Source organism: Pseudomonas sessilinigenes, from assembly GCF_003850565.1.
Taxonomy (GTDB): domain Bacteria; phylum Pseudomonadota; class Gammaproteobacteria; order Pseudomonadales; family Pseudomonadaceae; genus Aquipseudomonas; species Aquipseudomonas sessilinigenes.
In genome coordinates this window covers 2,209,870-2,325,212 of sequence record NZ_CP027706.1, presented here as the reverse complement: position 1 = coordinate 2,325,212, position 115,343 = coordinate 2,209,870, and the positions used below count along the sequence as shown (strand labels likewise).

The following is a 115,343-nucleotide window of genomic DNA, read 5'->3' as shown; positions in this document are numbered from 1 at the left end:
CCCAGCAGCGGACGCCGGGGGCCTTGGAGCTTTCAGGTCGAGGGACGGCAGGGGGACATGCGCACCTCAGGCAGCCTGACCTGCCTGGAGGATTTGCTGGCCACGGTGATCGCGGTGAAGAACGGCGGCGAGTTGATGGAGGTCCTGGCGCGGAGCGGGTAAAGCCGAGCCGCAGGCTCGAGCCATAGAAGCATGGCCACCTGCGGCTTGAGCCCTTATCGCGTGCGCCTCAACCTTCGAGCACCAGCATGAACTGGCTGAAGCGATCGATGCCGTCCTTGGACAGCTCCAAGCCCTTCTCGCCCATCCGCGACATCCACTTGCCGTTGTCGCCACGCAGGGATATCTGGCCGCTGGCCGTATCGATGGCGTAGGCGAACTGGCAATACGGGTCGATGCTGTCCTTGGACAGCTCCAGGCCCGTGGCCCCCATGCGCGACATGAACTTGCCGTTATCGCCCTGCAGGGCGAGCTTCTTGTCGGTGCCGATCTGCACCAGCACCACCTTGAACTTGCAGTACTGATCGATGGAACCCTTGGACAACTCCAGGCCGGTCGCGCCCATGCGCGACATGTAGTTGCCCGAGTCGCCACGCAGCGAGATGACACTACCGTTTTCGATGACACGTTGTGGAATGACGATCATGGTTGGCACTCCTTGCTGATTGGGTATGTCCTGCTTGCAGGCAGCGCCTGCCACTACCGGACGCTGGCCTCTGGTACAGGTGCAACGACCGGCAAGACGCGCCGCAAGCGAAGTCTAGTCGAGCCCCTCGGCAAGCCTCGGGACTCCTGGCAGGAACAGGACCAGCGGTTGGGTGCCCCGGCGCCAGGCGGCGCCGGCGGTCTTCACTCTGGCGAGCGGTGGGTGTACTGCGCGAAGTTCTCGGCGTAGTCCGTCAAGTGCTCGTCGAGCATGTGGCGGAACTGATCGACGAAGTAGTCCAGCGTCTGCTGCTTGGAAGCGGCCATTTCCTCGGCGTCACGGCAGCCGGTGGCGCGGATGAATGCGCAGAAACGGGCATTGGCGTACATCAGCGAGGCGCTGACCTTGCCACGGCCGCAGGTGGCGACCTGGGAATTGGCCAGGTCGATGATGGCGTCGGCGCGATCGTAGAATTCGTGATCCGGTTCGTTGGCCACAGGTGAGTCCTTTTGCTGGGTATGAAAACGAGGCGCCGGAGTATAAGAGCTTTGCCCGGCAAAACCGACGGTTTTCAGCGCCGCGCCAATCTCCCCCGCCCCTACGCTCCGGGCAAGGCCCGCAGATGCCCGGCCAACAAGGCTTCGCTCTTGCCCAGGGACAAAATCACGCTGTCATCGGCCAGCCGCTGGACCTGCTCCAGGTGCGACTCGCCCCGCTGCCGATCACCGTCGAGGAATGCCGCCAGGGCCTGGCCCCGCGGCCGTAACCAGGGCGAATACCACTCGACCTCGGCGGTCAGCGGAGCCCCTTGCAGCAGGCTCGCATCACGTTGCTGGCAGGCACGGCAGAAGGCCAGTTCCGTGCGCAACAGATCGACCATCACTTGCAGGCCAGGCAGTTCCCCTGCCCGGCCCTCCAGCAGCCGCTCCAGTTCAGGTTCCATCGCCTGCGCCGCCGCCCAGTCGCCCTGCTCTTGCCGGGCAGCCAGCCGATAGCTGAAGGCGACCAGGGGCTGGGGCATGGCCGCCTGGTCCAGGTGTTCGAGGTCCGCTTGCGGCAACTGCCCACTGGTGGCTCCGGCCACGCTCAGGGCCAGCAATCGGGCGTAGGCCAGTTCCGCTAGCTGGTCGTCACGATGAGTGAACCAGCGCCACAGCAGCAGGCCGTCGCTGGGCATGGTCCCCAGGGTCGGAATGAGATTGGCCACTCCCAACGCCAGGTTGATCGCGGCAAACCCCAGGAGCACCGCGCCGGACAACCCAGGCCAGGCGAGTCCGAGGCCCAGGGCGGCCAGGCCCGCCAGCAGGTTCAGCAATGGACCGCAGAACGCCACCGCCAGCCATTGCCCGCGCAGCGAGCGTTGCAGGTTGCTTGCCGCCATCACATAACCGCCCAGGCACTTGCGCAGGCGAAGCCGCCAGCCACGCCGCCGCGCCTGGAGTTCGAGGACGGTGAGCCGCATCGACAGCACCGGCATGCCCCACCAGCGGGCCGCCAGGTAGTGCCCGGCCTCATGCACGAAGATGCCCAGGATCCCCAGCGCCAAGGCCAGGCACAGCCCCAGCAATGGCCGGCCGCTGCTGGTGCCGATGACGAAGGTGGCACTGAACCAACCACTGATCACCACGGCGCCTTGCACCATCAGCAGCAGTCGGTTCAGGGCCTTGGGCCAGTGCTTGCCATCCATTGCGTAACGTCCTCGAAGTGAACCTTGGGGAATCCGGGCGCGCAGACTGCCAGCTTTGCCCCCGACACCTCAAGCCGGCTCTCAGCGGGATTCGGGCCAGTGCCGGGCCAGCACCGGGGCCACTCGGGGCTCGTGCTCGATGCGCTCGAGCAACGCCACGAAGTCCGGCTGGCTGTGGCGCAGCGCGTCCCTGGCGCCGCCCCAGCGCGACACCACCGCCGCCTGGATATCCAGGGCCCCGGGTGCGGCGCCACCCAGGAAAGGCCGTGGGACGAACTGGCGGGCGAACAGCTCCCAGGCGTGGTGCAGGCGCTGCCCGGTCGCCTCGCGCACCCGCGCCTCCAACGCCGGATCGGCATCGCTCACCCAACGCCCCGGGTAGTCGAGAATGCCGATCGCCGAATAGCAGTTGGCGGCGATGTACACCAAGCCACGAATGACCTGGGCCCGCGCCGAGGCCTGGGTCGGCAGCAACCCGGAATCGGCGAACTGCAACCCGAGGTGGATCAGGATCGCCGCGCTTTCCGTGAGGATGCTGCCGTCGGGCAGTTGCAAGGTGGGAATCTGCACCAACGGATTGAGCCGCTCCAGGGCATCCCGCCCCGGGCTGGCTTGCCAGGGCGCGGCCTCGATGCAGCGGTACGGCGCCTGGCAATACTCCAGGGCAATCTCCACCATGGCCGAACCCGTGCCCTGGCTTCCATACAAGTGATACATCTTCGCGACCTCCAGGTTGACCGGGGCACTCTACGCCTATCGGTCCTGGGAACGACACTCCACGTGCAGCACCTGCTCGCCCAGGGAGCGCGTCTGGAAGCGCACCGGCAGGAAGGCTTCGATCACCTGGATGTTGCTCGCCAGATGATTGGTCAGGCGCGGCGTGGTGAAGCTGCCACCACCGGCCAGGGCCATGGGCAGCAACAACTGGTCGGCCAGGCATTCGGCCACCACCGCGCCGGAGGCCAGCCATTCCCGGGCCTGGTCGATGGCAGCATCGGCGACGCTTTCGGCCCGCAGGCCGTTCTGGGCGAAACCGCAGAACAGCTCGGTCAGGTGCTCGTAGGCAAACTCCAGCAACAGCACATTGCCCGGGCCGTATTGCTCATCCAACTGCACGTCTTGCAGCTCCTCCCGGGACAGCCCCAGGCGATTGCCCACCCGCCGCAGCTCACGCTCGGCCACATGTTCCGGCAAGCCGGCGCTCAGGGCCCAGGCCCTACGCCCGAGCAAGGCGCCACGCTCTTGCAGATGCACAGGCTGCAGGGGCGAAGGCCGGACCAACAGTTCCAGCTCGCCACCGCCAGCCGGTACGAAACCATGGCGCAGCAACTGCAACTCGACCTGCGCGCCCATGCGTCGCAGCTGCGGCAGCCAGGATTGCTGGAGGAAGTCCGCCGGTGGTGCCAGGGGATTATGGGTGCCGCCGGTAACCGTCACCCGGCTGGGTTCCGGGGCCTGGAGCAAGGCCGGCAGCAAGGTCTGCAACACCAGGGTGCAGCTGCCGGCGGTGCCGATGGCGAAGCGGTAGTCACCGCCACGGATCGGCCCCGGTTCGAAGTCCAGCACCTGGGAGCCCAGCTCGGCCCCCCGGACCCTGGCCCCACACACCTGGGCAGCGGCCTGGACCGCCGTCAGGTGCTGGCGCATCAGGCCCGAACGGCTGCGCCGGGCGCGTATATTGCTGATCCGCAGGGCCTTGCCGGTGAGCATCGACAGGCTCAGGGCACTGCGCAGTACCTGGCCGCCGCCAATGGCGCCGTCCAGCTCGATCACATCCTGTTTCATCATGTTCCTTAAGCGTAGTGCCGGACGGTGTCTCTCAAGTAGGCGTCCAGCAGGGCATTGTCTTCATGGGTGCGCGCAAGCTTCGGCACCGGGCGCTCCAACTCGGCGGCGATGAAGTCGTGCAACGCCGGGCGCCGTGGACCGTAGGCGGACTCATCGGCACGACGCTTCAAGTCCAGCAGCTCATCCACCTCGTCCAGCAAGCGCCGATCATCGACGGTCTCCAGCAGCTCGGCGAAGGTCATGGGCGGTCGGCCCCGGCCCTGGTCGATCCAGCGCACCGCCAGCAACGGTCGCAGCACATAGAAGTATTTCTTGAACCGCACGCTGTCGCCCTGGAGGTAACCGCGAAAGTTCTTCCGGGCCATCGACAGGTAGTGGTTACGTGCCGCCGGCGGGCTGTAGAAGGCCTCGGCCAACTCGCGCAAACGCGCGGTCGCAGCCACCTCGCGGCGATACACCAGGGGCGAGTCGAGCCATTCGAGCAAGGTCGGGTTGGACTTGCGCAGCAACCCCAGGGTCTTGCGCAGCTCCCAGCCGCTGACATCCAGCTCATCGTCCAGCGGGCGCTCGATCACGTCCCGCGCGGCGTCCACCTGGATGAACCACTCGGGTTTCTCCACGTAGATGAAACGCACGTCGTAGTCGCTGTCGGTGGAGGAGAAGCCCCAGGCCCGGCTACCGGACTCGCAGGCATACAGCACCTGCACATTGCGCTCGCGCTCGATCCGCGCCAGCTCCTCCAGGACCCGTTCGCGCATGGCGTCGTCCAGGGGGTGAAGTTCCTTGTCTATTTGCATGTCCTGCTTCCTGTTCAATCGGTGGCACTGGCCATCAGTACCCCCAAGGTCCGGCGCTCGGGGTTCCAGATGCTCAGGCACCAGACGCCCCACCACTCCAGGCCCTCATCGAAATAATCGCTCCAGGCCTCGGTCGCCGCAGTACCCTCGACCTCCCACTCCAACTGCAAGTCGCTCACCCAGTCGATCACCACCGGCTGCGCCTCGGGCTCAAGCCCCAGCAACGCCAGCCAGCGCTGGAAGATCGCCTCCGGCGGCTCGCCGCCCTCGGGGAAATGCGTTCGGTAAGGCGGGTCGATAAAGGCCTGGTACAAGGCCTGCGGACCTGGTAGCACACTGGCTGTACCCAGGCGCTGGATCTCTTGCGCATCCAGCTCCCGAGCCACGGCCCGCTGCACTTCCCAGCGCATCGGCGGCGCCTCGCCGAGATCGGCATAGCGCGGATGCTCCTGGATCAGCCGGCGCCGCGCCTCGCGGTGCTGCTCTTCTATCTGCAGGTACAAGGCGTCAAGGGCCTGGCGATGCAGATCAAGATCGATGCTGGCCTGCGGCGCGACGTCCAGCACCGCGAAATCGAACACGCAGTCCGCCTCCTTCAATTGCCGGCGCAGGGCCTGGATCGACTCGTTGTCCTGCAGGTTCAGCAGTGCTGGCAGCATGTTTGCTCTCCTTGGTTCATGGCAGCCACTTGAGTGAGCCCGCCGGCAATTCTCCGGCCTTTTCCATCATGCGTACCCGCTGGGTCAGCGCTTCGCGCAGCGGCTTGGGGGTCACTGGATCGAACAGTGCATAACGCCCACTGCACCAACCGGCCAATTGCGCCTGCCAGTAGCTCGCCTGTTGTGGAGCCTGGTCCAGGCACCAAAGCAGGTACTCCAGCTGCCGCCAGCCCGGTTTGAGACTCAGCAGCATCCGCTGGCGCCATGCAGGCAGCGCTGGCCAGTGAACATCCAGGTACTGCTCCAGAGCTTCGTCGAATACCGCCCAGGGTTGTTCGCGCAGCAGGCTGACCGCCATCTCGAAGACCTTGTCCGAGACATCGCCCAGGGCCTTGAGCTGCCAGGCCATGCCGCGCTCGCCCAGGCTATGCAGGGCCAGCAGGCGAGTGTTCAAGGCCGGCGAGTCCAGGGCCAGTTGCACCATGGCATCGGCCCGGGGCTCTTGCAGTTCCCTGGCCAGGCCCAGCAGGCCTTGCCACTGCGACCGGTTTGCCGGCGCCGGTTGCAGCACCCGGGCCAGCAGCACTTCCCGTGGCTCCAGGCCATAGCGTGGCGCCGCCCAATGCCCCAGGCCACGCAGGGCTGCCGAGGGGTCGAGCAAGGCCTGGCGCAATTGCTCGCGCGGGTCGTCCAACAGCGGCAGCAACAAGCGCAGGGCCTTGACCCGCACGCTAGCGCCCGAGGTCCGCATGACCTGCTCCAGCAACGGCCGGGCCTGCTCTTTAGCCAGTTCGGCGCAGGCGTCCACCGCCATCTGCCGCACGCTGACCTCGCCATGGCCCAGGGCCTGGGCCAGCAGGGCCGGGCGATTCGCGCCACTGTCCAGCAACAGCTCGAAGACGAACCGTGCGGCCCGGCCCCGGCACGCGGCAAAGGCCTGCTCGACCTTGCCTCGTACTTGCGGCAACTGCAGCACCGCTCGTGCCCGTTCCAGGGTCGCCCCGTGGCTGACCCGCTGCTTGGCGGTCAAGGCCAGCAGCGGACCCAAGACCTGCAACCACAAGGCGCCATGTTCAGGTACCAGGTACAGCTCCACGGCCGTAGCCGCCTCCTGGCGAACCTGGGGCACCCAATCGTTGAGGCGCTCCAGCAGCACCACCAGGGCGGCGGCCGACGGCTGGCGGGCCAGGCGTCGTACTGCCGACTGGCGGACGAAGCCATTGCCAAAACCGCTCAGGACCAGCCAGGCATCGTGTTCGTCCCGGGTTTGCCAGACTTCGCGCATCCGGCCAATTTCGTAGTCGCTCAGCTGGTAGTGCCAATCGGGCGGGCACTCCAGCATATCCATGACATCCATCGCTCTACCCCTTAACGCATACCACCTGACGCAAGGTATGCAGTACTTCCACCAGTTCGCTCTGGGCGTCCATCACTTGGTCGATGTCCTTGTAGGCCATCGGAATCTCGTCGATCACGTTCTCATCCTTACGGCACTCCACATGGGCGGTGGCGCGGATCTGGTCGGCCAGGGTGAAGGTGTTCTTGGCCTTGGTCCGGCTCATGGTTCGACCGGCACCGTGGCTGCAGGAGCAGAACGCCTCCTCGTTACCCAACCCGCGGACGATGAAGCTCTTGGCTCCCATCGACCCGGGGATGATCCCCAACTCGCCCTTCTTCGCCGACACCGCACCCTTGCGGGTCACCAGCACCTCTTCACCGAAGTGGCGCTCCTTCTGTACGTAGTTGTGGTGGCAGTTCACCGCCTCCAGCGCGACTTCGAAGGGCTTGCTGATCACCTTGCGGGTGGCCTGGATCACCAGTTGCATCATCAACTCGCGGTTCTGCCGGGCGAAATCCTGGGCCCAGGCCACGGCCTCGACGTAATCATCGAAGTGCTGGCTACCTTCCTCGAAGTAGGCCAGGTCGCGGTCCGGCAGGTTGGCGATGTGCTGGCGCATATCCGCCTGGGCCAGGTTGATGAACAGGTTGCCGATGGCATTACCTACGCCGCGCGAACCGCTATGGAGCATGAACCAGACGCGGTTGGCCTCGTCCAGGCACACCTCGATGAAGTGGTTCCCGCCTCCCAGGGTTCCCAGGTGCTGGCGGTTGTTGCTGTTGGCCAGCGCCGGGTACTTATCGGTGATCGCCTTGAACCGTGGATGCAGGGCCGCCCAGGCCTGGTCGGCCTGTTGCGGGATCTCACCCCAGGCCCCCTTGTCTCGTCCGCTACGTGGCGAGGTACGACCGTGGGGCACCGCCTGCTCGATGGCGCTACGCAACCCGGCCAGGTTATCCGGCAGGTCGGAGGCGGTCAGCGAGGTCCGGGCGGCGATCATCCCGCAGCCGATATCCACCCCGACCGCCGCCGGAATGATCGCGCCCACGGTGGGGATCACGCTACCGATGGTCGATCCCTTACCCAGGTGGACGTCGGGCATCACGGCCAGGTGCTTGAAGATGAAGGGCATCTTGGCGGTGTTCATCAGCTGCTGGCGGGCTTCGTTTTCCACGGGCACGCCCTGGGTCCACATCTTGATTGGCTTACCGTTGGCGACTTCCAGCAATTGGTAGGTCTTGCGTTCCATATCTTTTTACTCTTTCTTCCTGGGGCCCGAATCCGGGCCTTGTTGTATCGGCAGCGCAAGAGCGGATTGCAGTCTTGCGCCCATGATCGATCGGGTGGCCGGTCATCCGGCAGGTCTTGGCGACAAAAAAAGGTGAAACATGCAGCCTGCTCTACCCCTGAGCTACCACCTTGCGGTGGGCGGGAATCGAACCCGCGACCAGGCTGTCCTGTAGTTCCACCGGCATTCGCCGGGTCAATCGGTGCAGGCCGGGCCTGCGGGCAGCGACAAGGGAACGGGCACATTTGCTCTACCCACTGAGCTACAGCCTTGCGGCTGGCGGGACTCGAACCCGCGACACCATGTAGTACCCGTGGCATTCGCTGCCATCCCGCCAAGGCGGGGAAAACCTGCGACGACAAGGAATCGATGAAACGATGCACTCGCGTTCTGCTGGTTGAACCACGGCGCCCTTTTCGAGCACCGGCGGGACTCGCACCCGCATCTCGAGCCTTGGATGTAGTTCCATCGGCATTCGTCGCAAAAAACCGCAAAACAGGTGGCGCGACAACAGTAGTGGCTGATAGCCGGATTCGAACCGGCAAGACCAGGATGTACAGCCACCGGCATTCGCGCCGTCACCGGCCCTGACAAAATCTGCTGAGACGTCTTTGGATGTAGTCACAGCGGCATTCAGGGCCAATGATCAAGAAACTTCAGTGTGCGCCGGCTGCCCGGCGCATGCTCTAACTCAATAACCTGGCGCTCAGGGCGCCAGGGCCTCGATGGCTTTCACCCAGTGCTGGCCACCGTAGTTGCCGGCGATGAACTGCTCGATCACGTCGAACACCGTATCGCTGAAGCCACCGACGTTGAGGATGTCCTCACGGTCCGGGGCCTGGGTGGTGGCCCCGGGTTGCATATCGATGCACACCAGCCGGGCGTTGGGGTTGATCGCCTTGATCCGCTCCCACTGGCGCATGGTTTCAGTGGCCCCATGGCGCCGGGCGTCGATCCACGACTCGTTGTCCGAGACCAGGATCAGCGTGTCCAGCTTGAACCGCGCATTGGCCAGCTGCGCCAAGGGGGCCGAGCAGTTGGTCCCGCCGCCACCGATGGCCGCCAGCTTCTGGGCATTGGTCATCACGCTGTCCCGGGGGTTGAGGCGGATATCCACCACTTCCCGTTCGAACGGCATGACCCGTGCCGTCGGCCGCTTGCGCAGGACCGCCGCCGCCACCAGTGCCGCCACATCGATGCAGCGCACCGCCGTGGTGGCGCCCTGGCGATAACCCGTGACCGGACTGTGCATCGACCCCGAGACGTCCGGGCATACCACGACCGAACCGCTGAGCGCCGGCACATTGGCCAGGGACAGCTCCAGGGCATCCTGCAGCGCCTCGCGCACCCGCTGCGGCACCTCCTCTCCCGCCATGCGGTAGGCCGCCAGCAGCTGGTACGGGTAGACCCGGGCCTTGGCCACCTCTGCGGCATCCGCCAGGCGCGCCGCCACATACTCCGTGCAACCGCGCACCTGGAACGCACCGTGGCGAGCCAGGGTGTTGAGGTTCATGCGCAGCCCCTGCCAGCCCATGTTGCGAGCCTGGGCGGCCCATTGCTCAGCGCTCAGGCTCTCGTTGCCCAGCAACTGGAACGGTACATCCGGCACCTGGGTGCTGGCCCCGCTGCGAAACGCCAGCAGCTCACGGGTCAGCCCGGGCAGCGCCTGGACATCCACCGGCTTGCCGATCAGCCAGGCGAAGAAGGCTTCACGCCAGGCCTCGCGGGGCTTGGGGTGGACCATCTTGACCACATCCGCCAGCGACGGCTGGTTGCCGATCGATGCCTGCAGCAGCTGGCGCTCGCTGGCGTTGTTCAGCCAGTCCTGCACCAAGCGCTTGGGTTGCGAGCCCAGGGACTTGCGGCCGGTCACGCCGCTACGCAGGATCTGCACGTAGTTGCGTAGCATCTTGCCGTTGTCCACCACCTGGGCGAACAGCTCGGGCACCTGGACCGAACGTTGCGCGGTCAGCGCCGCCAGCAGCAGCGCCGGCATGTCCTTCATATGGCCTTGCTGGCGAGCGTAGCGAGCGGCCTGGGCCACGAAGCGGCTGTCGACTTCACTCACCAGTTGCAACACGGCTTCCAGCTGATCCTCGGGTGAGGTGTAGAAGGTCGAGTTCAGGCAACCGGTGACTGCCAGCTGGGCCAGGCGATGCTTGGCGTTGTAGGCGTAGGCCGGGGCCCGGGAGGCATTGCGGGTGTCGCTCGCCGGGGCTTTTGCCTGTTGGGTGTTGAACAGCTGCTGGTTGGCCATCTTGGCGTCTCGCTGGTTGTCTTGTTCGTTGCCAGAGATATTGCAGCCGCCGTGCCAGCTTTGAATTTTTTATCGAATTTATTTTTAACTTATTGATTTTAAACGTATTTATTTTTCATCTTTATTTCTTCAGTGATTTTTCGCGACAAACGTTGCTCTGATTTTATATCTTTATCTATCGCAGTTTATCCAAGGATATAAACATGTCGGACAAGTCCACGGTCGCCATCGGTTTCGTCGGAGCCACCCTCGATCGTGTCGGCAAGGGCGCCAACCGTTGGAGCCACTGGCGCCCGAGCGTGGGCTTGTGCCAGCAGCAGGATGTGCTGATCCACCGCCTGGAACTGATCCATGGCGTCGACGCCCGGGACATCAGCCTCGCCGGGCGCATTGCCGACGACATCCGCCAGGTCTCCCCCGAGACCGAGGTGCGCTTGCACCCCATGGAGCTGAAGAACCCCTGGGACTTCGAGGAGGTGTATGGCGCCCTGCACGACTTCACCAGCGCCTACGCGTTCGACACCGAGCGCGAGGACTACCTGGTGCACATCACCACCGGGACCCACGTGGCGCAGATTTGCTGGTTCCTGTTGACCGAGGCCCGCTTCCTGCCGGCGCGACTGATCCAGACCTCCCCAGCCCGGCGCCGCGATCCGGACGAGCACGCTACCGGCACCCATGCACTGATCGACCTCGACCTGTCGCGCTATGACCGCATCGCCTCGCGCTTCGCCCACAAGCGCCTGGAGGGCCTGGCCTTTCTCAAGTCGGGGATCGCCACCCGTAACCTGGCCTTCAACCGCTCCATCGAACAGATCGAGCGAGTGGCGGTACGCTCCAAGGCGCCGATGCTGCTGATTGGCCCCACCGGGGCGGGCAAGTCGTTCCTGGCCCGGCGCATCTATGAACTCAAGCGTGGCCGGCACCAGGTCCTGGGGCGCTTTGTCGAGGTCAACTGCGCCACCCTGCGCGGCGACGGCGCCATGTCGGCACTGTTCGGCCATACCAAGGGCGCCTTCACCGGCGCCCAGAATGCCCGCGACGGCCTGCTGCGAGCGGCCCACGGCGGCATGTTGTTCCTCGACGAGATCGGCGAACTGGGCCTGGACGAACAGGCGATGCTGCTCAAGGCCATCGAGGAAAAACGCTTCTTCCCCATGGGTTCGGACCAGGAGGTGGAGAGCGACTTCCTGATCATCGCCGGTACCCACCGGGACTTGCGCGGCCGGGTGGCCCAGGGCCTGTTCCGCGAAGACCTGTACGCCCGGATCAACCTCTGGACCTTCAACCTGCCGGGGCTGGCGGGGCGCCGCGAAGACATCGAGCCCAACATCGATTTCGAGCTGGAACGCCATGCCCGGGAGCAAGGCCAACTGGTGCGCTTCAACCTTGAGGCCCGGCGGCGCTACCTGGCCTTCGCCAGCTCCAGCGAAGCGGCCTGGCTGGGCAACTTCCGCGAGCTGTCGGCGTCCATCACCCGCATGGCCACCCTGGCCGACAGCGGCCGGATCGACGAGGCCCTGGCTCTGGAAGAGATCCAGCGCCTGCGCCATGCCTGGGGCCTGGAACAGAGCGAGGACGAGCTACAGCCGCTGTTGGGCACAGACATGGAACTGGACCTGTTCGACCGCCTGCAACTCAAGGCGGTGATCGCCGAATGCCGGCGCGCCGACAGCCTGTCGGATGCCGGGCGGCGCCTGTTCGGGGTCTCGCGCCTGGGCAAGGCCAATCCCAACGACGCCGATCGGTTGCGCAAATACCTGGCGCGCTTCGGCCTGGACTGGAAACAGATCACCAGCTGAGCATCGCGTAGCTGCTCATGAATGCCCGCTGAAGGCCCTGGGGGGCTCGCGGGCTCGGCAGCGGCTACAAAGAGGATACGCCAGACACCAAAGGTGCCCGCTTCGTGTAGCTGCTGCCGCAGGCTGCGCACGGGCGCGCAGTGGCCGCGATGCGTCAGATCAGGCCAGCGTCGGCGACGGCTGCGGCACGGCGAACACGCCGCTGGCTCGGGCCACTTCGCGCTCGCCAACGCTCAGCACCACGGTGGCGAAGGCGATCTGCCGCCCGCGCCGGGAATGCTCCAGGCGCACCTCCAGCCAATCCCCCACCTGCACCGCGCCCAGGTAATCGAGGTTCATGCTGGCCGTGATCAGTGGCAATGGCGGCTCGCTGGAGAACGCCATGGCATACCCCATGCCGACGTCCGCCAGGGTGGCGATGATGCCGCCGTGCACGATGCCGCGACCGTTGGCGTGGCGGGCATCGGCACGCAGGCCGACACGCAGCCCACTGCCATTGCCACAGCCGTAGACCGGACCGATCAGCTCCAGCAACGGACTGCTGCGAGGCAAGGGACTGAAACCCTGGGGAACATCCGCTTCACTCATGACAAGCTCCTTGAGCACCAGCGCAGCACCATCGCTGCGTACTGCCACAGATGTAGCGCCAATCCGCGGTGCGGCCTATCAGTATCAATCCGGGAAATTGCCGCAAATAAGTCACAACGCCATCGTGGCCGCCCCAGGAAGGACGGTAAGATGCGCGCCTGCGTTCCCAACGCAGTTTCAAGTACCCAAGGAGCTCCCATGCAACATCAGGACGACCACCCTAACCGCCCTCGCCGCCTGGCCTTTGCCCTGCTGGGCGCGCTGGCACTCAGCGCCTGCTCTCCCAGCGACCAGGGCAGAAACGCCGTGGCCCTTGGCGGCGCCCAGGGCCAGGCCGGCGCCCAGTTGGCCTACGAACATGAGCTGACCCTGTCGTTGCCCTCGGAGCAGATCGGCCCGCGCCTGGCACAAACCCGTGAAGCCTGCGAACAGGCGAAGTTCGGTGCGTGCAATATCCTGCGCCTGGAACAAGGCAAGTACCGCGCCCAAGTGGTACTGCGGGTAGTACCGAGCGGCGTCGAGCCCATGGTCCAGCAGGCCGCCGAAGGCGCCGAGCTGGGCGAGCGCATCACCAGCGCCGAAGACCTGGCCGACGCCGTGGCCGACGTGCAGCGCCAGCAACAACGGCTCAAGGCCCAGCAACAGCGACTGGACGAACTGGCCGCGCGCAAGGACATCAGCGTCGGCGACCTGATCGCCCTGAGCAAGGAGCAAGCCGGCATCGAGAATGACCTGCAAGCCCTGGCCCAGACCGCCGCCGGCCAGCAACGGCGGTTGGACACCAACCGCCTGACCCTGAACTTCCAGCCCAGCGACAGCGGCCAGCGCAGCTCCAACCTCAAGCGCGCCTTCAGCAACCTGCTGGACAACCTGGCCGACGGTACCGCCGAGGCCCTGGAGAAAGGCAGCTACGTGCTGCCCTTCGTGATCCTCGCCTTCCCCCTGGTGCTGCTGTGGGTCTGGCTGTGGCGCAAGTTCGTCCGTCGCCGCCAGTAACCTCGCCTAGGCCTGGGCCTGGAGCGCCAGTTGCAAGCGCTCCAGGCCGATGCCGAACCCGGCACCCTGGCGATAGGCCCCCGCCCCCACCACTTGCTGCTGCGCCCCGAGGCGCCGGCAACGCACCTCGAAACCCTCGCCATCCAGGTAATAGGTCAGGCCACGCTTGACCCCCAGGTTGAGCTCATAGTCCAGCGCCAAGGCATCCAGGAAGCCGGTGCACAACTGCTGCGCCTGCACCAGTGCCTGGCGTGGATCGGGCCCGAGGATCTCCAAACCCAGCTGGGTGAATTCACGGTAGCGCCCGGCCTGGGGCTTCTCGTAGCGATAGCAGCGGGCAACGTAGAAGAACATTGCCTGGGTCCGTCCCGCCAGCAGCTGGCCAGCGGTTTCCTGGAACAGCGCGGTGGCTTCCGGAATCAGGCAGCAAGGGCGACCGGCCTTGTCGGCGAAGGCCCACATCTGGCCGATGACTTCACTGCCACCGGCTTTTTCAATAAAGGTGTCCTGGCCCCACAAGGCCGGGACTATGACTTCTTCAGCACCCGCTTCGATGAAGCCAGCTCCGGAACCGGCCCTCCAGGATGCGCAGGTTGGCGGCTTGTTCACCGGTGATCATTCGCGTGCCACGGAGCATAGTCATAGGTCGTTCCTCTGGTTTTTTACAGACAATAAAAAAGGCGCCTTGCAGGGCGCCTTGGTGGTGAGTCGAGGGTCAGTGGCGAGGGATGCGCATCACTGACGGCTCGATGCGCATACGCGACCACGGCCCCTGGAATGAGGTCGATGGTGATGGGTGCGATTGCCGAGCCGGAAAAAATTCATGGCGCATCCTGGCATACCGTAAAAGCAACTGACAAGCGCCTCGTTGTTCGTGCCAGCAGCCCCACACTCAAGGCCGACCGCCCACCAACGCGTCGACTCCGGTCAACTGGCCAGACAACGTCCAAAGGCGTTCGGCCTGCCCGGGGTCGATGGCATATGAGCGGACACCGACAAAGGACGGCGGCTCGCGCTCATCCAGCGAGGCGATGTCGCAGTCCTCGCAATACAACCCGCCCATACCCTCCAGCTGCGGCGAAGTGGCCGCCCAGACCTGGGTCGCAGCGCCTTGCTGCGGCGTCTTGAACGAGGGATCGGCCGGCTGGCCCGAAGCGTCGAGCCAACCAGCCGCGATCATCTCGCCCTGCACCAGATGGCGTTGCAGCGGGGTGAAGATCTTTCCGGGATGAACGGCAAAGGCCCGGACGCCGGCATGCCGCCCCAACCGATCCAGGTGCACGGCGAACAACGCGTTGGCGGTCTTCGACTGCCCATAGGCGGCCCATTTGTCATAACCCCGAGTGAATTGCACATCGTCCCAGCGCATGGCCGATTGCTGGTGTCCTGCCGACGACAGCACCACGACCCTGGCGCCACCTTCGAGTGCTGGCCAAAGCTCATTGACCAGGACGTAGTGCCCCAGGTGATTGGTCGCCAATTGCCTTTCCCAGCCCGGGCCCACGCGTCCCTCGGGGCAAGCCATGACGCCTGCGTTGGCAATCAGGATGTCGAGATGCCGGCCACTGCCCAGCACGCGCTGCGCGAGGTCCTTCACCGAAAGGAGATCGGACAAGTCCAACTGCTGGACCTCAACACCAGCAATGCCATAGGTGCTTGCCTGGGCGGTCGCGACATCGCGTGCCGTCACGATCACCTGGGCGCCGGCCTGGGCCAGGGCCCGCGTGGCTTCCAGGCCAAGCCCTGAATGGCCGCCGGTGACCAGGGCCAGGGTGCCGGAAAGATCTCGCCCTGCCAGCACTTCTGCCGCCGTACTGGCTGCACCAAAACCGGAATGGATCGGGATTTGCCTGCTCGTCATGAACGCTCCGTGAAACAGGATGGGAAGTCGCGGGAAGATCCCCGCGCCTGGCATTTTCCCGGCTGGACTTGCAGCCGGGAATGCAACAAAGTCCGGTTTTCTATCGCGAGCGTCCGAATGTCCATGGACCCGTTATCCGAAGTTCTGGCCCTGCTCAATACGCGCAGCTCGGTGTTCGCCGGCTTGAAGGCGGGCGGCGACTGGGCCATCGACTTCCCTGCGCCCGACGGCATCAAGTTCAACGCGCTCATCGAAGGCTCCTGCTGGTTGACCGTGGAAGGCGCCGGGGCACCCGTACGCCTGGTGGCCGGGGACTGCTTCCTGCTGTCGCGCAAACGGGCCTTTTCGCTCTGTAGCGATCCAGAACTACCAGCCATCCGGGCGGACGAGGTCTATCGCCACGCCAGCAATGGCGTCGCCCATTGCGGTAGCGCCGATGAGCTGTTCCTGATCGGTGGCCGCTTCGCCTTCGGCGAGGAGGCCAACCTGCTGTTCGCCGGGTTGCCTGCGCTGGCGGTCATCGGCAATGGCTCGGAGCCGGCGTCGGTACTGAACTGGGCCTTGCAACACATGGCCCACGAACTGGCCGGGTCTTCCCCAGGCCATTCGATCGTGGTCCAGCACCTGGGGCACATCATGCTGGTGCAGGTGCTGCGCATGTACCTGGCCCAGGCAACCGACGCACCACCAAGCTGGTTGCTGGCGATCTGTGATCCACGCATCGGGGCGGTCATCGAGGCCATCCATGCCGACCCGGCCCGGGCCTGGACCGTCGAGGACCTGGCCCGGATCGCCAGGGTCTCGCGCTCGACCCTGGCCCTGCATTTCAAGCAAAAGGCCGGGATAGCCCCACTGGAGTACCTGTTGCGCTGGCGCATGCAACTGGCCACGCAATCCTTGAAAAGCGGGCGGGCGAGCATTTCCTCGATCGCCCAGAAGCTGGGCTACGACTCCGACAGCGCCTTCAGCCACGCCTTCAAGCGGATCATGCACTGCTCGCCTCGCCAGTACCGCGAGCGACAGGCACACGCCATTTAGTGACGCGCCATGCAGCGCTGATAGCGCTCTTCCACCCGCTTGGCGAACCAGGCGGTGGTCAGCTGGCGCGTGATCTTCGGGCTCTTGAGCTCGATGCCCGGGAGTATCTGCCGCGGTACACCCTTGCCCTTGGCCTGGTCGGCCAGGGCGAATACCTTGCGGTACAACGCGGTCTGCTCGAATTGCGCGCTGTCGCCCTGCTCCAGCTGGTCGCGAATCACCGGGTTGCGCAGCCCCAACTGCTTGCCCAGGGTGCGTACTGCCAGCTCGGTGCTGCCGGGCAGGATCGAGTCGTAGCGGATCAGGTCGCCATCGAGCGCCAGGCGAATCCCGGTGAGCTGGCTGACCGCAGCCTGGAACGCGGCATTGCGGCTGGCGTACCAGCCAGCGTTGAAGTCGGCGAAGCGATACAGCGGCTGCGGGTAGCTCACCGGATAACCCAGCAGGTGGGCGATGCCGAAGTACAGGCCTCCGCGACGGCTGAAGACCTCGTGGCGGATCGAATCTCGTGGTGAATAGGGATACCCCTGGGCGTGCTTCTCGGCAAAGGCGATGCTGACCTGCATCGGCCCGCCGGTATGCACCGGGTTGAAACCACCGAACAGGGTCTGGCCCATGGGCACCTGGCCGATGAAGTCATCGAAGATCGCGCTCAGTTCCTTTTCGGTACGGGCCTTGGCCAGGCGCTGGCTGTAGGACTGGCCGTCGCTGGAACGTACCTGCAATGCAGCACTGACCAGCAGCCCCGGAACATGTGCCTTGGCCGCACGGCGATCGACCTCATCCCGGGCAATGCGCCCCAGGCCCGGCACCGCTGGATCGACCTGGAAACCGGACTCCTGCTCGGCCACCGCCAGCACTGCGCACAAGTTGCCGGGGCTGGGGTCCAGCCCTTGGGCATTGAAGGCCACCTGGATGTCCCGGGCCCAGCCCTGGCGGTCGCTCACCTGGGCGGGCAACAGTCGCAGGATACGTGCCTGGACCTGTTCGGCAGGTATCTCGGGCGAGCGGGAACCGGGCTGGCTGGCACAACCGGCCAACAACAGCAGGCCAAGGAAACTGCCGACAAGGCGATGTGAAATCATGGTTCTCCAAGGGAAGTCGGGACCCGGTCCCTGCAAGTAAAGCAACGAACGCGAGCTTCGACCGAAGACCTGCAGCGCCGTTCCCCTGCCCCGCTCGATAGATGCCAGCGTGATCGGCTTCATGTAGCCGCTGCCGCAGGCTGCGCAATAGCGCAGCGGCCGCCTATGCCCGGCCATTCCTGCGCTGCCGAGCCTGTGGGTCTTGGCGCAGCCCTGCAGGCTCGGCAGCGGCTACAGATCCGTTCAAATCGCCGGCAACAAGAACAGGGCCGACTAGAATCCATCTACTGCACACCCCCCGCCTGGGTGTATGTTCGACGACTCCCCCGCCTTGCCATGGAGTACTGCCCGGATGTTGAACCTGGATTTCTTGATCACCAGCCTGATCGTCGTGCTGATCCCCGGCAGCGGCGTCATCCTGACCATTTCCACGGCCCTGGTAGCCGGCAAGCGCGCCAGCCTGTTCACCGCCATCGGCTGCACCGCCGGGATCGTCCCGCACCTGCTGGCCTCGATCCTCGGCCTGTCGGCGATCCTGCACACCAGCGCCCTGGCGTTCCAGGGCCTGAAGTTCGCCGGGGTCGCCTACCTGCTGTACCTGGCCTACGCCACCTGGCGCGATCGCTCGGCCTTCGCCGTCGACAGCCACGCGGTCAGCCAGGGCGCCGGCGCGCTGATGCTCAAGGCCTGCCTGCTGAACATCCTCAACCCCAAGCTGACGATCTTCTTCCTCGCCTTCCTGCCGCAGTTCATCAGCCACGACGGCAGCGATCCGGTCCCGCAGATGCTGCTCCTGAGCGGAGTGTTCATGGCCATGACCTTCTTCGTGTTCGTGCTCTACGGCCTGCTGGCCAACCTGTTCCGCACCGCGGTGATCGAGTCGCCCAAGGTCCAGGACTGGCTGCGCCGCAGCTTCGCCGCCAGCTTTGCCGGGCTGGGCCTGAACCTGGCGTTCGCCCAGCGCTGAGCCAGCGGCAGTACCGCCGGATCCATGACATTGATTCCTTGCCCAGGACAAAGACATGAACTGCAGCGACGTACTGATCATCGGCGCCGGCCCCACCGGCCTCGTCCTGGCGCTCTGGCTGCGCCAGCAAGGGGTCAAGGTGCGGATCATCGACAAGACCTCCGGCCCGGGCACCACGTCCCGGGCCCTGGCGGTGCAGGCCCGGACCCTTGAGCTGTATCGCCAGCTGGGCCTGACCCAGGCCATTGTCGAGCGGGGTTGCCACGTGCCGGCGGTGAACCTGTGGGTCAAGGGCGAACGGGTCGCACAACTGCCGTTCGAGGCCATCGGTGGCGACCTGACGCCCTACCCCTTCCTGCAGATCTTTCCCCAGGACGAACACGAACAACTGCTGGTCGAGCGCCTGGCCCAGATGGGCGTCAGTGTCGAGCGTGAGACCGAGCTGCTGGCCTTCACCGATCACGGTCACCTGATCAATGCCCGCTTGCGCGGTCCCGATGGTCGGGAAGAGCACTGCCAGGCGTTCTACCTGGCCGGCTGCGACGGTGCCCGCTCCACGGTCCGCAAGACCCTGGGCGCCAGTTTTCCCGGCGGGACCTACCAGCAGGTGTTCTATGTGGCGGATGTCGAGGCCGCTGGCCCGAGCCTCGATGGCCAGTTGCATGTGGACCTGGACGCTGCCGACTTCCTGGCGGTGTTCCCCCTGGCCCAAAGCGGTCACGCACGGTTGATCGGTACCGTGCGTGACGAACGAGCCGAACACCTGGAGCACCTGCGCTTCGAGGATGTCAGCCAGCGCGCCATGCACCAGCTCAAGGTGCAAGTCGAGCAGGTCAACTGGTTCTCCACCTATCGGGTACACCACCGGGTGGCCGGGCAATTTCGCTGGGGTCGGGTCTTTCTCCTGGGCGACGCCGCCCACCTCCACAGCCCGGCTGGCGGCCAGGGCATGAACACCGGGATCGGCGATGCCATCAACCTGGCCTGGAAGCTGGCCACGGTGCTCGCAGGCCAGGGCGACGAGCGCCTGCTGGACAGCTATGGCATCGAGCGCATGGAGTTCGCCCGGCGCCTGGTCGCCACCACCGACCGGGTGTTCAACTTCGCCACGGCCGACGGCCCGATCGCCTATCTGGTCCGCACCCGTGTCGCACCGCTGCTGCTGCCGAAGATCGCCGCCTTCGACCGGGCCCGCGAATTCCTGTTTCGCACGGTGTCGCAGATCACCCTGAACTACCGCGGCATGCCCTTGAGCGCAGGCAGCGTCGGCCCGGTACACGGCGGCGACCGCCTGCCCTGGGTCAGCGACGGCGGGCAGGACAACTTCGACAGCCTGGAATACCTGGGTTGGCAGGTGCATGTGTATGGCGTGGCCAGCGACGCCTTGCATGCCTGGTGCAACGCCCGGGAGATCCCCTTGCGGGTCTTCGATTGGCAGGCGGCCCATGCCGAGGCGGGACTGGCGCGCAACGCCCTGTACCTGCTGCGCCCCGACACCTACGTGGCGCTGGCGGATCGCTCGGCGGACCCACAGGTGCTGGAGCGGTATTTTCGCGAACAGCAAATCCATCCCGTAGCCGGCATCGCGCCGGACCCGGGCACGCCCTGGAGCGCCTGAAGAAGACCGACAGGCGCCAGAGGCTGACTCAGATTCCGGCCAGGGCCAGGTCCATGGCGAAGTAGGTGAAGATCAGGTCGGCACCGGCACGCTTGATCGAGCCCAGGCTCTCGCGTACCACGCGCTGCTCGTCGATCGCCCCGGCCTGGGCACCGAACTTGATCATCGCGTACTCGCCACTGACCTGGTACGCCGCCACCGGCAGGCGCGAGGCTTCGCGGATGTCGCGGATGATGTCCAGGTAGGCGCCCGCTGGCTTGACCATCAGCGAGTCGGCGCCTTCCTGTTCGTCCAGCAGCGATTCGCGCACCGCTTCGCGGCGGTTCATCGGGTTCATCTGGTAGCTCTTGCGGTCGCCCTTGAGCGCACTGCCGCCAGCTTCGCGGAACGGGCCGTAGAGCGCCGAGGCGAACTTGGTGGAATAGGCCATGATCGGCGTCTGGGTGAACCCGGCGGCGTCCAGGGCCCGGCGAATGGCCTGGACCTGACCGTCCATGGCCGCCGACGGGGCGATCACGTCGGCACCGGCACGGGCGGCGGCCACGGCCTGCTTGCCGAGGTTGATCAGGGTCTGGTCGTTATCCACCTCATGGCCGTGCATCACGCCGCAATGGCCGTGCTCGGTGTACTCGCAGAAGCAGGTGTCGGACATCACCACCATCTCCGGCACCGCGTCCTTGGCGATGCGCGACATGCGCGAGACCAGGCCGTTTTCCTGCCAGGTATCGCTACCGTCGCCATCCAGGTGATGGGACACGCCGAAGGTCATCACCGACTTGATCCCGGCACGGGCATAACGCTCGATTTCGCCAGCAAGCTTGGACTCGGGGATGCGCATCACGCCGGGCATGCTCTTGATCGGCACGAAATCGTCGATTTCTTCTTCGACGAAAATCGGCAGCACCAGGTCGTTGAGGGTGAATTCGGTTTCCTGGAACAGACTGCGCAGTTGTTCGGAACGACGCAGGCGACGAGGACGGGCTTCAGGGAACTGGCTGGACATGATTTTTCCTAAGGCTGAGCGCGGGACAACACGAGCTATATCGAAAAAAGGTTGAAAGCTTATGCCTGCAACCGCCAGGGTACAAACCCGGGACGCTCAAGAGAGCCTTGCCAATCAGGTAACAATCGCCGGCAAGCCCCGTGTTTGCGTCCCTTGGCCCCGGCGCTGCGATCGACCTGCGACGATCTGCCGCAAGAACCCGCGCCCGGCTGCAAGCCCCATCCAGCGGGTGACTACGACCTGGACGCCAGGTTCAGGCGGCCTTCGATACAGGTCGATGCAGCACCGCCGACCCACACCTCGTCCCCCACCTGCTCCACCTCGATGCAACCGGCGCGCCCCATGCTCAGGCCCTGGCTGACACGATAGCGCGATGGCGCCAGCCCGGCTCCCAGCAACCACTGGGCGATACCGGCATTCAAGCTGCCCGTAGCGGGGTCCTCAGGCATGCCGTCTCCGGCGATGAAGGCCCGCACCTCGAACTGCGCGTCACTGGCATCCACCTGCGGATCGCACGGCGCGATCACGCCCACCGCCAGCCCGCTCAGGGCCGGGTAGTCGGGTTGCAGGTCCAGCACCTGCTGACGACTGGCGAGCATCACCGCCAGCCATCCGGCACCGTTATCGACCCACTGCGCTGCAACGATGTCCGCAGGCGCCAAACGCAGGCCGCGGCATACCTGCTCCAGCAACTGCGCCGCTACCGGCCCGGAACGCAACAGGGGCGGCGCCAGGAACGCCAACTGCTGGCCCTGGCGGCGAATCCGCACCAGGCCCACCGCACACTCCTGGACGATCTCTTCACCCTGGGGCACACCACCGGACTCCAGCCAGGCATGGCAACTGCCCAAGGTCGGGTGACCGGCGAACGGCAGTTCGTCCAGGGTGGTGAAGATCCGCAGGCGGTAGTCCGCCCGTGGGTCCCGCGGCTTGAGGATGAATGTGGTTTCACTGAGGTTGGTCCAGTTGGCGAACCTCGCCATTTGCTGGTCGTCGAGCCCATCGGCATCGAACACCACTGCCACCGGGTTGCCTTTGAGGGGCGTGGAACTGAAAACATCGACCTGCTTGAAAGCCAGGGTACTCATGGGCCGTCCTGTTGGTTTTGTTCTGGGAGGGGCACAGTTTACCCAAGGCTCCAGCCCGGGTGCGAGCAACAAAGGCGCTTCACGCCGGCGCCGGACAGGGGCTCTGGCGTCACGAAAAGCGCCGCCCTATCGCCCTGGGCAATCGCCTCTATCGCCCTTTGGAATGACCGCAGGGCCTGGCGTAGAGCCACTTTTTGCAACGTGAAATCCACCGGTCGGAAACCCATAAAATCAGTGTGCCATTAGCCTGTCTTTTCCATCCGCGCTGCTTAACTGCAAAAGCTGCCGAGTACCGCAGCATCCCCTCATCTCCACGGAAGGCACACGCCATGAGCAATGCACCTCAACACGTCATCCCCCCCTATGGAGTCGCCATTCAGTCGGCGATCTCCGAAGGCAAGTTGCCGCAGATGAAAGCCCTGCTGGCCAAACGCGACCCGAGCAAGGCCGAGCCTGCGGACCTGCGTAGCGCCTACGAACAGCTGGTCAAGGAAGTTGCCCGCCTGGAACGGCACTGACCGCTGTTTCCCTGTCACTGAATGGAGGCAAAGCAAATGTCCGGTTCCAACGCACAAGAAAGCCTGTTCCCCGTCAGCTATCGCATCGGCACCTCCGACCCCGGAGCGCCGAACCTGCAACTCAACCTGCTGGTCTACACCCCCGAGCGCAGCCTGCGCGGCACATCGTCGATCACCCAAGCGGCCAGCCCGCCACTGGACCTGCAGACCGACGACTGGGGCCAGTACACCTACCTGACCGTGACGTCCCCCACCAGTACCAAGATCCTCCTCACCGTTGCAGGCAACCAGGGTGGCCCAGGCGCGAATTCGATCATCACCTTCAAGCTGCACCTGGTGGTCGACGACGACTGGAAGCAAGGCGTCGCCAACTACCAGTACTACAACGGCCACAGCTGGGTGACAGTGAACGACGTACCGGCTTACCTGGAGAACAACATCGAATCCAGCAGCCTGTCCCGACCCCAGCCCCACGGCCACTCGCACCATCCGCTGCCACCACTCGCGGCGCTGTACGCGGCCCCGATCCACGGCGCCATCGCCAGCGGCGACCTGGCGCAGATGAAGAGCCTGCACCGCCTGGCTACGCAGCAACTGGAACAGCTGCCGCTGATCCGTACCGCACTGGACGCTGCCAAGAGCGAAATCGCCAGGCAGGAGCGGCGCTGAGCTCCAGGCCCAGTGCACTCTTCCATCACGCCAAGGAGTTGCAACATGACAACTGGACTGTTCCATACCCGCCTGATCATCACCAACCCCGTGATCGGCGCACCGATCCTGACCCTCGACCTGCTGGTCAATACCGTGCGCAAGACCGTCTCAGGCCTGGCCCAAGTGACCCAGAGCACGTCGCCGCCGGTGCATTTCAGCGCCGACGTCTGGGGCGACTACTCGCAGATCAAGCTCGATCGATCCAGCGAAGGACACCTGGTCCTCAACCTCGCGGGCAACCCCAGCGGCCCCGGCAGCCAGATCGCCGAGACCTTCCATCTGCAGGGCATCCTCAACCTGGATTGGGCCAGTGGCTTCGCCAGCTACCGCTACAACTACCAGGGCCATTGGCATGTGGTGCAACACGCCGCCGTGAGCCCAGCCCCGGTGGAACAGGCGGCGCACGTCGAGCCCCAGGGCCGTGCCAGCCACGCGGACCCTGTGCACTTGCACCCGCATCCGCTGTACGCCGTGACGCTGCAACAGGCCCAGGCCAGTGGCGACCTGGCGCGACTCAAGGCACTTGTGGCCCAGGCCGAGCAACAACTGGCCAACAGTGACAACCTGAGCAAGGCCGCGCAGCAGTTGCAGGTGGAAATCCATCGCCTGGAACAACGCTGAACCCCGGCTCCGGGACCGGTCGGCAACGGCCGGTCCCGGCTCGCGGGACAACCGATCGCGCCACTGCCGCTCAAGGAAGGCGCGCCTATTCCGATGGGTTGGTGCCGCGCACCGCCGGGTGCGCAAGGATCTTTTCATGTCAGACCGTCTCCCCGCCCGCTACCTCAGCGAAACCGATATCAAGCGCTATGTGCCTGTGCACGTGGTCTGGGAAATCACCCTCGCCTGCGACCTCAAGTGCCTGCATTGCGGCTCCCGGGCCGGGCACCGCCGCCCCGGCGAGTTGAACACCGGCGAATGCCTGGAAGTGATCGACGCCCTGGCCGCCCTGGGCACCCGGGAAGTCACCCTGATCGGCGGCGAGGCCTATTTGCGCAAGGATTGGACACGACTGATCCAGGCCATCCACGACCACGGCATGTACGTGGCGGTCCAGACCGGCGGACGCAACCTGACCCCAGCCAAGATGCAGGCGGCGATAGACGCCGGGCTCGATGGCGTTGGTATCTCCCTGGACGGCCTGGCACCACTGCACGATGCGGTGCGCAATGTACCCGGCTCCTTCGACAAGGCCCTGGACACGCTGCGCCGGGCCAAGCAGGCCGGGCTCAAGGTCAGCGTCAACACCCAGATCGGCGCTGCCACCCTGCCCGACCTGCCGGCCCTGATGGACCTGATCATCGAGGCCGGGGCCAGCCACTGGCAGATCCAGCTGACCGTGGCCATGGGCAATGCCGTGGATCACCCCGAACTGCTGTTGCAGCCCTACCAGCTGTTGGACGTCATGCCGCTGCTGGCCCGCCTGTACCGCGAAGGCAGCGAGCGCGGGCTGCTGATGAACGTTGGCAACAACATCGGCTACTACGGACCCTACGAACACTTGTGGCGCGGCTTCGGCGACGAGCGCGTGCATTGGAGCGGTTGCGCCGCCGGGCAGACCGTCCTGGCCCTGGAGGCCGACGGCACGGTCAAGGGCTGCCCGTCACTGGCCACCGTGGGCTTCTCCGGTGGCAATGTGCGCAACATGAACCTGCACGACATCTGGCACTACAGCGAGGGCATCCACTTCGGCCGCCTGCGCTCGGTGGACGACCTGTGGGGCTACTGCCGCACCTGCTACTACAACGACGTCTGCCGGGGCGGCTGCACCTGGACCTCACACTCGCTGCTGGGCAAGCCGGGCAACAATCCCTACTGCCACTACCGGACCCTGGAGCTGGAAAAACGGGGCCTGCGCGAACGCATCGTCAAGCTCGAGGACGCGGGGCCGGCCTCGTTCTCCGTGGGTCGCTTCGACCTGATCACCGAACGCATCGACAGTGGCGAAACGGTCTCCAGCGTCAGCGACAGCGGCCAGGTGATCAAGCTGGCCTGGGTCAACCAGGGCCGGGCCTCCCCCGAGGAAGGCCGCATCCCGCCCCGCCTGTCGCTGTGCCGCGCCTGCCGCCAGTACATCCATGCCCATGAACGCCACTGCCCGCACTGCCAGGCCGATGTCGCCGAGGCCGAGGCCCGCCACCAGGAAGACCGCCAGCGCCAGCAGGCGCTGATCAACACCCTGCATCAGTTACTGGGCCTGCCCGAGGAACAGCCGCGCCTGTAGCCGTACCCTTCCCGGTCGCCTCCAGAAACGGGGGCGATCGGGTATAAGCCTTGCGCAAACCATGGAAAAAGCGTCTAAAAAAACCGCTCGCGAACGGTCATTCGACGCTTTGCTATGCAGTGTCCACCGATACCCGCCAGGCTATCGGTTCTCCCAGGGCACGCCCTGGCCGCACAAGGAGAGTACGCGATGAAAATCAACCCCTACCTGGTGTTCAACGGCGACTGCCGGGCTGCCTTCACCTTCTATGCCCAGTGCCTGAACGGCACCCTGGAGATGATGCTGACCTTCGGCGAGAGCCCGGTCCGCGATCATCTCCCGCCTGACTGCCACACACTCATCATGCATACCCGGCTCAATGTCGGCGACCAGGTGCTGATGGCTTCGGACAGTACCCCGGACCTGCCCTATTCCGGTATCCGTGGTTGCTCGATCGCCCTGAATGTCGACAGCGCCACCGAAGCCGAGCGGGTCTTCAATGCCTTGCTTGAGCAAGGCAGCGTCCGCATGCCCCTGGAAAAGACATTCTGGGCCGAACGTTTCGGCATGCTCGAAGACCGTTTCGGAGTGTCGTGGATGATCAACTGCGAACAGAGCCAGCACTAGGTAGCGACATAGCCGAGTCGACCTGGGCAGCACTGCCCGGGTCGATCAGCCGTTCGACCTTGGCCGCATAGGAACGAACCACAGGCCAGGGCAGTGCAAATCATCAGCGGCAACCGCACTTGCATCGGATAGCCTCCTGCTTGTGGTCAAAGCCTGCCAGCCAGACCAAGGGCTGCGGACACTTGAACGGCCACCCGGGCACAACTTTCGTGCCAACCGGGCACTACTGCAAAAGTTTTTTTCAAAATCCTCCACAACCGCCATCCCCCCGCCAGCCGGTGCCTTGGGCGCCATTGGCGACTCTGCACGGGGGGCTTTTGCAGCAGTTCATCAAACAGCCACCAAAACCCTGTACTAGGATACGAAGCGCCCTTTGGTCGATCTGCGGAAACAGGAGTTAAATCCGCAGTCATCCAAACTCGTTGCTATAAGGCAGTCCTGTCCAACTTTCACATTCAAGGATGAAATGATGAACTCACAAGTACTGTTCCCTCACATTGGCAAGGTCATCGCCAGTACCGGCAGCCGTCGCTTCCCACGCATGCTGCACGACCTGATCCTGACCCAGCTGGCAGTGGACGCCACCCATATCACCCAGCTGCGGGTAGACCAGGCTGTCGACGGCCATGGCCACAACGCCGTGCACAACCATCATCCGTTGCATGGCCTGCCAGCCAACGATGACCCGCTGCTGTGCGCCACCTTCCCCGAGCAAGGCAGCGATGCGAGCCCCATGCCACAGCGCCGCCATGGCGACGCCAACCCGGTGCAACTGCACCTGACCGGCCACAAGGACTCCTACCAGTACGTGGTCTCGGTGTATCGCAGCAACCAGGCCCGCAGTTTTTCCGCCCAGGAGCGCACGCTGCTGGAGGATTTCTCGCCCTTGCTGCTGCCGATGGTGGAGAAGCACATCAGTGCCCTGCAGCCACGCGGCGCCGATACCGCCCAGGACGGTTCCGTCGAAGGCCTGGAAACCCTGCGCCTGCGCTTTGCCGATCGCCTGGCGCGGTCCGGCCTGAGCCTGTCCAACCGGGAAATGGAAGTCTGTGTCGGCCTGCTGGCCGGGCGCACCGCGCCACAGCTGGCCGAGCAGTGCCAGCTCAAGGTCAACACCGTCGAGAGCTACCTCAAGCGTGCGGCCATCAAGCTGGGCATCAGCGGCCGCCATTCGCTCCTGCGCTGGATGTACTCGCCCCAGGAGAGTGTCGCCGCAACGGCCAGCAGCAAACCTGAGTGAGTCCCATGCCGCCGGCCAGAACGCCGGCGGCAGGCCCCACACTCAGTCCCGGGCCAGGGCTTCGATGGGGTCCAGGCGTGCCGCATTGCGCGCCGGGACGAAGCCGAAGACCACCCCGATCAGGGTCGAGCAGGCGAACGCCATCACGATCGACCCCATGGAGAACACCATCTCCCACTCCTTGATGAACAAGGTGAACAGGTAGCCGATAGCGAAGGACAAGGCGATACCGATGGCACCGCCAATCAGGCAGACCATCACCGCCTCCACCAGGAACTGCTGGCGGATGTCCGACTGGCGCGCCCCCACCGCCATGCGAATGCCGATCTCGCGGGTACGCTCGGTAACCGACACCAACATGATGTTCATCACCCCGATGCCGCCCACCAGCAGGGATATCACCGCGATCAGCGACAGCAAAAGCGCCAGCGAGCGGCTGGTGCGCTGCACCGTCTGCATGATGCTGTCCAGGTTGTTGGTGAAGAAGTCCTTGGTGCCGTGGCGCTGCGCCATGAGTTTCTTGACGTGCTCCTCCACCACCTTGCTCGGCTGGCCGTCCTTGATCTTGACGCTGATGCTGTCCAGGTGGCGCTGGCCCAGCACCCTCCCCGCGGCCGTCTCGTAGGGCACCCAGACGTTGAGCAGGTTGGCCGCGGTGAACAGGTTCTTGTTCTCGGCGGTGACACCGATCACCGTGCACGGCAGGTTGCCCACCAGGATCACTTGCCCCAGGGGGTCGACGTCCGGGCCGAACAGGCGGTTGCGGGTGTTGTGGTCGATGACCACCACCTGGGCCTGGCGCCGGGCATCGTTCTCGCTGAAGGCGATGCCGGCGGCGAGCTTGATGTCGCGGACCTTGAAGTACAGGTGGCTGACGCCGTTGACCGTGGCGTTGAGGTCGATGTTGCCGTAGCGCAGCAGCAGGCTGCGCCCCACCATCGGCGTGGCGCTGTCGACGTAGTACAGCTGGTTCAGGGCGGTGACGTCGGCGGGCACCAGGGTCTGGATTCCCGCGGCCCGGCTGTCGCCGAAGCTGGTCCCGGGAAAGATGTCGATGGTGTTGCTGCCGATCGCCTGGATGTCCTTGAGCACGTAGCGCTTGGCGCCCTCGCCGATGGCCACGATGGACACCACCGAGGTGATGCCGATGATGATCCCGAGCATGGTCAGCAAGGTGCGCATGCGGTGCGAGACCAGCGCCACCCAGGCCATCACGAACGCCTCCTTGAACAGCCCCAGGCTGGCCACCAGGCGCCGGACCCCGGCCGACCGGGCGGGGGCCGCGGTTGCGGCGACGATCGCCTCTGGCGAGCGCTGGTTGGCCCGGTCACTGACGATCTCGCCATCACGCACTTCGATGATGCGCTCGGCATTGGCCGCCACCTTGGGGTCGTGGGTGACGATGATCACCGTATGCCCGGCCGCATGCAGCTCCTGGAGAATGCGCATCACCTCCTTGCCGCTGCTGGTGTCCAGGGCCCCGGTGGGTTCGTCGGCGAGGATCACCTCGCCACCGTTCATCAAGGCCCGGGCGATGCTCACCCGCTGCTGCTGGCCACCGGACAGCTGGTTGGGCCGGTGCTCCAGGTGCCCGGCCAGGCCCAGGCGCGCCAGCAGTTCGCGGGCCCGGCCATGGCGCCGGGCCTGGGGGCTACCGGCATAGATCGCCGGGATCTCGACGTTGTGCATGGCGTTGAGGTGGGGCAGCAGGTGGTAGCGCTGGAAGATGAAGCCGAAATAGTCGCGGCGCAGTTCCGCCAGGGCCTGGTCGTCCAGATCGCGAGTCTCCCGGCCATTGACCTGGTAGCTGCCGGCCGTGGCGTAGTCCAGGCAACCGAGGATGTTCATCAGGGTCGACTTGCCCGAGCCCGAGGCACCGGTGATGGCCACCATCTCCCCGGCCTCGATGCACAGGTCGATGTTCTTCAGCGCCAGGAACTCGCGCTCGCCGGCCTTGAAGCTGCGGCTGATGCCCTTGAGCTGCAACAGGGGCTGGCTCATGGTCAGGCCCCCGCCGAGTCGGGCAACGGATCACCGATCACCACCTTGTCGCCCTCGGCCAGGCCGTCCTTGACCTGCACCTTGACGTTGTTGTTGATCCCAGTACTGATGTTGCGCGACTGGGCCTGGCCCTTGGCGTCGAGCACCCGCACCGCGAAGCTGCCGTCGGCATTGCGCGGGCCCAGGGCCGCCACGGGTACCATCAGCACGTCCTTGGCGTTATCCAGGACGATGCGCACCTGGGCGGTCATGGAAATGCGCAACCGGTGGTCAGGGTTGGGCACATCGAACAGCGCGTTGTAGAACACCGCGGTGTTCTGCTTGGGGGTACCGGCCGGCTGGGTCTCGAGAAAGTTCTGCGGCGCCGGCTCCGTGCCCCGCAGCTTGGCGTAGTAGCGCTTCTCGGATTCGCCGAGGATGGTGAAGTACACCTGCTGGCCGGGAGTGATGTGGATCACGTCGGCCTCGGAGACCTGGGCCTTGACGGTCATGGTGTCCAGGTCGGCGAGCTTGAGCAGCACTGGTGCCAGTTGGTTGGCGATCACGGTCTGGCCTTCCTGGGTCACCACGCCCACCACATCCCCGTCGATGGGCGCGACGATGCGGGTGTAGGCCAGGTTGACCTTGGCCGTGTCGATCTGGATCTGCGCACTCTTGATCTGCGCGTCCAGGGACATCAGGGTGGCGCGCTGCACCTCGTAGTTGGATTCGGAGGTATCGAAATCCTGCTTGGAGATCGAGGCGTCCGTCTGCAATTGGCGATAGCGCTCGTAGGTGGCCTTGGTTTCCTTGAGCTGGGCGGCGGTGGCCCGGCGCTTGGCCTGCAGGTCCTCCTCATCCACCTCGGCCTGGCGCAGGGTATTGCGCAGCACCAAAGGATCGATTTCCGCCAGCCACTGGCCCTTCGTCACCTTGTCCCCGACCTTGACCTTGAGGGACTTCAATTGCCCGGAAACCTGGGCCCCGACATCCACCTGCTTGATGCCTTCCAACAGCCCCGAGGCCAGCACCGCATTTTCGATGTCGCCCCGTTCGACGATGGCGGTCAGGTACTGCGGTGGCTGCGCCGGCGCGCGCACCGTATAGAAAATCAACCCGGCCACAACCACCAGCAACGACCCCATACCGATTTTGCGAAACTTCGACTTTTCCATAGATGACCACAAGTGCGTTGAGGCTGGGCTCCACCGGCCTGCGGCGAGCCCCTTTACAGAACACCGTGCTGCCGTAGTGAGCAGTGTTCCAGATGAGTGAAACGCTTTAACTGGCCATTGCCGGGCACCCGCCCGGCAATGGCCGACTCCTGTCGCCGGTCATGACACAACCTCCCCCTGGGGCAACGACAGGCCGTCGAGCCACCAGGCCGCCAAGTGGTAGACATTGGGCGCCTTGAGCAGGCTGAAGTGGTTGCCTGGGCAGGACCACACGCCAAGATCGCTCACCTGGCGCCGCCAACCGTGGACCATCCCCTGTTGCTCCCGGCGATTGCCAGCGGCGTCCAGGCTCGGATCGTCGGCCAGGACCAGGCGCACCCGGCCCCGATAGCCATCCCGGGGCTGATAACGAGTACGCAAGGCCGTGGCGAAGGTCCGCGCCGGGCCATGCATGGCTCGCGGGTCGGCACGCTGGGACAACAAGCCGACCCGCACCATGCCGGCATGCAGCAGGTGCATCTGCATGGCGTCGTCCTCGGCGGCGAACGCCACCGGGTCGATGCCCATGGCCTGGCCCGCGGCCAGTTGCATCGACTCCACCAGGCGCCACAGCGCCGCCGTGGTGGTATAGGGCCGCCCCAACTGACCGTCGCTGTCCGGGGCCTGGCTGTCGATCAGGGTCAGTGATGCCACCACCCGCCCGGCGGCCTGCAAGGCCCCGGCCATCTCGAAAGCCACCCAGCCGCCGAAGGAATGGCCGATCAGGTGCAACGGCCCTTGCGGGTACTGCTCCTGGATCGCCTGCAGGTAATGCCGGGCAGCGGCCTCCACCTGGGCATGGGGGGCATCGTTGCCATCCAGCCCCCTGGCCTGCAGGCCATAGATCGGCCAGTCCGTGCCCAGGGCCTCGGTGAGCCCGATAAAACCGGTGATGCTGTCGCCGGCCCCGGGTACGCAGAAGATCGGCGTATGCCCAGGCCGACCGCTCTGGATGCGCAGCAGTGGCTGATGGGCCGTTGCTGCAGGGGTGGCACTGGCCAGGCTGCGGGCTTGTTCCATGGCTGCGCCGAGCGCCTGGCCCAGGGCCTGGACATGGGGCAACTGCATCAAGCTCAGGTGGTCCCCCGGCACGGCGATGCAGTGCAGGCGCTCGCTGGGCAGCACCTCGCCCCAGCCCAGGGTCGGGCTGCGACGGGACAGTTCGGTCGGCCGCTCGGTGGCACAGAACAGGTGCACCGGCACGCCAATCGGATGCAGGTGGTAGTGGGCCAGCGCATGACCATGGGCCACCTCGCGATCCAGGTACTGCCACAACTGCTCGGCACTGGCCGCAGCCAACTGCTCGAACAGCAGCCCCTGCTCATCCAGCTGCTGAAGCAAGGCCTGGAAATCGAACTGTTCGAACCTGCTGCCCATGAGCTCCACGGCCGCCAGCGACGCCTCGCCGGCCACGCCCTGGGCACTCCAGTAAGCCTGGCACTGCAACAGCAAGTGCTGCTTCTGGGCATGCTCCCCAGACCAGCGAGCCTTGCCCTGGTCGGTCAGGCGCGGCACATAACTGTCGATCAGCCCGAGGAACTCCACCTGCTCGTCCAGCCCCCGCAACTGCTGGGCGATCTCATAGGCCAGCACCCCGCCGAAGGACCAGCCGGCCAGGCGATAAGGCCCCTCGGGCTGGGCCTGGCGCATCACCTTGATCAAGCGCGTTGCCAGGCACTCCATGGTGTTCAACTGGGGCTGGCCCAGGGCGATGCCGGACAGGCCATGAATGGGGAAATCCCCCGCCAGGTGTTGTCCCAGCACCGGGAAATACATGTCCAGGCCGGTGAACTCATGCACCAGGAACAACGCCGGCCCGCGGCCATGGCGAACCGTCACCAGCTCCAGGGGGCCCGCCTCGGTCTCGCGCTCGCCGAGCAAGCGTGCCATGGCGGCCACGCTGGCATGCTGGAACAGGTCCGCCAGGCCCAGCTCGAAACCCACCTGCTGCAGGCGGTTGACCAGCTGGATCGCCAGCAGCGAATGCCCGCCCTGCTCGAAGAAATGCTCATGACGCCCCACCTGGGGCAGTTGCAACACCTGCGCCCAGTGCTCGGCCAGGACCTGCTCGAGCGCCGTCGCCGGTGCCTCGTAGCAAACGCCAGCCTGGGCCGGCGGCAGCGGCAGGGCCTTGCGATCCAGCTTGCCGTTGTTGGTCAAAGGCAAGCCATCGAGCAGCACGTAGGCCTGGGGCACCATGTACTCGGGCAATTGCTCCAGCAAGTGCTCGCGCAGGGCCTGCTGCGTGGGCTGCGCCTGTTTCTGTTGCAGCGTGTAGTAGGCCACCAGGCGCTTGTCGCCAGGCTCATCCTCGCGCACCAGCACCACGGCGTCGCGCAGCCCGGCAAAGCTCGCCAGGCAGGCCTGGATCTCCCCTGGCTCGATCCGGAACCCACGGATCTTCACCTGCTCGTCGTTGCGCCCGATGCACTCGAGCAGGCCATTGTCCAGCCAGCGGCCCAGGTCGCCGGTGCGATACATCATGGCCCCAGGCTCGGTACTGAAGGGATCGGCGAGAAACTTCTCGGCGCTCAGCTCAGGGCGATTCAAGTAACCCAGGGCCACACCATCGCCCCCGATATGGATCTCCCCGACCACCCCCACCGGCAATGGCTGACCCAGTGCATCCAGGACATAGACGCGGGTGTTCGACAGTGGCCGGCCGATGGGCACGCTGTCGGCATCCGCTGGTAATTCCCACGGCTCGTGGGTGACCGCGAAGGTGGTGGTTTCCGTCGGCCCGTAGCCATTGACCAGGCGCAATCCCGGGGCCTGGGCCTGCATCCGCCTGAACGCCGTGGCATCGGCCCGCTCGCCACCACACAGGAGCATGCGCAGCCCCTTCAGGGCCTGGGGAATCAGTTGCACGTACTGGTTGAACAGGCTGGTGGTGAGGAACAGCATCGTCACGCCATATGCTTGCAACAGCTGGGCGAACGCCGGTGGATCGAGCAGGGTCTGGTGGTCCACCACCACGACCCGGCCACCGTTGAGCAACGGCCCCCAGACGTCCAGGGTACTGGCGTCGAACGCCGGGTTGGAGGCGAACGCCACCCGGTCACCGACGTTGAAGTCGGCATAGCCGTTGTTGATCACCAATCGGGTGATGGCCCGGTGCGGCACCAAGACGCCCTTGGGTTCGCCGGTGGAGCCGGAGGTGTACATGATGTACGCCACCGCTTCGCTGGACAGTTCCAGGCCGGGATTGTGCCCCGGCAACCGGTCCAGGCGCAGCCGATCCAGCTCGACCCGTGGCGTCGCTACATCCAACGGCCGATCGCTATGGACCAGCAGGACCACCGCCTGGCTGTCGGCCACCATGAAGCCCAGCCGCTCGGCCGGGGCATGGATATCCAGCGGGACATAGGCCGCACCGCACTTGCTGACCGCCAATTGCGCCACCAACAGATCCAGGCTGCGTGGCAACAGCAAGGCCACGGCCTGCCCGGGAAGCACGCCAAGCCCCTGCAGGTGATGGGCCAGCTGGTTGGCCCGGGCATTGAGCCGGGCATAGCTGAGCACCTCCTGGCCATGCACTGCCGCCACCTGTTGCGGACGCTCCAGGACCTGCGCCTCGAAACGCTGGTGCAGGGTCTGCCGTCGCGGGTAGTCACGGTGGGTAGCGTTGAACGCCACCAGCACCTGCTGGCGCTCGGCAGCCGGTAGCACTGCCACCCGGCCAATAGCCAGCCCCGGCTCCTGTTCCAGGGCCTGCAGCAGGTTTTCCAGGGTGCACTGCAGGTACTGGCAGATACGCCGGGCATCGACCCCGGCGGCTACCGCCGTGCACATGAAGCCATCGCCCAGGTCGTCGATGCTCAAGGTCAGCGGATAGTTGCTGCGCTCTTCGGCGTTGAGCAACTGCATGCCCTCCCAGGCCCCGTCCGCCGGCCCCGTCAGATCGGCCGACGGTGCGCTGTGGCGATAATTGAGCAGGCTGCTGAACAACGGCGTACCTGGCTCCACCGCACTGCAACGCTGCACCAGGGCCAGGGGCGCCTGCTCATGCCCCAGTAGTTGCGCCAGGCGCTCATGGGTGGCCAACAGCGCATCGCGCACCGGCACCTCGCCCAGGTCGACCCGCAACGGCAAGGTATTGATGAACACCCCCAGGGCCCGCTCGGCGCCTTCGCCACCTTGCATCCGCCCCAACAGCACGGTGCCGAATACCACCTGTTGCTGCGCGGCCAGGCTGCCCAGCACGCGCCCCCAGGCCAGGTGCATCAGGCTCGCGGCGCTGACGCCCAGTTGCCGGGCCTGCAGGCGCAAGCGCCGGGCCAGCAGCCGATCCAGGGGGTGGCGAGCCTCGCTGAGGACGACCTCGCGACCCGGTACTTCCTGCAAGCCCAGGGGCAGGGTCGGCTGGTGGATATCGCCCAGCATCTGGCGGAAAAACACCTCATGCTCGGCCGCCCCGATGCCCAGCCGGGCCTGGGCCACGTAGTTGCGATAGGGCACGGCGGCGCCCAGGCGCTCCTGGCGCCCCAGGAGGAAGGCGTGCAGCTCGTGCTGCAGCACTTCCAGGGCCACGTGGTCCATCACCAGGTGGTGGAACAATAACAACGCCACCAGCCGTCCATGGTCCGGATCGACGGCATACACCAGGCGCAGCAGCGGTGCCTGGGCAATCTCCATGCGGTAGCGACAGCTGTCGAAGCGCGCCTGCAATTGTTCCAGCACCGGCCCTTGGGCAGCATCCAGCACCCGCTCTTCACAGACCAGCGCAGCCTCGCGCCAGACCACTTGCAGCGGCTCGTCCAGCCCCTCCCAGAGCACCGCGCTGCGCAGAATGTCATTACGTTCGATCACCCCCTGCAAGGCCTTGGCGAAGGCCTGCAAGCGCCCGACGGTGTCGAAGGCGAACTGCGCCTGGAGCACATAGGGATCGCCCTGGCCGGCGGCCAGGTGGTGGTAGAGGATGCCCGCCTGCAACGGCGCCAGCGGATAGATGTCCTGGACGTTGGCGGTACCGCCGGGCACCGTGGCCACGACCCGGTCGATGGCGGCCTGGTCCAGCTCGATCAGCGGCAACAGTGGCGGGGTGATGCGCGGGCAATCGCGGTAGATCAGGTTCTGCGGCACCTGCACCTCGCGGCCACGGCCCACGGCAGCGGCCAGGGCGGCCAGGGTTGGCTGGCCGAACAGCACCCGCACATCCGCCGAGAGACCGGCCCGGCGCATGCGGCCGATCAGGCTCACCGCCAGCAGCGAGTGCCCGCCCAGCTCGAAGAAATGGTCGTGGCGCCCTACCCGCTCGACGTTGAGCAACTCGGCCCACAACTGCGCCAGCAGGATCTCGGTGTCGCCCACCGGTGCCTCGTACTCGCGCACCAGCGCCGCTTCCAGCCCGGGTGCCGGCAACGCCTTGCGTTCCAGCTTGCCGTTGGGGCTCAGGGGCAAGGCCTCCAGGTGTACGAATAGCGCGGGCACCATGTAGTCCGGCAGGTGCTCCAGCAACGCCTGGCGCAACTGTTCGACAGGCAATTTCCCGTGCCCGGCATCGCTGGTGTAGTAGGCCACCAGGCGCTTGTCCCCGGGTACGTCCTCGCGGGCCAGGACCACGGCCTCCTTGATGCCTTCGAGCTGGGTCAGGCGCGCCTGGATTTCCCCCAGCTCGATGCGCAGGCCACGGATCTTCACCTGGTCGTCGTTGCGTCCCAGGTACTCGATATTGCCGTCGGCGAGATAGCGCCCCAGATCGCCCGTGCGGTACATCCGCGCGTCCGGCTCGGCGCTGAACGGATCGTCGACAAAACGCTCGGCGGTCAGTTGCTCGCGGTTCAAGTAACCGCGCGCCACCTGCACCCCGGCAATGAACAGCTCGCCCACCACGCCCAATGGCACCGGCTGCAATTGCGCGTCCAGCAGGTACAGGCGGGTGTTGGCGATCGGCTTACCGATGGGCGTGTTGTCAGGAGTCGTCTCCAGCGGACCGGTGCAATCCCAAGCCGTCACGTCCACCGCGGCTTCGGTGGGGCCATACAAATTGTGTAAACCAACATTCGGTAACTGCTGCTTGAAACGCCGTACCAGGCTGCCCGGCAGCGCCTCGCCGCTGCACATCACCTGGCGCAAGCTGGCGCACTCGCGAGTCTCGCCATAGGCCAGGAACACGTCGAGCATCGAGGGCACGAAATGCAGGGTGGTGATGTTTTCCCGGGCGATCACCTGGCGCAGGTAGGCCGGGTCCTTGTGCCCTTCGGGGCGAGCCATCACCAGGCGGGCGCCGGTGAACAGCGGCCAGAAGAACTCCCACACCGACACGTCGAAGCTGAACGGAGTCTTCTGCAACACCGCGTCGCAGCTGGTGAGCCGGTACTGCTCCTGCATCCATAGCAAGCGGTTGACCACCGCCCGGTGCTCGTTCATCGCGCCCTTGGGCTGGCCAGTGGAACCGGAGGTGTAGATCACGTAGGCCAGGTGCCGTGGCGTAAGCCCGGCGATCCGTGGATTGATCCTGGGCTGGCGACTCCACACCGATTGTTCGAGATCCACCACTGGCACGTCCGGATCGCCCAGCAGGCCCAGGGTCGCACCCTGGGCCAGCACCGCCAGCGGCGCGCTGTCCTCAAGCATGTAGGCGATACGCTCGGCCGGGTAAGCCGGGTCGATGGGCACGTAGGCACCCCCGGCCTTGAGGATCGCCAGCAGGCCTACCACCATGTCGACGCTGCGCTCGACGCAGATGGCCACCCGCTGGTCCGGGCCGACGCCCAATTGCAGCAGGTGCCCGGCCAACTGGTTGGCCTGCTGGTTGAGCTGGCGATAGCTCAGGCACTGCTCGCCGGCCTGCACCGCCAGCGCCTCTGGGCTGCGCAGTACCTGGGCTTCGAACAACCCGTGCAAGGTCTGCTCCAGCGGATAGTCGCGGTCGGTGGCGTTGAAACCTTCGAGCAACTGCCAACGCTGCTCCTGGTCCAGCAGCGGCACCTGATCCAGGAGCATCTGGTCGTCGCTCACCATGGCCTGCAGCACCCGCTGCAGGTAGCCGACATAACGCTGCAGGGTGGCCTCGTCGAACAGCGCCGTGGCGTACTCCAGGGTGCCCTCGATATGGTCCTGGACCTCTCCCAGGTTCAGCGACACGTCGAACTTGGCGAAATGGCTGGCCTCGTGGATGCCCTCCAGGCGCAAGTCCCCCAGCACCAGTTGCGGGACATCACCGTTCTGCCAGGTCATCAGGGTCTGGAACACTGGGCTGTGGGACAGGCTGCGCACCGGCCGCAGGATCTCCACCACCTGCTCGAACGGCAGGTGCTGGTGGGCCTGGGCTTCGAGGGTGCGGGCCTTGACCTGGGCCAGCAACGCCTCGATCCGTGGCGCTGTCGCCAGGTCCACGCGCACAGCCAGGGTGTTGACGAACAAGCCGATCAGGCCCTCGACTTCAGCCTGCATGCGATTGGCCACCGGGGTGCCGACCACCACTTCGGCCTGCCCTGACAGACGCCCGAGCAACAAGGCCCAGGCGCTCATCAGGGTCATGTACAAGGTACTGCCATGACGCTGGCTCAAGGCCCGCAGGCCCGCCGTGAGCTGGGCATCCAGGCGCACCGGGATGCTGCTGCCGGCATAGTCCTGCTGGGCCGGGCGCGGCCGGTCGGTGGGCAACAACAGCAAGGCCGGCGCCCCCTCCAGGGCCTGGCGCCAATAGTCGCCCTGCTGTTGCAGCACCGCACCGCTGAGCCAGCGCCGTTGCCAGTGGGCAAAGTCGCTGTACTGCAGAGCCAGCGCCGGCAACGGGTCCGGCAGGCCGCGGCTGAAGGCGCCGTACAGGGCCACCAGCTCACGGGTCAGCACGCCCATGGACCAGCCATCGCTGACCATGTGATGCAGGGTCAGCAACAGTACATGGTGATCGTCCGCCAGGGTCACCAGGCGCCCGCGGATCAGTGGCCCGCGCTCCAGGTCGAACGGCGCCGAGGCCTCGCCCTGGACCAGGGCCTGCAAGGCCTCGTCGGCCCGGGGATGGCCGCGCAGGTTTTCCACCTGCAGGCTCAACCCGGACTGCGGGTCGGCAATCAGCACTTCGGCTTCGTCGCCATACTGGGCGAAGCGGCTGCGCAGGGTTTCATGGCGCGCGACGATACGCGCCAGCGCACGTTGCAGGGCCTGGCTGTCCAGTTGCCCGCGCAGGCGCAAGCCGATGGGAATGTTGTAGGCGGTGTTGGCGCCCTCCATCTGTGCCAGGAACCACAGTCGCTGCTGGGCGAAGGACAGCACCTGGGGCTGGTTGCGCGGCGCCGGCAGCAAGTCCGGCAGGCTGCTGCGCTCGGCCCGGACCAGGGCCTGGGCCACGGCGTGCAGCTCAGCGTTGGCGAACAGCTCACCCAGGGCCAGCTCCACACCCAGACGCCGACGCACCTGGGACAGCATGCGCATGGCCAGCAGCGAGTGCCCGCCCAGCTCGAAGAAATGATCGTGGCGCCCCACCCGCTCAATGTGCAGCAGCTCGCTCCAGATCTGTGCGAGCACGACCTCATTGTCGCCCTCCGGCGCCTCGTACTGCCGGGACAGCAGTGCATCCAGCTCCGGCACCGGCAAGGCCCGGCGATCCAGCTTGCCATTGGCGGTCAGCGGCAAGGCATCGAGCCTGACATAGGCTGCCGGCACCATGTATTCGGGCAACTGCTCCAGCAACTGCGCGCGCAGTTCGGCGGGACTCGGCACCCGCTGCCCGGCAACGGTGAAATAAGCCACCAGCCGGGTCTGTCCCGGTTGATCCTCACGGGCCAGCAGTACCGCCTCCTGGATGCTCGCCAGGCGATTCAGGCAGGTTTCGATTTCCCCCAGCTCGATGCGCACGCCACGGATCTTCACCTGCTGGTCATTGCGCCCCAGGTACTCGATACGCCCATCGCCCAGCCAGCGTGCCAGGTCGCCGGTCCGGTACATGCGTGCCCCCGGAGCGTCGCTGAAGGGGTCGTCGAGGAAACGTTCGGCCGTCAGTTCGGGACGGTTGAGATACCCCCGGGCCACCCCGGCGCCCCCCACGTACAACTCGCCGGCCACGCCGATGGGCACCGGCTGGCACTGCTCGTCCAGCAGGTAGATCCGTACGTTGGCCATGGGCCGGCCAATGTCCAGCAGCCCGCCCGCGACCAGGGCGCCCGAGGTGGCGACCACCGTGGCCTCGGTGGGCCCGTAGTTGTTGACCAGCGTGAAGGATTGCGCCTGGTCGAACTGCCGCAGGCGGTCGCCACCGATCAGCAGGGTGCGCAAGGTCGGATGCTTCTGCTCCTGGCTGAAGGCATGCTCGGCCACCGGGGTTGGCAGGAAGCTCACATCCAGGGGCTGGGCACGCCACCAGGCCAGCAACTGGTCGATATCCTGATGGTCGATGCCCGCAGGCGGCAGATGCAGGGTCGCGCCATTGCACAGGGCCGGCCAGAGCTCCCAGGCCATGGCATCGAAACCGAAACCGGCAACGCTGGAGGTGTGGCGCCCCGGCCCCAGGTCGAAGGCCTGGCAATGCCAGTGCACCAGGTTCGCCAGGCTCTGGTGCTCGACCATCACGCCCTTGGGCTGGCCGGTGGAACCGGAGGTATAGATCACATAGGCCAGGTGCCCGGCATGCAGCCCGGGTACCGGTGGTGCGCTGGCCGGTTGTTGTTGCCAGGCCAGGTCGTCGAGATCGACCAGCGGCCGTTGCGCAGCACCGATCAATGCCCGGGTCGCGCCCTGCACCAAGACCGCCAGTGGCGCGCTGTCCTGCAACAGGTAGGCGATGCGCTCGGCCGGATGGGCCGGGTCGATGGGCACATAGGCACCACCGGCCTTGAGGATCGCCAGCAGGCCCACGGCCATGTCCGGCCCGCGCCCGACACAGATCGCCACCCGGCTGTCCGGCCCGACGCCCAGCCCGCGCAAATGGTGGGCCAGGCGATTGGCCCGGGCATCCAGCTCGGCATAACTGAGGCGCGCGTCCCCGGCTTGCACCGCCGTGGCCTCGGGTTGCTGCGCGACCTGGGCGGCAAACAGCTGGTGCAGGGTCATGCCACGTGGGTAGTCCTGGCCGGTGGCATTGAAGCCCTCCAGCACTTGTCGGCGCTCGTCCGGCCCCAGCAACGGCACCCGGGCCAGGTCCTGGTGCTCGTGGGCGACCATGGCTTGCAGTACCTGCACCAGGTAGCCGGCAAAACGCTGCGCCGTCTCGGCATCGAACAGCGCCGTGGCGTAATCCAGGGAGCCACGGATCTGCCCCTGGCTCTCCCCCAGGCTCAGGGTCAGGTCGAACTTGGCCACCTGGCTGGCACCGACGACCCCTTCGAGCTTGAGCTCACCCAGTACCAGGTCCTGGGCAAAGTCCTCGACCCAGGTCAGTACCGCCTGGAACAGCGGGCTGTGGGCCAGGCTGCGCTGGGGCCTAACGATCTCCACCACCTGTTCGAACGGCAAGTCCTGATTGGCCTGGGCCGCCAGGCTGCAGGCACGGACCTGGGCCAGCAACTCGACCACGCTCTGCCCAGCGCTCACGTCCAGGCGCAGGGCCAGGGTGTTGACGAACAGGCCGATCAGGCCCTCGACCTCGGCGCGCATGCGGTTGGCCACCGGGGTACCGATCACCAGGTCATGCTGGCCCGAGAGACGCCCGAGCAGCAACGCCCAGCCTGCCAGCACGGTCATGTGCAACGTGCAGCCATGGCGGCGGCCCAGGGCCTTGAGCTGCGTGCTCAAGCCGGACTCCAGCAGCAAAGGCACGCTGGCGCCACGGTAGTCCTGCTGCACGGGCCGTGGCCGGTCGGTGGGCAACATCAGCAAGGTCGGCGCACCGGCCAGGGCCTGGCGCCAATAGTCACCCTGGCCTTGCAGCACCGCACCGCTGAGCCAGCGCCGCTGCCACAGGGCAAAGTCGCTGTACTGCACCGCCAGTGGCGGCAACGGGTCCGCCTGGCCCTGGCTGAAAGCGCTGTACAAGGCCACCAGTTCACGGGTCAGCACGCCCATGGACCAACCGTCGGCGACGATGTGGTGCAGGGTCAGCAACAGCACATGGTGCTCATCCGCCAAGCGCAACAGGCGCCCACGAATCACCGGTCCGCGCTCCAGGTCGAAGGCTTGCGCTGCCTCGGCCTGCACCCGCTCGGCCAGTGTCAGGGGAGCCTCGGCCAGGTCTTCCTCCAGCAGTTCCAGGGCACCCTCGACCGGCCCCACCAGTACCTGGGGTTGTTCCTCTACCAGGACAAAACGGCTGCGCAACGTAGCGTGCCGAGCCACGATCGTTTGCAGCGCCTGTTGCAGCGCCTGCCGATCCAGGCGCCCACGCAGGCCCAGGCCGACGGGAATGTTGTAGGCACCCGCGCCGCCTTCCATCTGCGCCAGGAACCATAACCGCTGCTGGGCAAAGGACAGTGGCAGGTCTTGATCCTGCAGGGCCGGGAAGATTTCCGGCAGCTGGCTGCGTCCGCTGCGCTCCAGCACCGCGGCGACCGCCTGCAGCTCGGCATTGGCGAACAGCTCGCCCAGGGCCAGCTCCAGCCCCAGGCGCTGGCGCACCAGCGACACCATGCGCATGGCCAGCAGCGAGTGCCCGCCCAGCTCGAAGAAGTGATCCTGGCGGCCGACCTGTTCGACCTGCAGCACGTCGCTCCAGATCTGCGCCAAGGCCGTTTCGGTAGGGCCTTCGGGGGCCTGGTACTGGCGATTGAACAGCGATTGCTGGTCCGGCGCCGGCAAGGCCTTGCGGTCCAGCTTGCCATTGGCGGTCAGCGGCAAGGCGTCGAGCCGTACATAGGCGACCGGCACCATGTAGTCCGGCAGTTGCGCCAGCAGATACTCGCGCAGCTCGCCCACCGTGGGCGCCACAGCCTGCTCAAGCGCAGTGAAATAGGCCACCAGCCGGGGGTTGCCCGGTTGGTCCTCGCGGGCCAGCAGCACAGCTTCCCGCACGCCGGGGAACTGGTTGAGGCGGGTCTCGATCTCGCCCAGTTCGATGCGCACGCCACGGATCTTCACCTGATGGTCATTGCGCCCCAGGTACTCGATGCGGCCGTCCGCCAACCAGCGCCCCAGGTCGCCGGTCCGGTACATGCGTGCCCCTGGCTCGTTGCTGAACGGGTCATCGAGGAAGCGCTCGGCAGTCAACTGCGGCCGGTTCAGATAGCCGCGGGCCACCCCGGCGCCCCCCACGTACAACTCGCCAGCCACACCGATGGGGACGGGTCGATGCTGCTCGTCCAGCAGGTAGATCCGCGCATTGGCCATGGGCCGGCCGATGTCCAGGCTGCCCCCGGTCTCGACAGGGCCGGAAGTGGCCACCACCGTGGCCTCGGTAGGCCCGTAGTTGTTGACCAGGGTAAAGGTTTGTCCCCGGTCGAACTGGCGCAGGCGATCACCACCGACCAACAGGGTCTGCAGGGTCGGATGGCCCACTTGCTGGCTGATGGCGTATTCGGCCACCGGGGTTGGCAGGAAGCTCACCTGCAAGGGCTGCTGGCGCCACCAGTCGAGCAAGGCATCGACATCCTCAGTGCCTTCGCTGGCGGGTGCCAGGTGCAGGACCGCACCGCTGCACAGCGCCGGCCAGACCTCCCAGGCCATGGCATCGAAACCAAAACCGGCCAGGCTCGAAGTGTGGCGACCAGGCTGCAGGTCGAAGGCCTGGCAGTGCCAGTCCACCAGGTTGCCCAGGCTCTGGTGCTCCACCATCACCCCCTTGGGCAGCCCCGTGGAGCCGGACGTATAGATCACATAGGCCAGGTTGGAGGCGCTCAACCCCGGTACCTCCAGGTTGTCCTGGCCCTGCTCCTGCCAGTGTCGCGGGTCCAGCTCCAGCACCGGTACCGCTTGGGGCGCCAAGCGCGACAACAGCTCCGCCTGGGCCAGCACTACCCGGGGGGCGCTGTCTTCGAGCAGGTAGCTCAAGCGCTCGGCCGGATGGGCCGGGTCGATGGGCACATAACCGGCCCCGGACTTGAGGATCGCCAGCAGGCCTACCAGGGTTTCCAGGCTCCGCCGGGCGACGATGGCCACCCGGTCCTCGGGCCGTACGCCCAGGGCCCGCAACTGGCGGGCCAGGCCATTGGCCTGCTGGTTGAGCTCGGCATAGCTCAACGAACGCCCCTGGTGGCAGGCCGCCAGCGCCTGTGGCGCACGTGCTGCCTGGGCCTCGATGCGACCATGCAGGGTCTGGCCCCGCGGGTAGTCCACGCGGCAATCATTGAAACCTTCCAGGACCTGCTGGCGCTCCGCCGGCGGCAACACCGACAGAGCCTGCAATGCCAACTGCGGCTGCTGTTCCAGGGCCTGGGCCAGATGCTCCAGGGTGCACAACAGGTAACCGAGGATCCGCCGTGGATCGACCTGGGTACTGGCCAGCAGGGTCAGGCCGAAGTCCTCGGTGAAGTCATCGACGCTCAGGGTCAGGGGGTAGTTGGTGCGTTCCTCGCTGTGCAGGGTGCTGATCCCGGCCCAGGCGGCCTGGGCCTCGGCGCTGGCCCCGGCGTTGCTGTGGCGGTAGTTGAGCAGGGTACTGAACAGCGGGGCCGGTGCACTGACTCCGCTGCAGCGCTGGGCCAGGGCCAGGGCCGCATGCTCATGGCGCAAGAGGCTGGTCAGGCGCTTGTGGGTGTCCTTGAGGGCCTCGGCCAGGCCCTGCCCGTCCACGTCCAGGCGAAACGGCAAGGTGTTGATGAAGATGCCCAGGGCCCGGTTGGTGGCCTCGGCGCCCTGCATCCGCCCCATCAGCACGGTGCCGAACACCACCTTGTGCTTGCCGGCCAGGGTCGCCAGCACGCGGCCCCAGGCCAGGTGGAACAGGCTCGCGGCACTGACTCCGGCCTGCCGCGCCTGGCTGCGCAAGCGCAGGCTCAGGGCCGTGGGCAAGGCCAGGCTGGCTTCCTCGATGGCCCGGCCATCGCCTTGCACATCCTGCAGGCCGAACGGCAGGGTCGGCTCGTCGACGTCCGCCAGCATCTGGCGGAAAAAGGTCTCGTGTGCTTGTTCGCTGATGCCCAGCCGGGCCTGGGCTACGTAGTTGCGAAACGGCATGGCCGGGCCCAGGCGCGCGGCCTGGCCGGTAAGCAGCGCCTGCATTTCGTGGTGCACCACGTCCAGGGCACTGTGGTCCATGGCCATGTGGTGGAACAGCAAGATGGCAACGATGCGCTGCCCGGCTTCGTCCCAGGCATACACCAGGCGCAGCATCGGCGCCTGGCTGATGTCCAGGCGGTAGTGGCGGGCATCGAAGCGCCCTTGCAGTTGCTCCAGCACGGCGCCGTCGACCGGGTCCGGCTCGACTTTCTGGAGGATCAGCCCGGCCTCGCGCCAGACCACCTGCATCGGTTGCGCCAGGCCGTCCCAGAGCACGGCGGTACGCAGGATGTCATGGCGGGCGATGACCCCGCGCAGGGCCTCGGCGAAGGCTTCCAGGTGCTGCGCGCTGGCGAAGGCGAACTGTGCCTGCATCACGTAGGGATCGCCCAGGGTGGCGCTGACGTGGTGATAAAGGATGCCTTCCTGCAGCGGCGCCAGGGGGTAGATGTCCTGGACGTTGGCGACCCCACCCGGCACCGTGGCGACGATGCGGTCGATGGCCTGCTGGTCGAGGTTGGCCAAGGGCAGCAGGTCCGGGGTGATGCGCCGGGTCTGCGCGGTGATGCCGTTGGCCGGCACCTCGACCTGGCCAGCCTTGGCCGGCGCGTACTCACCGCTCTTGATCAGCTCGATCAACTGCGGCTTGAGCTCGCGCAGGCGCGCCAGCAGGGCCGGGTCGCTCAAGGCCTGCTTGTTGCCCTGGACCACCAGTTGGTCGTCCTTGAGTACCAGCTGGACATCCTTTTCCTTCAGTGTCGCCAACAGTTCGATCACGTTCACAGGACGATCTCCATTCGCTCGGTCATTGCCGCGTAGCCGGCCAGGGTCGGTTGTTCGAACAACCCGCGGACATCGGCCTCCATGCCGTGTTCGCGCATCCGGCTGATCAGGTTCACCGCCAGCAGCGAGTGCCCGCCCAGCTCGAAGAAGTGATCGTGGCGCCCTACCCGCTCGACGTTGAGCAGCTCGGCCCACAACTGCGCCAGCAGGATCTCGGTATCGCCCACCGGTGCCTCGTACTCGCGCACCACCGCCGCTTCCACCCCGGGTGCCGGCAACGCCTTGCGTTCCAGCTTGCCGTTGGGGCTCAGGGGCAAGGCCTCCAGGTGTACGTAGAGCGCCGGCACCATGTAGTCCGGCAGGTGCTCCAGCAACGCCTGGCGCAGCTGTTCGACGGGCAATTTCCCGTGCCCGGCATCGCTGGTGTAGTAGGCCACCAGGCGCTTGTCCCCGGGCACGTCCTCGCGGGCCAGGACCACCGCTTCCTTGATGCCTTCGAGCTGGGTCAGGCGCGCCTGGATTTCCCCCAGCTCGATGCGCAGGCCACGGATCTTCACCTGGTCGTCGTTGCGCCCCAGGTACTCGATATTGCCGTCGGTGAGATAGCGCCCCAGATCGCCCGTGCGGTACATCCGTGCGCCCGGCTCGGCGCTGAACGGGTCGTCGACAAAACGCTCGGCAGTCAGTTGCTCGCGGTTGAGATAACCGCGCGCCACCTGCACCCCGGCAATGAACAACTCGCCCACCACGCCCAATGGCACCGGCTGCAATTGCGCATCCAGCAGGTACAGGCGGGTATTGGCGATCGGCTTGCCGATGGGCGTGTTGTCCGGGGTGGCGTCCAGCGGGCCGGTGCAATCCCAGGCCGTCACGTCCACTGCCGCTTCGGTGGGGCCATACAGGTTATGCAGGGCAACGTTGGGCAACTGCTGCTTGAAGCGCCGCACCAGGCTGCCCGGCAGCGCCTCGCCGCTGCACATCACCTGGCGCAAGCCGAGGTCGTCCGGCGTGGCGTCGTGGGCGAGGAATACATCGAGCATCGAGGGCACGAAGTGCAAGGTACTGATGCCCTGCTCGCGTATCAGCTGGCGCAGGTAGGCCGGGTCCTTGTGCCCTTCGGGGCGAGCCATCACCAGGCGCGCGCCGGTGAACAGCGGCCAGAAGAACTCCCACACCGACACGTCGAAGCTGAACGGGGTCTTCTGCAACACCGCATCGTCCACATCCAGGCGGTACTGCTCCTGCATCCACAGCAGGCGGTTGACCACCGCCCGGTGCTCGTTCATCGCGCCCTTGGGCTGGCCGGTGGAGCCGGAGGTGTAGATCACGTAGGCCAGGTGCCGTGGCGTCAGGTGCGGCAGCTGCGGGTTGTCCCGGGACTGTCCGGCCCATTGCGGCTGGTCCAGGTCCAGCAACGCCAGCCCGGACGCCTGCGCCAGGTGCCGGGTCGCACCCTGGACCAGCACCGCCAGCGGCGCGCTGTCCTGGAGCATGTAGTCGATCCGCTCCTGGGGATAGGCCGGATCGATGGGCACGTAGGCGCCCCCGGCCTTGAGGATCGCCAGCAGGCCCAGCACCATGTCGACGCTGCGCTCGACGCAGATCGCCACCCGCTGGTCCGGGCCAACGCCCAATTGCAGCAAGTGCCCGGCCAACTGGTTGGCCTGCTGGTTGAGCTGGCGATAACTCAAGCGCTGCTCCCCGGCCTGCACCGCCAAGGCCTCGGGGCTGCGCAGCACCTGGGCCTCGAACAACCCGTGCAGGGTTTGCTCCAGCGGGTAGTCGCGGGCGGTGGCATTGAAGCCTTCCAGCAGTTGCCGGCGCTCGGCCTCGGGCAAGATCGGCACCTGCAGCAGGGCACGCTGCGGCGCTTGTTCCAGGCTGTCCACCAGGGCCAACAGGGCTTGTTGCAGGTAGCCGCACACCCGTGCGGCGCCAATCCGCGCCGGGGTCATGGCGGTCAGGCGAAAGCCCTGGCCAAAGTCGTCGACGTTGAGGCTCAGCGGGTAGTTGGTGCGCTCTTCGCTGTGCAGGGTCTCGATGCCCTGCCAGGCTTGGCGTACGGCCTCGCTCGGCGGTGCATCGCTGCCGTGGCGGTAGTTGAGCATGGCACTGAACAGCGGCAGCGGCGCGGCCACCCCGCTGCAACGCTGGGCCAGGGCCAGGGACGCATGTTCATGGCCGAGCAAGGCGCTGAGCCGGGCGTGGGTGGCCTTGACCGCCGCACGCACCCCGCCGGCGTCCAGGTCGACCCGCAGCGGCAAGGTGTTGATGAACATGCCCAGGGCCCGGTCGGCGCCCTGCCCGGCCTGCAGGCGGCCCAGCAGCACGGTGCCGAATACCACCCGTTCCTGGCCGGTGGTGAGGTTCAGCACCCGGGCCCAGGCCAGGTGGAACAGGCTCGCGGCACTGACCCCCAGCAGCCGCGCCTGGGCCCGCAGGCGAGCGGCCAGGGTCGCGTCCACGGCTTGCTGCACTTCCTCGATGGCGTCGCCGTCGCCCTGCACATCCTGCAAGCCGAATGGCAAGGTCGGGGCATCGATGTCGCCGAGCATTTCACGGAAGAACGCCTCGTGTTCCTCGCGAGTGACACCCAGGCGTGCCTGGGCTACGTAGTTGCGGTAGGGGATCGCCGCGCCCGCGGGCTGCTGCCCCAGCAGGCAGGCCTGGATCTCTTCGCGCACCACCTCCAGGGCGGTGTGGTCGAGGACGATGTGGTGGAACAACAGGATCGCCACCACGCCCTGGCGTACCGGGTCCTGGGCGAACACCAGGCGCAACAACGGCGCCCGGGTCAGGTCCAGGCGCCAATGGCGAGGATCGAAGCGCTGGTGCAACTGCTGCAGGATGTCGCCGTCGGCCGGATCCAGGTCGACTTCCTCAAGGGCCACCGGGGCCTCGCGCCAGACCACTTGCAGCGGTTGCTTGAGCCCCTCCCAGAGGATCGCCGTGCGCAGGATATCGTGGCGCTCGCCGACCCGTTGCAGGGCCGCGGCGAAATCCTCCAGGCGCTGGCGACTGGCGAACGCCAGGTGCGACTGCAACAGGTAGGGATCGCCTTCGCGGGCACTCAGGTGGTGGTAGAGAATGCCTTCCTGCAAGGGCGCCAGCGGGTAGATGTCCTGCACATTGGCAGCACCACCAGGCACCGTGGCCAGCACCCGGTCGATAGCCTGCTGGTCCAGTTCGACCAGCGATAGCAGCGACGGGGTGATGTGCTGGCAATCGGAGGGGATGCGGTTGTCCGGCACCGATACTTCACGACTGCTCCCGGTCGTGGCCGCGAGGGCCGCCAGGGTCGGCTGCTCGAACAGCACCCGTACATCGGCCGCCAGCCCGGCCTGGCGCATGCGCTCCACCAGGGTCACCGCCAGCAGCGAATGCCCGCCCAGTTCGAAGAAATGATCGTGGCGCCCCACCTGCTCGACCTTGAGCAGCTCGCTCCAGATCCGCGCCAGGACGATTTCCACTTCACCCTGGGGCGCTTCGAACTCGCGGCTGAGCCAGGCCCCCTGCCCCGGCTCCGGCAAGGCCCGGCGATCGAGCTTGCCGTTGGCGGTCAGCGGCAAGGCCGCAAGCACGACATAGGCCACTGGCACCATGTAGTCCGGCAGGTACCCCTGCAAATGATCGCGCAGGTCTTCGGCACTGGGCTCGCCAGTAGCAGGCGTGCAGGTGAAATAAGCCAGCAGGCGTCCTTCGCTCACCAGCACCAGGGCCTCCTTAAGGGCCGGGTGCTGGAGCAGCGCGGCTTCGATTTCCCCCGGCTCGATGCGCATGCCCCGTACCTTGACCTGGTCGTCGTTGCGCCCCAGGTAGTCGAGGGTGCCGTCTTCGCGCCAGCGCGCCAGGTCGCCACTGCGGTACATGCGCGCGCCGGGCTCGGCACTGAACGGGTCGTCGAGGAAGCGCTCGGCGGTCAGTTCGGGGCGATTGAGGTAACCCCGGGCCACCCCGGCACCGCCCACGTACAGCTCGCCGGCGACACCGACCGGTACCGGTCGCAGCAACTCGTCCAGCAGGTAGATACGGGCGTTGGCCATGGGCCGGCCGATATGCAGCGCACCACCGGCCACAAGCGCGCCGGAAGTCGCCACCACCGTGGCTTCGGTGGGCCCATAGTTGTTGACCACAGTAAAGCCCGGGTCGCGAGCGAACTGGCGCAAGCGGTCACCGCCGATCAGCAGGGTACGCAGGGTTGGGTGCCGCAGTTGCTGGTTGAAGGCGTATTCAGCCACCGGTGTCGGCAGGAAGCTCACATCCAGCGGCTGGTCGCGCCACCAGGCCAGCAACCGCTCGATGTCCTGGTGGCCGATATCGGCCGGCGGCAGGTGCAGGGTCGCGCCACTGCACAGGGTCGGCCAGACCTCCCAGGCCATGGCGTCGAAGCCCAGGCCGGCGAGGCTGGAGGCATGCCGCCCGGGCCCCAGGTCGAAGGCCTGGCAATGCCAGTGCACCAGGTTCTCCAGGCTCTGGTGCTCGACCATCACGCCCTTGGGCTGGCCGGTGGAGCCCGAGGTGTAGATCACATAGGCCAGGTGCGCCGGGGTCAGCCGCGGCACCTGCGGGGTGTCCGGGTCGCTGTCGCTCCAGACCTCGCGATCGAGGTCGAGCACCGGTACCCCAGGCACTGGCGACAGGCCGCCGGCCACCAGCAGCGCCCGGGGTGCGCTGTCCTGTACCAGGTAGGCGATGCGCTCGGCCGGATGGCTCGGGTCGATGGGCACATAGGCGGCCCCGGCCTTGAGCACCGCGAGCATCCCTTGCAACAGTTGGGGACCACGGGCCATGCACAAGGCCACCCGGTCATCGGGTTGCACGCCGAACGCCAAGAGTTTCCGGGCCAGCTGATTGGCCTGCTGGTCCAGCTGGCGATAGCTCAGGCGCAGCGGCCCCTGGACCAGCGCCACGGCGTCGGGCGCCGCCCGGACCCGGGCCTCGAACAGGCCATGCAGGGTCTGCCCACGCGGATGGGCGGCGGTGCTGGCATTGAAGTCCCGCAGCAGGCGCTCGCGCTCCGCCAGCGGCAACACCGACAGTTGCCCCAGCTCCAGCTCGGGGCTGTGTTCCAGGGCAGCGACCAGTTGCTCCAGGGCGCACGCCATGTAGCCACCCAGGCGCTGCGCACCGATCCTGGCCAGGGCCAGCACCGACAGGCTGAAACCGTCGCCGAGATCGTCGACGCTCAGGCTCAGTGGATAGTTGCTGCGTTCCTCGCCCCCCAGCAGCTCCACGCCCTGCCAGATGTCCTGCCCCGCAGCCGCCGCTGGCGGGGCGCTATGGCGGTAGTTGAGCAAGGCATTGAACAGTGGCGAGCCGCTGGCCACCGCGCTGCAACGCTGGGCCAGGGCCAGGGAGGCGTGCTCGTGGCCCAGCAACGCGCTGAGCCGGGCATGGGTCGCCCTGACGCCATCACGCACTCCTACCCCCTGGACATCCACCCGCAGCGGCAGGGTGTTGATGAACACCCCCAGCGCCCGGTCGGCACCCTCGCCGCCTTGCATACGTCCCATGAGCACGGTACCGAACACCACCTGGCGGCGATTGGCGACCTGCCCCAGCACCAGGGCCCAGGCCAGGTGCATCAAGGCGGCGGCGCTGACGCCCAGTTGCCGGGCCTGTTCGCGCAAGCGGCCAGCCAGGGCCGCTGGCAACGCCAGGTGGGCCTCGTCGATATCGTGGCCCTCGCCCTGCACATCCTCCACGGCGAACGCCAGGGTCGGCTCGTCGATGTCCGCGAGCATGTCCTGGAAGAACGCCTCGTGTTCTGCCTCTCCGGCCCCCAGACGAGCCTGGGCCACGTAGTTGCGGTACGGCACCGGGGTGCCCAGGTGCTGGCCGCGATTGAACAGCAGCTCGTGCATTTCCTGGCCGATCACCTCCATGGCGGTGTGATCCAGGGCCAGGTGATGGAACAAGAGGATCGCCACCACCTGCCGGCGTACCGGATCGAAGGCGTGGACCATGCGGATCAACGGCGCCTGGGCCAGGTCCAGACGCCAGTGGCGCGCATCGAAACGCTGGTGCAACTGCTCCAGGACATCACCCTCGGCAGGGTCCAGGTGCTGCTCCAGCACCTGCAGCCGAGCCTCGCGCCAGACCACCTGGACCGGTTGCGGCACCCCCTGCCAGAGCACGGCGGTACGCAGGATGTCATGGCGCGCGATGACCTGCTGCAAGCCGCTGGCGAAGCGCTGCAGACGCTCCAGGCTGTCGAAGGCCATCCGCGACTGCAGCAGGTAGGGGTCGCCCTGCCCGGCACTCAGGTGGTGATAGAGAATGCCCTCCTGCAAGGGGGCCAGGGGATAGATGTCCTGGACGTTGGCGACGCCCCCCGGCACCTGGGCCACGATCCGGTCGATGGCCGGCTGGTCCAGCTCGATCAGCGGCAGCAGGTCCGGGGTGATGCGCTGGCAATCGGCGGCAATGCGATTGGCCGGCACCTGCACCTCGCGGCTGGTGCCCACCGCCCCCGCCAGGGCAGCCAGGGTCGGCTGGCTGAACAACACCCGCACATCGGCCCCCAGGCCAATCTGGCGCATGCGCTCGATAAGGCTCACGGCCAACAGCGAATGCCCACCCAATTCGAAGAAATGGTCATGGCGCCCCACTCGTTCGACCTTGAGCAGGTCGCTCCAGATTCGTGCCAGGGCGATTTCCACGTCGCCCTGGGGCGCCACGAATTCACGTCCGGGCATGGCCGTCGCCGGTGGCGCGGGCAAGGCCTTGCGATCCAGTTTGCCGTTGGCCGTCAACGGCCAGGTGTCCAGCCGCACATAGGCCAGTGGCACCATGTACTCGGGCAGTTGTTGCAGCAAGGTGGCGCGCAGGCTCTGGGCAGACACTGGCGGGGCATCCTGCTGGACCCGGTAGTAGGCCACCAGGCGCTGCTCGCCCGGTTCGTCCTCGCGCACCAGGATCACACCGTCCTTGACCCCCGGGCAGGCCAGCAAGCGCGCCTCGATTTCCCCAGGCTCGATGCGCAAGCCGCGGATCTTCACCTGGTCGTCGCTGCGCCCCAGGTATTCCAGCAGGCCATTATCCAGCCAGCGGCCGATGTCCCCGGTACGGTACAACAACGCACCGGAACGCTCGCCGAAGGGATCGTCGATGAACTTCTGGGCATTGAGTTCGGGGCGATTGAGGTAGCCCAGGGCCACACCGTCGCCACCGATCACGATCTCGCCCGCCACGCCGATGGGCAACGGCTGCTGGCGGGTATCCAGGATGTACACCTGGGTGTTGGACAAGGGTCGGCCGATGGGCAGGCTGTCGGCATCCGCTGGTAATTCCCACGGCTCGTGGGTGACCGCGAAGGTGGTGGTTTCCGTCGGCCCGTAGCCATTGACCAGGCGCAATCCCGGGGCCTGGGCCTGCATCCGCCTGAACGCCGTGGCATCGGCCCGCTCGCCGCCACACAGGAGCATGTGCAGCCCCTTCAGGGCCTGGGGAATCAGTTGCACGTACTGGTTGAACAGGCTGGTGGTGAGGAACAGCATCGTCACACCGGATGCTTGCAGCAGCTGGGCGAACGCCGGTGGATCGAGCAGGGTCTGGTGGTCCACCACCACGACCCGGCCACCGTTGAGCAACGGCCCCCAGACGTCCAGGGTGCTGGCGTCGAACGCCGGGTTGGAGGCGAACGCCACCCGGTCACCGACGTTGAAGTCGGCATAGCCGTTGTTGATCACCAATCGGGTGATGGCCCGGTGCGGCACCAAGACGCCCTTGGGTTCGCCGGTGGAACCGGAGGTGTACATGATGTACGCCACCGCTTCGCTGGACAGCTGCAGATCCGGATTGTGCGTGGGCGTCTCCTGCAACGACAGCCGATCCAGCTCCAGGCGCGACACCGGCACATCCAGTAGCTGGTCGCTGCGGGTCAACAGCATCACGCTCTGGCTGTCCTGGACCATGAACGCCTGGCGCGAGGCTGGGGCATTGCCGTCCAGCGGTACGTAGGCCACACCGCATTTACTGGCCGCCAGCTGGCCCACCAGCAGATCGATGGAACGCGGCAGCAAGAGGGCCAGATGAGCCCCAGGCTTCACGCCAAGGCTTAGCAAGTGGTGAGCCAGCTGGTTGGCCCGAGCGTTGAGCTGGGCATAGCTGAGCACCTCCTGGCCATGCACCGCCGCGACCTGTTGCGGGCGCTCCAGGACCTGCTCCTCGAAACGCTGGTGCAAGGCCTGCTGGCGCGGGTAGTCGCGGGTCGTGGCGTTGAAGTCCACCAGGATCTGGCGCCGCTCGGCCTGGGGCAGCACCGGGATCTCCCCCAGTGCCAGGGCCGGTGACTGCTCCAGGGCCTGCCCCAGGTGCTCCAGGGCACAGGCCAGGTAATCGCAGACCCGGGCCCCGTCTACCTGGGCCACGGCCTGCACGGTCAGGCGCAGGCCCTCGGCGTCATCGTCGACATTGACCACCAGTGGATAGTTGCTGCGCTCCTGGGAGTCGAGTACCCGAATGCCCTCCCAGATCGCCAGCGCCTGTTCGTGATCGGCCGACCGAGCACTGTGGCGATAGTTGAGCAGGCTGTTGAACAGTGGCAGCGCCGCCGGTACGCCACTGCAGCGCTGGGCCAGGGCCAGGGACGCATGCTCGTGGCCAAGCAACTGCGACAACCTCGCGTGGGTGTCGCGCAGGGCCTGCTCTACCCCCTGCCCGCCCAGGCTGACCCGCAGCGGCAGGGTGTTAATGAACATGCCCAGGGCCCGGTCCGCCCCGGCACCGCCCTGCATGCGCCCCAGCAGCACGGTGCCGAACACCACTTCATCACGACCGGACAACTGCCCCAGCACCCGGCCCCAGGCCAGGTGCACCAGGCTGGCGACACTGACGCCCAGGGCCCGGGCCCGTTCGCGCAGGCGCCGGCACAGCAGCGGATCGAGCCTGAGCTGGCGCTCCTGGATACCCCGCCCGTCACGGTTGACGTCCTGCAGGCCGAACGCCAGGGTTGGCTCGTCGATATCCCCCAGCAGGTCGTGGAAGAACCCTTGGTGCTGCGCTTCGTCCAGCCCCAGGCGAGCCTGGGCCACATAGTTGCGATAAGGCGTAGCGGGCGGCAACTGGGTGGCACGTCCTTGCAGCACGGCGCTGATTTCCTCCACCAGCACTTCCAGGGACGTATGGTCCAGGGCCAGGTGATGGAACAGCAGCATACCCAGCCAGCGCGCCTGTCCCGGGTCCTGGGCGCAGACCAGGCGCATGAGCGGCGCACACCCCAGGTCCAGGCGGTAGTGGCGGGGATCGAAGCGCGCCTGCAATTGCTTCAGGGTACTGCCCTTGGCCGGTTCTACCGACAGCACCTGCACGGCCAGCGGAGCCTGGCGCCAGACCACTTGCACAGCCTCGTCCAGTCCCTCCCAGACCAGGCTGGTGCGCAAGATGTCGTGACGCTGGATCACCTGGTCCATGGCCTGGATGAAGGTCTCCAGGCTCGACTCGTCGGCGAACTCGAATTGCACCTGCAACAGGTAGGGGTCGCCTTGGGTGCTGCTCAGGTGGTGATACAGGATGCCCGCCTGCAGGGGCGCCACCGCATAGATGTCCTGGACATTGGCCGTACCGCCTGGAACCGTGGCCACCACCCGGTCGATGGCGGCCTGGTCCAGGTCGGCCAACGGCAACAGATCGGGAGTGATGCGCGGGCAGTCAGGGGCAATCAGATTGGCCGGCACCGATACCTCATGGCCGGCTCCCACGGCCGCAGCCAGGGCGGCCAGGGTCGGCTGGCCGAACAGCACCCGCACATCGGCGCACAAGTCCACCTGACGCATGCGTTCCATCAGCTTCACGGCCAGCAGCGAATGCCCGCCCAGCTCGAAGAAGTTGTCCTGGCGGCCGACCTGGGGCAGTTGCAGCAACTCCTGCCAGATACGCGCAATGCTCTGTTCCACGTCGCCTTGCGGCGCCTCGTAGTCGCGCCGGGCCACGGCCTGGCTGTCCGGTGCCGGCAGGGCCTTGCGATCGAGCTTGCCGTTGGTGGTCAGGGGCAGGCTGTCCAGCAGCACGAAGGCACTGGGCAACATGTAGTCGGCCAAGTGCTGGCGCAGTTGCTCACGCAGTTGCGTGGCATTGGGCTGCTCGCCCGGCTGGGCGATGAAATAGGCCACCAGGCGCTTGTCTGCGTGGACGTCCTCGCGCGCCACCACGACCGCTTCGCGCACGCCGGCACAGGCTGCCAGGCGCGCTTCGATTTCCCCCAGCTCGATGCGAAAACCGCGAATCTTCACCTGGTCGTCATTGCGCCCCAGGTATTCCAGGCTGCCGTCCGTGCGCCAGCGGGCCAGGTCGCCGGTCTTGTACAGCCGGGCCCCGGCGCGGGCGCTGAACGGGTCGTCGATGAAGCGTTCGGCCGTGAGCTGGTCACGGTTCAGATACCCCCGCGCCACCCCGGCACCCCCCACGTACAGCTCCCCGACGACACCGACGGGCAATGGCTCGCGCCGGGCATCGAGGACATACAGTTGCAGGTCGGGAATACGCCGGCCGATGGGGCTGATGCCCACCAGTTGCACATCGGCGGCCTGCAGTGGCCGGTAGGTCACGTGGACGGTGGTCTCGGTGATGCCGTACATGTTCACCAGTTGGGTACCGACGTTGCCGACCCGGGCATACCAGGGCTTGAGCATCCCCGGTTCCAGGGCCTCGCCGCCGAAGATCACCTGGCGCAGCGAATGCTTGAGGGCACTGCGGCCCTGGGCCGCAATCAGCGAGCGGAAGGCACTGGGGGTCTGGTTGAGAATGCTCACCGACGCCTCACAGAGCAGCGCATAGCAGGCATCCGGCGAGCGGCTGACGGCCTGGGGCACCACCAGCAACTGACCGCCATGGACCAGGGCACCCCAGATTTCCCACACCGAGAAGTCGAAGGCAAAGGAATGGAACAACGCCCAGACATCGCGCCAGTTGAAATCGAACCAGTCACGGGTGGCGGCAAACAGCCGGGCCACGTTGCGATGCTCCACCATCACGCCCTTGGGCAGGCCGGTAGAGCCGGAGGTGTAGATCACATAGGCCAGGTGGGTGGCGTTGAGCCCCGCGACCTCGGGGTTGTCCAGGGCTTCGTGGGCCAGGCTGCGGCTGTCGAGATCGATCAGCGGCACCCGCTGGTCGGCCACCAGGGCCTGGGTATCGGCCTGTACCAGCAACGCCACCGGGGCACTGTCCTGCAAGGTGTAGGCGATACGTTCGCGCGGATAAGCCGGGTCGATGGGCACGTAGGCGCCACCGGCCTTGAGGATCCCCAACAGGCCAATGATCATTTCCAGCCCGCGCTCGACACAGATCGCCACGCGCTGGTCAGGGCGCACCCCAAGGGCCAGCAAACGGTGGGCGACCTGGTTGGCGCGCTGGTTGAGCTGGCCGTAGCTCAGGCGCTGCCCCTGGAAGATCAGCGCCGGGGCCTCGGGCTGGACCCGCGCCTGGGCTTCGACCTGCTGGTGGATCAGTACGGTGTCCGGGTAATGCCCCGGGGGCGTGTTGAGGCCATGCAACAGGTAATGACGCTCGCTGGCCGGTAGCATTTCCAGGCTGTGCACCGCCGCCTCTGGCGTGGTCTGCAGGGCCAGCGCCAGGCTTTCCAGCACCCCCAGCAGGTAGCCGGTGATGCGAACGGCACCGATGCGGGCGTCCACCAAGGCGATGATGCGCAGGTCCTCGCCCAGGTCGTCGACGTTGATGGTCAACGGATAGTTGGTGCGCTCCTGTGCTCCCAGAACCTGGATACCCGGCACCACTTCCTGGATCTGCGCACCATCGTCGGCATGGCTGTGGCGATAGTTGAGCATGGCGCTGAACAACGGAGTCGGTGCCTGCACGCCACTGCAACGCTGGGCCTGGGCCAGGGAGGCATGCTCATGGCCCAGCAGGTCGGTCAGGCGCCGATGGGTGGCCAGCACCCCGGCTCGTACGCCCTGGGCCCCGACATCCACTCGCAGCGGCAAGGTGTTGATGAACATGCCCAAGGCCCGCTCGCCCCCCGCGCCGGCCTCCATGCGCCCCAGCAGCACGGTGCCGAAAACCACCGCCTCGCGCCCCGAGACCTGGCCCAGGACCCGCGCCAGGGCCAGGTGCAACAGGCTGGCCACGCTCACCCCCAACTGCCGGGCCTGGCTGCGCAGGCGCTGGCTCAGGTTCGGATCGAGGGTCGCCCGGTGTTCTTCGATGCGCCGCCCAGCGCCCTGGACGTCGCCCAGGCCGAACGGCAGGGTCGGCTCGTCGATATCACCGAGCATCTCGCGGAAAAAGGCGTCGTGCTGCCCCTGCTCCTGGGCGAGCCGGGCCTGGGCCAGATGGTTGCGAAACGGTACCGGCGCTGGCAGCCGGTCGCTGTGCCCCAGCAGCCAGGCGCGGATTTCCTGGCGCACCACATCCAGCGCGGCGTGGTCCAGGGCCATGTGGTGGAACAGCAGCAAGGCCACCTGGCGCCGGTTGGCCGGGTCCCGGGCATGGACCAGGCGCAGCAGCGGCGCCTGGCGCAGGTCCAGGCGCAAGTGCCGGGCATCGTAACGGGCCTGCAACTGCTCCAGGACATCACCCTCGGCAGGGTCCAGCGCGATCTCCTCGCACACCAGCGGCGCGTGGCGCCAGACCACTTGCAACGGCTCATCGAGGCTTTCCCAGGCGATGGCGGTCCGCAGGATGTCATGCCGCTCGATGACCCATTGCAAGGCCGCGGTGAAGTCCCGGAGCAGGCCCTCGCTGGCGAAGGCGAAGCGCGCCTGCAACACATAAGGATCGCCCGCAGCCGCCGATAGATGGTGATACAGCATGCCTTCCTGCAACGGTGCCAGGGGGTAGATGTCCTGGACATTGGCCGCCCCACCCGGTACCCCGGCGACGATGCGCTCGATGGCCGGTGGGTCCAGGCGCACCAGCGGCAGCATGTCCGGAGTGATCTTGAAGGCCGGACTCAGCCAGTCGCCGCCCTGCTGGTCCAACAGTTCCAGAATTCGCGCCTTGTGCTCCACCAGGCTGTCCCAGAGCGTATCGTCCAGGGCCTCGTCGTCGCCCTGGACCAACAGGTCCTGGTCTTCGCGCTGCAGGCGGATCGCGAGAGTGGAAAGAGCTGCCATCAATTCACTGAGCTGCATGGGGAACCTGCCTGAGAATTCGGAAACGGTTGAAGAGAACGGTCCATGTTTCAGATGCAACGTTTCAGATGCGGCCAGGTGCCCGAACATCGAGCGGCCATGGCTCCCGGAGTATCCGTGGGCCATCGACCGCCAGGGTCTGGCGCCGCCTGGAAACGCTAAAACATCCCCTGGCGGGGAACTGACATAGGAAGTTGGGACACTGCCCGGGCCCTGTCCCCAAAGTCACTGCGACCCGCGCCGGCTCAAGGCCGGCGCGGGAAACCATGACCGACAAGGGTCACTGCAGGCTCAGAGGCGCCGCTGGCGCTTGAGCTGGGGAATGGTGGTGGCGGGGATGTCCACACTTTGCGAATGACTGCGGGTATTGGCTGCCAGCGCCGCCAGGGTGGGCTGGCTGAACAGCAGCCGTGCATCGGCGTGCAGCCCCTCCTGGCGCATGCGCGCCACCAGGCTGACCGCCAGCAGGGAATGCCCGCCCAGCTCGAAGAAATGGTCATGGCGCCCTACCCGCTCGACTTGCAGGACCTCGGCCCACAGCCGCGCCAGGGTGGTTTCCAGCTCTCCCACCGGCGCCTCGAAGGCCCGTGCCAGCACCGCCTCGGCCCCAGGTTCGGGCAGGGCCTTGCGGTCCAGCTTGCCGTTGCTGCTCAAGGGCAGCTCGGCAAGCAGTACATAGGCCGCCGGCACCATGTACTCCGGCAGGCGCTCCAGCACATGGGCCCGCAAGCCTTCCACGCCGGGTGCACTCGCCCCCGGGTGCAGGCTGTAGTAGGCCACCAGGCGCTCACTACGCATCAACACCGCCACCTCGCGCACTGCCGGATGGCTGGCCAGCCGCGCCTCGATTTCCCCCGGCTCCAGGCGCAAGCCGCGCAACTTGATCTGGAAGTCGTTGCGCCCCAGGAACTCCAGGTTGCCGTCGTCGCCGTAGCGCACCAGGTCGCCCGTGCGGTACAGCCGGTCGCCCGCGACGAAGGGGCTGTCGATAAAACGCTCGGCCTGCAACTGCGCCAACCCCAGGTAGCCACGGGCGACCCCGACGCCACCGATGTGCAACTGGCCACTGACACCCCGTGGTACGGGCTGGTCATGGGTATCGAGCACGTACAGCCGGGTGTTGGTAATCGCTCGGCCGATGGGCAATTGCACTGCCGGAATCGCTGCCCCCGGCTCCAGGGTCCAGGCGGTACTGTCCACCGTGGCCTCGGTGGGGCCATAGACATTGTGCAGCCGCGCCCTGGGCAGGCGCTGGCGGAACAGGCGGGCGATCGCCTCGGTCAGCTCGCCACCGCCGCAGAACACATCGGTGAGGCTCTGGCACTGGCCCGATTCTTCCAACTGCAGGAACTGCAACAGCATGGCCGGGACGAACTTGACCATCGTCACCTGCTGCTCCACCACCAGCTGTGCCAGGTAGGTCGGCTCACGCTGGCCGCCAGGTCGTGCCAACAGCAAGCGCATGCCGGTGACCAGTGGCCAGAACAGCTCCCAGACCGAACCATCGAAGCTGAACGGAGCCTTTTGCAGCAAGGTGCCGCCGCCGGACTGCGGGCACAACTGCGAGCCCCAGTGCATCAGGTTGCCCAGGCCACGGTGCTCCACCATCACCCCCTTGGGCGTTCCGGTGGAGCCGGAGGTGTAGATCACATAGGCCAGGTGCGAGACGTTCAGTCCCGGTACCTGCGGGTCATGGCCGGGCTGGTGGTGCCAGGCCGCATGGTCGAAGTCCAGCAGCGCCAGGCCCGGGCCTTGCAGCAGATGCCGGGTCGACTGCTGTACCAGCAGCACCCGTGGCTGGCTATCCTGGACCAGGAAACGCAGGCGCTCGGCCGGATAGTCCGGGTCCAGCGGCACATAGGCCCCGCCGGCCTTGAGAATCCCCAACAAGCCCACCAGCAGTTGCGGACCGCGCTCGACACAGAGCCCGACCCGGACATCCGGCCCGACACCCAGTTCGCGCAGGTGATGGGCGAGCTGGTTGGCTTCATGGTTGAGCTGTGCATAGCTCAGGCACTGCTCGCCGGCTTGCAGCGCAATGGCCTGGGGAGTGCGCCGCACCTGGGCCTCGAACAAGGCGTGCAGGGTCGACTCGCGCGGGTAGTCGGACTCGGTGGCGTTGTACTCCAGCAGCAGTTGCGCCGCCTCTGCCGGCGGCAGGATCGACAGGCTGTGCAGCGGCGTCTGCGGGGCCTGCGCCAAGGCCTGCAACAGCCCCTCCAGGGCGCAGACCAGGTAATCCAGGACCCGCTGGGCGCCGATCTGTCGCGGAGCCCGGACACCCAGGCGAAAGCCCGGCTCCAGGTCATCCACCGCCAGCATCAGCGGGTAGCTGACCACTTCCTCGCAGCTCAGCAGCTCCACCCCTGGCAGATCCTGCAGCAGTGCCTGGGCGTCGGCACCGACGTTATGCCGATAGTTGAGCAAGGCATTGAACAGTGGCGTCGGCGGCGCCACCGCGCTGCAGCGCTGGGCCAGGGACAACGGCGCCTGTTCGTGGGCCAGCAAGGCACTGAGGCGTGCCTGGACCTGGCGCAGGCCGTCGGCGACCCCGAGCCCTGCCAGCTCCAGGCGCAGCGGCAAGGTGTTGATGAACATGCCCAGGGCCCGATCAGCGCCGGCGCCGGCTTGCAGCCGCCCCAGCAGTACCGTCCCGAACAACACATCGTCGCGACCGCTGCTGCGCCCCAGCACCAGGGCCCAGGCCAGGTGGAACAGGCTGGCAGCGCTGACGCCCTGTCGGCGCACCGCGCTCCTGAGGCGCCGGGCCAGATCTTCATCCAGCAATTGCCGGACCTCATCCGGGGCCGACTGCTCGCCAGGACGCTCCTTGAGCTCGAAGGCCAAGGTCGGCGCGTCCACCGCTGCCAGGCCCTGGCGGAAAAACGCCGCGTGTTCCTGCTGTTGCAAGCCGGTACGCGCCACGTACTCCCGATAGGCGAAAGGCGCGGCCAGTTGCCCTTGGTGCCCGGCCATATGGGCACCGATCTCGGTCATCAGCGTCACCGTGGAGGTGGCATCGTTGACCAGGTGATGAAAACGCAGCATCGCCACCCAGCGCTGGTTCTGCCGGTCTTCGGCCCAGGCCAGGGCCAGCATCGGCGCCTGGCGAATATCCAGCGGCCGATGCCGCGGATCGAAATGCTCGATCAGTTGCTCGGCCACCGCGATCCCCCCAGGCTGGGGCTGCAATTCCTGCACCGTCAGCCGGGCCTCGCGCCAGACCACTTGCACCGCCGGTTCGACCACCTCCCAGACCAGGCTGGTCCGCAGGATGTCATGCCGCTGGATCACCGCCTGCAAGGCTTGGGCGAAGGCTTCCAGGTCTTCGCGGCGGGCAAAGGCGAACAAGGCGTGTTGCTGGTACGGATCGCGTGCGGCAAACGTCATGTGGTGATACAGCAGGCCCGCCTGCAAGGGCGCCAGCGGGTAGATCTCCTGCACATTGGCGGACCCGCCAGGAACCGTGGCCACCACCCGGTCGATGCTGTCCTGGTCCAGGTCCAGCAGGCTGAGCATGGACGGCGTGATGCGCTGGCATCCCGAAGGCACGCGGTTGGCCGGGACCTGCCAGGCCGGCCGGTCATCCACCGCGGCGGCGAGGCTGACCAGGGTCGGCTGGCCGAACAGTACCTGCACATCGGCATGCAGGCCCTCCTGGCCCATGCGCTGGATCAGCTGCAAGGCCAGCAGGGAATGCCCGCCCAACTCGAAGAAATGGTCATGGCGCCCGACTTGCGGCACGTGCAGCACCTCGCTCCAGAGCCGGGCCAGGGTGGTTTCCAGCGGCCCGCAGGGGGCCTCGTACTCGCGGCTGATCAGCGCTTGCGGGCCCGGGCCCGGCAACGCCTGGCGATCCAGCTTGCCATTGGCGGTCAGCGGCAAGGCCTCCAGCTGCACATACGCCATGGGCACCATGTAGTCCGGCAAGTGCTGGAGCAGGTACTCGCGCAACTGGCCGATGGCTACCGGCTCGCGGGCGGTGAACCAGGCCACCAGTTGACCGTCGCGGGCCTGGACCACGGCCTCCTGCAGAAGCGGATGGCAGCCCAGGCAGGTCTCGACTTCCCCCAGTTCGATGCGCAGGCCACGGATCTTCACCTGATCGTCGTTGCGGCCCAGGTACTCCAGGGTGCCGTCCCGTTGCCAGCGAGCCAGGTCACCGGTGCGATACATGCGGGCACCGGGCTGGTCGCTGAATGGATCGTCGAGGAAGCGCTCGGCGGTCAGTTGGGGCCGGTTGAGGTAACCGCGGGCCACGCCTGCGCCACCGACATACAGCTCGCCAGGCACGCCAATGGGCAACGGTTGCTGCTGCTCGTCCAGGAGGTAGATGCGGGCATTGGCGATCGGTCGCCCGATATGCAAGGGCGCGTCGACCTCGATCACCCCGGAAGTGGCCACCACCGTGGCCTCGGTCGGACCGTAGTTGTTCACCAGGACAAAGCCCTGTTCACCTGGCGCCTGGCGCAGGCGATCGCCACCCACCAGCAAGGTGCGCAGGGTTGGGTGGCCGGACTGCTGGCTGAAGGCGTACTCGGCGACCGGGGTCGGCAGGAAGCTCAGGTCCAGGGGCTGGGTACGCCACCAGGCGAGCAAGGCGTCCAGGTTTTCCGGCCCCTCGCTGACCGGGGCCAGGTGCAGGGTCGCCCCGGCACACAGGGTCGGCCAGACCTCCCAGGCCATGGCATCGAAACCAAAGCCGGCCAGGCAGGACGCCTGGCTGCCTGGCCGCAGGTCGAAGGCCTGGCAGTGCCAGTCCACCAGTCCGGACAGGCTCCGGTGCTCCACCAGTACGCCCTTGGGCAGGCCGGTGGAACCTGAGGTGTAGATCACGTAGGCCAGGTGCTGCGGGGTCAATCCGGGAACCTGCAGATTACGGGGGCTGCCCTGGCGCCACTGTTCGCTGTCCACGCTCAGAACCGGCACCGACAGGGGCGGCAACCCTTCCGCCAGGCTTCCCTGGGTAAGCACCGCCACCGGCGCACAGTCCTCCAACAGGTAGGCCAGGCGCTCGGCCGGATGAGCCGGATCGATGGGCACATAACCGGCCCCCGCCTTGAGGATCGCCAACAGGCCCACCAGGGTCTCGGGGCTACGTCGGGCGACCATGGCGACCCGGTCGTCCGGGCTTACGCCCAATGTCAGCAGGTGCCGGGCCAGGGTATTGGCCCGCTGGTTGAGCTGGGCATAGCTCAGGGTCCGTCCCTGGGCCACCAGGGCGATGGCTTCGGGGGTGTGCTCGGCCCAGGCTTCAATGCGCGCATGGATGAGGCGTTCGGCGCTCGGCGCTCGGTCGGTGGCGTTCCACTGCTGCAGCCGCGCACGCTCGCCATCGGTCAGCAATGAGAAACGCCGTATGGGCAGCGCCACGTCCTCCAGCCCCTGCTGCAGTACATGCAGCAGGTGGGCGGACAGCGCCTGGATGTCTTCGTCCCGGAAGTAGCTGCGATCGTAGACGAAGTGCATCCAGGCACTGTCCTCGAAACGGTTGCTGCGCAGGTGGATGGCCAGCGGCGCCGGCTCATGGTGGTTGGAAACCTTGACCGAGGAAGCCCCGGCTTCGCCGTAGTGGTAGTCGAGGTTTTCCACTTCATAGGACAGCGACAGCTCGAACAGCTGGGTGCGATCCTCACGCAGCAGTCCCAACGCCCGGTTGAGTTCGCTCAAGGGGAAACGCTGGTGGCGAAAATCCTGCTTGAGCCTGTCGCGCACCGCCATCACCAACCCCTGGAAGGTCAGCTCGCCAGGAAAATCCATGCGTACCGCACTGACCTGGGTAAAGGAACCCAGGGTGGCCTTGAAGGCCGCGTTGGGCCGGTTGAGTACAGGCATGCCCAACACCCATTCGGCACGCTGGCCAACCCGGGTGAAGTACACATGCAGCGCCGCCAGCAGCACATGGAATGCCGACCCGCCCAGTTCCTGGCCCAGGCTCTTCATCCGCTCATGCAGGACGGCCGGGAAGGCTTGCACCAGGGACTCCCCAGGAGGGGCGTCGGGAGATGGCCGGTAACGCGGGCGCAACAGGGGCTCGGGCAAGGTGCGATACAGGTCCAGCCAATAGTCGCGGTCGCGCTGATAGCGGCTGGACTGGCGATAGCGGGCATCGTCCTCGATGAAGTCACTGAAGCACGGGGCCGTGGCCTCGGGCTCTTCGCCGCGCAACAGGGCACCGTAGACCTCGCCCAGGGCCTGGGAGAGCTGGGCAAAACCCCAGCCATCGAGGATCAGGTGATGGGCCTCGACTTCCACCAGGTGGTGCTCGGGGCCCAGGCGCAGCAGCGAGAAACGGCACAGGCGCTGCCCTTCCAGGGGAAAGGCCTGTTGCATTTGTCGCTGGACATGCTGGCGGGCGACAGCCAGCGGGTCGGTTTCGTCGCTGAAGTCGTGAAAGGCCAGTTCCACCGACCCGTGGCGGTCGAAGTACTGCAGGGGCAAGCCGTCCTGGCTGCCTTCGAGGGAGAGTACGGTGCGCAGCACGTCATGCCGGGCCACCACCAACTCCACGGTGCGCTGCATCAACTCGGGGCGGAACGGACCTCGCAGCTCGGCATACCCGCCGATGTTGTACAACGGCGAGTCGCCACGACTGAGCTGGTCGAGCCAGATATCGCGTTGCCCGGCGGTCAACGGCAGGCCCGTGGCCTGTAGTGGGCTGGCGTTCATGAATGCCCCCGGGCCGCTCTCGCAACCGACGATTGGCGCAGTGAAACGAGAGTGGCAGGTGCGACGAAGTCGCCCACGGCTATGGCAGCAAAAAGTGTCATAAGATCCTTCTCATGTGATGGCCTGGGCACTGATGTCCGCGGATTTAAGCACCGGCCCCAGGGCCTGTATGTCACCCGAAACCCGGACGGTCCGGGGGCCCGCCTAGGCTGTGGAGCGGCTGTTGGCCGGGCGATGCCGGGAGCAAGGAAGTGATTAGCGGATCGGCTGAATTAGCTGTAGGAAATTGACCATCCGTACACGAGGCAGTTGACTCGAAAGTCGACTTCCGACCCCTTGGCCAAACAGCCCGTTCAGGCACTTGCACAGGGGCGCAAGCAAACGCCCACGGGCCCGCCAGGCCGATTCGCGCGATCGTGGACGCGGCGTTGCAGAGCACCGGGCAGGCTTTTTTTGTCCCAGTTTACCCCTACAGACGCCAAGCAAATTCTTAGGCTTAAATCAGATTCGTCTGACCGGATCAGGTTCATGGAGAACCTGTTGCGGTGTGCCGTCGCAACAAGGCTTCGATCAGCGATTTGCCTTGATCAAGGATGATAGGGATATGAGTCTGAGCAGCAACCTCGCGAACATGCAAACCCCACACTTCTACCTGGAACTGGGACAGTTGATCTCCAGCACCGGCCATGGGCAGTTCGCCGCCAACATGCTCGAACTGGTGAACAAGCTGGTCTCGGTGAGCCAACTGTTGCTCAGCGAGTGGACCCTCGACGAAAACCTGGGCTGCTCCCGGGAGATCGCCCTGCTGGGGCGCGCCGGCTTGCAGGAAGAGCTGCCACTGCCCGAGCCACCGCGACGCCATGACCCGCTGCTGCACAAGATGCTGGAAATGGACGATTCGCTGCTGATCCAGATCAACATCCAGCCCCATGACCGGCAATCGCGCAATCTCCCCCACCAGTGCCACCTGGTCTCGCGCAAGGCCAACCGCCGCTGTGTCATCGCCTTCTATCGCGAGTCGGCCCAGGGCGCCTTTTCCCTGGCCGAGCTGTCGTTTCTCAAGAGCCTGTCCACAACCCTGCTGCCACTGCTGGAGCGCCATGCCCAACAGTATCGGCAACAAGCCCTGAAGAGCCTGCGCAACTGGAGCACGCGGCCGGTGGCCAATCAGGACCAGTCCCCGTTGCAGCGGGAGTTCGACGAGCGCCTGTCGCTGGGCGACATCACACTCTCGGCCCGGGAAAAGGAAGTCTGCCTGGGGTTGCTGACCGGCGGCACGGTGCCGGAGATGGCCCAGCGCCTGAGCGTCAAGAACAGCTCGATCGAGACCTACCTCAAGCGTGCCGCCGCCAAGCTGGGGGTCAGTGGCCGCCACGGCCTGGCCAAGTGGATGGTCGGCGCCTGATCCTGCCTCCCCTACCCTGATGCGGGTCACCCGGGTGTTTTGGCCGGGCCCGCGTCAATGTTGGCCGTCCAGGTTCAGGAAACACCCCTGAGAATGCGTCCAGCCGGGCCCGCCACGGCAAGAGCGCCGAGGCTTCAGACCTCGCAGTCCGCAGAAACCGCCCACCACTGGCCGAACAGCGCCAGCCCGGCAGCCCGGGCCAGCGCCACCGAGGCCAGGTTGTCGGTCTGGCAGCGGTACTGCGGCTCCTGGCCCTGCTCCAGGGCATGTCGGCAGATGGCCCGCACCAGCCTGCGCGCATGGCCACGGCCGCGAAACGGCTCCAGGGTCAGGACCCCGAGATCGGCCAGCCTCGACTCGTCCCAGGGATACAGGCTGGCCGCCGCCACCAACCGTCCTTCGTCGAACGCCCCGAATACCGCCCAGTGGTCCAGCTCGACGTAGGCATTGTCCAGGTCCTCTTCGCTGGCACTGGACTGGAAGCCAGTGAAGGCCTGCTCATCGCTGGCCGATAGCGCCCGGGTATCGCCCAGGGCATCGTCGCCAAGCAACTCGGCCTGGCACTGGCGAGGGAAATAGAACACATGGTCGGCGCCATTGAAGGTGATGCCGGCCCGCGCCACCCGGGCCAGAAACTCGGCCTCGGTGGCTACCGGGGCCTCGGGCAACCCCATGATCTGCGCCATGGCCGGGGTCAGTGCCGCCTGGCTGCCGCCGGGGGTCTGGAGCAGCATCAGGCGTGACTCGTCCTCCAGTTCGGGATTGAGTCGCACACTGAAACCGCCGTTGCCCTGCAAGCCTTCCGGGCAGCAGAACTGTGATTGCCAGTAGTCTTGAACAGTCGCTGAAAACCAGGTCATGAGGGTCATCCACAAAGTTGTCGTTCAAAGGTTGGCCGGCCACCCGGCCCGCATTCACAGGCGCCCTTCGGCGCGGTCCTGCGCCGTCACCGAGGTCAGCCGGGCCAGGCGCGGCGCCAGCCACTGGTTCAAGTCGTCCAGGTAGCTGAACACCACCGGCACCAGCACCAGGCTGAGCAGGGTCGAGGTCACCAGGCCGCCGATCACCGCCACCGCCATGGGGGCGCGGAAACCGGCATCGGCCCCGGTGCTGAACACCGCCGGGAGCATGCCGGCGACCATGGCCAGGGTGGTCATGATGATCGGCCGCGCCCGTTCGGCTCCCGACTGCATCAGGGCCTGGTGCCGGGACACGCCGGCACGGCGCTTCTCGATGGTGAACTCCACCAGCAGGATCGAGTTCTTGGTGACGATGCCCATCAACATCAACAGGCCGATGACCACTGGCATGTCGATGGCGGCGCCATACAGCAACAGCCCGCCGATGGCTCCGCCCACCGACAGTGGCAGCGCAGTGAGAATGGTCAGTGGCTGCAGGAAATCGCGAAACAGCAGCACCAGCACCGCGAACACCATCATGATGCCGAAGCCCATGGCCACGGCGAACTTGTCGAACATCTCGGTCATGTACTCGCCATCGCCGTACTCCATGCGAGTCACGCCCTGGGGCAGGTCTTGCAGGGCCGGTAGCTGCTCCACGGCCTCCAGTGCAGTCCCCAGGGTCAGCCCGGACAGATCGGCATCCACCGAGATCCTGCGCAGCCGCGAGAAACGCTCGATCCGCGCCGGCCCGCTGCCATAACCGATATCGGCCACGGCGCTCAGCGGCACCACGGTGCCGCTGTTGGTGCCCACGCCAAGGTTGTTCAGGGCATCGAGATCACCCTGCTTGATCTGCGGCAGCAGTACCCGGATCGGCACCTGGCGATCGGGAAAGTTGAAACGCGCCGAGCTGGAGTTGATCTCCCCCACGGTGGCGATCCGAGCCACGCTGCCGATGGCCTGGGCACTGACCCCGGCCCTCGCCGCCTCGTCCGCCCGGGGCTGGATCAGCAGTTCCGGACGTGCCAGCGGCTCGTTGACCTGGACGTTGGCCAGCCCCTGGATACCGCGCATCTGCCGTTGCAAGGCATGGGCGGCCTGGCTCAGGACCTGGCCATCGGCCCCCACCAGGATGATCGAGACATCCCGTGCCGCGGCCTCGCCACGAAAGGAATAGCGCAGGTCGGCAAAACCGTTGAGCAACGGGCGCAGGGACTGCTCGAAGGCTTTCTGGCTGAGTTCGCGCTCGCTGGCCGGCACCAGCCGGACCAGCAGTTGCCCGGTCGCCACGTCGGTGGTGCCGGACGGGTCTTCACCGCCGGCGGTGGCGAACACCGAGAGCACCTCGGGCCGCTGGCGCAGTTGCTCGGCCATGCGGGTGAAAACCTCGTCGGTCTGGGCCAGGGGCGTGCCCGGCGGCAGGAACACATCGATACGCGTCAGGCTGGTGTCGTTGACCGGCATGAAGCCCGAAGGCAGCAGCGGCACCAGGGCGAACGAGCCACACAGGAACAAGCCGGCGATACCCAGGCTTCGGCGTCGATGGCCCAGGGCCCATTCCAGCAGGTTCAGGTAGTGCGCCAGGATTCCTCGCGGCGAGACTGGCGCCGGGTCGTGTCCTCCACTGGCGCAGGCCTTGGGTGCCAACAGATAGGCCGCCAGCAAGGGCGTGACCAGTCGCGCCACCAGCAACGAAGCCAGCACCGCCGCCGATACGGTGATGCCGAACGGAGCGAAGTACTGGCCGACGAAACCACCGATGAAGCTCACCGGCAGGAACACCGCAACGATGGTCGCCGTGATCGCCACCACGGCAAAGCCGATGGCGTCGCTGGCATCGATTGCCGCCTGGTAGGGACGCTTGCCCTGGTCCAGATGACGCTCGATGTTCTCGATCTCGACGATGGCGTCGTCCACCAGGATGCCGATCACCAGGGTCAACGCCAACAAAGTGATGCTGTTGAGGGAATAGCCGAAGGCGATCATCGCCACGAAGGTCGGCAGGATCGAGAGCGGCAAGGCAATGGCAGCCACCAGGGTGGCACGCCAGCTCCTGAGGAAGACGAACACCACCAGCACGGTCAACAACGCGCCTTCTACCAGGGTCATGACGGCAGCGTCATAGCTGGCCAGGGTGTAGTCAACGGTGGACGAGACCTGGAGGATCTGCAGGTCGGGGTTTTGCTGCTGCAGGCGCTGGATCGTGGCCTCTACCCCGGCGGCGACCCGGGTGTCGCTGGAGCCTTTGGCGCGAAACACTGCGACCCCCACCACCTCCCGACCGTCGAGCCGGGCCCTGGAGCGGGCCTCGCTGGCACCGTCGTAGACCTTGGCCAGGTCCTCCAGGCGTGCCCAGCGTCCATCGGACAAGGCAATGGGTGTATTGGCCAGGGCGTGCACGGTCGGTGCACTGCCCAGGGTGCGGATGGATTGCTCGCTGCTGGCCACGCTGGCCCGCCCACCAGGCACGTTGATATTGCTCTGCACCAGTTGCGCATTGACCTGGTCGGCGGTCACGCCCAGGGCTTGCAGGCGCTCGGCCTGCAACTCGACCCTGACCTCGCGCTCGACGCCACCCTGGCGCTGGACCTTCTGTACCCCCGGCACCGCCAGCAACTCACGGCTCAGTACATCGTCGACGAACCAGGACAAGTCAGCCAGCTGGCGGTCGCGCCCCTGCACCGCATAGTTGAGGATCGCCCCGCCCTCGACATCGACACGGGTGATCATCGGCTCCTCGATGGTCTGTGGCAGGTCGGCGCGGATCAGCGCGATGGCGTCGCGGATATCGTTGGCCGCGCGTCCCGGGTCGACCCCTAGCTGGAACTCCACGGTGGTCAGGGAAATACCGTCGCCCACGGTGGAGGTGATATGGCGGATCCCGGCCAGGCCCGATACCGCGCGCTCGACCCGCAGGGTCACCGAATGCTCAAGTTCGGTGGGCGCCGCCCCGACCTGGGAAATCACTACGGTGATCACCGGGAACTCCACCCTGGGATTGGCATTGATCGGCAACTGCACGAAAGAGAACCAGCCAGCGACCGTCAACACCAGGAACATCACCAGGGTGGGGATCGGCCGGCGGATCGCCCAAGAGGACAGTTGCAGGCTCATGGCGTCGCCCTCGACGGCTCGTCATCCGGGTTGACGATATCGCCATCGCGAACGAACGCCGAGGCCTGGGCCACGACCCGCTCACCCTCGGCGAGGCCAGCGAGTACCTCGACCTGGATACCATCACGCCGACCGACACGAACCTGGCGCAACTTGGCCGTACCGTCCGGCTCCAGCACCATGACCGAGGCCTGTTCGTCGCTGACGAAAGTCAGGGCCCGCTGTGGCAGCACCAGGCTCGTGGCCTGTTGCGGTCTCTCCAGGCTGGCGCTGGCGAAGCTGCCGGCACGCAGGCCGGGCTCGGCGGCCAGGGCAATGCGTACCCGGGCTCGCCGGCTCGTAGGGTCGACCTTCGGGGCCAACAGGCGCACAGTGCCGGCCACTGGCGTCGCCACCCCCGCTGCCTGGACCTGTACCTGGGTGCCGACTTCAAGCAGGCCCAGGCCGTTCTGCGTCACTTCGCCGTCCAGCTCCAGCTGGTTGTCGCGGATCAAGCGAAATAGTGGCTCGCTGCCGCTCATGGCTCCGATACGGGCATGGCGCTCGGAGATCACCCCCGCCACCGGTGCCCGCACCACGGCTTTCTGCCGCTGGGCCCGGGCATCCGCCAGCTCGGCCTGCGCCTGTTCACGCTCGGCCTGGGCTGCCGCCAGGTTAGCCTCGGCAGACCGCGACTGGGCCCGCTGCTGATCCACCTGCTGGGCACTGGCAGCACCAACGCTGCCCAGTTGATCGAGGCGGCCAAGGCTGGCCCGGGCCTCGGCATGCAGCGCCTGGTGCTGGCGGATCAGAGCAGTGCTGCGACGCAGCGCAGCCTCGGCCTGTTGTACCCGGGCGTCCAGAGTGCTGGTTTCCAACTGCGCCAGGGTCTGGCCCGCTATCACCTGGTCTCCCTCTTCCACCAAGACAGCCGCGACGCGCTGTTCTTGCAACGCGGTGCCAATGGCGATTTCTTCCCGGGGGACCACACTGCCGCTGATGAACAGGTTCTGCCCGACACTGCCCGGCTGGGCCACGACGCTGCTGACCTTCATGGCCGGCGCTACCTGGTTGTTATTGCCACCGGGCAGTTGGGTTCCTGGCAGCCACAGCGCCAGCACGGCGACCACCAGGGTCAGCAGCGCCATGATCAGGAGCTTGGGCTTGTGCTGGGCCAGGCGTTGGAGCCGCTGCTCGCGCCGTTGCTCGGGGGTGGGATTCGTCGGGTTCATCTGCTGGATTCTCGAATGATTACGCGCGCCCTTGCGCTGGGCGCAATGCTCTGCCGTGGAGCTGGCCATGGCTGCCTGGAGTACTGCGGGCGGTACTCAACCAGGCTCCAGGGGTTGGGGGCGCAGAAAGCGCCGAATGATCTGGCGCAGCATGGGTTGGTGCTCCCGGGCCTTGAACCCGGGCTCCAGCACTACCCTGGCGATGGCGCCCTCGGTGAGCGCCACCAGCCATACCGCGGCCTTGCCCGGGTCGAGCTGCGGGTCGACCTGGCCGGCGGCCATGCCGCGTTCGAGCAACACCGCCAGACCCGCCTTGACCTGGGCTTCATTGGCCGCGAACAGTGCCCCCACCTGCGGATTACGCGTGGCCTCAGCAGCGACCTCGATGCTGATGCGGGCCTGCAGCGGGTCGCTGGAAAGCGCCATCATGGCCAGGGCGAGTTCCTCGATGGCCCCCAGCGCGTCCTCGGCAGCGGACCAGCGCTCGAACAAGCGGAGCATGTTGTCCTGCTCCTGCTCGGCAATGGCCGCGATGATCGCTGCCTTGCTGGGAAAGTAATGAAACAGGTTGCCCGGGCTCATCCCGGCAGCGGCGCAGATCTGTGCGGTGCTGGTGGCGTGGAAACCGTGGCGGGCGAAACATTCCACCGCGGCGCCAAGGATCTGGCGACGCCGATGCTGTGCCTTGTAGGGGTCTGCCGTTCTCATTGCTCATCCTGGCGCAGCAGGCTCGTGCAGCGCGATGAATAGACTGATTGATCGATCTATTTTTGAGTCCAGAGCCAGCCGCGGCCAACGCTCCACGGCATGGCCGGGATCGTCCCCTGGCTGGCGATCTGCAATGACGACAGGCTAGCGCGGAGCTTTTCCGGCAGCTGTAAATCTATGTGAAAAATGGTGCATAACGACTGCAAGCGCATGGCTCCCGCGACTCAGCCGCCCTCGACGTGCAACCCACGTTGCACGTACCACGACAGTGGCAGCGTCAACAGCAGGAGCGCCGCCAGTACCATGATCGCTACCATCACGCTGCTGGCATCGCTGAGCAGGCCTGCCAGAACCGGGGCCAGCGCCCCGCCGCCGATGGTGCCGGTGTAGAACAGCGAGAACGCCTGTTCGCGCTTGCCGGCAGCCGCCAGGTCCGGCACTGCGCCATAGAGCACCGATGAGGTGCCGTTGAGCACCAGGCCCAGCAGCGGCAACATCAGCATCAGGCCGCCATAGGGCAGGAACACCGCCAGCACGATCAGGCAGGCCGTGCTGGATTCGGTGATCCAGACGGTCTTCATCATGCCGATGCGGGCCCCGAGATAACCGCAGAACAGCTTGCCGAACGCGCCGCCGATGAACAGCAGGGTCAGGGCCAGGCCGATCCCGACGCTACCCGCGCCCTTGGCCTTGAGCAGGAACGGCAGGAAGGTCAGGAAGCCCATGCGCACGGCACTGTCCAGCGTGCCGGTGATGATCAGCGCCCATAACCCACTGAGCGAGCCATGGCCGTTGGCGGCCTTCGGGGCCTTGCCCTGCATGGCCAAGGTACTGTCCCTGGATGGCATCAGCCACCACAGCAGCACTGCGCAACCCAGCCCCAGCAAGCCGACCAGGGTGACGCTGGCCCGCCAACTGGCCACGGCCAGCAGCAGCCCCACCAACCCGGGAACCAGGGTCTTGCCGATGTCTCCGGCGAAGTTGTATTGGGCCAGGGCTTCCTTGACCCCGCCACCGGCTTCATGGGTATCGGTGATCATCGATGAGGCCAGGGGGTGCTGGGTGCTGGCGCCCAGGCCTCCGAGCGCCAGGGCCAGGAGCAATACCGCAAGCCCGGTGGCCTGCCCCGCCAGCAGGTAGGCCAGCCCGGCCAGTGCGGTACCGCCCACCAGCAGTCGCTCGCGCCCCCAGCGCCGGGCCGCCCGACTGGCCAGCAACTGGAAGCCGGCCATCATGGCGGAGTAGACCCCACGCAACAGGCCGATCTGCCCATAGCTCAAGGCAAATTGCGCCTGCCAGAGCGGTAGCAATACGTAGATCACATCGGTGAGCCCGTCATGCACGGCATGGGCGCTGCATCCGGCCAGCAGGGAGCGGCGACGTACCTGGGTGTCGTTGGCGGGGGCCGGGGTGGCGTGGTTCAGATCGTTCATGATGTGGGCCGGATGAAGTGGAGGGAAGAAAGCAAACAACGTCGCAGGCGCTGGCTGAATCAACCGGCCAACTGCCGCCGGGGTTGCGGGGCGCGCCAGCCAAACCAGCCGATCAGCAGGACCAGCAGTTGGAACATCACGATCAGCGCTACGCAGCCATGCCAGCCCCAGCGCTCCCAAAGCAGTGCCGGGACCAGAGCCCCGCCGCTGCCCCCCAGGTAGTAGCAGCTCAGGTATAGCCCTACCGCACGAGCCTTGTTTGGCCCGGCCCTGGTACTGGTAAAGGCATTGGCCGCAGCCTGGGCCAGGAACACCCCGGTGGAGCTCAGCGCCAGGCCCAGCACCATCAGCCACAGGGAGGACAGTAGGGTCAGGGCCGAACCGCAGACGCCGAGCAGCGCCGCGACCGCTAGCAACTCGACCTGGGGACGGGAGCGGCTCAGGCGACCGGCGACGGGAATGACCACCAGTGCCAGCAGGAATACGCTGTAGAGCGTGCCCAGGGCCGCCGGCCCCAGCGCGAAGGGTGGCTGGCTGAGGTAGAGCCCGGCATAGGTAAAGGTGGCGACTTGCGAAAACAGTACGCAGAACCCCACGCCATAGGCCGCCAGCAAGGGTTTGCTGCACAGCTCACGCAGACCCGCCCGGCGCGTGGTGTTACCGGCCGGCACGGGGGGATTGGCCGGCAACAGGCGATGGATGGCCAGGCCGATGAGCACGCTCAGACCCGCCAGGACCACAAAGGCCTCGCGCCAGCCCAGGTACTGGGTCGCGACGCCGGTGACAAAGCGCCCGGCGAAGCCGCCGAGCACGGTACCGGCGACATAGAGGCTGGTGACTTCGGTGACGGTGCCGCCGCTCCAGCGATCGCCGATATAGGCCACGCTGGTGGCGAACACCAGGGGAATCAGCAGGCCTTCGACCAGGCGCCAGGCCAGCAGCTGGAACAGGCTGCCAGCGCCAGCCAGCAACACCGACGGCAGTGCCAGGAGCAAGGCGGCCAGCACGATCACCGTGCGTTGTGGAAAGCAGCTGCTCAAGCGCGTGCTCAAAGGCGCGCTGAGCGCCACACCCAGCGTGGTCAGGGTGATGCTCCAGCCGGCCTCCGCGGTGCCCACGGCAAACTCTTGGGCCAGTACCTGGAGAATGCCCTGGGTGGCATACAAATGGAGAAAAGCCGCGCAACCACATAAAAACAGGGCCAGGCGGGCGTGATGCTGGGGCAGATTCATGAAACCTCTCGTTTTGTGACGAAAGGGCTTTATAAAATACGCCGCCGAACCAAGACCAATACCGATTTTCGACCGATCGATACCCGGGAGCCAGGATGCTCGATCTACGCAGGTTGCGTTACTTTCTGACCGTCGCCGAAGAGCTGCACTTCGGCCGCGCCGCCTTGCGCCTGCACCTCGCGCAACCGCCGCTGACCCGCCAGATCTCGACGCTGGAAAACGAACTGGGATTTCGGTTGTTCGACCGTACCAGCCGCGCGGTGTCCCTCACTCCCCAGGGCCAGCACTTCCTGCCCTATGCCCAGGCGGTGCTGGAACAGGTGGAGCGGGCCCAGGTCATGGCGGACAAACTGGCCGCAGGCAGCGCCGGGCAACTGGCCCTGGGCTACGCCAGCTCGATTGCCTTGTCGGAGTTGTTCAGCCAGGCGCTCCAGGCTTTTGCCCAACGCTTTCCGCAGGTTCAACTGACCCTGGTGGAAGGCGCGTCGGTCAGCCAGTGGGGGCAAATCGTCGACGGTCGTATCGATATCGGCCTGAGCCGGATGCAACCGCCAGAGGAGCTGAGCGAAATCCACACCCGGTCCCTGGGCGATGAACCCCTGGTGGCGGCGCTCGCCAGCGACAGCCCGCTGGCGGCCCGGGCCGAGGTGAACCTGGCAGCGCTGAGCGAGTACCCGCTGATCCAGTTTCCGACCGGCTACGGCTCGGGACTCAACGAGGCCATAGAACAGCTGTACCGACGCAACGACCTGCCCCTGCGCCCTGGCCCCAGCGGGCGCCAGATCACCTCGATCATTGCCCTGGTGGCGGCGGGCCAGGGAATCGCCCTGGTACCCAGCTGTACCCAGACACTGGCCCGCAAGGGCGTGACCTACCGGCCAGTGACCGACCTGGGGGCCAGCGCCCCGCTGCTGGTATTGACCCGCAGCCAGGGGCGCAGTCACCTGGTGGAGGCGTTCTTGGGGGTGATCGATGAATTGTTCGAGGCACAACAGGCCACGATGCGGACCTGAATCAGAGCACCGTAAGCCCAAGGCCAGCCAACAGCATGCCGGCCTGGCTACGGGAAATGATCGCCCCCTTGAACAGCTTGGCGTCCACCAGCCGCAGGCCCTGCAGGCTCGCCTCGCGCAGGTCGGCATCGTCGAAACGGGCATTGTTCACCCGGGCCAGGGACAGGCTGCCGCCCTCGACGAACACCGCCTTGCGAAAATCGCAGTAGGTGAGGTCGGCCTCGCTGAAATCGATCTTGTACAGCTGCGCCTTGTAGAACGAGATGCCGGACAGCATGGCGCTGTTGAGCAGGCAATCGGAGAAAACCAGGCCCAGGGCCGAGACATCGGCGAAATTGGCCCCCGTCAGCTTGCAACCCTCGAACTGTACATGGGCGACCTTGCTGCGCTGCCACAGGGTGTTGTTCAGGTCGCAGCGTTCGAAACGGGCGTCGGTGAGCACCGCCGAGCGCAGGATCGCCTGGCCGGCCCGACAGCTGAGCCACTGGCTATTGCTCAGGTTGGCGGCGGTCAGGTTGCTGCCGCTGAAGCTGCAACGTTCGAAATGGGCCCCGGCGAGGTTGATGCGAGACAGGTCCTGGCCGCTCAGGTCCAGGCCTACGCCACGCACGGGCAAGGTTTGGCTGGCGACCAGCTCGGCCAGGGAACGATCTTGCAGATCCTCGGGGGTGATGTCGAAGTAACCGTCTTGCGCCTGCATGCTCTCTCCTGAGCCTGGGGTTGATGGGGTGCATCTTCTGGATGCGGTCTTGGGAGGTCAAGGCTGGTCGTTGGTTCCTTGCACGACCGGCGCCTGGCAGGAATACATTGCCCCCTGCCCTGCGCCAGGGTGAATCCGTTAGGCTTGGCGGCTGATGCCAGCAACGGTATTGCCACGAGGCACCGCACACCGTGGACGTCCACGCAATTTGTGGGGCTGGAGGGTTTGGCCGTTTCTTCCATGCCAACCTGTAATAACCATGTGGCCCATGACTGCATCATCGGCGACTTCGTCACCCTCGCTCCCAATGTCCATTGCAACGGTGCGGTGGTGATCGAGGACCATGCCTGTATCGGCGTCGGGGCCATCATCAAGCAGGGCACGGCAGAACGCCCCACCGTCATCGGCCGTGGCGCGGTGATCGGCATGGGGGAAGTGGTGACCAGGAGCGTGGCACCCTACACCACGGTCTGTGGCAATCCGGCCCGGCCGCTGCACAAGGCGCAATGAGGTGGCCTGGGCAGCCTTCGGGATACAAGAACGCCGTGGCGATTCACAGGTCGCGATCGCGGCTAGCCGATCACGTTGATTCCCAGGTGTGCGGCAAGGTGGCTGATCTGGTCACGGTCGAGCTTGACCCCGTCCAGGTTCACCAGCCGGATATCCAGGTCGCCCAGTTGCGAGTTGGTCAGGTCGCAGCCGGTGAAGTCGGCAGATCGCCAGTCGAACAGGCTGAACTCGCCACCAGACAGATCCGATCCGGCAAAACTGGCCCCGGTGACATTGGCCCCGGTCCAGCGGTTGTCCCACAGCTCGCACTTCTCGAGGTTCACCTTGGAGAAGTTGCTGTAGGCCAGGTTGCTCTTGTTGATGTAGGCATTGCAGAACCAGGACTTGCTGGAAATCACGTTCATGAAACTGGCGCTGCTGAAGTCGGCGCCCTGTGCCTTGCACTCAGTGATCTCCAGCCCCAGGGCGCTGGCAAAGTTGAACACGCAGACCGTCAGGTCGCAGCGCTTGAACGAGGCGCCCTTCAACTTGGCGCTGCGAAAGTTGCAACCCACTTGCCGCTCGGGGTCGTAGAAGCTGCAATCGATGAATTGGGTTTCCGACAGGTCGACCCGGGAAAAGTCGCAATCCAGAAAGGTTACGCCCGTAACGACCTGACCGGTAAGTTCCTCCACGCCGATGCGCTTGTTCTCAAAAACCTGGGACTCCATGGCACTTTCCTACACAATCTGTGGCCGATAACTCGACCAACCTAGCACCCCGATAGAGCCAATTGAAGCCTTTTCGTCTCACCCTTGCCCCTGCCAAGCCATGCGAAACCCATGCTGGTACAGACCACGGCGCTCTTGGCCAGTGATTCACCCTGCTTCAGGAGACAGGAAGTCCCTCTATGGAACACGTCATAAAGCACCTCGCCACTCAAGGCCTGGTACTGTTCATTTTCTTTTCACTCATGTACCACGTAAGCAACATCCGTCGCTGGGATGTCACGACCCAGGAAGACTTCGAGCAGGCGCTGAAACGCCTGCACATCGACAAGTATCAATTGCTGGTAGACCGCCGCGTATCACCGAGGCCGAAACGACAGGGCGAGATCTACCGCATCTTGCATGACCACGCCGAAAGCTACTTTCTCTACCAGCGTACCGGCAGCAACCCGGGCGTACTCCAACCGCTCACCAAGGAGCGGGCGCTGCTGGCGGCCAAGATGAACAGCTGAGCCGCGAGTCCGGGAACGAGCTTAGAAGCACTTCGTCCCCTGGGGAAAACTGTTCCGTCAGGAACTGCGCGAAACTGCGCAACCTGGCCGAGTGATATCGATCTGGCAGGTACACCACATTCACCGGGCGACTGGGCAGCTCCTGCTCTGGAAAGAGTTGGACCAGGCGTCCCGCCTGGACATCCGACTGCAACAAGAGCGCGGGTTAACGACCCTCGCGAGCAAGCTTCGCTCCTACAGGGGATCACCTCGCTTAAGTGAACAGCATTGCAGTGCAGGTCGGTTCCTGGGAGGTTTCTGCCTGCTCTGACTGGGCTCGCAGCGACTCGCGGGCGTAGGCAAAGAGAACCAACCCATCCATGAGATGCGGGTTGCTCTGGGTGCCAGCCTTGTTGCGATAGGTATCGCCACAGAACTCGAAACAACCGGTATCGACTGCCGCCTCATAGTCGGCAATGTGCTCACCCAGCGCCTCATCGAACAGGATGATATCGCGGTGGTCGATGGCACGGCTTTCTTCGCAAAGCCACGCGAGCAGCAGAGTGGCTCGTTCTGTATGGGTCATGGGCTTTCCTGGTCGAGGTGAGCGGAGCCAGACCTTGCCCCATAAGGAGGATCAAGTCCAATCGGGTAAGCGAGCGCTTGACTCCGACGAGAGCCGTTCATGATGATGCTTGAGTACTACCTGGCATACCGGAAGGCTGAGAAGAACCTGCCGGCCGCGCTCCCGAACTTCAGCAACAACATATGCACTGCCTACCTCAAGGTGAAGATCGGCGAGAAGCACAGGCGAGCCCTAGGTTATGACGAGTGGGATTGCATCGTCGGCATCCGTTACGATGAGCTCCGCCGATACAGCCGGATGATAAACGCCAACGAGTACGGCAATGCCCGGTGGGACAGCGTTTGCCCATCCTACGTCGCGGGTGTCATCAAGGATGGGGATAGCGGCCTTTTGGTCAGCGTACCCCTTCGACTTCGGCATGGATTCGGATTACGGCAACTGCGACCTGGGCTGGAAGAAGAACGAGGCCAAGCTGATGGACCATCCATATGCAGGAAGACCCGTCCAAGGTGATCTGGTGGTCTGACACCGAAGAACGGCTCGGTCAGGTGTTCCCGCAGGACCGGCCAAATTACCGGTCGCTCACCAGCGATCCAAGCAGACGGATTTAGATTTCGACTATCTAGTGGAAGATATCGACTGCTTCTGCGGTAATAAAATTTTTCATGCGCGGTTTTTTACCCCTCTTTTTGGTGCCCTTCACCCAAGCACTTACAAGATGAGCAATATCGCTCGTTCTTGGAGTTCTACCTGTGATCATCGGTCGCTTGATTCTGTTTCTTCTAGTTCTTTACGTGTACGTGCAGCTGCACGGTTAACAGTAATCCCGGCGGTCCTGCATGGGCCGCCTCTTCCCTTCTTTTTATCGGTCTGAATCGTAATTTTGGCTGATCCGGAATTGCTCGGAGTAAAGAAGACCACAGCGATCGACCTATTCGCCGGCATGGGCGGATGGAGCACCGGCGCGCGTGCTGCAGCCCTCCAGGTCCTCTGGGCAGCAAACCATTGGCCCGAGGCAGCAAAGTGGCACGCCGCGAATCACGCTGACACTGAGCATGTTTGCCAGGAGTTGCATCAAGCCAACTGTGTAGCAGTACCGCAAACCGATATCGGCGTGGCCGCTATGTCATTCCCGGCTGACACCTTTAGACCGAATAGCCATCGACTGACCACATACCGAGATCGATCATCGACAAGCAGCGTGGCTAGAGTAAAGACCGGTTTTTTCCTTACAACGATACTGTGATGCGTCGCATAAACGACTCGGCCAGGAAGAAGGCGCATGTGAGAGAGGTGAAACTCTGGCAGGAGGAAAATCTTCGCCCCGCCCACCCTGGGCTTGCACCCATCAGGGCGCACTACATGAAACACGCATTTGGCCCTCGCCTTCGGGCAGCAGGTGTTACGCAGGAAGGCCGTAAGACCCTGCTGGGGTACAAGAACGACAGCAGCAGCCACTCTCGGGAGCCGAGCGCGGGCATCTGATTGAGACTGCGAATATGGTATCAGCAACCAGCTCGCGGGGACCGGTGCTGACAATCTTGAGGAGAAAAACGGGATACCCCCCTCCGCAAAAGTCCCTGGGCATGAAAAACCCAACCTGTGAAGATTGGGCTAAGTCATTGAAAAATATGATCGGGACGGAGTGATTCGAACACTCGCCCCCTAGCACCCCATGCTGGGGTCTGTAGCAACCCAAACACTTGTTTTTAAAGGATAACAGGCCCATTTTGGCATTGAAAAAACACGTTTTTTGTCGTTATGCAAACGGAAACATACGACCTTCAGAGGAGGTTTTGCGCAGTGATATCAGTGTTGGATGCTCAGTCAATCACGCCGAACCAAACAACGCCTATGCTTGTTAAACATATCGGTCAAAGACAAGAAAGGGTAAAACCATGAAGCTCATCGCAAGTTTTCTCTTCGCCGTTTTAAGCGCGGGCATCGCTCATGCTGAAACGGTAGTGGTTCGCGCTCAAGATTATGTAAGTAATCAGAATGTCGAATCTGGAGGACCGTATGGCTACGGTGATTGCATTGTCACCCGACGGCCAGGGAATATACCCACCTCTGCCGAGTACAGATTCAATGTAAAAGACGGCGGACAATATCAATTGATGATTAGCTACGCAGCTTCGGATCCCCGACCTGTATCCATCACCGTGAATGGGCAAAATATTTCGAGCAATGCTGCAGCCGCCTCAACAGGAGGTTGGTTTGAAGGTAATCGTATTGACTCTAATGAGGGGATAATTTCATTAAAACCTGGAGAAAACCGAATCTTAATTTCACGCAGTTCAGACTTTCCTCATATTCATTCATTGACCGTTAAAGGCCCCTAGCACTTGGGCCGTAGAGCGATCACATTGGCTCATAAGTCTCCGTGTTGTCAGCTCGCTGAATTTAATGATTACCACCATATCAAGGTGATCACGAAACGCACACAAGCCTATGATCTAAAAGGAAAAATTTAAAATATAAGTCAATCAAAAAAATACGCAATACTTCCTATAAGAATCAACAACTTAGCGTTGGATATTCTCCCCTCCCAGGCGTTCTGCTACCGTAAATCATCCCCCAAAAGATACAGTTCATCGGCACAATCGTGCCATGCTCAAGTCCTTGTAACTGTGTATGCATACAGATTTTGGTTTGAAGCATTACCATGCACCCTGATGTTATAGATGCGGCCGACGATTGGCTGGCCATCACGGCCACCCTCGACGATTGCCTGAGTTTCAACTGCTACAGCACCGGAGACTGCGAGCTGAAACGATAGCTTGCTTGAACCGTTGAGCGATAAGACGAAATGAGGTCGTGGGTGTGCTGGAGTTGAAGAACTGAGGCATTGCTTTCTCCTGGGCAATAAAAAACCCGCACTTGGCGGGCTTTGGTGAAACATGCTCCAGCTATGAACTGTGAAGCTTCAGATATTCCATCGCATCCGCAAAACGCTTTGCACTATCAATGCTACGCATCCGTAAGATTCGAAGACTGCTGCCATCCTTGCCGCGCACAACAGCGGCAAATCGGCCTGACCTTACTTTGTGCTGGAATACATCAATTTTTCCTATTGAGCTGAAATAGAGTCTCTGCCCAAGCTCCTTGGTTCGCACAGTTGAGTCTCCAACAACCAGAGCTCCGTTACCTATTGGCACAGCAGTAGCAACGCTTGATCCCTTTGATAAGGTGCCATCTGATAGGGATATGAACTTTTCCGTAACGACAACAGACTGCGGCTTGCTGCTGCTAAAGTCTTCATAGAACGCTTGCTCAACAATATCTACGGCTTGCTCTCTAGTCATAACCGGTGACGGGTTAGGAACATACTCAACCTGCCTATGACCACATCCCGCCAGCAATAATGCAGCGAACCCCATAATCACTAGTCTTTTCATGATGGAACCGTCCATGTTTTTCTAGGTTTTCGTTAGATTAGCGTGCGATACCAAGTGCCGGCCCGGTTACCAACTCGAGAGCAGAGTTTCCAAAACGGCTGGCCTCGCCGAAGAGGTAGTCGCCAAATATACCTAGGCCACCACCTTGGACCATTGCAGCCAACCAGGTCTTTGGATCATCCACAGGCCTCGGCTCGCGCCCCTTGGCCACATCCTTGGAAGCCATGGATAGATAACCAAAAGCCGTCGTCCATAGCATCAATTGATGCATGGCCAGTCTTTCCCCATTGCCGCTACGAAGCGCCTGAAGAAGGTCACGACCACCCCGAATGCTGTTGCTTAGGGCCGCTGGGGTATAGCCGCATCCATACAGTTCACGCCCCATGGTCTTCTGCATATATATAGCCGGGAAGCTCTTAAATTGGGTGACGAAGCGCAGCAAGTCGCCGGGGATCCAACGCTGATGCACAGGATGAACGACTCCGACTGGAAGAAGGCTCGGGTCAGGGCTGCGGAGAAATGGCAGGAGAAATTCTTGCGACCAGTCCATGACGGATTTGTGAGGATCCGAACTCACGACTTGAAACACACATTTGGAGGATGGCTTAGGGCTGCAGGCGTAGCAGAGGTAGATCGAAAGACGTTGCTTGGCCACAAGAATGGCAGCATCACCAGTCACTACTCAGCGGAGGAACTGGATCAGCTCATTGCAGCAGCAAATAAGGTATCAGCAACCGACTCGCGCGCACCAGCACTGACGATTCTGAAAAGGAGGGAGGCATGAAAGAAAAGGCCAAGGTCACTCGAAAAGTCACTATGGCAGAAACAACAAAGCCGCTCGAAAGCGGCTAAGTCATTGAAAAATATGGTCGGGACGGAGTGATTCGAACACTCGACCCCTAGCACCCCATGCTAGTGCGCTACCGGACTGCGCTACGCCCCGACTAGGCGTGAAACCTATTTCACTTCTCAGGAAACGCTGAGGAATATACCGCAAGCGTTTGAAAAGTGGAAGTATTTAAAGCAGAGAATTACTTCTTGAGCACCACGAGTACGTCTTCCAGCTCAGAAATCATCTGACGGATCAGTTGCTTGTACTGAGTGGTGTCGTCTTTGGCCTCATCACCGGAAAGCCGCAAACGCGCCCCGCCGATGGTGAACCCCTGATCATAAAGCAACGCTCGGATCTGCCGGATCATCAGCACATCCTGGCGCTGATAATACCGGCGATTTCCGCGGCGTTTGACGGGGTTGAGTTGAGGAAACTCCTGCTCCCAATAACGCAGCACATGCGGTTTGACCGCACAGAGCTCGCTCACTTCACCAATGGTGAAGTAGCGTTTACCCGGGATGACCGGGAGCTCGTCGTTATGACTTGGTTCCAGCATAAGCCTCAACTCGGGCCTTCAACTTCTGCCCTGGACGAAAGGTGACCACACGGCGAGCCGTGATCGGGATTTCTTCACCCGTTTTCGGGTTACGGCCAGGACGCTGGCGTTTATCCCGAAGGTCGAAGTTACCGAAACCGGACAATTTGACCTGTTCGTTATCTTCGAGAGCATGCCTGATTTCTTCAAAGAATAGCTCGACCAACTCCTTGGCCTCGCGTTTATTCAGGCCCAGCTCTTCGTAGAGACGTTCGGCCATTTCAGCTTTCGTCAGAGCCCCCATACGTCACTTCCTTAACGTGGCGTTCAACCTTTGTTCGAGCGAGGTGAGGATGTTTTGCGTCGCTGAGTTCACCTCATCGTCGTTAAGAGTGCGCGATGGATGCTGCCAGGTCAAGCCAACGGCAAGGCTTTTTCTATGCGGATCAATGCCTTTACCCTGATACACGTCAAACAGCCTGAGGTCGGTCAACCACTCACCCGCGTTCTCGCGAATGACCTCCAGGACCGCACTGGCCGCGACATCACGATCGGCTAGCAGGGCCAGGTCACGACGTACTTCAGGGAAGCGCGACAGTTCGTGGAACTTCGGCAAACGACCTTGGGCTACTTCACTCAGGACCAGTTCGAACACGAAGACCGGACGATCCAGCCCGAGCTGCTTTGCCAGTTCCGGGTGAATGGCCCCCAGGAAACCGACTTCACGCCCATCGCGCTCGATACGAGCTGTCTGGCCAGGATGCAACGCAGGATGCTTGCCCGGCACGAAAGTGAACACATCCAAGGCACCGGCAAAGCCCAGCACCGCCTCGACATCCGCCTTGACGTCGAAGAAGTCCACGCCATCGCGGCCTTGTGCCCAACCTTCAGGCAACCGGGTACCACAAACAATACCTGCCAACATCTGCTGTTGTTTCAGCCCTTCCAGCTGACCCACGAACCGCAGGCCGCTTTCGAACATGCGGACACGATCCTGCTGACGGTTCAGGTTGTGCTGAAGCGCCTTGACCAGGCCTGGCCACAGGGACGAACGCATGGCCGCCATGTCGGCGGAAATCGGGTTCGCCAACAGCAACGGCTCGACACCCGGGCTGAACAGTTCGAACATCTTCGGGTCGATGAAGCTGTAGGTGATGGCTTCCTGATAACCACGAGCCACTAGCAGGCGCCGCAGTGCTGGCAAGTCGCCTTGCGCCTCGGCCTTGGCCTGTGGAGCCAGGCGGGCTTGCGGATAACGAACCGGCAAGCGGTTGTAACCGTACAGGCGTGCCAGTTCCTCGATCAGATCGACCTCGAGGCTGATATCGAAACGATGACTGGGCACGTCAACGCGCCACTGCCCTGCCCCATCGGCAGCTACCGTCAGGCCCAACGCGGTGAGCAGGCGCTCGACCTCGGAACCTTCGAGTTCCATGCCCAGCATTTGACTGATGCGCTCGGCCCGCAGGGTGACAGGCGCCACCAATGGCAGATGTTGTTCGCTGACGGTTTCGATGATCGGGCCGGCTTCACCGCCGGTGATTTCCAGCAGCAGGCCAGTAGCACGCTCCATCGCTTCACGGGCCAACTGCCAATCCACGCCACGCTCATAACGATGGGAAGCATCGGTATGCAGGCCATAGGAACGGGCTTTGCCAGCCACGGCGATCTGGTCGAAGAACGCGCTTTCCAGGAATACATCGCGAGTCTTGGTGGTGACGCCGCTGTGCTCACCACCCATCACACCAGCAATCGCCAGGGCGCGAGTATGGTCGGCGATCACCAGGGTGTCGCTGCGCAGGGCCACTTCCTGACCGTCGAGCAACACCAGCTTCTCGCCCTCTTCGGCCATGCGCACACGGATGCCACCGTTGATCTCGGCCAGGTCGAACGCATGCAGCGGCTGACCCAGCTCAAGCATCACGTAGTTGGTGATGTCCACTGCGGCATCGATGCTGCGAACTTCAGCACGGCGCAGGCGCTCGACCATCCACAGCGGGGTCGGCTTGGACAGGTCCACGTTACGGATCACCCGTCCCAGGTAACGCGGGCAGGCTGCCGGCGCCAACACATCAACCGGGCGCACTTCATCGTGCACTGCAGGAACTGCCTTGACTTCCGGACGCTGCACCTTGGCCGCATAAAGGGCACCAACTTCGCGTGCAATACCGGCCAACGACAGGCAGTCGCCACGGTTAGGGGTCAGGTCGACTTCGATACTGGCATCGTCCAAGCTCAGGTAGGCACGAATGTCCTCACCCACTGGCGCGTCAGCCGGCAACTCCATCAAGCCGTCGTTGCCTTCACCGATCTGCAGCTCCGCCTGGGAACACAGCATGCCGTTGGACTCGACGCCACGCAGCTTGGCTTTCTTGATCTTGAAGTCGCCGGGCAGCTGGGCACCGATCATCGCGAACGGAACCTTCAGGCCGGGGCGTACGTTCGGCGCACCGCAGACAACCTGGAAAGTCTCAGCTCCGTTGCTGACTTGGCAGACCCGCAGTTTGTCGGCATCAGGGTGCTGCTCGGTACTTAGTACCTCACCCACCACCACACCGCTGAAATCACCGGCGGCTGGCGTAACACTGTCCACCTCAAGGCCGGCCATGGACAGACGAGCGACCAGCTCGTCGCGAGTTACCTGCGGGCTAACCCAGCCACGCAGCCATTGTTCACTGAATTTCATCCTGCTCTCCTAATAGATTCGTTACGGACGCGCGACTAGCGAAATTGCGCAAGGAACCGCAAGTCGTTGTCGAAGAACAGGCGCAAGTCATTGACACCGTAACGCAGCATGGCCAGGCGCTCGGCGCCCATGCCGAAGGCAAAGCCCTGGAATTCTTCCGGATCGATCCCGGACATACGCAACACGTTCGGGTGAACCATGCCGCAACCCATCACTTCCAGCCATCCGGTCTGCTTGCAGACGCGGCAACCTTTACCACTGCACATCACGCATTCCATATCGACTTCAGCGGACGGCTCGGTGAATGGGAAGTAGGAAGGACGGAAACGTACGGCCAGTTCCTTCTCGAAGAACACCCGCAGGAACTCCTCGATGGTGCCCTTCAGGTCGGCGAAATTGATCCCGCGATCCACCAGCAGGCCTTCTACCTGATGGAACATCGGCGAGTGGGTGATATCGGAGTCGCTGCGATACACACGGCCTGGACAGACGATGCGGATCGGCGGCTGCTGCGATTCCATGGTGCGGACCTGTACCGGCGAGGTATGGGTGCGCAACAACATGTTCGCATTGAAATAGAAGGTGTCGTGCATCGACCGGGCCGGGTGGTGGCCTGGGATGTTGAGCGCCTCAAAGTTGTGATAGTCGTCTTCGACCTCAGGGCCCTCGGCAATGCCGTAGCCGATATGGGTGAAGAACTGCTCGATACGCTCCAGGGTCCGCGTGATCGGATGCAGACCACCAGAGGTCTGGCCACGGCCCGGCAGGGTCACGTCAATGCACTCGGCGGCGAGCTTGGCGCTGAGTTCCGCCTCCTCGAAAGCCGCTTTGCGAGCATTGAGAACCTCTGTTACACGCTCCTTGGCAACGTTGATCAGCGCACCGACTTGCGGGCGCTCTTCGGCTGGCAGGTTGCCCAGGGTCTTCATCACCTGAGTCAGTTCGCCCTTCTTGCCAAGGAAGTGAACCCGGATTTGTTCCAGGGCATTGATGTCTTCAGCGTGTTGCACGGCCTCAAGTGCTTGAGAAACCAGCGCATCCAGGTTTTCCATGTACAGACTCCAGATACAAAATAGGGGAAGAGCTTGAAGGCTCTTCCCCTATTTATGACGTTTAACACCAGAGCCCACGAAGGTGAGCCCGGGTGACTGTCGGGGGTACTTAAGCCAAGGTGGCTTTAGCTTTCTCGACAATCGCAGCAAACGCCGCTTTTTCGTTCACTGCCAGATCAGCCAGAACCTTACGGTCGATCTCGATGGATGCCTTTTTCAGGCCAGCGATCAGACGGCTGTAGGACAGACCGTTGGTACGAGCACCAGCGTTGATACGAGCGATCCACAGAGCGCGGAACTGACGCTTTTTCTGACGACGGTCACGGTAGGCGTATTGGCCTGCCTTGATTACCGCTTGCTTGGCAACACGGAACACGCGCGAGCGAGCACCGTAGTAGCCTTTAGCAAGTTTCAGAATTTTCTTGTGACGCTTACGGGCAATGACGCCACGCTTTACACGAGCCATGAGTTACTTCCTCTATTCTTGATCCAAAAATTAACGAAGGCGCAGCATGCGCTCGACTTTTGCCACGTCAGACGGATGCAGCAAGCTGCTACCGCGCAGTTGACGCTTACGCTTGGTCGACATTTTGGTCAGGATGTGGCTCTTGAAAGCGTGCTTGTGCTTGATACCGTTAGCAGTTTTCAGAAACCGCTTAGCAGCACCACTTTTGGTTTTCATCTTTGGCATGTTCGGATACTCCGCATTCAATTGATAAACATAATCAGAAGGCCTGCCGTGCCCTGTTGATTACTTCTTCTTTTTCGGGGCGATGACCATGATCAGCTGGCGTCCTTCCATCTTCGGATGCTGTTCGACCGAACCGTACTCTTGCAGGTCAGTTTCAACCCGCTTGAGGAGTTCCATCCCCAGCTCCTGGTGGGCCATCTCACGGCCGCGGAATCGCAAGGAAACCTTGGCCCTGTCCCCGTCACTCAGGAAACGTACCAGGTTGCGTAGTTTTACCTGGTAATCCCCTTCCTCCGTCCCTGGACGAAACTTGATTTCTTTAACCTGAATCTGCTTCTGGTTCTTCTTCGCGGCAGCAAGTTGTTTCTTCTTCTCGAAGATCGACTTGCCGTAGTCCATCACCCGGCAAACAGGTGGGACTGCGTCGGCGGAAATTTCCACCAGATCCAGTTTGGCTTCTTCAGCTATACGAAGCGCTTCATCAATCGAGACGATGCCAATCTGCTCGCCGTCAGCGCCAATTAACCGAACCTCGCGTGCCGAGATATTCTCGTTGATCGGGGCTTTCGGTGCAGCTCGTTTATCTTGTCTCATATCACGCTTAATAATAATTACTCCAAATCTTGGCGACCACGCCGGGAAATCGCTTGTGCGAGCAGCGCCGAGAATTGGGCGATAGGCATCGAGCCCAAATCTTCACCTTCACGGGTACGCACAGCGACAGTCTGCATCTCGACTTCCCGATCTCCAATAACCAAGAGATAGGGAACCTTGAGCAAAGTATGCTCGCGGATTTTAAAGCCGATCTTTTCATTTCTCAAGTCGGACTTGGCACGAAATCCGCTTTGGTTGAGTGTTTTTTCCACCTCAAGGGCAAAATCGGCCTGTTTGTCAGTGATATTCATGATCACTGCCTGGGTTGGCGCCAGCCAGGCCGGGAACACACCAGCATAATGCTCGATCAGCATGCCGATGAAACGCTCGAACGACCCCAGGATCGCGCGGTGCAGCATAACCGGGCGAACACGGCTGTTATCTTCGGCGATGTAGCTGGCATCCAGGCGTTCTGGAAGGTTCGGATCGTACTGCAAGGTACCGCACTGCCAGTTACGACCGAGGCAATCACGCAAGGTGAACTCGATCTTCGGACCGTAGAAGGCCCCCTCACCCGGCTGGTATTCCCATTCCAGTCCAGACTCGTTCAAGGCGTCGGCCAGGGCGCCCTCGGCACGATCCCACAACTCTTCGGAACCCACACGCTTGGCCGGACGGGTCGACAGCTTCATGGCGATGTCGCTGAAGCCGAAGTCCTTGTAAACGTCCAGGGTCAGCTTGATGAAGTCCGCGGCCTCCTTCTTCACCTGCTCTTCGGTGCAGAAGATGTGCGCATCATCCTGGACGAAACCACGTACGCGCATGATGCCGTGCAGAGCGCCAGACGGCTCGTTACGGTGGCAAGCACCAAACTCGGCCAGACGCAGCGGCAAGTCACGGTAGGATTTCAGACCTTGGTTGAACACCTGCACATGGCATGGGCAGTTCATCGGCTTGACCGCGTAGTCACGGCTTTCCGAAGACGTGGTGAACATGTTCTCGGCGTAGTTGGACCAGTGCCCGGAACGCTCCCAAAGGATACGATCGACGACTTGCGGGGTCTTGATCTCAAGATAGCCATTTTCGCGCTGTACATTACGCATGTACTGCTCGAGTACCTGGTAGATGGTCCAGCCGTTGGCGTGCCAGAACACCATGCCTGGCGCTTCTTCCTGCAAGTGGAACAGATCCAGCTGCTTGCCGATCTTGCGATGGTCGCGCTTTTCGGCTTCCTCGATGCGCTGGATGTAGGCGGCCAATTGCTTCTTGTCGGCCCAGGCAGTGCCATAGACGCGCTGCAACTGCTCATTCTTGGCATCGCCACGCCAGTAGGCACCGGACAACTTGGTCAGTTTGAATGCCTTGAGGAAGCGAGTGTTCGGCACGTGCGGACCACGGCACATGTCGACATATTCTTCGTGATAATACAGGCCCATGGCTGTTTCGTTGGGCATGTCTTCCACCAGGCGCAGCTTGTAATCTTCACCACGGTTCTGGAACACGTCGATGACTTCGGCGCGCGGGGTCATCTTCTTGATGACATCGTAGTCCTTGTCGATCAGCTGGTGCATGCGCTGCTCGATGGCGGCCAGGTCGTCCGGAGTGAAAGGACGCTCGTAGGCGATGTCGTAATAGAAGCCTTCATCGATAACCGGGCCGATCACCATCTTGGCGGTCGGATACAGCTGCTTCACTGCGTGGCCGATCAAGTGGGCGCACGAGTGACGGATGATCTCCAGTCCCTCTTCATCTTTTGGGGTGATGATCTGCAAGGTGGCATCGTGTTCGATCAGGTCACAAGCATCGACCAACTTGCCATCGACCTTGCCGGCCAGAGTGGCCTTGGCCAGACCTGCACCAATAGAAGCTGCGACTTCAGCTACGGTTACGGCCTTGTCGAACGAACGCTGACTGCCATCGGGAAGAGTAATAGTGGGCATGGCGCCTCCTCTCCTAGTGGTGACCCCTACCAAAGGTCACGTGGGTTGGGATGAGCCAGTACAAGATCCGCCCTGCCTTTCCCACGGGAAAGCCTGCCTCACAGTGGCAGAGACCTTTCGGCCTGCCAGGGACGAACCAGAGTGACTGGAATTCAAATCAAAGATAAGGGTGTCGACCGCAAAGGAAAGTGAAGCCTTCAAAGCCTGAAAACACCCAAGCCAGGCATGCTAGCACAGATAAATCCCAATCATCGCGCGACAAAGTTCGCAAAATGCGGTTTCCAGTCTTTTATTGAAGAAAGTGAACTTGAGATGTACGCACCCCCTCGAATACGTTGAGAATCGTCGCCCTCGTTATCGACTTCAGGAGAAACCGACTCATGCGCCTCATTAAACTGCTCGCCCTCGCTGCCCCGCTTGCCCTGCTGCTGCCATTGAGCGCCCAGGCCGCATGGCCAGCCGGCGCACGTGCCGACTACATGAAGGATTGCACCGCGGCAGCCAGCCAAAGCATCGACGCGAAAAGCGCCGAGCAGCATTGCGCCTGTGGCGCCGACAAGCTGAACGAGAAGTTCACGACCGAGGAAATCAAGGAGCTGATGAGCAAGACCAAGCAACCCAGCGCCGAGCTGCGAACTCGTGCCCTGGACGCCATCTCCGCATGCCGAGTGGCGAAATAACCACTCACAACCAGAGGCACAAACCGCCTGGCTAGCTCCACCAACGGCCCGAGACGTGTTTTTTCCACTGTAATTGCAGCTTTTACGGTTTTTTTATCACCGCTTGTTTTTTGCTGAAGCCCCCTTAAACCGGGGCCTGCAGCTGATCCAAGCGGAAAAAGGCAGGAATACGCCGGGCAAACGCTCCCTACAGGGGGCTCCCAAGCCGAACATTTCGACTATGATAGGTCGGTGTGCCCAGTTGGCCTGAGCAGCACAGTACTACTGAAAATATATGTTTCTTGGAGATACACCATGTCTAATCGCCAAACCGGCACCGTAAAATGGTTCAACGATGAAAAAGGCTTCGGCTTCATCACTCCTCAAGGTGGCGGTGACGACCTGTTCGTACACTTCAAAGCTATTGAAAGCGACGGTTTCAAGAGCCTGAAAGAAGGCCAAACCGTTTCCTTCGTGGCTGAGAAAGGCCAAAAGGGTATGCAAGCTGCACAAGTTCGCCCTGAGTAATTTCTCAGCGAGCTAAAAAAACCCCGTCCATGTGACGGGGTTTTTTATGAGAGCGAAAAACCTCAATGCTCAACCACAGTTGACCCGGGTCACCACCAGGTTGGCGTCGGTATTGACATTCAAGCGGTCAGAACGATATTCCAAGGTGATCATATCGTTGGGCTGGAGAAACCTTGCGTACTGCGCACCTGCACGAGTACGAGCCTGCTCCAGCAACTCTGCAGAGGCCTTCTTGCCGACAGCGAACTGGGCAGCGGATGCTTCACAGCGAGTGTGCCCAGATTCAACAGGGGCCACAGATTCCTTTGTCGACCCAGCAGTGCTGCACCCAGCAAGGGTTGCTGCAGCCAACAAGGTTGCGAATGAAGCGAGCTTCCAAGGCATGAAGCCTCCTTTCTAAAGAATAAACAGAGAACGTGCGACAGCCGTTTTCATTTTTGGTTTCAAAGCGAAATAGCATTTTGCCCTATTGGGCAAGGCGAGCAAGTCTGCCTCAGCCACCCGGGTATTTTCACCGGACAATCGTCACTGGATATGAATGACGCTCAATAGATATCGATGTAGTCGAATGCTGGCTTCGGCCAGTTCTGCTTGAGCGCATTGAAGACCTGTGTCACCCAGGCCTGGTCGCTAGCGGCGACCTCACCCACATAACCGGAACCGGCAGCCCAGGTTTCCAGGCGAAACAATACGCCCTCGATCTGCGCGCCACCCACGATCCCAGAGGAGATGTAGGCGATACCGGCCTTGCTTACACGCAATTGGGTATGCACGCTATCGCTGGCCGAAGCCAGTAGTTGGCGCACAGCATCCAGGGTCAGGGCATCAGGTTTGTTCAAGTCGATTTGCACACCAGATTCCTTGAGCGCAGGAAAAAACCCAGTGTCGCATATGCCTAAGTAGGAGTGTCAAAGCCTGAGTGACATGCTTAACTCGTCCACTGCCTCCCCACTCACCCCTATTCGCGAGACCCTCATGGCTACAGTGAGCATTGACGTCGACATCAAGGCCAAATGGCCACAGGGCCAGTGCTCCTACAGCCCGGGCAGCGTGGAAGAGCTGGCCATCATCGGCATGGACCTGCTGGTCAAGGAGCTTGGCCCGCAAGCTGCCCGAGACTTCATTGAACAGGTCTTTGAGAAATACCCAGAAGACCATCAGGTTTTTCAGCCCGCCGATCAGGAATAAAACTCCCCACAGGTAAGTACCTGCAGGGAGAGAACGCTTACTTGAGGCGAGCCAGGCGCTCGGTGAGCAGATCGAAAAAGCCCTGGGCATTGCCATTCTCGACCCAGAACACGTTCTTCTCGCGCTTCAAGCCGTCATACCAGTCGACGATGGTCTGGCCGAAGGTAGGCCCCTCACGGCTATCAACGACCATATTGGCCTGGCGCCCCGTGAACAGCTCCGGCTTGAGCAGGTAGGCGATCACGGTTGCATCGTGCACCGGGCCACCCGGAATACCGTAATGCTCCATATCGCCTTTGACGTACTCGTTGAGGATATCGCCCACCACCTTGCTGGCATTGTTGTTCAACGCCGCGATTTTCTGCAGGCGCGCATCGCTGGTCAGGATCTTGTGGGTAACATCCAGCGGCAGGTAAGTCAGCTTGACCCCACTCTTGAGAACCACTTCAGCAGCCTGGGGATCGGCGTACAGATTGAACTCCGCCACCGGCGTGATGTTACCGCCATTGAAATGGGCACCGCCCATGACCACCACTTCCTTGATGCCCTGGGTAATATCCGGCGCCTGGATGAGCGCCAGTGCCAGGTTGGTCTGCGGACCGAGCATGGCGATGGTGATGCTATGGGGCTTGGCTGCCCGCAGGGTGTCGATCAAATAGTTGACCGCACTGCCCTTGGCCAGGGGCGCCTTGGGTTCGTGCACAGTCACTCCGGAGATCCCCTCCTTGCCATGGATGTTCTCGGCGTAGATCGGCGTGCGCAACAGCGGCGCCGGGGCACCGGCATAGACCGGCACGTCTTCGCGCCCCGCCCATTCACGAGCCAGCCGGGCATTACGCGAGGTTTTATCCAGGCGCACATTCCCCGCCACGGTGGTCAGGGCCCGAATATGTAGTTCTTCTGGCGACGCCAGGGCGAACAACAAGGCCACCACATCATCGGCCCCCGGATCGGTGTCGATGATCAGATCGATTTTTTCCGCCGCCTGAGCGCCGGTAGCAGTGAGCAGAGACAAGAGCAATAGACTCCGGAACCAATGTTGAAACAGCTGAGCATAGCGGCGCATAGCGCACTCCTTGTGCAAGGTGGGAAAACGGGCGAACGATCTAGAACGTCACCCCGGCAATCAGGGCGATATTGCAGTACGGCTGGCACTCCCCCGTACGGATCACGGCACGAGCCTTGCGGCTGAGCACCTTGAACTCCTCGTGACTGAGCAACTGTCGCTGCCCCAGCTCGCCGTTGGCGGCCATGGCCTCGAGAACGGGCAAGGGCGTTGGTTGCTTGAGCAGGATTTCCTCGGCCAGGACATGGCGCTCCACCTGCATTTCGCTGAGCAGCACCTTGAGGGTGCCGAGAAAATCGGGAACGCCATGGGTCAGGGCCAGATCAATCAATTCGACACCTGGCGGTACCGGCAGGCCGGCATCGCCGATCACCACGACATCGCCGTGCCCCAAGGAGGCCACCAGGCGTGACAGGGCAATATTGAGCAAGGGGGTTTTCTTCATGAGGGAATAAACGCCTGAACGTCGGACAGCATGGGAATGGAAGGTTGTGCACCGGCTCGCGTCACCGACAGGGCCGCCGCGATCTGCCCGAAGCGAATGGCGTCGGCCTCGCTTTTGCCCGCGGCCAGGGCCGCCGCGAAACCACCGACAAAGGTATCCCCCGCCGCCGTGGTATCGACCGCCGTGACCTTGGGCGCAGGAAAGTGCTCGAAGCGGCAACCATCGGCAAACAGCGACCCCTGCGCGCCCAGGGTAATGATGACCTTGCCCGCACCAGCAGCGACCAAGCGGCTCGCGGCCTGTTCGGCGCTTTCCAGGGAATCAACCTCAAGGCCTGTGAGGGCGGTCGCTTCGCTCTCGTTGGGAATCAGGTAATCGATCGAGCCATACCACGACTCCGGCAGAGGCCCCGTGGCAGGCGCCGGATTGAGAATCACCGTCTTGCCCAGCTCACGTCCGCGCTTAAGGGTGTACCCCACGGTCTCCTGTGGCACCTCGAGCTGGCAGATGATCACCTCGGCCTGCTGCAGGACCGGATCAAAACCGACGACCTTTTCAGGGCTGAGCTCACCGTTGCCTCCAGCAACGATGACAATCGCGTTCTGGCTACTGTCATCGACCACGATCAAGGCCACGCCGCTCGACCCTGGCACCCTGTCCACGGCCTGGCAATCGATACCCTCGCCAAGCAGGGACCCGCGCAACTGCTCGCCGTAGGCATCCTCCCCAACGCAACCGACCATCGACACCTGGGCCCCAAGCCTGGCGGCAGCCACCGCCTGGTTGGCCCCCTTGCCGCCGGGTACCGTGGCGAAGGACTTGCCCGTCAGCGTCTCGCCCCCACGGGGCAAGCGCTCGGCCCGAGTCACCAGGTCCATGTTCAGGCTACCCACTACCACTACTTTTGCTGGCATACGTCGCTACTCAATCAATAAGGTTCAGCGGTACTGCATAAATGCGCCACCCAGTGGCGCAGTCGATTCCCGCAAGACAATGCTCGGCGTGACGATTCGTTGGCCCACTGGCAAGCCTGGCGTAGCGATACGCTGCAGCAGCAATTCAGCAGCGCTCTCCCCCAACTGCAGGATCGACTGGCCAACCGTGGTCAGCGCCGGATAGACATAACGGCTCATGAGAATGTCGTCGAAACCGATCACCGACAGCTCGCTGGGTACGCGAATGTTGCGTTCCGCCGCGGCCCGCAGCACACCGATGCCCATCATGTCGTTGGCGGCAAAGATCGCACTCGGCGGGTTGCCGTCCAGCAACCGGGCTGCCGCCAGGTAGCCACCGGTGCTACTGAAATCGCTCTCCAGGATACGTGCCGCCGGCACCTCGCCCCCCGCTTCCTGCAACGCCTGGTGAAAACCGGCGAGGCGCATTTGCGTCACGCTGGTATTGGCCGGACCAGCCACGCAGGCGATATCCCTGTGCCCCAGTTCCAGCAGGTGCCGGGTAGCCAGGTAGGCGCCATGGCGGTGATCAATGCGCACCAAGTCCGCATCCACCCCCTCAAGCCCACGATCGACCAGCACCATAGGCGTACGCACTCCGACCAGCCCCTGGGCCAGGCCGCTGTCGCCGCCGACGCTAGTCACGATCAGGCCATCGATACGCTTTTCCAGCAGGACCCGCAGGTAGTTGCGTTGCTTGTCCGGGTCGTCATCGGAGTTGCACAGGATCACGCAATAACCATTGCGCTCGCAGTAATCCTCGATACCTCGCGCCAACTCGGCGAAGTAAGGGTTGAGGCTATTGGGCACCAGCAAACCGATGGTGGCGGTAGTCTTGGCCTTGAGTGAGCGAGCCACGGCGCTGGGCACATAATCCAGGTGCTTGATCGCCGCCTCGACCTTGAGCCGAACCTCCTCGCTGACTGGCCGTGTCTTGTTCAGCACGTGGGACACGGTGGTGTAGGAAATCCCCGCCAGCGCCGCCACATCCTTGATTGTTGCCATGAATCAAACCCGCCGGTTGGCGCGCTGGCTGCGATAGGTATCGAGCACCACGGCAATCACGATGACTGCCCCGGTGATGATGCGCTTGGTCGGTTCGCTTGCTCCGATTTGCGCAAGGCCTGCAGCCAGTACGGAAATAATCAGGACGCCGAAGAAGGTACTGATCACCGAACCGCGTCCTCCCATGAGGCTAGTGCCACCAATCACCACGGCTGCGATGACTTGCAACTCCAGGCCAGAGCCCGCATTCGGATCAGCCGCTTCCAGGCGAGAAATCTGAAACAGTGCCGCAATGCCTGCCAACAGCCCCATCAGGCTGAAAACCAGGATCTTGTAGGGCTTGGGATTGATCCCCGCCAGGCGCACCGCTTCTTCGTTGGTACCGATGCCGATCAGATAGCGACCGAATACGGTGCGAGTCAGCACCGCCTGGGCCAGGAAAATAATCAGCAGGGCAATGATAAACGACGGCGAAATGCCAAAGGCAATCGGATTCGACAACCAGGCGAAGGCATCACCGATGTAGGCCGTACGCGACCCGGTCATCTGGTAGGCCACGCCCCGGGCCATTTCCAGCACGCCCAGGGACACGATGAATGACGGAATGCGCCAGGCCACGGTAATCGAACCGGTGATGGTTCCGGCCAGGGCCGCGCAGGCCATGCCCAGCAAGGCTGCCGGCACCACGCTCCAGCCCCAGCCAAGGATCGCCACGCTGACGGTGGACGCCGCCAGGGCCAGCACCGAACCCACGGAGAGATCGATACCGCCAATGATCAAGACAAAAGTCATGCCCACCGCCAGCACCATCAGGTCCGGGATCTGGTTGGCCAGCGTGCTGAAGGTGTCGTAGGACAGGAAGTGGTTACTGAGCAGGGAGAACAGAACGATCATCCCCAACAACGCCCCCGCCAGCCCCAGGTAGGTGCCGAGGCCGTAGTACTGGCCGCCTCGCTTGCCGCTTGCAGGTGCTGTTTTCATGGTGCAGTCCTAGGCGCCGCTTCATTGAGCAACGCATCTCGTTTTTGATAGCCGGCAAACGCGGCAGCAAGCAATTCGTCCTGGGTCCAACTGTCGCGCTCGAAGGTATCGATCAACCGTCCAGCAGACAGCACGCCGATGCGATCACAGATCAGCATCAATTCCCGCAGGTCACTGGAGACCACCACCAAGGCCTTGCCCTGGCGCGTCAACTCACCCAATAGGCCATAGATGTCGAACTTGGCGCCAACGTCGATACCACGGGTCGGCTCATCGAACAGCAGCACCGAGCAGTCGCGCTCCAACCACCGACCGATCACCACCTTCTGCTGGTTGCCACCGGACAGCTCGGACACCCGTTGCGCCGGACTGGAACTGCGGATGCGCATGGCATCGATCTGTCGCCGGGCCAACTGTTCCTCATCCTGGGAGTTGACCAGGCCACTACTTGAAATGGCCGGCATATTGCCCAGGGCGATATTGGCACTGATGGTCTGGGTCAAGAGCAGACCCTCGCCCTTGCGATCCTCGGTAATCAGGGCAATGCCATTGGCTACCGCATCCACCGGGGAACGGATGCTTACCGTCCGAGCTGGAGAGCCCAGGGCAATGCTGCCACTGTCAGCAACGTCAGCACCGAAGATCAGCCGCAACAGCTCGGTGCGCCCTGCCCCGATCAGGCCGGAAATCCCGAAGATCTCGCCGCTGCGCACTTCGAAGGAGACATCACGAACCTTGTCCGAGCGACTCAGGTTGCTGATGGTCAACGCGGGTGCGCCAATCTTGCGCGCGCCCAGGTCGATATGCTCGCCCAGTTCGCGCCCCACCATCAGGTTCACCAGTTGTTCACTGTTGTAATTGGCCATGGGCTCGACGCAGACCAGGCAGCCATCACGCAGCACCGCAATGCGCTGAGCAACCCTGGCCAGCTCTTCCAGGCGATGGGAGATATAGATGATGGAGACACCACGGGCCTGGAGCCGGGTGATCTGCTCGAAGAGCATCTCCACCTCACGGGACGTGAGCATGGCGGTAGGCTCGTCCAGGATCAGCACATGGCAGTCGCCGATCAGGTTGCGAGCGATCTCTACCATCTGTTGATGACCGATTCCCAGCTCGCCTACCAGGGTATCGGGATCGATGGCATCCAGGCCGACCTGGGCCATGGCCTCGATCGCCGCCTTGCGCAGTTGCTTGCGACTGATCCAGCCACCCTGGTTGGGCAGGTTGTCGAGGAACAGGTTCTCGGCCACCGACAGCGTGGGCAGCAGATTGAGCTCCTGCATGACCATGCGGATACCCAGCTCCTCGGCCTGGGTACGACTGCCCGGTCGATAGTCCTGGCCATTGAAGCGCATGTGGCCGGTAGTGGGGCTGACCAGGCCGCCGATGATCTTCGACAAGGTACTCTTGCCGGCGCCATTTTCGCCGGTCAACGCCAGCACCTCGCCGCGCTGTAGCGTCAGGTCGATGCCGGCCAATACCGGTTGCGCATAGGTCTTGCCGATACCGCTGACCGAAAGGACAGCGTTCGCAGCTGAAACAGACATAAGAAACTCCCCATGCGCCCACCCTCTCGGGCAGGCGCCGTTGTGCCGCCGGAAAAACTACTTGGTGACCAGCTCAACCGGAGTTTCGATCACGCCATTGGTGCCGGTATCGACCTTCTCGCCCTTGAGAAGCTTCAACGCGACCTCGATGCCGAACACTGCCTGCTTGGCAGCGAACTGGTCGGCCGTGGCCAGGACCCGGCCATCCTTGAGCATCGGCTTGATGGCATTGATGTTGTCGTAGCCGACCACCTGCACCTTGCCAGCCTTGCCCGCAGCGCGTACCGCGGACACGGCGCCCACTGCCATGCTGTCGTTACCGGCCAGCAGTGCCTTGAGATTCGGGTATTCGCTAAGCATGGCCGAGGCTACACGGTTGCCGGCGTCGATTTCCCAATCACCGGACTGCAGGGAAACCACCTTGACCTGCGCGGCCTCCATGGCGTCCTTGAAACCTGCGGTGCGCTGCTGGGCATTGGTGGTAGTGGATACCCCTTCGATGATCCCCACTTCGTCACCGGCCTTGAGCTGCTTGGCCAGGTACTCGCCCACCAGGCGCGCGCCCTTGCGGTTGTCGGGCCCGACGAAAGGCACGCTGATGTTCTTGCTCTTGAGCACGCCAGGGTCGAGCTGGTTATCGATATTGATCACCGTGATCCCAGCATCCACGGCCTTCTTGATCACCGGCACCATGGCCTTGGAGTCCGCTGGGGCGATCACCAGGGCATTGACCTTGGAGACGATCATCTGCTCGACGATGCGGATCTGGTTGGCAGTATCGGTTTCATCCTTGATGCCATTGGACACCAGGTCGAAATCCGCCGAGTGCTCTTTCTGATAGGCCTTGGCGCCGTCTTCCATGGTCAGGAAGAACTCGTTGGCCAGGGACTTCATGACCAGGGCGACCTTGGGTTTCTGTGGGGTGTCGGCATAGGCCGAAGAGAGGGGCAGCGCTGCACAGGTAGCAGCCAGGACCGCAGCAGCGAGTAGACGTCCAGCAAAGGGCAGCTTCATGGGTTCACTCCGATCTTATGATTATTGTGGGCAACGCCTGCAGGGCATGCGGAACCAGGTGCCGGGTATCGCTCAACGGCCTGGAGGTTCGGAAAAGATAGTCGATTATCCTTCCCGAGAGTCCGCGCAAACGTTTGCGTAAGGCGAACTATGCGAACCCGAATGGGGTTTGTCAACGATGATCACAGCGCAGAGATGCCATCGGCGCACAGCGGGACCGATAGCCAAAAGGAAGCAGCCGCCCAGTGCCTGGCACTGGGCGGGTACTGATCAAGCGGAGGTATTTACCAACTTGCCGGAGGAGCCTGATTCCTTGGCCAGTTCGCGCACCAGGTTGCCCGAAACCTCAGCCAGTGCGGCGTTGGTTTGCGCGACCTGCGCCTGGACGGCCATGACCGCGGTCTGCTTGGCCTCGGGGGTTGGATAGTTGGCGGCCTGGGCAGCGGCCAGTTGCTGTTGCTGCTGCTTGAGCTGCTCCTGCAGCTCCTTCATGCGCTGGAGCAGCATCTTGACGACGATGCTGTGGTTGTCGCCCTCGCCGCCCGCATCGCCGCTCTCGGCCTTTTCCGCCTGCTTGGCCGAACCGCCACCGACTCGTAAGGCTCCCGAGTCTTCGGTCCCCAACGCTTGCGGAGCGCCTTCGGCACTGGCATCGCTCAATGCATTGATGGTCGCGGGTGACTTGCCATTGATCAGAATGGCCCCCGGTCCTGGAAATCCGACTGACAGCGACATATGAACTCCTGGTTAAAAAGATCCTAAAAGACTCATCGACCGCTTCAGAACAATCTTTAATTCATGAGCGAAAACCCCGCACACGGCTTGCGTTTGTCGCTTTCGGTTTGCCGAACACCACACTCAGAAACGTTCGGAATCCCGGACAGAAGCTTGTCAAGGCTCGTCAAAAATAGAAATAAAATTGATATAAATCAGTAACTTAAAATAAATATCTGGCCAAGGTAGCGCTGGTACAAATCCTGCTCAACCCGCGGTGCCCCGCCGCATACAGATCTGCAGCCGAGGTGTTTCTAGATGAACCTGCATCAGCACTGTCTCACTACTAGAGAGAAAACAATGAAATCTGCCTTCAAAACCTTCGTTCCGGGCGCTTTGGCCCTGCTCATGCTCCTACCCGCAGCCCTGCAGGCCAAGGAAGCTGAAACCCAACAGAAACTCTCCAACGTGGTGATCCTCGCCACTGGCGGCACCATTGCCGGCGCCGGCGCCAGCGCGGCCAACAGCGCCACCTACCAGGCAGCCAAGGTTGGCATCGAACAACTGATCGCCGGTATTCCCGAGTTGAGCCAAGTGGCCAACGTACGTGGCGAGCAGGTGATGCAGATCGCCTCGGAAAGCATCACCAATGAAAACCTGCTGCAACTGGGCCGCCGCGTAGCCGAGCTGGCCGATAGCAAGGACGTGGACGGCATCGTCATCACCCACGGTACCGACACTCTGGAAGAGACTGCCTACTTCCTCAACCTGGTGGAAAAAACCGACAAGCCAATCGTAGTCGTCGGCTCCATGCGCCCAGGCACCGCCATGTCGGCAGACGGCATGCTCAACCTGTACAACGCAGTATCCGTGGCCGGCAACAAAAGCTCCCGGGGCAAAGGCGTACTGGTGACCATGAACGACGAGATCCAGTCCGGTCGCGACGTCAGCAAGATGATCAACATCAAGACCGAAGCCTTCAAGAGCCCATGGGGCCCGCTGGGCATGGTGGTGGAAGGCAAGTCCTACTGGTTCCGCCTGCCAGCCAAGCGCCACACCATGGACTCGGAATTCGACATCAAGAACATCAAGAGCCTGCCTGACGTAGAAATCGCCTACGGCTACGGCAACGTCAGCGACACTGCCTACAAGGCTCTGGCTCAAGGTGGCGCCAAAGCCATCATCCACGCCGGTACCGGCAACGGCTCGGTATCTTCCCGCGTGGTACCGGCCCTGCAGGAACTGCGCAAGAACGGTGTGCAGATCATCCGTTCTTCCCACGTCAATGCTGGCGGTTTCGTACTGCGTAACGCCGAACAGCCTGACGACAAGTACGATTGGGTCGTGGCTCACGACCTGAACCCACAAAAAGCCCGCATCCTGGCCATGGTCGCCCTGACCAAGACCCAGGACAGCAAGGAACTGCAACGCATGTTCTGGGAATACTGATTCCCTGCTCGGCCGTATCAGGTCGAGCAAGCGCTCAACCGCTCACCCCAACGGGTGAGCGGTTCCCCTCCTGCGACTTCCCCGTGTTAAAAAATCCTCGGCTGTGATGAGACAAATGCGCAAAGCGTTGTCAGAGGAACTTCTTGAATTTTAAGCAGTTGCGAAATTTCCTACAGTTAAATACTGTATGTGCGTACAGCTTAATAAGGATTGTTCCGTGGCCACAACCCAAACACCCCTCAGCTCCTACGAACGCCTGGGTGTTCGCATCCAGAAAATCATCAACTCCCCTACCGCCCAGAAATCCAAGGCAGCGCTGATCTTTCGCCTGCCCGATGAACCACAGGAAGAATGGGAACGCCTTCTGGAGGAGATCGCCGAAAACGACAACGTCACCCTCGCCTATCGCGACGATGGCGGCGTGCAGATTTTCTGGATCGTGCCGAAGGAAGACTGAGTCGATGATTGTCCGTTGCCTGGCTGTACTGCTGTTTTTCGTTGCCCTGACTGCCCAAGCCGATGCACCTCGCACCTTCACTGAAGCCAAGAAGGTCGCGTGGAAACTCTATGCCCCTCAATCCACCGAGTTCTACTGCGGCTGCAAATACAATGGCAACCGGGTAAACCTGACAGCCTGTGGCTATGTGCCGCGCAAGAATGCCAAACGAGCCGAACGCATTGAGTGGGAGCACATCGTGCCGGCCTGGCAGATAGGCCACCAACGCCAATGCTGGCAACAGGGCGGGCGCAAGAACTGCTCGCGCAACGATACGACCTATCAACGCGCCGAAGCCGACCTGCACAACCTGGTGCCCAGCATCGGCGAAGTGAATGGCGACCGCAGCAACTTCAGTTTCGGCTGGCTCCCCGAACAGTCAGGTCAATATGGCTCCTGCCTGACCCAAGTGGACTTCAAGGCCAAGAAGGTCATGCCCCGCCCATCCATTCGCGGCATGATCGCCCGCACTTACTTCTACATGAGCAAGCAGTACGGGCTACGCCTGTCCAAGCAAGACCGCCAGCTCTTCGAAGCCTGGAACAAGACGTATCCAGTGCAGGACTGGGAGCGCCAGCGCAATCAGAGTGTGGCGTGTGTGATGGGGCGCGGTAACGAATTCGTTGGCGTGGTCAACCTCAAGGCCTGCGGTTGACACAAGATCGCCCGCGGAGGCGGGCGATCTCATCATGCGGGAAACAGCGTCACTGTGCGTCGTGATGCTCGATGACCGAGACATCGATATCACGCTTTTTCGCCTTGACCAGCTTCTCGACCACTTCGGCCTTCTTCGCTTCCGCCTCGGCCTGGGTAGCGAAAGGCCCGACCAAGACCCGTTGCTTGCCGTCCACTACCATCACATTGGACATGATCCCGTGCTCGATCAGCCAGCCGGTGAGATCGCTCACCGCCTGAGGCAGCTCACTGCCCACCAGCACATCCCACTGCGGCGCACCGGATACCTGCGCCGGCTGCACCTGCGCCGCCGAAGCGCTCTTGTTCGCCTCGACACGCTTGCCTTCGCCGCAACCGGCCAATCCCAATACCGCCAACGCTGCCACCGCTATCACTACTGTGCGCACAACCTACTCCCATAAAGTCAGACACAGGATTTTAGCACCCAAGGCGTGAGGGACCTTGTCACAAAATCGGTTCGAAACAGGAAGAATGATATTTATTGCGTCTGTATAGTTGCGCCTTGGGAATTTATAGATCTTCTGCGCGTCAGAAAGAGGCACCCACTGAGTGGAACTTCGCACTAATCTATACCTAAGACCGACCTCTGCACTGTTTCAAACTGGTGCCCTACCAAGCTATCAAGGAGAAGATCATGCTGATACTCACCCGCAAAGTCGGTGAAAGCATAAACATCGGTGACGACATTACGATCACCATTCTCGGCGTCAGCGGCCAACAGGTCCGTATTGGCATCAATGCACCAAAAGACGTTGCGGTACACCGCGAGGAAATCTACCAACGCATCCAGGCGGGACTTACTGCACCGGACAAACGCGAAACTCCTTGAATAATATGAGCACCAGCCTGTTGCCCACGCACAATGGCTGGCGCAACGCGTCTCTCGTTCGCCTTGAGCTTTTCTCCGCAGGTCACCTGAACCTCCCGATTCGGTGACAGGCACAGCCGGCCCCCAGCCACTGAACTGTCACCCCCCTTCGCCAACATCCCCTCCGAGAACAAACCCAACCTCCGGCTCCCGGCACGCAGCACCCTATCCGGCAAGCGTCGTGACGGGCCTGGCACTCAGGCATCCACCGACCTGGAACCCAGGTCCTCATTGAATCGCAGCAGGTAGCCATCCGGGTCCTGTACCAGCAGGTTCAACTGGCCGCGCAGCAAACCATCCTGCCGATACCAGCACTCCTGGATCGCCCTGCGCAGGACCACTCCCGCTTGCTCCAGGGCATTGGCCAACCCATGGATATCCGGGCACTCAATGGACAGGTTCATGCCTCGCCCCAAAGGTGCCTGCAAGGGACCGACACGCCACTCCGACTCTTCCAGGTCATCCTGCTCCAGCATCAGCTGGCTGCCATTGAAGGAGAGAAAAGCAAAGAAGTGCTCCGGCCGCTGGTACTCCACCTTGAAGCCCAGGGTATCGCGATAGAAAGACAGGCTACGCTCCAGGTCCGCCACCAGCATTTCCGGGACCAGGCTATTCATTTGAAACATCGTGGGCATCCATGGCTCGCTGATCGAACCGCGAGACTACCCCTCAAGCGGCTGACAATGCAGTCGTGCTTACCAACAATTACAATTGAGCCAGCATCACCCCTCTCGCCATGCCACTTGCGGCTACCACCATCAATACCAGCAGCAAGGCCTGCAGGTGACTGATACGAGCGAACAGCCCGGCTCGCCCGGTGTCAGGCATGGCACCGCGCGCCAGGGTCACCCGCCACCTGATGAAGGTCGACATGGGGAGGACTTCCAGCACCAGGATCGCGATGAACAACGCCATTTTCAGGTGAAACAACGGTTGGTGCAGGTAATAGTCCGTACCTTTCTCGTAGCCGCCGAACGCCCTGGGCAATCCAGTCGCCAACAACATCAGCGCCGTCAGCCCCCAGGCATTGTCAGCCATCAGCACCGAGCGAGCCCCTGCTTCGGCCTTCTCCAGTCGACGCAAAGCCGAGCCACGAGCCAGAACCGCTGCGAAAGCGCCAGCGAACCCCAACAAATGTACCGCCGCCAGAAACCAATGCATCAACATGGCGCTCGCCTCCATCTGATTGATCGACATATCCGGACAACTCATCAATGGCCCAAACGAAAAAACGACCTATCGCGAATCCGAGGATCCAACGATAGGTCGCCAGGTCATTCAATCCCTTAATGACCCGCCTGACTCAAGCATGGCGCTCGAGCAAGACCTTGCTCCACAACGTGAAGGCCGCCAAAGGCGTCCAGGCCGGGTTCGATGTGTGCTCCTGAAGACACAAGTAACGATTGCCCTCATAGCTCACCCCGTCCCCCTTGCGATAGTGCTGGCCAACACGCCACTCGGGGAACTTCGGATCGACCGCGCCACCTGCCGTCCTCGCAGTCACGCTGCGGCTGGGCAGGGACTCACGTCCCTGGGTATCGGTGGCAGTGACGAAGTAGTTGTACTGGGTATCAGGGTTCAATCCCTGATCGTCCAGGCCCAGGGACGCCGTGTTTCCCACGGCCTTGCCATCGCGATACAGAGTGTAGAACTCCACCGGGCGCACACTGCCGGAAAGACTCCAACTCAGCCGCACATTGTTGCGACCACTTTCCACCACCGCCAGGCTACCAGGAGCGCCCGGGCGCTCTGGTTCACCACCATCGCCATGGATCAACGGCGCATAGCGTTTACAAAACTCCCAGCTGTAGGGTGTCCCTTGCCGGTTGATGCCGTCATCCCAGTTCACCGACCAGGTCATCAGCCCCTTGATCCCGTGCCCCGCCTTCTGCAAACGCTTGAAGGCATTGCCCAGCGCCGCCGGATCGATGACATAGCCTGTGGCCGCTGCGTCAACGTTGCTCGGCAGGCCGATCACCAGTTTGTCCGCCGCAATGCGGGTAAAACCACGAGTTCCCGAAGCCAGGCTGTCGCTCAGGTAGAACAAGAAATCCTCTTTCATCGCATCATTGTTCTGGGCGATCCAGGCGCCCTGCCCGCCATTGGCTTCCGACACCCAGAGTCCATCTCCGCCCTGGTTGTAGCACTGCGGCGCAACAAAATCGTAATACCCCTCCAGTGCCTGCAAGTAGGCCACGTACTTGCCATTACTGGTCAGGTAGGGGAACTCCGGCGCCATGCTGATGATGAAGTGCTTGCCCTGGCCAGCGTAATGGTCCTTCACCAGCTTCAATGCCGCCGGCAATACGCTCTTGTTATCGGCAAAGTCGATGGCGCTCTGCTCCAGGTCGATGTCCAGGCCATCGAAGCCATAGGTTTCGACCAGGCGGATGATCTCGTTGGCCAAGGGCTGCTCGTTGCCCTTGTGCAACTCGATATGCGCATCGGCGCCACCCAGGGAAATCAACACTGCCCGCCCCTGGCTGTTGAGTACGCCCACCTGACGCCGGAACTCGGCGTCAGACAGGTTGTAGGGCTTGAAGGTGGGAATGCCGTTGCCTTTCATGAAGGCCACCGCCACCACGTTGTACTCCTTGGGTACATCCAGCAGGCTCAGGTTGGCGAACTGCCCGCGCTGGTAACCATCGGCGGCGCCAGCGGCCCAGTTGTGCCAGAAGCCCATGAGGATCTTCTTGCCGGCGAGGCTGGGCATCAGCGATGCGGCATCGGCGGCCTGGCTCTTGATCAAGGAAAAGTCGATTGTATCCATGTTCTATTCCTTCAGAACTATTAAAAGAGTTTCTTCCACCGCAACTTACTTGAAGTCCAGATCGAAGGCCTGATAGAAAGCGTTACCGGTATTGGCAACAATCCAGGCCAGAACTACAACATGGTGCCCCTTCTTGTTCTTGGGCAGCACGACTTCATGTTCGGTCTTGGCTTTCAATTCCGGGCCATGGGCGTGATACGGAACTTGAGTATAGAAGTCCTGATAAAAAGCCTTGGGCTCAAGTTGCGCACGGCTGATCCGTTGTTTCGGATCCCAGCCATCTTTGGTGATGAACCAGCTATAACCACGGGTAACGTGTGGAGCGCTGTAAACCCACTGCACCCGGAATACTTGCCCAGGCTCTACGTTCACCAGCGGCCAGCTGAATGGACGATTGAGTTTCTTCGACATTTCTTCGTCGGTGAAGTTGACGCAATCACGCGCATCAGTCTTGCCACCGCTGAGGATATGGCCATCCGCGGGCGGTGCGACACTGGGTTCGTCGCTACCGTAAGGGGCAGGAAACGGTCCGGCGCCCAGGGCTGGCAAGTTTTTTCCGCCTTCCATTTCGTTGACCTGCCAGGTGCCCAGGAGACCCAGATCCACCGCCACCGAACCGCGGCTGGAAGGAGATACGACACGACCATGTTTAAGTTGAGTTTGTGGCTTATTCATTTCTTTCACTCCATTGATTAATTAAAACTCGCTCTTGGCGAGCACTTTTAACTTAGCGCACTTTTTTCGATTTTTTCATGCCCTCAGCAAGTAACCACTTCGACCAATTTGCAAAAAACAGCGCAAAGCCCATTAAACACTGGACTTTCTTATTTGCACTGACAATTTGAAGAGTCAATGTATTACACGCTTTTCTGGAGCAAAAATGACTTTTCCCCGGTTTATTCCAGAGAAGAACTTGAAACTAAGCCTGAAAAATCAAAGTTCCAAAAACGACAAAACCCGGCCAGGGCCGGGTTTGCAGGAAACGCGCTGAAGGCTTGCGCCAGGGGGGGGGAACTACAAGCAGGTGGCCAAAGCCGCCAATCGACGTTTGGAAACAAAGTTGTCTTCGACGGCGTAGAAACGGATAGCGGTTGCCGCCCCTTCGGCCTTGATATCCACGAAAGATTCGGCGGACCGGGTATACACCGTGTAGCCACCGCCCTTGCCCGACTCCAGATAGGCGGCGGCGTCGACGCCGAATACAGCCTCATCCTGCCAGGCGAACTGCACGCACTGCGCCACTAACTGATCGGCCTTGGCCGAACTCAAGGTTTTGGCGGGGGCCTTGGCCCGCGCATCATCCATGGTGGAGCTTGCACAGCCGGCCAACAGAGCCGCCACCGTTACCGCCATCAAAACCCGCATGCTGCCTCCTGGTCGCGTAAAAACGCGAGAGTATCGCTCAGGCGCTGGAAAAAAGCCGTCCAGGGGCGAGAAAAAACCCGCGCCGGGATTCAACATTCGGCCAGGGACGACGCCAACTGGGCTATAGCCTCCTGGTCGTCATCACCAAGATGACGGTAGTTCTGGATGATGCTGCTTTCATCGGCGCTCAGGCTGCCCTCGGGCAGGCGTGAAGGCTCGCCGGTCAATACGTAGAGCAGGTCGACCCCATGGCGTCCGATCGCCATCAGGTAATCCGACTTGGGCACCCGCTCACCGCTCTCATAGCGCCCCTGGGCGTTGGCCTCGACCCCACCGATAGCCCCGAATTCCTGCTGGGAAAGCCCCAGCGCCTTGCGCTGTTCTTTCAAGCGCTCACCGAAGGTCTGCATAACCATCCTCATTCGACAAGGTGATGGTTGTTACGACCGCGACCATTGGCGAAGGTGCCCATTGTGTAAAATGGCCCATTGCCAGCCATCGGACAAACGATTAACCTTCGCGCCCCTTCCCACACTTTTGACAAGGAGACTCATCATGGAACAGCTGATCACCCCTTGCAGGACGTGCCTGGTTTAAACGCTGCATCCGCTATTCGTTAGCGCCTTCGCTTAATCCCGCTTCGTCCTGCCATTACCTGAATATTTTTTCCAATCAGGAATTGGACATGGACACTTGCATCCGTCATTTGTCGAACGGCGTCTCTCTGATCGCCTCCGACACCACCTGGATCGAAGACAAAGCGCTCCAGCAACTGCACACCACCGCCCAACTGCCCGGCATGCGCCAGGTCGTCGGCATGCCTGACTTGCATCCCGGCCGGGGCTACCCGGTAGGCGCGGCATTTTTTTCCACCCAGGTGATCTACCCAGCCCTGGTGGGCAACGACATCGGCTGCGGCATGGCGCTGTGGCAAACCGATATTTCCAGCATTCGCCCGAACCTCGACAAGCTGGAAAAGAAGATCGGCAACATCGACCTTCCACTGGATGAGCAGTGGGATGAAGAACGTGAGCAACTGGGCCTGCCGGTGACCGGCCACGAGCACTCCCTGGGCACCATTGGGGGTGGCAACCACTTCGCCGAGCTGCAACAGCTCGACCAGGTGTACGACACCGAGGCCCTGCAAGCGCTGGAGTTAAATCCCAAGGCCCTGCTCCTGCTGGTGCACAGCGGCTCCCGAGGCCTGGGGGAAGCCATCCTGCGCCGCCACGTGGACCAGCACGGGCATCAGCCCCTGGAGGTCGACAGCGTCGCCGGCGCCCAGTATCTGCAGCAACACAATGAGGCCTTGCGCTTCGCCGAGGCCAATCGCCGGTTGATCGCCGAGCGGCTGCTTGGCAACCTGCGGGCCAAGGGACATGCCGTACTGGACATCAACCACAACCTGGTGTCGCCGGCTAACGTCGACGGAATCAGTGGCTGGCTGCATCGCAAAGGGGCCACGCCTTCGGACGTGGGACCGGTGGTCATCCCGGGCTCCCGGGGCGACTACAGCTACCTGGTGCAACCCATCCCGGCCACCGCCAGCCTCTATTCCCTGGCCCACGGGGCTGGACGCAAATGGCTGCGCAGCGACTGCAAGGGCCGCCTGGATGCGCGCTTCAGCTTCGAGCAGCTCAAGCGCACCCAACTGGGCAGCCGGGTGATCTGCGAAGACCGCGGCTTGATGTACGAGGAGGCCCCCGAAGCCTACAAGAGCATCGACAGCGTAGTGGGCAGCCTGCGTGATGCCGGGCTGGTGAAGATCATCGCCCGGCTCAAGCCGGTACTGACCTATAAACGCCGGGGGTGCTGCTGATGTTGTTGCTACAACTATCATCGGCCCAAGGACCGGTCGAATGCGAAATCGCAGTCACCAAAGCCTTGCGCCAACTGTACCGCGAGGCCGAAACCCTTGGCGTTCGCATCAGCATCGTGGAACAGATTGCCGGCTATGGCGGCAACCACTGCAAGTCGGTCCTGACCAGCCTCAACGGCGAGCAGGCCGAGGAGCTGGCCCAGCGCTGGACCGGCACCCTGCTCTGGAGCTGCAAGAGCCCTGATCGCCCTGGGCACAAGCGCAAGAATTGGTATTTCGCCGGCCAGCTCTTCAGCCCCGCACAGGACGTGATGGAAGGTGAGATCCGGTTTGAGACGATGCGCTCATCTGGCCCCGGAGGACAACACGTGAATACCACCGACTCTGCGGTGCGCGCCACGCACTTGGCAACCGGTATCAGCGTGAAAGTACAGTCCGAACGCAGCCAACACGATAACAAGCGCCTGGCCCGCCTATTGATCCAGCAGCGCATGGAAGCTCGGCAACAACAAGGCGAGGAGCAATTGCGACAAGAACGCCGCTATGCTCACCACCAGGTGGAACGCGGCAATCCTGTTCGCACCTTCAGTGGCATTACCTTTACCCCTCAAGAGTAAGTTTTCACAGGGGAGCTGCCTCGCAGCCCCCTCTTCAGGGCGCCTACACCCAGAACCTAAGGGCGTCTGACAGCGATCATAAAAAGCAGCGCATCCGACCATCAGTCAACAATTGGGCGGCCTAGGGAAAACATGGTCTATGCTGGGCTAGGAACATTCCTTGCGTCGGTTGTTTATGCTATCCGAAGCCAATAGCTACAGGCTCGACCCCTTTGCGAGAATAAGATGACCTCTCACTTTTACTGAGAAAATAAACACTTGCATGAATTTAATTTCCAAATTAATTTAGAAGGCTGCCAAAATTATGCCACCAGATGCAAGCGGCTATTAACTCAGTAAAAAGCTAAACTCATGCTGTTTTTGACGATATCTGAGATCTCACTAATCTGGGTACACATGAAAAATGTGACAACTCTCATGAACGGACAAAGCTTGCTGCTGTCTAACGAGCTCATCAGGCATCAGAGTCATTCACAATAGTCTCTTTAGTCTATTGAAAAATAAGGTATATACTTTTTTGAACATGCGCTCCCAGCCTCAACTACAAACATCTACAGAAGAAATTGATTTGCTCGAATTATTCAGCTCAATCTGGCGACAGCGCACGACTGTAATCAGCGTCACACTGTTAGCTGGGTTAATCGGTACCGGCTATGCATTTTTAGCACCTCGCGAGTACCAGGTCAGCAGCGTATTACGACCTGCCGCGATCAATGAGCTCGACGCGCTGAACCGCTCAGAAATTTATACGCTCCCCCCGGCAGAAGCACTAAATAAAGTAGGTGCTAGAATAGACTCCTACGACGCCCGCCTAAGCTTCTTCAAGGCCAATCCTGAACTATTCAAAGCGTTTAAAAAGCCAGGGCAAAGTCTGGAACAAGGATTCGAAGAGTTTAATAATAACTCCCTTAGCCTTGTACTCCCAGACCCAAAGAAAGTCGACCTCAGCAGCTACATCCAACTAAACATGCAATACCCCGAGGACACCAATGGCACCGCAATTCTCAACGGCCTTGTTGACCATGCTATTGGGCTAGAGCGAGCACAAATTGCCGCCGACCTGAAAGTCATCATCAACAACCGCCTAACAGAACTTCAAGGCAAGATTGATGTTGCTCGCTCAAACTATGAAATTGACAAGGAGTGGAGAATTGCCAAGTTACTGGAGGCCGATAAAATAAAACGTGCCCAGCTGCAAGATGAATTAGCTGGCCTACGACTCCAGATGAACAAAGTTCGCGCCAATAGAATCGCAGAACTGGGCGAAGCGATCTCCATAGCAAAGTCAATGGGAATCAGGACCCCCACCACCCCGTCCAGCATGGCTACCGCCGACAGCAAGCCAAATCAGGTCATGCGAACAGAAGTTAACAACCAAGCCATCCCGCTGTACTTCATGGGAACCGAAGCGCTTGAAGCAGAGCGCGACACGCTGCAGAAGCGTAAAAATGACGACTTCACCAACGAGCGCGTAGCTGAAATTGCCAAGGAGCTGAAACTGCTGGAAGCCAACCGAGAAGTCGAAACGATGAACAAGCGCGTAAACGAAGATATATTCCTGCAGAATATAGAAACCCTACGCGCCGAAAAAGCCAGATTGAGTAATCTGAACATCGACATGAGCACACTGAAACTAGTGACCATAGACCGCCGCGCACTACAGCCTCGAGCACCAGCAAAGCCCAAGAAAGCACTCGCAATAGCCCTTAGTCTTGCTGGTGGCCTTATGCTGGGCATGCTCGCCGCATTGACCCGCAATACCATCCAGTCTCGCCGAAAAGCAGCACTCAGCAAACCTACCCACCATTAATGCTCACCTCACTAAGATAGAGAAACAAAATACCTGGTAATCCGGAGCCCGCCTCCGGATGCCAAATCTCTATTTCCCCCTAGAGCGCGACCACTCAACTTCAGGCTTTTAGTAGACAAGCAACCCCGAACACGACGTCAAGTTTTTCTCGACTTGGTTGACACCTACTCATCATATAATTGATGCAGTCGAACCCAGCTCTACCGATGTATCAAGTAATGATCAATGTATCGGGACACCTCTTGAACCATCATATAGCCCGCGATTGATATCTATTCAGCCTTCAAGCTGCGATACACACCAACAGTTCAACGACTACTCGCGCCTTGATGCACGCGATAATGCCAGAGCAACTGACTACAAGCCCTGACGCGAGTGAAATAACACCTCGCGCCTGAGGTACCCCTCGCCGTTCGCTACCACGCCCTACGCCTTGATGCATCCGACTTGCTCGACAGCACCCAGCCTGGGCAACGGAGGACGGTGGAAAGCGCCCCAAGCATTTCGATGCTCTATCCATACCATGACTGCAATGGCGCCCCTCAACATTCGCTGGCGTGGCGTCGCCAACGACGCAACACTGGCGATCGACTACTTATCGTGAGCAACCTTCTGACGCGCTCGAAGAGAAATGCCTGCCGGATCAGGCAGCACCCCTCCCGGAACAAATAAAGTTCAAGCTCGAACGCTAATGGCAGGATCCAGGAAGGGGGGGGAGCAGACTTTCTCACGTGCTGCTGCCAAGGGATTGGCCGAACACAACAATACAGAGCTCACGCCGGCTAAGCGGGAAGTAGAGAAAAAGCATCGACGCCATACGCTCAACGGACAAGATTGATTATTGAGGCCGCGCCCACGCCAACCTGGCAGAAGCGTGCTATACGCCCGCCCCGGCCAGCCTTTAGCGTCGGTACAACACAGTGTCCCGCTAAAGCCAGCTGTCGATATAGAGAAAAATACACCTACCGCCTCACCAGAAAAGACACTGGATGATGAACAACCTGCGCACCTAAAAATCACTACAGACGCTGCGCAGGGCGGTCGGGAAACGCTTGAGGTCGCCACTGGCGTCGCCACGCGGCACTACAGGCCAAAGGCTCACAGCCTTGGAACGATCGATGTCAAGAATCATTGGACATCAGCTACACACGACCCCATCACCTGAAAGCTCAGCAAGGCCTGGAACGCTGTGTACGCCCATGAGCGCGCTCCAGCCAACGAGCCCAACTCTTCATGAGATCTGTGCCTAGGAGCATTGCTGCACAAGCAACAAAATCTACCCCAGGAATATGCTCAGACTCTCACAGGACACGCGGACGAGAAAATGACAACGCACTATCAAGTGGGGCACAGCGAAAAGAAGATCGAGCACCTGGAGGCGTGCGCCGAGCTGGCGTTCTGAGATGGGAGTCTTGCAAAAGTTTTGCAGAAGCTTTGCAGAAGCTTTGAAAACCGCAGACAACAAAAAAGGGCTCACCTTTCGGTGAACCCTTTTTAGACCGCCCAGCAGAGCGGATTTTGTTTGGTAGGCGCGATTGGACTCGAACCAACGACCCCCACCATGTCAAGGTGGTGCTCTAACCAACTGAGCTACGTGCCTGCTGTGAGGCGGCATTCTACGGAATTCCGGAGGGGTGTCAACACCTTTTTTTCAGCTAAGCCTATGAATATGCGAATTTTTTAATTCCCGAGGGGTGAAGAAGTTTTTCGCCTGCTCTGGCAGCCCATTTGCAACTCAGGTAGCATCGCCGCACTCGTAAAATATATTAAACACAAGAGGTCGCAGGATGGCGCACATTCCATACCCACAGTCCTATTACGCCGCTTCAGCCAACGCCGCCCCGGAACGCCCCCAACTGCAAGGCGAGATGGAAACCGACGTCTGCGTGATCGGTGCGGGTTACACCGGCCTGTCCAGCGCCCTCTTCCTCCTGGAGAACGGCTTTCGCGTCACGGTACTGGAGGCCGCCAGGGTCGGCTTCGGCGCTTCCGGGCGCAACGGCGGACAGATCGTCAACAGCTACAGCCGCGACATC

At 63.2% G+C, this 115,343-nt stretch carries 86 protein-coding genes, 2 tRNA genes and 3 pseudogenes (1 of these 91 running past the window's edge); 31 read left to right on the top strand and 60 right to left on the bottom strand.

Annotated elements, in window-relative coordinates; genetic code table 11:
* Positions 1-229 precede the first annotated feature (229 nt).
* The 10 genes from C4K39_RS10910 to C4K39_RS10865 form a co-directional block, all read right to left on the bottom strand.
* Positions 230-646 carry a fascin domain-containing protein gene (locus C4K39_RS10910; RefSeq protein ID WP_053138426.1) on the bottom strand — a complete coding sequence of 139 codons (417 nt, stop codon included), beginning with the start codon at positions 644-646 and terminating at the stop codon, positions 230-232.
* Between the two features lie 203 nt (positions 647-849).
* Complete coding sequence (locus tag C4K39_RS10905; RefSeq protein ID WP_068589176.1) at positions 850-1,143, bottom strand: DUF3144 domain-containing protein; 294 nt, start codon at positions 1,141-1,143, stop codon at positions 850-852.
* Positions 1,144-1,244: 101 nt separating this feature from the next.
* Positions 1,245-2,333, bottom strand: a complete 1,089-nt coding sequence (locus C4K39_RS10900; protein ID WP_068589177.1) for a M50 family metallopeptidase — start codon at positions 2,331-2,333, stop codon at positions 1,245-1,247.
* 81 nt (positions 2,334-2,414) lie between these two features.
* Positions 2,415-3,050 carry a glutathione S-transferase family protein gene (locus tag C4K39_RS10895; protein WP_124346336.1) on the bottom strand — a complete coding sequence of 212 codons (636 nt, stop codon included), beginning with the start codon at positions 3,048-3,050 and terminating at the stop codon, positions 2,415-2,417.
* 36 nt (positions 3,051-3,086) lie between these two features.
* A complete protein-coding gene (gene rtcA, locus C4K39_RS10890; protein ID WP_124346335.1) occupies positions 3,087-4,118 on the bottom strand; it encodes an RNA 3'-terminal phosphate cyclase in 1,032 nt (343 codons plus the stop codon).
* Positions 4,119-4,126: 8 nt separating this feature from the next.
* Positions 4,127-4,918, bottom strand: coding sequence for a nucleotidyltransferase domain-containing protein (locus tag C4K39_RS10885; protein WP_124346334.1), 792 nt, complete (start codon positions 4,916-4,918; stop codon positions 4,127-4,129).
* A 14-nt stretch (positions 4,919-4,932) separates the two neighbouring features.
* Complete coding sequence (locus C4K39_RS10880; protein WP_083236086.1) at positions 4,933-5,577, bottom strand: hypothetical protein; 645 nt, start codon at positions 5,575-5,577, stop codon at positions 4,933-4,935.
* Positions 5,578-5,593: 16 nt separating this feature from the next.
* Positions 5,594-6,934, bottom strand: a complete 1,341-nt coding sequence (locus tag C4K39_RS10875) for an amino acid adenylation domain-containing protein (RefSeq protein ID WP_124346333.1) — start codon at positions 6,932-6,934, stop codon at positions 5,594-5,596.
* Between the two features lie 4 nt (positions 6,935-6,938).
* Positions 6,939-8,165 carry an RtcB family protein gene (locus C4K39_RS10870; RefSeq protein ID WP_068589187.1) on the bottom strand — a complete coding sequence of 409 codons (1,227 nt, stop codon included), beginning with the start codon at positions 8,163-8,165 and terminating at the stop codon, positions 6,939-6,941.
* Positions 8,166-8,910: 745 nt separating this feature from the next.
* Positions 8,911-10,461, bottom strand: a complete 1,551-nt coding sequence (locus tag C4K39_RS10865) for a TROVE domain-containing protein (protein WP_124346332.1) — start codon at positions 10,459-10,461, stop codon at positions 8,911-8,913.
* Between the two features lie 203 nt (positions 10,462-10,664).
* Here C4K39_RS10865 and rtcR point away from each other — a divergent pair, with 203 nt between their 5' ends.
* The gene (gene rtcR, locus C4K39_RS10860) at positions 10,665-12,263 is read left to right on the top strand and encodes an RNA repair transcriptional activator RtcR (protein ID WP_124346331.1); all 1,599 of its coding nucleotides are present in this window, start codon (positions 10,665-10,667) and stop codon (positions 12,261-12,263) included.
* Between the two features lie 159 nt (positions 12,264-12,422).
* On the opposite strand, the gene C4K39_RS10855 is transcribed toward rtcR, so the two are convergent.
* Positions 12,423-12,851 (bottom strand): PaaI family thioesterase, encoded by a 429-nt coding sequence (locus tag C4K39_RS10855; RefSeq protein WP_068588788.1) that lies wholly within the window; start codon positions 12,849-12,851, stop codon positions 12,423-12,425.
* Positions 12,852-13,049: 198 nt separating this feature from the next.
* On the opposite strand from C4K39_RS10855, the gene C4K39_RS10850 reads away from it, so the two are divergent.
* Positions 13,050-13,847: a DUF4349 domain-containing protein gene (locus tag C4K39_RS10850; protein WP_124346330.1), complete on the top strand. Its 798-nt coding sequence runs from the start codon at positions 13,050-13,052 to the stop codon at positions 13,845-13,847.
* A gap of 6 nt (positions 13,848-13,853) precedes the next feature.
* Here C4K39_RS10850 and C4K39_RS10845 read toward each other — a convergent pair whose 3' ends face one another.
* The gene (locus C4K39_RS10845; protein ID WP_068588793.1) at positions 13,854-14,456 is read right to left on the bottom strand and encodes an ATP phosphoribosyltransferase regulatory subunit; all 603 of its coding nucleotides are present in this window, start codon (positions 14,454-14,456) and stop codon (positions 13,854-13,856) included.
* Positions 14,457-14,739: 283 nt separating this feature from the next.
* A complete protein-coding gene (locus tag C4K39_RS10840; RefSeq protein ID WP_124346329.1) occupies positions 14,740-15,708 on the bottom strand; it encodes an SDR family NAD(P)-dependent oxidoreductase in 969 nt (322 codons plus the stop codon).
* A 123-nt stretch (positions 15,709-15,831) separates the two neighbouring features.
* On the opposite strand from C4K39_RS10840, the gene C4K39_RS10835 reads away from it, so the two are divergent.
* Positions 15,832-16,746, top strand: coding sequence for an AraC family transcriptional regulator (locus C4K39_RS10835; protein ID WP_124346328.1), 915 nt, complete (start codon positions 15,832-15,834; stop codon positions 16,744-16,746).
* On the opposite strand, the gene C4K39_RS10830 is transcribed toward C4K39_RS10835, so the two are convergent.
* A complete protein-coding gene (locus tag C4K39_RS10830; protein ID WP_124346327.1) occupies positions 16,743-17,831 on the bottom strand; it encodes a DUF1615 domain-containing protein in 1,089 nt (362 codons plus the stop codon). The two genes, C4K39_RS10835 and C4K39_RS10830, sit on opposite strands and share 4 nt — an antisense overlap.
* Positions 17,832-18,183: 352 nt before the next feature.
* Here C4K39_RS10830 and C4K39_RS10825 point away from each other — a divergent pair, with 352 nt between their 5' ends.
* Together C4K39_RS10825 and C4K39_RS10820 are read left to right on the top strand one after the other, a co-directional pair.
* Positions 18,184-18,798 carry a LysE family translocator gene (locus tag C4K39_RS10825; protein WP_068588803.1) on the top strand — a complete coding sequence of 205 codons (615 nt, stop codon included), beginning with the start codon at positions 18,184-18,186 and terminating at the stop codon, positions 18,796-18,798.
* Between the two features lie 55 nt (positions 18,799-18,853).
* Positions 18,854-20,416, top strand: coding sequence for an FAD-dependent oxidoreductase (locus tag C4K39_RS10820; RefSeq protein ID WP_124346326.1), 1,563 nt, complete (start codon positions 18,854-18,856; stop codon positions 20,414-20,416).
* 28 nt (positions 20,417-20,444) lie between these two features.
* Here the strand turns inward: C4K39_RS10820 and hemB are convergent, their stop codons facing one another.
* Together hemB and C4K39_RS10810 are read right to left on the bottom strand one after the other, a co-directional pair.
* On the bottom strand, positions 20,445-21,419 hold the full coding sequence (hemB, locus tag C4K39_RS10815; RefSeq protein WP_068588817.1) for a porphobilinogen synthase: 975 nt from the start codon (positions 21,417-21,419) through the stop codon (positions 20,445-20,447).
* Between the two features lie 233 nt (positions 21,420-21,652).
* The gene (locus tag C4K39_RS10810; RefSeq protein WP_124346325.1) at positions 21,653-22,507 is read right to left on the bottom strand and encodes a PhzF family phenazine biosynthesis protein; all 855 of its coding nucleotides are present in this window, start codon (positions 22,505-22,507) and stop codon (positions 21,653-21,655) included.
* Positions 22,508-22,836: 329 nt separating this feature from the next.
* Here C4K39_RS10810 and C4K39_RS10805 point away from each other — a divergent pair, with 329 nt between their 5' ends.
* The 6 genes from C4K39_RS10805 (at position 22,837) to C4K39_RS10780 (ending at position 27,806) form a co-directional block, all read left to right on the top strand.
* Positions 22,837-23,025: a DUF1843 domain-containing protein gene (locus C4K39_RS10805; protein WP_068588822.1), complete on the top strand. Its 189-nt coding sequence runs from the start codon at positions 22,837-22,839 to the stop codon at positions 23,023-23,025.
* Between the two features lie 36 nt (positions 23,026-23,061).
* A complete protein-coding gene (locus C4K39_RS10800; protein ID WP_124346324.1) occupies positions 23,062-23,694 on the top strand; it encodes a DUF1842 domain-containing protein in 633 nt (210 codons plus the stop codon).
* Between the two features lie 45 nt (positions 23,695-23,739).
* The gene (locus C4K39_RS10795; protein WP_124346323.1) at positions 23,740-24,357 is read left to right on the top strand and encodes a DUF1842 domain-containing protein; all 618 of its coding nucleotides are present in this window, start codon (positions 23,740-23,742) and stop codon (positions 24,355-24,357) included.
* Positions 24,358-24,493: 136 nt separating this feature from the next.
* Positions 24,494-25,960, top strand: coding sequence for a GDL motif peptide-associated radical SAM/SPASM maturase (locus tag C4K39_RS10790; protein WP_124346322.1), 1,467 nt, complete (start codon positions 24,494-24,496; stop codon positions 25,958-25,960).
* Between the two features lie 189 nt (positions 25,961-26,149).
* Positions 26,150-26,566, top strand: a complete 417-nt coding sequence (locus C4K39_RS10785; protein ID WP_068588754.1) for a VOC family protein — start codon at positions 26,150-26,152, stop codon at positions 26,564-26,566.
* Between the two features lie 469 nt (positions 26,567-27,035).
* Entirely contained in the window at positions 27,036-27,806 is a 771-nt protein-coding gene (locus tag C4K39_RS10780) for a helix-turn-helix transcriptional regulator (protein ID WP_068588751.1), read from the top strand.
* 42 nt (positions 27,807-27,848) lie between these two features.
* Here C4K39_RS10780 and C4K39_RS10775 read toward each other — a convergent pair whose 3' ends face one another.
* The 5 genes from C4K39_RS10775 to C4K39_RS10755 form a co-directional block, all read right to left on the bottom strand.
* A complete protein-coding gene (locus tag C4K39_RS10775; protein ID WP_124346321.1) occupies positions 27,849-29,807 on the bottom strand; it encodes a MacB family efflux pump subunit in 1,959 nt (652 codons plus the stop codon).
* Positions 29,808-29,809: 2 nt separating this feature from the next.
* Positions 29,810-30,961 carry a macrolide transporter subunit MacA gene (macA, locus tag C4K39_RS10770; RefSeq protein WP_068588745.1) on the bottom strand — a complete coding sequence of 384 codons (1,152 nt, stop codon included), beginning with the start codon at positions 30,959-30,961 and terminating at the stop codon, positions 29,810-29,812.
* Positions 30,962-31,120: 159 nt separating this feature from the next.
* Complete coding sequence (locus C4K39_RS10765) at positions 31,121-45,811, bottom strand: non-ribosomal peptide synthetase (RefSeq protein WP_124346320.1); 14,691 nt, start codon at positions 45,809-45,811, stop codon at positions 31,121-31,123.
* Positions 45,808-58,905, bottom strand: a complete 13,098-nt coding sequence (locus C4K39_RS10760; protein ID WP_124346319.1) for a non-ribosomal peptide synthetase — start codon at positions 58,903-58,905, stop codon at positions 45,808-45,810. Before C4K39_RS10760 ends, C4K39_RS10765 begins: the two co-directional genes overlap by 4 nt.
* Before the next feature lie 291 nt (positions 58,906-59,196).
* Positions 59,197-65,574 (bottom strand): non-ribosomal peptide synthetase, encoded by a 6,378-nt coding sequence (locus C4K39_RS10755; protein ID WP_124346318.1) that lies wholly within the window; start codon positions 65,572-65,574, stop codon positions 59,197-59,199.
* A 604-nt stretch (positions 65,575-66,178) separates the two neighbouring features.
* On the opposite strand from C4K39_RS10755, the gene C4K39_RS10750 reads away from it, so the two are divergent.
* Entirely contained in the window at positions 66,179-66,979 is an 801-nt protein-coding gene (locus tag C4K39_RS10750; protein ID WP_068586368.1) for a helix-turn-helix transcriptional regulator, read from the top strand.
* A 134-nt stretch (positions 66,980-67,113) separates the two neighbouring features.
* Here the strand turns inward: C4K39_RS10750 and C4K39_RS10745 are convergent, their stop codons facing one another.
* From C4K39_RS10745 to C4K39_RS10720, 6 genes are all read right to left on the bottom strand, one after another.
* Positions 67,114-67,839, bottom strand: coding sequence for a GNAT family N-acetyltransferase (locus C4K39_RS10745; protein ID WP_124346317.1), 726 nt, complete (start codon positions 67,837-67,839; stop codon positions 67,114-67,116).
* Between the two features lie 54 nt (positions 67,840-67,893).
* Positions 67,894-70,995 (bottom strand): efflux RND transporter permease subunit, encoded by a 3,102-nt coding sequence (locus C4K39_RS10740; protein ID WP_124346316.1) that lies wholly within the window; start codon positions 70,993-70,995, stop codon positions 67,894-67,896.
* The gene (locus tag C4K39_RS10735; RefSeq protein WP_083236093.1) at positions 70,992-72,275 is read right to left on the bottom strand and encodes an efflux RND transporter periplasmic adaptor subunit; all 1,284 of its coding nucleotides are present in this window, start codon (positions 72,273-72,275) and stop codon (positions 70,992-70,994) included. The genes C4K39_RS10740 and C4K39_RS10735 overlap by 4 nt, the downstream gene beginning before the upstream one ends.
* A 27-nt stretch (positions 72,276-72,302) precedes the next feature.
* Complete coding sequence (locus tag C4K39_RS10730; protein WP_124346315.1) at positions 72,303-72,914, bottom strand: TetR/AcrR family transcriptional regulator; 612 nt, start codon at positions 72,912-72,914, stop codon at positions 72,303-72,305.
* A gap of 224 nt (positions 72,915-73,138) precedes the next feature.
* Positions 73,139-74,347 carry an MFS transporter gene (locus C4K39_RS10725; RefSeq protein WP_124346314.1) on the bottom strand — a complete coding sequence of 403 codons (1,209 nt, stop codon included), beginning with the start codon at positions 74,345-74,347 and terminating at the stop codon, positions 73,139-73,141.
* 59 nt (positions 74,348-74,406) lie between these two features.
* Positions 74,407-75,579 (bottom strand): MFS transporter, encoded by a 1,173-nt coding sequence (locus C4K39_RS10720; protein WP_124346313.1) that lies wholly within the window; start codon positions 75,577-75,579, stop codon positions 74,407-74,409.
* A 95-nt stretch (positions 75,580-75,674) separates the two neighbouring features.
* Between C4K39_RS10720 and C4K39_RS10715 the strand changes: the two genes are divergently transcribed.
* On the top strand, positions 75,675-76,592 hold the full coding sequence (locus C4K39_RS10715) for a LysR family transcriptional regulator (protein WP_068586343.1): 918 nt from the start codon (positions 75,675-75,677) through the stop codon (positions 76,590-76,592).
* A gap of 1 nt (position 76,593) precedes the next feature.
* On the opposite strand, the gene C4K39_RS10710 is transcribed toward C4K39_RS10715, so the two are convergent.
* Positions 76,594-77,292, bottom strand: a complete 699-nt coding sequence (locus C4K39_RS10710; protein WP_068586341.1) for a pentapeptide repeat-containing protein — start codon at positions 77,290-77,292, stop codon at positions 76,594-76,596.
* Positions 77,293-77,532: 240 nt separating this feature from the next.
* On the opposite strand from C4K39_RS10710, the gene C4K39_RS10705 reads away from it, so the two are divergent.
* Entirely contained in the window at positions 77,533-77,802 is a 270-nt protein-coding gene (locus tag C4K39_RS10705) for an LbetaH domain-containing protein (protein ID WP_367613710.1), read from the top strand.
* A gap of 62 nt (positions 77,803-77,864) precedes the next feature.
* Here C4K39_RS10705 and C4K39_RS10700 read toward each other — a convergent pair whose 3' ends face one another.
* Complete coding sequence (locus tag C4K39_RS10700; protein WP_124346312.1) at positions 77,865-78,512, bottom strand: Qnr family pentapeptide repeat protein; 648 nt, start codon at positions 78,510-78,512, stop codon at positions 77,865-77,867.
* A 179-nt stretch (positions 78,513-78,691) separates the two neighbouring features.
* Here C4K39_RS10700 and C4K39_RS10695 point away from each other — a divergent pair, with 179 nt between their 5' ends.
* Positions 78,692-79,021 carry a hypothetical protein gene (locus C4K39_RS10695; protein WP_124346311.1) on the top strand — a complete coding sequence of 110 codons (330 nt, stop codon included), beginning with the start codon at positions 78,692-78,694 and terminating at the stop codon, positions 79,019-79,021.
* On the opposite strand, the gene C4K39_RS32035 is transcribed toward C4K39_RS10695, so the two are convergent.
* On the bottom strand, positions 78,978-79,214 hold the full coding sequence (locus C4K39_RS32035; RefSeq protein WP_206600624.1) for a LysR substrate-binding domain-containing protein: 237 nt from the start codon (positions 79,212-79,214) through the stop codon (positions 78,978-78,980). The two genes, C4K39_RS10695 and C4K39_RS32035, sit on opposite strands and share 44 nt — an antisense overlap.
* Positions 79,215-79,274: 60 nt before the next feature.
* The gene (locus C4K39_RS10685) at positions 79,275-79,586 is read right to left on the bottom strand and encodes a hypothetical protein (protein ID WP_124346310.1); all 312 of its coding nucleotides are present in this window, start codon (positions 79,584-79,586) and stop codon (positions 79,275-79,277) included.
* 99 nt (positions 79,587-79,685) lie between these two features.
* Here C4K39_RS10685 and C4K39_RS10680 point away from each other — a divergent pair, with 99 nt between their 5' ends.
* From C4K39_RS10680 to C4K39_RS10665, 4 genes and pseudogenes are all read left to right on the top strand, one after another.
* A complete protein-coding gene (locus C4K39_RS10680) occupies positions 79,686-80,099 on the top strand; it encodes a hypothetical protein (protein WP_225926568.1) in 414 nt (137 codons plus the stop codon).
* Positions 80,100-80,469: 370 nt separating this feature from the next.
* Positions 80,470-80,709: pseudogene (locus C4K39_RS32190) on the top strand (DNA cytosine methyltransferase); the annotation flags it as partial.
* Positions 80,710-80,759: 50 nt separating this feature from the next.
* Positions 80,760-81,145 (top strand): annotated as a pseudogene (locus tag C4K39_RS31775) (tyrosine-type recombinase/integrase); the annotation flags it as partial.
* Positions 81,146-81,484: 339 nt separating this feature from the next.
* Complete coding sequence (locus C4K39_RS10665; RefSeq protein WP_124346309.1) at positions 81,485-81,928, top strand: carbohydrate-binding protein; 444 nt, start codon at positions 81,485-81,487, stop codon at positions 81,926-81,928.
* 567 nt (positions 81,929-82,495) lie between these two features.
* Here the strand turns inward: C4K39_RS10665 and C4K39_RS10660 are convergent.
* Together C4K39_RS10660 and C4K39_RS10655 are read right to left on the bottom strand one after the other, a co-directional pair.
* Positions 82,496-82,984 carry a hypothetical protein gene (locus tag C4K39_RS10660; RefSeq protein WP_124346308.1) on the bottom strand — a complete coding sequence of 163 codons (489 nt, stop codon included), beginning with the start codon at positions 82,982-82,984 and terminating at the stop codon, positions 82,496-82,498.
* A 37-nt stretch (positions 82,985-83,021) separates the two neighbouring features.
* Positions 83,022-83,426, bottom strand: coding sequence for a hypothetical protein (locus C4K39_RS10655; RefSeq protein ID WP_225926612.1), 405 nt, complete (start codon positions 83,424-83,426; stop codon positions 83,022-83,024).
* A gap of 6 nt (positions 83,427-83,432) precedes the next feature.
* On the opposite strand from C4K39_RS10655, the pseudogene C4K39_RS31770 reads away from it, so the two are divergent.
* A pseudogene (locus C4K39_RS31770) lies at positions 83,433-83,768 on the top strand (tyrosine-type recombinase/integrase); the annotation flags it as partial.
* Between the two features lie 82 nt (positions 83,769-83,850).
* Here C4K39_RS31770 and C4K39_RS10645 read toward each other — a convergent pair.
* The 9 genes from C4K39_RS10645 to thrS all read right to left on the bottom strand — a co-directional run bounded on the left by C4K39_RS10645 (position 83,851) and on the right by thrS (position 91,314).
* Positions 83,851-83,927, bottom strand: a tRNA-Pro gene (locus C4K39_RS10645).
* A gap of 88 nt (positions 83,928-84,015) precedes the next feature.
* Positions 84,016-84,372, bottom strand: a complete 357-nt coding sequence (locus C4K39_RS10640; protein ID WP_007920509.1) for a MerR family transcriptional regulator — start codon at positions 84,370-84,372, stop codon at positions 84,016-84,018.
* A complete protein-coding gene (ihfA, locus tag C4K39_RS10635) occupies positions 84,353-84,655 on the bottom strand; it encodes an integration host factor subunit alpha (protein WP_002553164.1) in 303 nt (100 codons plus the stop codon). Before ihfA ends, C4K39_RS10640 begins: the two co-directional genes overlap by 20 nt.
* 3 nt (positions 84,656-84,658) lie before the next feature.
* Positions 84,659-87,037, bottom strand: coding sequence for a phenylalanine--tRNA ligase subunit beta (gene pheT / locus C4K39_RS10630; protein ID WP_124346307.1), 2,379 nt, complete (start codon positions 87,035-87,037; stop codon positions 84,659-84,661).
* 35 nt (positions 87,038-87,072) lie between these two features.
* A complete protein-coding gene (gene pheS / locus C4K39_RS10625) occupies positions 87,073-88,089 on the bottom strand; it encodes a phenylalanine--tRNA ligase subunit alpha (protein WP_068585791.1) in 1,017 nt (338 codons plus the stop codon).
* Positions 88,090-88,198: 109 nt separating this feature from the next.
* A complete protein-coding gene (gene rplT / locus C4K39_RS10620) occupies positions 88,199-88,555 on the bottom strand; it encodes a 50S ribosomal protein L20 (protein ID WP_016963673.1) in 357 nt (118 codons plus the stop codon).
* A gap of 30 nt (positions 88,556-88,585) precedes the next feature.
* Positions 88,586-88,780 (bottom strand): 50S ribosomal protein L35, encoded by a 195-nt coding sequence (rpmI, locus tag C4K39_RS10615; RefSeq protein ID WP_002553160.1) that lies wholly within the window; start codon positions 88,778-88,780, stop codon positions 88,586-88,588.
* Between the two features lie 60 nt (positions 88,781-88,840).
* Positions 88,841-89,392, bottom strand: a complete 552-nt coding sequence (gene infC / locus C4K39_RS10610) for a translation initiation factor IF-3 (protein WP_176719736.1) — start codon at positions 89,390-89,392, stop codon at positions 88,841-88,843.
* Entirely contained in the window at positions 89,392-91,314 is a 1,923-nt protein-coding gene (gene thrS / locus C4K39_RS10605; protein ID WP_124346306.1) for a threonine--tRNA ligase, read from the bottom strand. Before thrS ends, infC begins: the two co-directional genes overlap by 1 nt.
* 380 nt (positions 91,315-91,694) lie before the next feature.
* Between thrS and C4K39_RS10600 the strand changes: the two genes are divergently transcribed.
* Together C4K39_RS10600 and C4K39_RS10595 are read left to right on the top strand one after the other, a co-directional pair.
* Entirely contained in the window at positions 91,695-91,994 is a 300-nt protein-coding gene (locus C4K39_RS10600) for a hypothetical protein (RefSeq protein WP_068585784.1), read from the top strand.
* Positions 91,995-92,288: 294 nt separating this feature from the next.
* Entirely contained in the window at positions 92,289-92,501 is a 213-nt protein-coding gene (locus tag C4K39_RS10595; protein ID WP_003179963.1) for a cold-shock protein, read from the top strand.
* A 69-nt stretch (positions 92,502-92,570) separates the two neighbouring features.
* On the opposite strand, the gene C4K39_RS10590 is transcribed toward C4K39_RS10595, so the two are convergent.
* Both C4K39_RS10590 and C4K39_RS10585 read right to left on the bottom strand, forming a co-directional pair.
* Positions 92,571-92,885: an I78 family peptidase inhibitor gene (locus C4K39_RS10590; RefSeq protein ID WP_068585781.1), complete on the bottom strand. Its 315-nt coding sequence runs from the start codon at positions 92,883-92,885 to the stop codon at positions 92,571-92,573.
* A gap of 161 nt (positions 92,886-93,046) precedes the next feature.
* Positions 93,047-93,352, bottom strand: coding sequence for a hypothetical protein (locus C4K39_RS10585; protein ID WP_068585778.1), 306 nt, complete (start codon positions 93,350-93,352; stop codon positions 93,047-93,049).
* Between the two features lie 124 nt (positions 93,353-93,476).
* Between C4K39_RS10585 and C4K39_RS10580 the strand changes: the two genes are divergently transcribed.
* Positions 93,477-93,689: a hypothetical protein gene (locus tag C4K39_RS10580; protein ID WP_124346305.1), complete on the top strand. Its 213-nt coding sequence runs from the start codon at positions 93,477-93,479 to the stop codon at positions 93,687-93,689.
* Between the two features lie 37 nt (positions 93,690-93,726).
* Here the strand turns inward: C4K39_RS10580 and C4K39_RS10575 are convergent, their stop codons facing one another.
* The 8 genes from C4K39_RS10575 to C4K39_RS10540 form a co-directional block, all read right to left on the bottom strand.
* Entirely contained in the window at positions 93,727-94,755 is a 1,029-nt protein-coding gene (locus tag C4K39_RS10575; protein WP_068585772.1) for a nucleoside hydrolase, read from the bottom strand.
* Positions 94,756-94,795: 40 nt separating this feature from the next.
* Positions 94,796-95,200 carry a D-ribose pyranase gene (gene rbsD / locus C4K39_RS10570; protein ID WP_068585771.1) on the bottom strand — a complete coding sequence of 135 codons (405 nt, stop codon included), beginning with the start codon at positions 95,198-95,200 and terminating at the stop codon, positions 94,796-94,798.
* Positions 95,197-96,114: a ribokinase gene (rbsK, locus tag C4K39_RS10565; protein ID WP_124346304.1), complete on the bottom strand. Its 918-nt coding sequence runs from the start codon at positions 96,112-96,114 to the stop codon at positions 95,197-95,199. The genes rbsD and rbsK overlap by 4 nt, the downstream gene beginning before the upstream one ends.
* 24 nt (positions 96,115-96,138) lie before the next feature.
* On the bottom strand, positions 96,139-97,158 hold the full coding sequence (locus tag C4K39_RS10560) for a LacI family DNA-binding transcriptional regulator (RefSeq protein WP_124346303.1): 1,020 nt from the start codon (positions 97,156-97,158) through the stop codon (positions 96,139-96,141).
* 3 nt (positions 97,159-97,161) lie between these two features.
* Entirely contained in the window at positions 97,162-98,139 is a 978-nt protein-coding gene (locus C4K39_RS10555) for an ABC transporter permease (RefSeq protein ID WP_068585763.1), read from the bottom strand.
* On the bottom strand, positions 98,136-99,689 hold the full coding sequence (locus C4K39_RS10550) for a sugar ABC transporter ATP-binding protein (protein WP_068585760.1): 1,554 nt from the start codon (positions 99,687-99,689) through the stop codon (positions 98,136-98,138). The genes C4K39_RS10555 and C4K39_RS10550 overlap by 4 nt, the downstream gene beginning before the upstream one ends.
* 57 nt (positions 99,690-99,746) lie before the next feature.
* Positions 99,747-100,703 carry a sugar ABC transporter substrate-binding protein gene (locus C4K39_RS10545; protein ID WP_068585757.1) on the bottom strand — a complete coding sequence of 319 codons (957 nt, stop codon included), beginning with the start codon at positions 100,701-100,703 and terminating at the stop codon, positions 99,747-99,749.
* 270 nt (positions 100,704-100,973) lie between these two features.
* Positions 100,974-101,438, bottom strand: coding sequence for a hypothetical protein (locus C4K39_RS10540; RefSeq protein ID WP_124346302.1), 465 nt, complete (start codon positions 101,436-101,438; stop codon positions 100,974-100,976).
* A gap of 339 nt (positions 101,439-101,777) precedes the next feature.
* Here C4K39_RS10540 and C4K39_RS10535 point away from each other — a divergent pair, with 339 nt between their 5' ends.
* The 3 genes from C4K39_RS10535 to C4K39_RS10525 all read left to right on the top strand — a co-directional run bounded on the left by C4K39_RS10535 (position 101,778) and on the right by C4K39_RS10525 (position 104,017).
* Entirely contained in the window at positions 101,778-102,866 is a 1,089-nt protein-coding gene (locus C4K39_RS10535; RefSeq protein WP_068585751.1) for an asparaginase, read from the top strand.
* Positions 102,867-103,053: 187 nt separating this feature from the next.
* Positions 103,054-103,323, top strand: a complete 270-nt coding sequence (locus C4K39_RS10530; RefSeq protein WP_068585748.1) for a DUF1654 domain-containing protein — start codon at positions 103,054-103,056, stop codon at positions 103,321-103,323.
* A 4-nt stretch (positions 103,324-103,327) separates the two neighbouring features.
* Positions 103,328-104,017 carry an endonuclease gene (locus tag C4K39_RS10525; RefSeq protein ID WP_124346301.1) on the top strand — a complete coding sequence of 230 codons (690 nt, stop codon included), beginning with the start codon at positions 103,328-103,330 and terminating at the stop codon, positions 104,015-104,017.
* A 49-nt stretch (positions 104,018-104,066) separates the two neighbouring features.
* Here the strand turns inward: C4K39_RS10525 and C4K39_RS10520 are convergent, their stop codons facing one another.
* Entirely contained in the window at positions 104,067-104,444 is a 378-nt protein-coding gene (locus C4K39_RS10520) for a penicillin-binding protein activator LpoB (RefSeq protein ID WP_068585744.1), read from the bottom strand.
* Positions 104,445-104,692: 248 nt separating this feature from the next.
* Between C4K39_RS10520 and csrA the strand changes: the two genes are divergently transcribed.
* Positions 104,693-104,887: a carbon storage regulator CsrA gene (csrA, locus tag C4K39_RS10515; protein ID WP_007920550.1), complete on the top strand. Its 195-nt coding sequence runs from the start codon at positions 104,693-104,695 to the stop codon at positions 104,885-104,887.
* A gap of 236 nt (positions 104,888-105,123) precedes the next feature.
* Here the strand turns inward: csrA and C4K39_RS10510 are convergent, their stop codons facing one another.
* From C4K39_RS10510 to C4K39_RS10485, 6 genes are all read right to left on the bottom strand, one after another.
* A complete protein-coding gene (locus C4K39_RS10510; RefSeq protein ID WP_124346300.1) occupies positions 105,124-105,552 on the bottom strand; it encodes a VOC family protein in 429 nt (142 codons plus the stop codon).
* Positions 105,553-105,631: 79 nt separating this feature from the next.
* Complete coding sequence (locus C4K39_RS10505; RefSeq protein ID WP_124346299.1) at positions 105,632-106,093, bottom strand: DUF2214 family protein; 462 nt, start codon at positions 106,091-106,093, stop codon at positions 105,632-105,634.
* Positions 106,094-106,229: 136 nt separating this feature from the next.
* A complete protein-coding gene (locus tag C4K39_RS10500) occupies positions 106,230-107,696 on the bottom strand; it encodes a carbohydrate-binding protein (protein ID WP_124346298.1) in 1,467 nt (488 codons plus the stop codon).
* Positions 107,697-107,741: 45 nt separating this feature from the next.
* Positions 107,742-108,371: a lytic polysaccharide monooxygenase auxiliary activity family 9 protein gene (locus C4K39_RS10495; RefSeq protein WP_068585735.1), complete on the bottom strand. Its 630-nt coding sequence runs from the start codon at positions 108,369-108,371 to the stop codon at positions 107,742-107,744.
* A gap of 339 nt (positions 108,372-108,710) precedes the next feature.
* Positions 108,711-109,061, bottom strand: a complete 351-nt coding sequence (locus tag C4K39_RS10490) for a hypothetical protein (protein WP_068585732.1) — start codon at positions 109,059-109,061, stop codon at positions 108,711-108,713.
* Between the two features lie 89 nt (positions 109,062-109,150).
* Positions 109,151-109,471, bottom strand: coding sequence for a helix-turn-helix domain-containing protein (locus C4K39_RS10485; RefSeq protein ID WP_053138141.1), 321 nt, complete (start codon positions 109,469-109,471; stop codon positions 109,151-109,153).
* Positions 109,472-109,746: 275 nt separating this feature from the next.
* On the opposite strand from C4K39_RS10485, the gene C4K39_RS10480 reads away from it, so the two are divergent.
* The 3 genes from C4K39_RS10480 to C4K39_RS10470 all read left to right on the top strand — a co-directional run bounded on the left by C4K39_RS10480 (position 109,747) and on the right by C4K39_RS10470 (position 113,307).
* Complete coding sequence (locus tag C4K39_RS10480; protein WP_124346297.1) at positions 109,747-110,880, top strand: RNA ligase RtcB family protein; 1,134 nt, start codon at positions 109,747-109,749, stop codon at positions 110,878-110,880.
* Positions 110,880-111,497 (top strand): peptide chain release factor H, encoded by a 618-nt coding sequence (prfH, locus tag C4K39_RS10475; protein WP_124346296.1) that lies wholly within the window; start codon positions 110,880-110,882, stop codon positions 111,495-111,497. Before C4K39_RS10480 ends, prfH begins: the two co-directional genes overlap by 1 nt.
* A gap of 523 nt (positions 111,498-112,020) precedes the next feature.
* Positions 112,021-113,307, top strand: coding sequence for a Wzz/FepE/Etk N-terminal domain-containing protein (locus C4K39_RS10470; RefSeq protein ID WP_124348329.1), 1,287 nt, complete (start codon positions 112,021-112,023; stop codon positions 113,305-113,307).
* Positions 113,308-114,830: 1,523 nt separating this feature from the next.
* Here the strand turns inward: C4K39_RS10470 and C4K39_RS10460 are convergent.
* Positions 114,831-114,907, bottom strand: a tRNA-Val gene (locus tag C4K39_RS10460).
* A gap of 187 nt (positions 114,908-115,094) precedes the next feature.
* Here C4K39_RS10460 and C4K39_RS10455 point away from each other — a divergent pair.
* Positions 115,095-115,343, top strand: the 5' portion of a protein-coding gene (locus C4K39_RS10455) for an NAD(P)/FAD-dependent oxidoreductase (protein WP_124346295.1). The gene runs 1,035 nt beyond the window's last position; the window shows 249 of its 1,284 coding nt (coding positions 1-249); its start codon is at positions 115,095-115,097; the stop codon falls past the right edge of the window.

What these genes read in the sequence shown, in the direction of transcription:
- C4K39_RS10910 (WP_053138426.1), bottom strand. Translation starts at nt 646, where the DNA reads ATGATCGTCATTCCACAACGTGTCATCGAAAACGGTAGTGTCATCTCG.
- C4K39_RS10900 (WP_068589177.1), bottom strand. Translation starts at nt 2,333, where the DNA reads ATGGATGGCAAGCACTGGCCCAAGGCCCTGAACCGACTGCTGCTGATG.
- C4K39_RS10895 (WP_124346336.1), bottom strand. Translation starts at nt 3,050, where the DNA reads ATGTATCACTTGTATGGAAGCCAGGGCACGGGTTCGGCCATGGTGGAG.
- rtcA (WP_124346335.1), bottom strand. Translation starts at nt 4,118, where the DNA reads ATGAAACAGGATGTGATCGAGCTGGACGGCGCCATTGGCGGCGGCCAG.
- C4K39_RS10885 (WP_124346334.1), bottom strand. Translation starts at nt 4,918, where the DNA reads ATGCAAATAGACAAGGAACTTCACCCCCTGGACGACGCCATGCGCGAA.
- C4K39_RS10880 (WP_083236086.1), bottom strand. Translation starts at nt 5,577, where the DNA reads ATGCTGCCAGCACTGCTGAACCTGCAGGACAACGAGTCGATCCAGGCC.
- C4K39_RS10875 (WP_124346333.1), bottom strand. Translation starts at nt 6,934, where the DNA reads ATGGATGTCATGGATATGCTGGAGTGCCCGCCCGATTGGCACTACCAG.
- C4K39_RS10870 (WP_068589187.1), bottom strand. Translation starts at nt 8,165, where the DNA reads ATGGAACGCAAGACCTACCAATTGCTGGAAGTCGCCAACGGTAAGCCA.
- C4K39_RS10865 (WP_124346332.1), bottom strand. Translation starts at nt 10,461, where the DNA reads ATGGCCAACCAGCAGCTGTTCAACACCCAACAGGCAAAAGCCCCGGCG.
- rtcR (WP_124346331.1), top strand. Translation starts at nt 10,665, where the DNA reads ATGTCGGACAAGTCCACGGTCGCCATCGGTTTCGTCGGAGCCACCCTC.
- C4K39_RS10855 (WP_068588788.1), bottom strand. Translation starts at nt 12,851, where the DNA reads ATGAGTGAAGCGGATGTTCCCCAGGGTTTCAGTCCCTTGCCTCGCAGC.
- C4K39_RS10850 (WP_124346330.1), top strand. Translation starts at nt 13,050, where the DNA reads ATGCAACATCAGGACGACCACCCTAACCGCCCTCGCCGCCTGGCCTTT.
- C4K39_RS10840 (WP_124346329.1), bottom strand. Translation starts at nt 15,708, where the DNA reads ATGACGAGCAGGCAAATCCCGATCCATTCCGGTTTTGGTGCAGCCAGT.
- C4K39_RS10835 (WP_124346328.1), top strand. Translation starts at nt 15,832, where the DNA reads ATGGACCCGTTATCCGAAGTTCTGGCCCTGCTCAATACGCGCAGCTCG.
- C4K39_RS10830 (WP_124346327.1), bottom strand. Translation starts at nt 17,831, where the DNA reads ATGATTTCACATCGCCTTGTCGGCAGTTTCCTTGGCCTGCTGTTGTTG.
- C4K39_RS10825 (WP_068588803.1), top strand. Translation starts at nt 18,184, where the DNA reads ATGTTGAACCTGGATTTCTTGATCACCAGCCTGATCGTCGTGCTGATC.
- C4K39_RS10820 (WP_124346326.1), top strand. Translation starts at nt 18,854, where the DNA reads ATGAACTGCAGCGACGTACTGATCATCGGCGCCGGCCCCACCGGCCTC.
- hemB (WP_068588817.1), bottom strand. Translation starts at nt 21,419, where the DNA reads ATGTCCAGCCAGTTCCCTGAAGCCCGTCCTCGTCGCCTGCGTCGTTCC.
- C4K39_RS10810 (WP_124346325.1), bottom strand. Translation starts at nt 22,507, where the DNA reads ATGAGTACCCTGGCTTTCAAGCAGGTCGATGTTTTCAGTTCCACGCCC.
- C4K39_RS10805 (WP_068588822.1), top strand. Translation starts at nt 22,837, where the DNA reads ATGAGCAATGCACCTCAACACGTCATCCCCCCCTATGGAGTCGCCATT.
- C4K39_RS10800 (WP_124346324.1), top strand. Translation starts at nt 23,062, where the DNA reads ATGTCCGGTTCCAACGCACAAGAAAGCCTGTTCCCCGTCAGCTATCGC.
- C4K39_RS10795 (WP_124346323.1), top strand. Translation starts at nt 23,740, where the DNA reads ATGACAACTGGACTGTTCCATACCCGCCTGATCATCACCAACCCCGTG.
- C4K39_RS10790 (WP_124346322.1), top strand. Translation starts at nt 24,494, where the DNA reads ATGTCAGACCGTCTCCCCGCCCGCTACCTCAGCGAAACCGATATCAAG.
- C4K39_RS10785 (WP_068588754.1), top strand. Translation starts at nt 26,150, where the DNA reads ATGAAAATCAACCCCTACCTGGTGTTCAACGGCGACTGCCGGGCTGCC.
- C4K39_RS10780 (WP_068588751.1), top strand. Translation starts at nt 27,036, where the DNA reads ATGAACTCACAAGTACTGTTCCCTCACATTGGCAAGGTCATCGCCAGT.
- C4K39_RS10775 (WP_124346321.1), bottom strand. Translation starts at nt 29,807, where the DNA reads ATGAGCCAGCCCCTGTTGCAGCTCAAGGGCATCAGCCGCAGCTTCAAG.
- macA (WP_068588745.1), bottom strand. Translation starts at nt 30,961, where the DNA reads ATGGAAAAGTCGAAGTTTCGCAAAATCGGTATGGGGTCGTTGCTGGTG.
- C4K39_RS10760 (WP_124346319.1), bottom strand. Translation starts at nt 58,905, where the DNA reads ATGCAGCTCAGTGAATTGATGGCAGCTCTTTCCACTCTCGCGATCCGC.
- C4K39_RS10755 (WP_124346318.1), bottom strand. Translation starts at nt 65,574, where the DNA reads ATGAACGCCAGCCCACTACAGGCCACGGGCCTGCCGTTGACCGCCGGG.
- C4K39_RS10750 (WP_068586368.1), top strand. Translation starts at nt 66,179, where the DNA reads ATGAGTCTGAGCAGCAACCTCGCGAACATGCAAACCCCACACTTCTAC.
- C4K39_RS10745 (WP_124346317.1), bottom strand. Translation starts at nt 67,839, where the DNA reads ATGACCTGGTTTTCAGCGACTGTTCAAGACTACTGGCAATCACAGTTC.
- C4K39_RS10740 (WP_124346316.1), bottom strand. Translation starts at nt 70,995, where the DNA reads ATGAGCCTGCAACTGTCCTCTTGGGCGATCCGCCGGCCGATCCCCACC.
- C4K39_RS10735 (WP_083236093.1), bottom strand. Translation starts at nt 72,275, where the DNA reads ATGGCCAGCTCCACGGCAGAGCATTGCGCCCAGCGCAAGGGCGCGCGT.
- C4K39_RS10730 (WP_124346315.1), bottom strand. Translation starts at nt 72,914, where the DNA reads ATGAGAACGGCAGACCCCTACAAGGCACAGCATCGGCGTCGCCAGATC.
- C4K39_RS10725 (WP_124346314.1), bottom strand. Translation starts at nt 74,347, where the DNA reads ATGAACGATCTGAACCACGCCACCCCGGCCCCCGCCAACGACACCCAG.
- C4K39_RS10720 (WP_124346313.1), bottom strand. Translation starts at nt 75,579, where the DNA reads ATGAATCTGCCCCAGCATCACGCCCGCCTGGCCCTGTTTTTATGTGGT.
- C4K39_RS10715 (WP_068586343.1), top strand. Translation starts at nt 75,675, where the DNA reads ATGCTCGATCTACGCAGGTTGCGTTACTTTCTGACCGTCGCCGAAGAG.
- C4K39_RS10710 (WP_068586341.1), bottom strand. Translation starts at nt 77,292, where the DNA reads ATGCAGGCGCAAGACGGTTACTTCGACATCACCCCCGAGGATCTGCAA.
- C4K39_RS10705 (WP_367613710.1), top strand. Translation starts at nt 77,533, where the DNA reads ATGCCAACCTGTAATAACCATGTGGCCCATGACTGCATCATCGGCGAC.
- C4K39_RS10700 (WP_124346312.1), bottom strand. Translation starts at nt 78,512, where the DNA reads ATGGAGTCCCAGGTTTTTGAGAACAAGCGCATCGGCGTGGAGGAACTT.
- C4K39_RS10695 (WP_124346311.1), top strand. Translation starts at nt 78,692, where the DNA reads ATGGAACACGTCATAAAGCACCTCGCCACTCAAGGCCTGGTACTGTTC.
- C4K39_RS10685 (WP_124346310.1), bottom strand. Translation starts at nt 79,586, where the DNA reads ATGACCCATACAGAACGAGCCACTCTGCTGCTCGCGTGGCTTTGCGAA.
- C4K39_RS10680 (WP_225926568.1), top strand. Translation starts at nt 79,686, where the DNA reads ATGATGATGCTTGAGTACTACCTGGCATACCGGAAGGCTGAGAAGAAC.
- C4K39_RS10665 (WP_124346309.1), top strand. Translation starts at nt 81,485, where the DNA reads ATGAAGCTCATCGCAAGTTTTCTCTTCGCCGTTTTAAGCGCGGGCATC.
- C4K39_RS10660 (WP_124346308.1), bottom strand. Translation starts at nt 82,984, where the DNA reads ATGAAAAGACTAGTGATTATGGGGTTCGCTGCATTATTGCTGGCGGGA.
- C4K39_RS10640 (WP_007920509.1), bottom strand. Translation starts at nt 84,372, where the DNA reads ATGCTGGAACCAAGTCATAACGACGAGCTCCCGGTCATCCCGGGTAAA.
- ihfA (WP_002553164.1), bottom strand. Translation starts at nt 84,655, where the DNA reads ATGGGGGCTCTGACGAAAGCTGAAATGGCCGAACGTCTCTACGAAGAG.
- pheT (WP_124346307.1), bottom strand. Translation starts at nt 87,037, where the DNA reads ATGAAATTCAGTGAACAATGGCTGCGTGGCTGGGTTAGCCCGCAGGTA.
- pheS (WP_068585791.1), bottom strand. Translation starts at nt 88,089, where the DNA reads ATGGAAAACCTGGATGCGCTGGTTTCTCAAGCACTTGAGGCCGTGCAA.
- rplT (WP_016963673.1), bottom strand. Translation starts at nt 88,555, where the DNA reads ATGGCTCGTGTAAAGCGTGGCGTCATTGCCCGTAAGCGTCACAAGAAA.
- rpmI (WP_002553160.1), bottom strand. Translation starts at nt 88,780, where the DNA reads ATGCCAAAGATGAAAACCAAAAGTGGTGCTGCTAAGCGGTTTCTGAAA.
- thrS (WP_124346306.1), bottom strand. Translation starts at nt 91,314, where the DNA reads ATGCCCACTATTACTCTTCCCGATGGCAGTCAGCGTTCGTTCGACAAG.
- C4K39_RS10600 (WP_068585784.1), top strand. Translation starts at nt 91,695, where the DNA reads ATGCGCCTCATTAAACTGCTCGCCCTCGCTGCCCCGCTTGCCCTGCTG.
- C4K39_RS10595 (WP_003179963.1), top strand. Translation starts at nt 92,289, where the DNA reads ATGTCTAATCGCCAAACCGGCACCGTAAAATGGTTCAACGATGAAAAA.
- C4K39_RS10590 (WP_068585781.1), bottom strand. Translation starts at nt 92,885, where the DNA reads ATGCCTTGGAAGCTCGCTTCATTCGCAACCTTGTTGGCTGCAGCAACC.
- C4K39_RS10580 (WP_124346305.1), top strand. Translation starts at nt 93,477, where the DNA reads ATGGCTACAGTGAGCATTGACGTCGACATCAAGGCCAAATGGCCACAG.
- C4K39_RS10575 (WP_068585772.1), bottom strand. Translation starts at nt 94,755, where the DNA reads ATGCGCCGCTATGCTCAGCTGTTTCAACATTGGTTCCGGAGTCTATTG.
- rbsD (WP_068585771.1), bottom strand. Translation starts at nt 95,200, where the DNA reads ATGAAGAAAACCCCCTTGCTCAATATTGCCCTGTCACGCCTGGTGGCC.
- rbsK (WP_124346304.1), bottom strand. Translation starts at nt 96,114, where the DNA reads ATGCCAGCAAAAGTAGTGGTAGTGGGTAGCCTGAACATGGACCTGGTG.
- C4K39_RS10560 (WP_124346303.1), bottom strand. Translation starts at nt 97,158, where the DNA reads ATGGCAACAATCAAGGATGTGGCGGCGCTGGCGGGGATTTCCTACACC.
- C4K39_RS10555 (WP_068585763.1), bottom strand. Translation starts at nt 98,139, where the DNA reads ATGAAAACAGCACCTGCAAGCGGCAAGCGAGGCGGCCAGTACTACGGC.
- C4K39_RS10550 (WP_068585760.1), bottom strand. Translation starts at nt 99,689, where the DNA reads ATGTCTGTTTCAGCTGCGAACGCTGTCCTTTCGGTCAGCGGTATCGGC.
- C4K39_RS10545 (WP_068585757.1), bottom strand. Translation starts at nt 100,703, where the DNA reads ATGAAGCTGCCCTTTGCTGGACGTCTACTCGCTGCTGCGGTCCTGGCT.
- C4K39_RS10540 (WP_124346302.1), bottom strand. Translation starts at nt 101,438, where the DNA reads ATGTCGCTGTCAGTCGGATTTCCAGGACCGGGGGCCATTCTGATCAAT.
- C4K39_RS10535 (WP_068585751.1), top strand. Translation starts at nt 101,778, where the DNA reads ATGAAATCTGCCTTCAAAACCTTCGTTCCGGGCGCTTTGGCCCTGCTC.
- C4K39_RS10530 (WP_068585748.1), top strand. Translation starts at nt 103,054, where the DNA reads ATGTGCGTACAGCTTAATAAGGATTGTTCCGTGGCCACAACCCAAACA.
- C4K39_RS10525 (WP_124346301.1), top strand. Translation starts at nt 103,328, where the DNA reads ATGATTGTCCGTTGCCTGGCTGTACTGCTGTTTTTCGTTGCCCTGACT.
- csrA (WP_007920550.1), top strand. Translation starts at nt 104,693, where the DNA reads ATGCTGATACTCACCCGCAAAGTCGGTGAAAGCATAAACATCGGTGAC.
- C4K39_RS10510 (WP_124346300.1), bottom strand. Translation starts at nt 105,552, where the DNA reads ATGTTTCAAATGAATAGCCTGGTCCCGGAAATGCTGGTGGCGGACCTG.
- C4K39_RS10505 (WP_124346299.1), bottom strand. Translation starts at nt 106,093, where the DNA reads ATGTTGATGCATTGGTTTCTGGCGGCGGTACATTTGTTGGGGTTCGCT.
- C4K39_RS10500 (WP_124346298.1), bottom strand. Translation starts at nt 107,696, where the DNA reads ATGGATACAATCGACTTTTCCTTGATCAAGAGCCAGGCCGCCGATGCC.
- C4K39_RS10495 (WP_068585735.1), bottom strand. Translation starts at nt 108,371, where the DNA reads ATGAATAAGCCACAAACTCAACTTAAACATGGTCGTGTCGTATCTCCT.
- C4K39_RS10490 (WP_068585732.1), bottom strand. Translation starts at nt 109,061, where the DNA reads ATGCGGGTTTTGATGGCGGTAACGGTGGCGGCTCTGTTGGCCGGCTGT.
- C4K39_RS10485 (WP_053138141.1), bottom strand. Translation starts at nt 109,471, where the DNA reads ATGCAGACCTTCGGTGAGCGCTTGAAAGAACAGCGCAAGGCGCTGGGG.
- C4K39_RS10480 (WP_124346297.1), top strand. Translation starts at nt 109,747, where the DNA reads ATGGACACTTGCATCCGTCATTTGTCGAACGGCGTCTCTCTGATCGCC.
- prfH (WP_124346296.1), top strand. Translation starts at nt 110,880, where the DNA reads ATGTTGTTGCTACAACTATCATCGGCCCAAGGACCGGTCGAATGCGAA.
- C4K39_RS10470 (WP_124348329.1), top strand. Translation starts at nt 112,021, where the DNA reads ATGCGCTCCCAGCCTCAACTACAAACATCTACAGAAGAAATTGATTTG.